This is a genomic window from Marinobacter sp. ELB17, assembly GCF_000169375.1.
GTDB lineage: Bacteria > Pseudomonadota > Gammaproteobacteria > Pseudomonadales > Oleiphilaceae > Marinobacter.
This window is the reverse complement of sequence record NZ_AAXY01000004.1, coordinates 1-115,343: the sequence shown is the minus strand read 5'-3', so window position 1 is coordinate 115,343 and position 115,343 is coordinate 1. Positions and strand designations below refer to the sequence as shown.

Below are 115,343 nucleotides of genomic sequence, written 5' to 3'. Positions count from 1 at the left end.
GAAGTTGATTATAAACCGCGCAAAATAGGCTCTCTCGGCCCAAATCAAAGGGCAAAAGCGCGGCGACAAAAACGTCATTGTACGCACACTACTCCTATGCGGGTATGTCATTTGAACTGGCCTTCCTTTAACATATACTTAAAATACCACTATTAACGGAGATCCTCCATGGCGATTCCGACACCCTCCGCCGACCGCGCCAGTATCGGTCAGTTGTTCGGTTACCCCTTTCGCATTTTCTTCCTGTCTATGGCCCTGCTGGTTGTTGTTGTGTTGCCAGTATGGGTGCTCCAGGCAACAGGCACCCTACAACTGCCATTAGCCTTGCCCGGCGTGCTCTGGCACCAGCACGAAATGCTGTTCGGGTTCCTGACCGCCGCCATTGCGGGCTTTCTGCTAACGGCAGTGTGCACCTGGACCCAGACCGATCGCATTCATGGGCTGCGCCTGGCTCTACTGTGGGGCGTATGGTTTGCTGGCCGGCTATTGCTGGCATTTGGCGGTGATCTTCCCGTTTGGCTGGTGCAGGGTGTGAACCTGGCCTTTCTGCCGTTGGTGATGATCGATGCCGGCTGGCGTGTCTGGCACGCGCGGCAGAAACGCCAACTGATGATATTGGTGGTACTGGGCCTTTTATGGCTGATGCAAATCGGCCTCGTTACCCGTCTTGATCCGGTTTATAGCTACGGTGCACTGCTGATGGGCCTGGCCCTGATCAGCATTGTTGGCGGGCGCATCACACCGGCCTTCACCAGCGGTTATCTGGGCCGCCAGGGGCTGAGCCCTACGCTGGTGAAAAATTCAGCCAAACTGGATATGGCCAGCGTATTTGCGATGATTGTGCTGCTGGCAACGCTGGTGAGCGGCTGGCGCACCCTTGCTGGAGCGATGGCCATCGTTGCTGCTGGCATTATGCTGGTGCGGCTTTACCACTGGAAAGGTTGGTTGACCCGTAAAGAACCGCTGTTGTGGGTTTTACACCTGTCGATTCTATGGGTGCCGGTGGCGCTAGCTCTTCTGGCCGGGCACTTGCTGGCCGACTGGCCTTCAATCGCCTGGGCCCACGCTGCGGGCGCTGGCGCCATTGGCTGCCTGATATTTGGGGTTATAGCACGGGTAACCCTGGGCCACACCGGCCGGCCGCTGGTGCTGCCGCGGGGCATGGTAACCGCCTTTGTATTGATCCAGCTGGCGGCGGTGGCACGGGTGCTGACTGCCTTCAATATTCTGGGCTGGCACGCCGGTATTGGCGTCAGCACACTGCTATGGTTGATCGCCTTTGGTGTCTTTCTATGGCGCTACACCCACATATTGGCTAGCCCACGGCCAGACGGTACAATCGGGTAAACATTGCGCAAATTTTGTAATTATCCACTAATGGTCAATAGCATCAGGCGAATTTCGAGCTAGAGTTACGGAAAATCATCTTGTGAAAGAGACACCGGCACTATGGATTCCAACCCGTACCCCAACACGTTTAGCAAACAAGACCTGATCGACTGCGGTCACGGTGAATTGTTCAAGGGCGCTGGCATGCGCCTGCCCATTGATGAAATGCTGATGTTCGACCGTATCACCCACATTGGGAGCGAAGGCGGGCTTTACGGCAAAGGCGGCCTGACCGCAGAGCTGGATATCAACCCGGACCTGTGGTTCTTCAAGGTGCACTTTGACAGCGATCCCGTTATGCCGGGCTGCCTGGGCCTTGACGCCATGTGGCAGCTGCTCGGTTTCTACCTGGCATGGACCGGTGGCAAGGGCAAAGGCCGCGCGCTGGGTTCCGGTGAAGTGAAATTCTTTGGCCAGGTTCTTCCTAATGCCAAAAAAGTCACTTACCATCTTGACTTCAAACGTCTTATAAAGCGTAAGCTAACCATGGCTATCGCTGATGGCCGCATGGAAGTGGACGGCAAGGAAATTTATACGGCCAAAGACCTACGGGTAGGCCTGTTCACCTCCACCGACAATTTTTAGGAGTGACTGACATGCGTCGCGTTGTAATCACTGGGATGGGCATTGTGTCCAGCCTTGGAACCGACATAAAGGCTGTAACCAAATCACTGCGGGAAGTGAAGTCCGGTATCGGCTTCAGCGAAGAAGCCCGTGATAACGGCCTACGCAGCCAGATTTGCGGTCAGATCAACCTGAATCTTCCAGAATTGATTGATCGCAAGCTGTGGCGCTTTATGTGCCCGGCTTCCGGCTACGCCCACCTGTCTACGGTAGAAGCTCTGGCCCAGTCCGGCCTGACCGACGAGCAGATCCGCGCCAACACCACCGGGGCCATTTTCGGCACCGGTGGTGCATCTACCGTGGAGCTGATGGACGCCATCGACACCCATCGTGCAAAAGGCATTCGCCGGGTGGGTCCTTACCGGGTGCCACGCACCATGGGCAGCTCTATCAATGCCAGCATTTCCACGGCGTTCGGCATCACCGGTGTTAACTACGGCATCACGTCGGCCTGTGCTACCAGCACCCACGCGGTTGGCCACGCTGCAGACTTGATTGCTATGGGCCGCCAGGACGTCATGCTGGCCGGCGGTGGCGACGACATCCACTGGAGCCTGAGCATGTTGTTCGACGCCATGGGCGCGCTGTCCACCAAGTACAACGACACCCCGGAGAAAGCGTCGCGCACCTACGATGCTAACCGTGACGGTTTCGTGATTTCTGGCGGCGGCGGCACCTTGGTGCTGGAAGCTCTGGAACACGCACAAGCCCGCGGCGCCAACATTCTGGCGGAAATCGTCGGCTTTGGCGCAACCTCTGATGGCGCCGATATGGTCGCCCCCAGCGGCGAGGGTGCAGTACGCTGCATGCAGCAGGCGATGAAAAACATCGACGGCGAAATCAGCTACATCAACACCCACGGCACCAGCACACCGGCCGGCGACATCACCGAGCTGAAAGCTATCAAGCAGGCCTTCGGTGACCGCATTCCGCAGCTGAGCTCTACCAAAGCACTGAGCGGCCACGCTCTGGGCGCAGCAGGCGTGCACGAAGCCATTTACAGTCTGATCATGCAGCGTGAAAACTTTATTTGCCCATCAGCCAACATCGAAAATCTGGATGAAGGCGCAGAAGGTTACCCTGTCGTGCGCGAAGTGCGCGAAAACCAGAACCTGGAATATGTGATGAGCAACAGTTTCGGCTTTGGTGGCACCAACGGCAGCCTGGTGTTTAAAAAGTTCTAAGCTCGATTCAGGAAAACCTGACCGAGCGGTATTCAGCCGGCGACGAGCCCATCCAGCGTTTGAACGCCCGGCTGAATGCACTCAGTTCTGAAAACCCAAGCTGTTCGGCAATTTCTACCAGCGGCTTGGTTTTATCCTGCATGTAAGCCAGCGCTCGCTTGCGGCGAACGTCCTCCAATATACGTGCGAAGGTCAGCCCCTCCGCTTTCAATTTTTTGTGCAAGGTATAGCGGCTCATGTGTAGCTGCGACGCCACCACCTCTACACCGACCTTTCCTCTGGCCAGCTGGCCGTCAATTAAAACACGCACGCGGATACTCAGAGATGCCCGCGCAGCCTGCTGCTGCCCGTTTACAGCCATGAAACCCCTCCCGACTCAGAATTTATTGTCATCTTTTAAAAAATTCGGTGGTGAAAGATAAACCATCAAAGCATTCAGCGTACAGATGTTAGCTGAAATTAATCCATAATACCCTTGAGCGAGGTCAACTGAAATTCCGATTGGCTCGGGCACAATAGCGCGCTCGTTACTCTTGATAAGCGCCCTATCCTCAACATACTCATCCCGGAGCCCGTTATGAATACCCCGGAACTACTTGCGCCTGCCGGCACCCCTGAGCACCTTGAAACCGCCTTTGCCTATGGCGCCGATGCGGTTTATGCCGGCCAGCCACGATATTCTTTGCGGGTTCGCAACAACAGTTTCAAGAACGCAGCCGCCCTGGGTGCTGGTATCGAGCGCGCTCACAGTTTGGGCAAGCAGTTCTATCTGGTATCTAACATTGCACCCCACAATGACAAGGTTCGCTCCTATCTGAAAGATCTGGCGCCGGTACTGGAGCAACAACCCGATGCGCTTATCATGTCCGACCCCGGTCTAATCATGCTGGTAAAAGAGCAGTGGCCAGACCAGCCCATACACCTGTCTGTTCAGGCCAACGCGGTAAACTGGGCAACGGTGGAGTTCTGGCGCCGCCAGGGCATCAGCCGGGTAATTCTGTCACGGGAACTGGCACTGAGCGAAATTCGCGAGATCCGCGAGCGGGTGCCGCAGATGGAACTGGAAGTGTTTGTACACGGCGCTCTGTGCATGGCTTACTCCGGCCGCTGCCTGTTGTCGGGCTACATGAACCACCGCGATGCCAACCAAGGCGCCTGTACCAACGCCTGTCGTTGGAACTACAAACCGGTGGCACACTGCCACGATCAAACCGGCGACCTGATCGCCCGCTCTTCTGATAGTCCTGTGCAGGAGATAGAACCCAGGGAGATAGAACCCAAGGAAATTCTGCTGGAAGAACCCAACCGTCCCGGCAGCTTAATTCCCGCTTATGAGGACGAACACGGCACCTACATCATGAATTCCCGCGACCTGCGCGCGGTGCAGCACGTAGCCGCCCTGTGCGAAATGGGCGTGCACTCACTGAAAATTGAAGGCCGCACCAAAAGCACCTACTACGTAGCACGCACTACCCAGGCCTACCGCCGAGCCATTGACGAAGCTGTGCAAGGCAAGCCTTTTGACATGAGCCTGATGGACGAGCTCGAGGCTCTATCGAACCGCGGTTACACCGAAGGGTTCCTGCGCCGCCACCTGCCCCAGGAATATCAGAGCTACGAGCGGGGTTCATCCTATCTCGGCAGCCAGCAGGTGGTGGGCGCCATCGCCGACGCCAACGACCAGTGGCTTACCATCACCGTAAAAAACAAATTCTCCATCGGTGACCTGCTGGAACTGGTCACCCCCAGCGGCAACCTGCGATTCAACCTGCCTGCTATGGAAAATCTCAACGGGGGCGCCATGGATTGCGCCCCCGGCAGTGGCCACACTGTGCGTATTCCTGTGCCTCCAAACGCTCCGGCGCAGCTTGTTCACAGCTACCTGACACGCATCCTACCGAATGGCACACAAAGCTAAACTGCACGTATAATAGCGCGCACTGACCGGAACCCAGACGCGCAAACCGCTTTAAAAGTGGTTTGCGGCTTTAATGTGTTTTCCTCGATTTAATACCTGACTAAAATACTCTGGTATTGTACAATCAGTGTCAACAAGCAATAGATCAGCCCTGCAACCCTTGCAGTTGCTAGCAAACTAAAGGGCGTCACAGCCCACGATAAAAGAACACGGAGCGACGATCATGGCGACCACAGACAAAGAGGTAAGAGAACTCATCAAACGGGATTACGAACACGGGTTCGTAACCGAGATTGAGTCAGACACCTTTGAGCCGGGCCTCAATGAAGACGTAATTCGCCGTCTTTCTGAACTCAAGCAAGAACCCGAATTCATGCTGGAGTGGCGCCTGAAAGCCTATCGCCGCTGGCTCGAAATGGAAGAGCCTGACTGGGCACACGTTAATTACCCAAAGGTAAAATACAACGAGATTTCCTATTATTCCGCGCCCAAGCGCCCGGAAGATATGCCTCAGAGCCTCGACGAAGTCGATCCCGAGCTGCTGCGCACCTATGAAAAACTGGGTATTCCGCTGCATGAACGGGCCAAATTAGCGGGCGTTGCGGTAGATGCAGTATTCGACTCTGTCTCTGTCGTCACCACCTTTAAAGAGCCCTTGGAAAAAGCCGGCGTTATCTTTTGCCCGATTTCAGAAGCGGTTCAGAAATACCCGGAACTGGTGAAAAAGTATCTGGGCAGCGTGGTTCCCGCCGCTGACAACTACTTCGCAGCGCTGAATTCGGCGGTATTCTCCGACGGCTCATTTGTGTACATCCCCAAAGGAGTGCGCTGCCCGATGGAATTGTCGACCTACTTCCGGATCAATGCTGCCAACACCGGCCAGTTCGAGCGCACCTTGATCATCGCCGACGAAGGCAGTTACGTTAGCTACCTGGAAGGCTGTACCGCGCCCATGCGCGATGAAAATCAGCTGCACGCTGCGGTAGTCGAACTGGTGCTACTAAAAGATGCCCAGATCAAATACTCCACGGTGCAGAACTGGTATCCGGGCGATGAAAATGGCAAAGGCGGCATCTACAACTTTGTTACAAAACGCGCCGCCTGCATCGGTGACAACTCCAAAGTATCCTGGACCCAGGTCGAAACCGGTTCAGCCGTTACCTGGAAGTACCCCAGCTGCATACTGCGTGGCGACAACAGCGTAGGTGAATTTTACTCAGTCGCGCTGACCCACAATTACCAGCAAGCCGACACCGGCACAAAAATGATTCACTTGGGTAAAAACACCCGCAGCACGGTGATTTCCAAAGGTATATCTGCCGGTCGCAGCTCCAACACCTACCGCGGCCTGATCAAGTTCAACCCGGGAGCCGAAGGTGCACGAAACTTCACCCAGTGCGACTCCCTGCTGATTGGTGACCGCTGCGGCGCCCACACTTTCCCGTACATAGAAAGCAAGAATAAGTCGGCCATCGTGGAACACGAGGCGACCACGTCAAAAGTCAGCGACGAACAGATGTTCCTCTGCCGCCAGCGCGGCATCAACGCGGAGCAGGCCGTATCCATGATCGTTAACGGCTTCTGTAAAGAAGTCTTCAAAGAGCTGCCTATGGAGTTTGCGGTAGAAGCCGGCAAACTGCTGGAAGTCAGCCTGGAAGGCTCGGTTGGTTAAGCTTTATAAAAGCGCAAAATTTGATTGAAACGAATTCAAAAGCTTAAAAGAGAGAAATCACAAATGCTGAGCATCAAAAACCTGCACGCCTCCGTTGAAGGCAAACAGATTCTCAAAGGCATCAACCTGGAAATAAAAGCCGGCGAAGTTCACGCCATCATGGGCCCCAACGGCTCCGGCAAAAGTACCCTGTCGCAGGTCTTGGCAGGCAATGACGCATTTGAAGTCACCGAAGGCGAAGTTACCCTCAACGGCGACAATCTGCTTGAACTACCCACCGAAGCGCGTGCCCGTGAAGGCGTTTTTCTCGCGTTCCAATACCCGGTTGAAATTCCCGGCGTCAGCAACCTGCAATTCCTGCGCACCGCCGTTAACGCCATGCGCAAGCACCAGGGCAAAGACGACATGAACGCCGCTGAATTCATGAAGCTTGCTAAAGAGGTCTCCAAACAGGTCGATCTGGACCCCGCGTTTCTCAAACGCGGCGTGAACGAAGGCTTTTCTGGCGGCGAAAAGAAGCGTAACGAAATCATGCAGGCGTTGCTGCTGCAGCCAAAACTCGCCATTCTTGACGAAACTGACTCCGGCCTGGATATAGACGCCCTGAAAGTGGTTTCCGACGGCGTGAACGCCTTACGTGCACCCGATCGCGCCATTCTGATGATTACCCATTATCAGCGCCTGCTGGACCACATAGTTCCAGATTACGTACACGTTTTGGCCGATGGCAAAATCATCAAATCAGGCGGCCGCGAACTGGCCCTGGAACTGGAAGCGAAAGGCTACGGCTGGCTCGGCGTTAAAGATAACACAACTGCCAGCCACTGATCGGGAGGTCGCGACATGAAATCTGCATCTACGCTTTCCAGCGCCTTTCTGCAATCGGCGGGTCAAGCTCTGCCCGAGCCACTGCTGGCGCTACGCGCTAACAGAGCCAGCGCTCTGACGGATTTGCTGCTGCCCACACGCAGAACTGAAAACTGGAAGTACTCGGCCAAACATCTGAAACTGACCGATGAAATGGCCAGCTCTTTGCCACTGAACGCCAGTGCCGGCGCCGAAGCCGACATTCAGGGTTACACCGTGGTACTGGTGAACGGCGTTGTGCGCCCCGAAGCCAGCAACTACCCAGCGCTGGAAGGCCTTAGCATACAGCGCTTCAGTGATTTGAACGGCGATGACGCCGAGCTTGCCGCTGACCTGCTTGGCAAATCCATCAGCGATCAGCCAGCAAAACACGGTTCGATAAACCTGTCGTTGCTGAACGCTGCGCGCTTTGAAGACGGCCTGCTGATACAGCTGCAACCAGGCACCGTGCTGGACCAGCCGCTGTTTGTGGTTCACCACACCAGCGCCAGCCACAGCGGGTCTGCCTTCCCTTGTATTTTGGTAGCCGCAGGCAGCAACAGCCAGCTCACCCTGGTGGAAGACTATGTTTCCAGCGGCGAAAGTCCGGTGATGGTCAACACCGCCACCGAGTTCAGCCTGGGCGATGGCGCCAATGTCACCAGTGTGCGCCTGAATACCGAAGGTCAGAATGTGCAACACATGGGCACCACCGGCGTGCGCCAGCAGCGCAACTCGCGTTTTGAAAGTCACAGCGTTGGCTTTGGTGGCACCTTGCGCCGTCACGACTTGCATGTGCGCCTTGAAGGCGAAGGTGCCGAGTGCAAACTCAATGGCGTGGTGGTTACCCAGGGTACCCAGCATTACGACAATCACACCACCATCGAACACATTGCGGCCCACTGCAACAGCGAAGAAAGCTATCGCAACATTGCGGCAGACAAATCTCACGCTATTTTTAACGGCCGTATACACATCCATCAGGATGCGCAAAAATCCAACGCCAACATGAGCAACAAAAATCTACTGCTCACCAACGGCGCGGAAATTGACTCCAAGCCAGAACTGGAAATTTACGCCGACGACGTAAAGTGCGCCCATGGCGCGACCATCGGCCAGCTTGATAACGATTCCATATTTTATCTGGTGTCCCGTGGCCTTAGCCCCCGTGATGCAAAAGTTCTGCTGACCATGGCGTTTATCAATGAACTGGTGGCGCAGATTCCGGTGGAGCAGGTGCGTGACACCGCCAACACCGGCCTGAACCAGTTCTTCGACCAGGCATTCCAAGAGGTATAATCGGTTATGAGCACTTTGTCTGTGGCCAAAATCACCCAACCGCTGTTTGACGTACACGCGGTACGCCGGGACTTTCCCATACTGTCGCAACAGGTAAACGGCAAACCGCTGGTGTATCTGGACAACGGCGCGTCATCACAACGCCCGGAAGCGGTGTTGCAGGCCATGGACAGCTATTATCGGGAAATGCACTCCAACGTTCACCGTGGTGCCCACACCCTGGCTGACCGTGCCACTAGCGCCTTTGAAGGCGCGCGCAAGAAGGTCCAGCAATTTTTGAACGCGCCCAGCGCACGGGAAATTATCTGGACCCGCGGCGCCACCGAAGCCATCAACCTGGTGGCCAACGGCTTGGCACCGCTGCTTAAACCGGGCGACGAAATTTTGCTGAGCCAGATGGAGCACCACGCCAACATCGTGCCCTGGCAGATGCTGGCAGAGCGCACCGGCGCCAGGGTACTGCCGATTGATGTAACGCCGGAAGGCGAACTGGACATGGACTCGTTTCATTCACTGTTGAGTGAGCGCACTCGCATTCTGGCCATCACCCACGTATCCAATGCGTTAGGCACAGTGAATCCGGTCGCTGACATGGTGGCCAAAGCCAAAGCACAGGGCGTGATCACCCTGGTAGATGGCGCCCAGGCCGTGCCCCATTTCCAGCCCGATGTGCAGGCGCTGGGTTGCGATTTTTACGTGTTTTCGGCCCACAAGCTGTTTGGCCCCACCGGAATTGGTGTGCTCTATGGCAAAGCCGAGTTGCTGGAAGCCATGCCACCCTGGCAAGGCGGCGGCGAGATGATTGAACGAGTGAGCTTTGCCGGCACCACCTACAACACCTTGCCTTACAAGTTTGAAGCCGGCACTCCGGCCATTGCCGAAGCCGTGGGCCTGGGCGCTGCTATTGATTATTTGGCTACCCTGGATCGCGACGCGATGGAAGCGGCCGAAAACGCTCTACTCCAGCGCGCCAACGAGTTGGTAACCAGCGTGCCGGGTATGACCGTGATTGGCACAGCGCGCCATAAAGTGCCGTTGATATCCTTTAAAATTGACGGTCTGCACCCCAGTGATATCGGTACTCTGCTCGACCAGCAGGGCATTGCCATTCGTGCCGGCCACCATTGTGCCATGCCGCTGATGGAGTATTACGGGCTTCCCGGTACAGCGCGAGCCTCGTTTGCGTTCTACAATACTCTGGAAGAAGTAGAGCAGTTGTTCGCTGCCCTGCAAAAAATACAGCGTTTGTTTACCTAATGGAGGTGAAATTATGACAGCCCAAGTATTCGCCCCAACCATTGCGGTCACCATGACCCCCAGTGCGATTAAACACGTGCGCAAGCAGTTGGACAAAAAGCCCGAAGCGCTAGGCATTCGTCTTGCCATCAAAAAGAGCGGATGCTCCGGCTTTAAGTACGAAACCCAGTGGGTGGAAGAGTCCGGCAGCGATGACCGGATATTTCATATCGACGGCGTAGACCTATTTGTAAAAGACGAACACATGTCACTGGTGAACGGTATTGAAATTGATTTTGTTACCGAAGGCGTGAACTCCACCTTTGAGTTTCGCAACCCCAACGCCACCGCAGAATGTGGCTGCGGCGAAAGCTTTACAGTGGTATGACGGAGTAACAGATGCAAGAACGAGAAGTTGTACTGACCAAACGCGAAGTGGAAGCCCGCCTGGTTCCCTCCGGAACGGAAGTCATGATTCCTTCGGATACCTTCGTCACTATTACCCAGTCACTGGGCGGCACATTTACAGTGGCGGTTAATGGCAATTTGGTGCGCATTGAAGGCCACGACGCCGACGCTTTGGGCAAACAGCCACTGGTCAGTAATTTTGATACTCCGGAAGACGGCACGGTAAACGAAAATCAGATGTGGGAAGCTCTGCGTAACTGTTATGACCCGGAGATTCCGGTCAACGTGGTAGAGCTGGGGCTGATCTATAGCTGCTCCATCAAGCAAGAACCAAAGCACGGCAATCACATTTACATCATCATGACTCTTACCGCCGCGGGTTGTGGCATGGGCCCAGTGATTGCCGAAGATGTGAAAGCCAAATTGGAACACGTGCCCAACGTTGATAAAGTCACGGTAGACCTGACCTTTGACCCGCCCTGGAACAGCGACATGCTGACCGACGAAGCCAAACTTGAACTGGGGATGTTGTAATGACCACCAGCGCAATCGATTTCACGAAAAATCCGCTGGGTACCAGCACCACAATGGAAGACGTGTTTGACGCCTTCGAGCTTTTAGATGACTGGGAAGATCGCTACGCGTTCATTATCGACCTGGGCAAACAGCTACCACCATTTCCAGATTCCGAACGCAACGAAAAGAATTACGTGCACGGCTGCCAGAGCCAGGTGTGGCTGATTCACCACTACGAAGCCGACGGCAAGCTGTTTCTGCTGATCGATTCTGATGCCATTATTGTGCGTGGGCTAGCGGCGATCATCCTAGTGGCGCTGAACAATCACGAACCCCGTGAACTTCTGGCCATCGACATCGACGAGCTGTTTGAACGCTTGGATTTATTCCGCCATATCTCTCCGACTCGCGGAAACGGTCTGCGCTCGATGATCAGCAAAATCCGCGATATCGCCTCTACGGAGGCCGCATAACCTATTACTGTTTTAGCCCAGACACATCAGAAAAGGCCCGCATGTGCGGGCCTTTTCTTTGGCAAACGATAACGCACACGACGAGCTACCACACCACGGCAATATCGTCCTGCTGGATATTGGTTTGGCCACCATGGGCCGACAGCTTGCCAGAGGCGAACTCAGGGTGAACATTGTTGAGTGTGATGTTAACCCCGGTTTCAGTCAGCTCGGGTGTTGCGTCCAGAGCCTCAAAGTGCTGTGCACTGCGGTATACCTGCAGCGTTGCTGACGGCCGCAATCCAGAGGTGGCACCCGATTCAATGGTGACAAGTTCACCGTCAACACGGCTGATTCGGGTCATAAACGGTTGGCAATTCAGCGCATCCGTCACTGACTTGGCCATGTCATCCATTACCTGCGCGACCGCCTTACCATAGTCGGTTTGTTCAAAACCGGCCGAGGCAAAACCGCTGGCACTGCCGGGGCCAGCATTCCATTGCTCGCGGGCACTGAAGCGCTGTTGGTAAACCGGTGCCCCACTAAAACCATCATAAATCACCATATCCGCAATAAAGCGCCGGGTCTGATCGACAGCGTTCAAACCACGTTTAAGTTTGCCGAATACCGACGTATTCCAGGCCGCAGGATCAGCCACATTCAGGTCCCGTATAACACCGCTGACCACAAACTGGGCACCCAGCTCCCGCGCCAACTGACGCACATTGGTCAGCCGATTGTCATCCTGCTGGGCGGTGGGTGCGTTCAGTAAATCGCCATACATCCGCAAATTGGTCGCCGCAAGAATCTGCACACTGCCGGCTTCACGCAAACGCGCTTGTAACTGTTGCGGCAGCATTTCGCCGGCATCATCCAGCCGCCCAACGCGGGCGTGATCAGGGTACAACAATGGAAATCCGGTAATCGCCACGCGTTTTTTCAACGTGGACGCCGCACCGTTACCACAACTGCGTTGCTGGGCGGTCATTTCTGCGCGCAGGGTCAAGCGCAGCAACTGGCCGCTGCGAAACTCATCCACCACCTGCACATTGTGGGCGCTGACATTGCTGGTAATGCGCAAGCGCGAATTCGTCAGCACGCCATTTTCAACCGTATCTCTGTTGCTGATACGGGCGTCGTATTGCAGTGCCATGTCGCGCATAGCCGCCTGCCGTGCCTGGGCTCTGGCGCTATCAATATCACCATTATGAATGCTGGCATGGCCGACACCCTCGACAACCGCGGCCAACAGCGGCTGGCTGGCAAGCGCCAGTGCTAAAACACAAGCAGCGGCGATTGAAATACGCTGTTGTAGCCTTCGGTAGAAAGCAGTCATCGCTTAATCCAGGTAGTAAAGAGAATCGGTGTTGCCGCTGCGAACATCGCCAGCACTGTCATTTTCGCGGGGCAAAGGTAACGAGCAATAACGGGCAACCTGGGTGTCGGGCACACTGGCAACGCACTGGCGAAAGCGCGGCTCCAGTTTCAATTCGACGACCGTTTCCACTACGCCGTCACTGTGTTCGTTCACAGATACGGTTTTCATACCGCGCAAATAGCTGTCAACGTAGGCTCGAAAATTATCGTTCTGCAGCACAAAGTCGTTTACCGTAGCACCGCCGTAAACCACCGTACCGTAAACCCGTTCCGCCAGGTTACGATAAGCATCGAGCTGGGAGGCCCTGCGCGCCATCAGGCGCTTGCGCGTGTCCAACCGGTCTTTGGTGGCGTCTTCATAGGTGCCGTAGCCGCTAACCCGCAGGGTAATCGGCGCGAAGCGGTTGGCGTCTGCGTTGCGGCCCTGCTGCCCCGTGGGAGCGCAAGCTGTCGTCATCAACAGCGCCAGTAACGCGGTTATAACGCGAAGTGTCATTACTAATCTCCGAAAATGCGGTTTGACTGTTACATGAAAGAATCGGGCCAGGTTATACAAGCCGCTGACTGTGCTAGCATTTTTACGCTGGCACCTAAGTATACCCAGCGTAAACGGCAAAAAACCGCCGCGCGAGCATAACCGGCAGCGGCTTGTGTAGCAGCGGCTTCTGACCTAATCTGCGCCACAACTTCTCGCTATTATGGGTACCCCTATGGACATCTACCTGGTTGGCGGCGCAGTGCGCGATCAACTGCTGGGCCTGCCAGTTAAAGACCGCGACTGGGTGGTGGTGGGCGCTACGCCCGAAACCATGCTGACACAAGGTTTTCGCCAGGTGGGCGCTGATTTCCCGGTGTTCCTGCATCCGCATACCCACGAGGAGTATGCGCTGGCCCGCACCGAGCGAAAGCAAGGCCGTGGCTACCACGGGTTCACGGTGTACAGCGCACCCGACGTAACCCTCGAAGAAGACCTGAAACGCCGCGATCTGACTGTTAATGCCATGGCGCAGGCCGAAGGCGGCGAGATTATTGACCCTTTCGGCGGCCAGCAGGATCTTCAAGACCGTCTGTTGCGCCACGTTTCCGAAGCCTTCGCTGAAGATCCTCTGCGCATTCTGCGCACCGCACGTTTTGCCGCCCGCTTCGCGCCCCAGGGTTTTGCTGTTCACCCCCACACCTTGCAATTGATGCAGGCCATGACTGACGCCGGCGAAGTGCGCCACCTGGTGCCTGAACGGGTATGGCAAGAGCTTCAACGCGCCTTACACGAGACTTCTCCAGTGACGTTTTTTGAGGTGCTACACAGTTGTGGCGCCCTGATTGAACTCCTGCCGGAATTTGCAGCGCAGCCAGTACGCCAACAAGCCCTTAACGCCCTGCAGCAATTGCACCAGAATTTACCCGGCGCCAACACAGCGCAGCGAATTGCAGCGTTGTTACTGCCGCTTTCCAGCGCACAAGCCAACAATCGGGTGACTTTATTAAAGGCGCCAAAAGTCTGCCAGGAGCTTGCCACCCTGGCCTGCACCCTGCGCTGTTCATCCTGCATGAACATCACCCATAGCCAAAACGAACTGGCCGAGCAGTTGCTGGAAACCCTTAACGCGGCAGACGCCTGGCGCCGGCCAGAACGCCTGCAAGAAGCGCTGCAATTGTTACGCGTCACCTTGCCCCTTCAAAACGGCCTCGACCTGCCTTTACAACAGATCGGGCTGCAACAGCTGGCAGAATCGTTGCAGGCGGCTGCGGGTGTACACGCCAAAACCTTACTGGCCCAGGGTTACCGCGGGCCGGAACTGGGCCAGGCTATGAACCAGTGCCGGCTGGAGGCCGTCCACAGCGTAATAAACAAGCGCTGAACCTGTCACGCAGTCAGCGGTTGGTGCTCGCCCATCAAACGGCTACACTGTGGATAGTTTGACTCAGGCGCGGCAAATCTGCCGCCCGCATGCTAAAAATGGAGAATGCTCATGCGTGATGTTGTCATTGTTGCCGCCAAGCGGACGGCGGTCGGCGGTTTTGGTGGGGGATTATCAACCCTGCGCGCTGACCAGCTTGGAACGGCTGTCATTAAAGCGCTGATGGAAGAAACCGGCGTTGCCGGTGATCAGGTCAGCGAAGTTGTTATGGGCCAGGTACTTACCGCGGGCTGCGGCCAGAATCCAGCGCGCCAGGCATCTATTAACGCCGGGCTGCCGGCGACTGTGCCGGCTATGACTATCAATAAGGTTTGCGGTTCCGGCCTGAAAGCCGTGCACATGGCGGTGCAGTCTATCCGCAACGGCGACGCAGAAATCGTCATTGCCGGTGGTCAGGAAAGCATGAGCCAGGCGCCCCACGTTCTCCCCAACAGTCGTAATGGTCAGCGTATGGGCAACTGGGCGTTGGTAGACACCATGGTCAATGACGGTCTGTGGGACGCTTTCAACGACTATCACATGGGCATAACCACCGAAAATATCGTTGAAAAATACGGCATTAGCCGTGAAGAGCAAGATCAATTCGCAGCTGCGTCGCAGCAAAAAGCCGTAGCAGCGCAAAAAGCCGGTCGCTTTGACAACGAAATCGTGCCGGTTTCGATTCCCCAACGTAAAGGCGACCCGATTATTGTCGCCAAAGACGAAGGCCCGCGCGATGGCACTACAGCCGAAGGCCTGTCTAAGTTGCGCCCTGCGTTCAAAAAGGACGGCACAGTAACGGCCGCTAACTCCTCGACCATCAACGATGGCGCAGCCGCCGTTATGGTGTGCAGCGCTGAAAAAGCCAAAGAACTGGGCTTGACCGTACTCGCCACCATCAAAGCCCAGTCCAGTGCTGGCGTAGACCCCTCTGTTATGGGCACCGGCCCGATTCCTGCCAGCAAACGCTGCCTGAAACTGGCGGGTTGGGACGTTAGCGATCTGGACCTGATTGAAGCTAACGAAGCCTTCGCGGCCCAGGCTATTTCGGTCAACCGCGATATGGGTTGGGACCTAGCCAAGGTTAATGTAAACGGCGGCGCTATTGCGATGGGTCACCCGATCGGCGCTTCCGGCTGCCGTATTCTGGTCAGCCTACTGCACGAAATGGTGCGTCAAGATGCCAAAAAAGGCTTGGCGACACTGTGCATCGGCGGCGGCATGGGTGTGGCGCTGGCGGTTGAGCGCTAGCTCAACATGTTAAACGGAGCGCTAGCTCAAGATGTTAAACGGAACGCTAATCTAATATGCTGAATGTCGTGCTGTACGAGCCGGAAATTCCTCCAAATACCGGGAACATTATCCGGCTCTGCGCCAACACCGGTTGTAAACTGCACCTGATTGAACCACTGGGGTTTACCCTCGAAGACAAACGGATGCGGCGGGCCGGGCTGGATTACAGCGAATACGCCAGTGTAAAAGTACACAAAAGTTATCCGGCGTTTTTACATTCCGAGCAGCCGCAACGGCTGTTTGGGCTGACAACGAAAGGCAGTCATTACTATCATGAGGTCAGTTACCAGGAAGGTGACTATCTGATGTTCGGGCCGGAAACCCGCGGCTTGCCCGCACCGGTTCGCGATGCCCTACCCGATGGCCACCGCCTGAGAGTGCCCATGTGCGCTCACAGCCGCAGCCTGAATCTGTCGAATACCGCTGCACTGGTGGTTTATGAAGCTTGGCGGCAGTTGGCATTTTGCGGCTCTGAATAAAAAACCCGGCTCGTAAGCTGGGTTTTTTGCTCGCTCAGAAAGTCAGTGAGTTTTGGGCTCGCTGGTGGCTTCTGCAGCCGTCGCTTCTTCTTGCTTGCGCTGAAGCGCCTGGGCATAAATCGCGTCGAAGTTAACCGGCGCCAGCATCAGTGCCGGAAAGCTACCACGGCTTACCAGATTATCAATGGCTTCGCGGGCGTAGGGGAACAGGATGGTCGGGCAGTAGGCCCCCAACATGTGGCCCAATTGCTGAGGTTCCACGCCGTTTACCAGAAAAACGCCGGCCTGTTGGATTTCAACAATGTAGGCGACTTTATCCTCGATTTTTGCCGTTACCGTCAGTGACAGCACAACTTCATACTGATTATCGCTGACTTTGCTATGCCCCGTGTTCAGATCAAGATTGACCTGCGGCTTCCACTGATCCTGAAACACCACCGGAGCATTGGGGGATTCGAAAGAAAGATCTTTTACGTAAATGCGCTGCATGGCGAATTGTGGTTGATTCTGGTTTTCATTGCCTGCTGCAGCTTTCGAATTCTCAGCCATGTTCAATCCTTTATTATCAATCTGGGCCAGGTTGCCCGTGAATTAAGCGACGTGCTGCGGCGCTGGGCGGCAACACAACCCTTCGTTATTTCTTTACCAGCGGCAAATTGCTGGCTTTCCAGTCGGCAATCCCGCCGCTCAGGCGCACTACATTGGTAAAACCTTCAGTATTAAGCTGTTTGACCGCCATAGCAGAATGCTGCCCCATCTTGTCGACCACAATCAGCTGCTTTTCTTTGTGCTTGGACAGCTCACTGCTGCGGCTTTTCAAAGCACTCAATGGAATATTCATCGAGCCCGTGATGCGCCCTTCGTTAAATTCTTTGCGCTCACGGATATCCACCACCACCGCTTCGTCCCGGTTAATAAGGCTCACAGCGCCTTGGGCGGAAATTTTGGCACCACCGCGGCGGGTTTCCAGGGCCAGCAGCGCCAGAAGCAAGGCAACGAATACCGACACCAGAATGTAATGGTTAACAACAAATTCAAACAAGCGATCCATGAAAACACCCTGCAAAATAATTTGGCAAGATTATACACACCCGCAGCCCTACGCAGAAGGTAACCGGCGTGGCATGGGCAAATGAAAGCGGTTAGAATCTTCAATCCCACTCAGATCAACAACAACACACTGCCAATAACCGGAGCACGTCATGACAGCGACTCGCACGCCAACAGCACTCATCATTCTTGACGGCTGGGGCCACCGCGACCCGGCCGAAGACAACGCTATCAGCAACGCCAATACACCGTTCTGGGATAGTTTGTGGCAAAACAACCCGAAAACGCTGATTGACACCTCCGGAATGTTTGTAGGCTTGCCCAGCGGACAAATGGGCAATTCCGAAGTAGGTCACATGAATCTTGGCGCCGGTCGCGTTGTATACCAGAACCTGACCCGCATCGACAAAGACCTGAAAGACGGTGGTTTCCAGAAAAACCCGGCCCTGTGCAAAGCCATAGACGCCGCTGTGAGCCAGGGTAAAGCCGTTCACCTGATTGGTCTGCTGTCGCCAGGCGGCGTTCACAGCCATGAACGCCACATTCTTGCCGCCGCAGAATTGGCTGCAACCCGCGGCGCTAAAGCCGTTTACCTGCACGCCATTCTGGATGGCCGCGACATGCCCCCGCGCAGCGCCAAAGCGTCGCTGGAAAACGCCGCGGCCAGCCTTGCCACACTTGGCGTTGCCCGCATTGCAAGCGTTACCGGGCGCTACTTCGCCATGGACCGCGACAACCGCTGGGGCCGCGTAGAATCTGCCTACAACGTAATGACACTGGGTGAAGCTGAATACACTTGCGAAGACGCGGTAACCGCTCTGGAGCAGGCTTACGAACGCGATGAAAATGATGAATTTGTAAAACCAACCCGCATTCAGGCCGAAGGTGATACCACCGCCATCATTAACGATGGCGACGCCGTGTTGTTTATGAACTTCCGCGCAGACCGCGCCCGCGAGCTGACGCGCACCTTTGTTGACGCTGATTTTGACGGCTTCAAACGCAAAAAAGTGCCCCAGCTCGCTGACTTTGTAATGCTCACCGAATACGCCGCCGACATAAAAGCCAGCTGCGCCTATCCGTCGGCGCAGCTGGTGAATGGCCTGGGCGAATATCTGGCCAACGCTGGCAAAACCCAGCTGAGGATTTCAGAAACTGAAAAATACGCCCACGTTACTTTCTTTTTCAACGGCGGCCGCGAAGAGCCATTTACCGGAGAAGACCGCATTCTGGTGCCGTCCCCAGACGTTGCCACCTATGACATGAAGCCGGAAATGAGCGCCCCGGAGGTAACAGACAAACTGGTTGAAGCCATTAAAAGCGACAAATACGACTTGATCATCTGCAACTACGCCAACGGCGACATGGTTGGCCACACGGGCAAGCTCGACGCTGCCATCAAAGCGGCCGAATGCCTGGACGCCTGCGTAAAGCGCGTTGTAGAAGCGCTTGCGGAAGTGGGTGGCGAAGGCCTGATAACCGCTGACCACGGCAACTGCGAGCAGATGCAAGACCCGGTATCCGGCCAGGTACACACCGCCCACACCATTGGCCCTGTACCCCTGGTATACACCGGCCCAAAACAGATAATTTTGAACGACGGTGGCGCCCTGAGCGATGTGGCGCCCACGCTGCTAGCGCTGATGGGCGCAGCTCAACCCACCGAAATGACAGGCCACAGCCTGGCTGAGATCGGTTGACTGTAAACGGGCAGGTTGCCATGTTACGCGCGCTACTGGTGTTACCTTTGCTACTGGTGCTGGCCTTTGCCGGCGCAGCCCAGGTAGCCGCGCAAACAGCGGCTGCACAGCAGGCAACTTCTCAACAGGTAACTCCGGCCCAGATTGAAAAGCTGAAAAAGCAGATTGGCGCCATTAACCAGTGGCTGACCAAAGCGGAAAAAGACCGTTCGCAACTACAACAACAGCTGACCGGTCTGGAGCGCAGCATCAGCGACCTGACCCGAGAAGCCCGCAACCTAAACCAGCAGGCCGCCAGCCAGCAAACACAGCTGGCAGAACTGGAAACCCGGCAACAGCAGTTAACCCTCATCCTCAACGGCCAACGCGAACAGCTGAAGAAGCTGCTGCGCCAGGCCTGGATGGAAGGCGACGCCAGCGCCCTGAAAGTGCTGCTCAACGAAACCGACCCCAACAATATTGCCCGCACCCTCACCTATTACGAATACCTGGGCAATTACACAGTCGGCCAAGTACAGGCTTTTCAGGCCAGCCTGGCAGAGCTGAACCAAACCCGCACGCAAATGCAAAATACCCGCGCCAGACTGGCCGCCACCGAGGCCGATGTAGAGCAGCGCCAGCAAAAACTTGCGCAAACCCGCAAGCAGCGCGAACAGACTCTGGCAAGCCTGAACGCAGACATCGGCCAGCGTCGCAGTGAGCGCGACGGACTGGCCGCCGATCAAAAGCGCCTGGAGGCCCTGCTGAAGGAAGTGCAACAGGCCATCACCAGCATACCTGCGCCAAATGCTAACCAGCCGTTTGCGAAACTGCGCAAAAAAATGCCATGGCCCGCTGCTGGAACCGTGGTCAGCAGCTTTGGCGAATCCTATGCCGAAGGCAAACTACGCCGCAACGGCTTGCTAATGCACACCGACACAAGCGCAGAAGTGCGGGCTATTCATTACGGGCGTGTTGTATTCGCCAATTGGCTGCGTGGCTTTGGGCTGCTAACCATTATTGACCACGGCGATGGTTATATGACCCTATACGGCCATGCCAGCAGCCTTTACACCACAACCGGAGACTGGGTAGATGCCGGCGAGGCCATTGCTCAGGCCGGCCAGACCGGCGGCACCGACAAAACCGCGCTGTATTTTGAAATACGCCACAACGGCAAACCCGATAATCCGTCACGCTGGCTGGCCGGGCAACCCGCGAAACCCGGCAAGAGCTGACAAACGCCAGCGCTCCCGCCATACTGTGGCGAATTAGCGGAACCCCCCCAACTAGCGGAATAAATACAGGATAAGTGAATGAAACTTGCCCAACGCACTCTTCATGCTTTACCGATGCAGGCCCTCGTTATGGCCTCCTGTTTTGCCGCTTCCGGTTGGGCTTTCGCGCAGCAGACGCCAACCAGCACAATCGCCGATGCTCACGCGGGCATTGACATGCCTGCCGAACGCGAGCTGCTACCGCTGGACGACCTGCGTAAATTTACCGCTGTGTTCAGTCGCATCAAAGACGCTTACGTGGAGGAAGTCACTGACAGCCAACTGCTTGAAAGCGCCATAAAAGGCATGCTGTCAGAGCTCGACCCGCATTCCACCTACCTGGCTCCAAAAGATTACGAAGATCTGGAAGAAAGCACCAGCGGTGCCTTCGGTGGTTTGGGCATCGAAGTGGGCATGGAAAACGGCTTTGTTAAGGTTATTACCCCCATAGATGATACCCCTGCGCAAAAGGCCGGCGTGCGGTCTGGCGATGTCATCATAAAACTGGGTGAGCAACCGGTAAAAGGCATGTCGCTGCAAGACGCGGTAGAGCTGATGCGCGGCGAACCCGGCAGTATTCTACAACTGACGATTATCCGCGACGGCGAAACAGGGCCGCTGGTCATTCCGGTCGAGCGCGCCATCATCAAGGTCACCAGCGTGAAATCCCGTATGCTGGATGACGGTTACGGCTATGTGCGCATCACCCAATTCCAGGCCGAAACCGGCAGCCAGTTCCGCGACGCCCTGACGGCCCTGAAAAAAGACGCCGGTGGTGCGCTTAAAGGTGTCGTTCTGGACGTACGCAACAACCCGGGCGGCGTACTACAGGCCGCAGTAGACACTGTTGACGCTGTGCTAAACGAAGGCCTGGTGGTGTATACCGAGGGCCGCATACAGAGCTCACGTATGCGTTTCAGCGCCACAGAAGGCGACATATTGGCAGACACGCCCATGGTGGTTCTGATCAACGGCGGTTCCGCGTCTGCATCAGAAATCGTCGCTGGCGCCTTGCAGGATCATCGCCGCGCCGTGGTGATGGGCACCCAGTCATTTGGCAAAGGCAGCGTGCAAACCGTGATTCCGCTGGATGAAACTCACGCCATAAAAATGACCACAGCCCGCTACTACACTCCAGACGGCCGCTCCATTCAGGCCACCGGCATAAAACCGGATATCGAAGTAAAACCGGCAGAGCTGAAAGAACTGGAGAGCCCGCCGATGTTTACTGAAGCTGATTTAAGCGGTCATCTGGAAGGCAAGAACGAAGCCGAAAACCGTAAAAACGAAGCTCAGAATGTACGCGATAGCGCCAAGGAATCCGCTGAAGCGGTTCTGGATCGTGACTACCAGTTGCGCTCAGCACTGAACCTGCTGAAGGGGCTGAACATCATCAGCCGCGCCGGCACGTCCAGCGCTCAGCAATAAGTTGCTTTCCGTGAGGCACTTTCCAAGGGGCGCTTTCCATGAGGCACTCCCCAAGAAGCGCTTTGTGAAACCGCGGCTATCGAATACTTCGATTCGCATATTGCTCACCATGCTTGTAGGCATGGTGAGCAATATAGCGCTGGCCGGGCCACCACCCACCATCGCCATCATCATTGATGACATGGGCCACGACCGGCTGGAAGGGGAGCGCCTGGCGCGTCTGGAACAGCCCATCACCCTGTCGTTCCTGCCCTACCGCCGCCATACCGTAGAGCTGGCCAAACTGTCACACAGCCTGAATAAGGAAATCATGCTGCACGCGCCCATGGCCAATACCCAGCATTTCGGGCTGGGGCCAGGCGGCCTGACCGAAGATATGGACCAAGCCCAACTTACCCGTACATTGCGGCGGGCTTTGCAGTCGGTGCCTCACGTTCAGGGGGTCAATAACCACATGGGCAGCTTGCTAACGCAGCGCCTGCAACCCATGGATTGGGTGATGACAGAACTGGGCCAGTACCCGCTGTACTTCGTTGATAGCCGCACCATCGCAAGCTCGATAGCCGGTGATGTCGCCCGTGCCCACCGCATCCCCAGCTTTACCCGCGATGTGTTTCTGGACCACGAACAAACCGAAGAATTTGTTGACCGGCAATTCAAACTGCTGATTCAACGTGCGCGGCAACAGGGCACGGCCATCGCCATCGGCCACCCCCACAAGATCACCGTAGATTATCTGGAAAAGCACCTACCGCTGCTGGATGAGCAAGGCATTGCAATAGCAACCGTCAGCGGCGTTTGGGCCATTCGCAACGGCAACAAAGCCATGTTTGCAAACGAAAAAAAGCAGGCCATCGTGCCTGCTTACGCGAGAAAACCGGAATCGGACAACAGCCCTGCCCAGTTGTAATTGCTTGGCTGGCTAATCCCGCACTTCAATTCCCTGGGCTTTCATGAACGCTTTTGCCTCTGGAATGGTGTGCTCGCCGAAGTGAAATATCGACGCCGCCAGAACCGCATCCGCGCCGCCGATGGTTACGCCATCGGCCAAGTGCTGTAACCCGCCTACCCCGCCAGACGCAATCACCGGCACCGTTACCGCATCGCTGATGGCGCGAGTAAGGCCCAGGTCAAAGCCAATTTTTGTGCCGTCGCGGTCCATACTGGTTAGTAGTAATTCGCCGGCACCCAGCGCCACCATCTTCTGCGCCCATTCCACCGCATCCAAACCTGTGGGCTTGCGGCCACCATGGGTAAAAATCTCCCACCTGGGTTCTTCGCCCTCGGCACTCACCCGCTTGGCATCAATCGCCACCACAATGCACTGGCTGCCAAAACGCTCGGCCGCAGTTCTTACAAATTCAGGATCAAACACCGCCGCGGTATTGATGGCCACCTTATCGGCACCGGCATTCAGCAGTTTGCGAATATCTTCCACCGTGCGCACACCGCCGCCGACGGTCAAGGGAATAAACACTTCCGCCGCCATTCGCTCTACCGTTTCATAGGTGGTGTCACGGCTTTCGTGGCTGGCGGTAATATCCAGAAAGGTAATTTCATCGGCGCCCTGCTCGTTGTAACGGCGCGCCACTTCCACCGGGTCGCCGGCGTCGCGGATATCCACAAAATTCACGCCTTTCACTACCCTGCCCTTGTCTACATCCAGACAGGGAATAATGCGCTTGGCCAGTGCCATGGGAATGCTCCGTACAGTCAAAGGTCTTGAAGGTGATGAATCAGAAGGTCAGGCGTTCAGGCGTTCAGGCGTTCAGGCTGTCACAATAAGCCTGCGCTTCGGCTACATCCAGAGTGCCTTCGTAAATCGCACGGCCGGTGATAGCGCCCAGAATGCCCTGATCGGCCACAGCGCCAAGGCGCTTTAAGTCGTCCATATTGGTCACGCCGCCAGAAGCAATCACCGGTATACCGCAAGCCTTGGCTAGCGCAGCGGTGGCTTCTACGTTCACGCCCTGCATCATGCCGTCGCGGGCAATGTCGGTGTACACAATGGAGTCTACGCCGTCGTTCGCAAAACGCTGGGCCAGATCGGTTGCCATAACCTCAGACACTTCGGCCCAGCCGTCGGTGGCCACGCGGCCATCTTTGGCGTCCAGGCCCACAATAATATGGCCGGGGAAACGTTTGCACATTTCGGTCACAAATTCGGGTTCTTTCACCGCTTTGGTGCCAATAATCACCCACTGCACACCGGCCTGCAGGTAGGTTTCAATAATCTCTGCGGAGCGGATGCCACCACCAATCTGAATCGGTAAATCCGGATACTTGCGCGCGATAGCCTTCACAATTTCACCGTTAACCGGCTCACCGGCAAACGCACCGTTCAAATCCACTAAGTGAAGGCGCCGCACACCGGCCTCTACCCAGCGGGTTGCCATATCAACCGGATCGCCGCCGAACACGGTAGAATCGTCCATCCGGCCCTGGCGCAGGCGTACACATTTGCCGTCTTTCAGATCGATAGCGGGGATAATCAGCATAGCGTTTGTTTGTCCTGATTTTCAGTAATGAAATCGCGTTGTGCCATAGTTCGGTGCTGCGGTCTCTGCCCCGTACCCTTGTTCATGAGCACGCCGTGAACGAGGGTATGGGGCAAAGCCCGACTGAATTGGGAGTTTCCAGCCTAACTAACTTCCGTTCCAGCTCACAAAGTTCTTCAGCAGCTGCAGACCTGCATCAGCACTCTTTTCCGGGTGGAACTGCACCGCAAAAATATTGCCTTTGGCGACCGCCGCCGCAAGGTCAACACCGTAACGGGTGCGGCCGGCTATGTCGGCGTTATCTTCGGCTTCGGCGTAATAACTGTGCACAAAGTAAAAGCGCTCATCGTCAGCGATTTTGTGCCACATGGGGTGATCTTGTACCTGCTGCACCTGATTCCAACCCATGTGCGGCACTTTTAGTCGTTTGCCATTTTCGGTCAGCTTATGGCCGAAAAAGCGAACGTGGGCGGGGAATACGTCAATGCAGTCAACTCCGCCGTTCTCTTCGCTGTGGGACATCAGTGCCTGCATGCCTACGCACACACCCAGCAGAGGGCGATCGCGGGATACTTCTTTCACCAGCTCAGCCACACCAAGCCGACGAATTTCCGCCATGCAATCGCGAATTGCGCCAACGCCGGGAAATATCACCCGGTCGGCGCTGCGGATAAGGTCGGCGTTGTCGGTCACCAGCACCCGGGTATCCGGGGCTACGTGTTCTACGGCTTTGCTCACGGAATGCAGGTTGCCCATACCGTAATCAATGATGGCAACGGTTTTCATAAATTCATCAGTCCAGCAGTTGGGAACAGTCTCGGGCGCCTCGGATCAGAGCGTGCCTTTGGTGGAGGGCATAATACCGGCCATGCGGTCATCCAGCTCAATGGCCATGCGCAGCGCGCGGCCAAATGCTTTAAACACCGTTTCAATTTGGTGGTGGGTATTTTTACCCTTCAGGTTGTCGATATGCAGGGTAATCAGCGCATGGTTCACAAAGCCCTGAAAAAACTCGGCGAACAGGTCTACATCAAAGCCACCAACAGTTGCCCGGGTGAAAGGAACATCCATGTGCAGGCCGGGGCGACCGGACAGGTCCAGTACTACCCGAGACAAAGCTTCGTCCAGCGGCACGTAGGCGTGGCCGTAGCGGCGGATGCCTTTTTTGTCGCCCACCGCTTTAGCGAACGCTTGGCCCATGGTAATGCCCACATCTTCTACGGTGTGGTGGTCGTCAATGTGCAAGTCGCCATCACACACCACATCCAGGTCTACCATGCCGTGGCGGGCAATCTGATCCATCATGTGGTCCAGGAACGGCACTCCGGTCTGGAAGTTGGTTTTACCGGTGCCATCAAGATTTACTTCAACACTGATCTGGGTTTCAAGGGTATTGCGTTCTACCCGAGCCTTGCGTTCGGCCATGTGAACTCCGTAACTGACTGTTTAAAATCGATTTTGAAAATTTCCAGCATCATCGACGCCAATTAATAATTGCGTCGAGTATACCGCTTATTCGTACCGGAGTCCTGCCGGTGGATTCATCGCAACCATTGCCCTGCGCTATGCAAACACTTTCTTCAGATTGCGCATGTACTGGTCTACCAGCGAGTTGAACTCGTGCTTGATGACCGGGCTGATGGCCAGCTTAAGCAGGCTGGGCAGCGGCAGCGTCAATTTTGCATTGGTCTTGAACTTCAGAGTGGACATCGTATCGCCCTTGGCGGTTATAACCCAAGACCCGCTCACTACGCCATTGCCTTGGCCCGCAACAGGCTCCCAGCGAATGGTGCCGGCTTCGCGGTCAGACACATAATGGCAGGCGTACGCCGTTTGGATCGAGTACTTGTCGACACCTACCTTCTCCATTTCCCAGAGATAGCTGTTATCGCCCAGGTCAGTCAACTTATGCACTTTCGGAAAGTGACTGACAGACCGGGGCACATCCGCCAGCAGGTCAAACACTTCATCGTAACTGCCGTCAATTTCCAGCTCGCGGCTGAGTTCTATTGATACGTTTATGGCCATTGCCAACTCCTTGTTGTCATTATTAGAGACTCTTGTTCTCATTATTAGAGATTACGATCGTCACAGAAATACGGCGGTATTTTGGCCTAACACTACGGCATTGTCATACACTCACGCTGTTAATTTGCTAACCCTGCGTTATCCTTCGAACTATCGCACATTGATCTGAACGAACCGGACGCATCCAATGAAAGCACTACGTTACCTGCTCATTATTCTTGTGGCACTGATTTTACTGGCCGTAGCGGCAATAGCCGTCGCCATGCTGGTGATCGATCCCAACACCTACAAACCGCAAATTGAGCAGGCCGTAGAAAAGCAAACCAATCTCGACCTGATTCTAGACGGCGACATCAGCTGGTCGTTCATTCCCATCGGTCTGGAGCTGAATAACGTTGAAGCCAAACTCGACGGCGAACGCTTCATTGCGCTCGAACGCTTGGTCGCAGAAATCGATTTCTGGTCATTGTTAGCAATGTCGCCCCAAGTGAACAACTTTGTGCTGGACGGGCTGGACGCGCACCTGAGCGTTAACAAAAAAGGCGAGGCTAACTGGACCCGCATAATGCCGGAGAAAGACGCGCAGCAAGCTGCCTCCAGCGAGCCAGCTCCGGACGCGACTGCTTCAGAAACAGCGAGTGAGAGCTCGTCAGAACCACTGAATTTCAACGTCAGCAACGTCGAAATCGCCAATGCCCGGGTGCACTACACCGACGCCACCACCGGCCAGGAAATTACTCTGGAAGATTTCACTCTAGGCGCCAGCAACATCACTCTGGGTTCCGAGTTTCCGTTAGACATTAGCTTTCGGGTAGACACCGCCGAGCCGAAAATGAGCGTAACCGGCAGCATTGCAGCCCGCCTGTCGGCCAACCAGGCGTTAGATGCATTTAGCGCATCGGGCCTGGACGCAAGCTTCGACATAGGAGGCGATGCATTCGCCGGTAAAACCGTCACCGCTAAAATCAGCGGATCACTGGCCGCCAACCTGGCTAACAAAACCGCGAAGCTCAAAGACATCGGCTTCAGCTTTGCCAACCTGAGCGCCAACACCAATCTGAATGTAGAAGGCTTTGGCGACAAGCCAAAATTGGCGGGCAACATTGCCATCAACGAATTTTCTCTGAAAAAACTGCTGGAGAATCTGGGCCAACCCGCTATTGAAACCAGTGACGGCGACGTGTTCACCGCCCTGGCCTTCAGTACTAACATTGGCGGAGCAGCGGGCAAGCCGGAACTAACCAACTTAGCCCTGAAACTGGACGACACCACTTTCAACGGTTCAGGCAGTTATAACCTGGCCAGCTCCGCACTTGTTTTTCGCCTGACCGGTGACGACCTGAACGCCGATCGCTACCTGCCGCCACCATCGGACGCCCCGGCGACTAAAAGCGGCACTGGCTCTAATTCTGGCTCTGGCACTGCGGCAGCCCAAGCAGACCCGGACTCGCAATTGTTGCCTCTGGACACCCTGCGTGCGCTGTTATTAGACATAGATTTGGGGCTGAACAAGCTAACCGTTAGCAATCTCCAGATTAATGAGATAAAAGCCAGCGCCCTGGCCAAAAACGGCGTGCTGGACATCGACGACTTCAGCGGCAAACTCTACTACGGCAGCTTTAACACCACTGCCACCATCGATGCCCGCTCCGATACTCCGAAATGGAGCATAAACACCGACGTGGCAGACGTACAAACACTGCCGCTACTGAACGACCTGGCGGAAGTAGACATGCTCTCTGGCGGAGCAAACCTCAAAATAAACGCCAAATCCACCGGCAACACCATGGCCGCATTGCGCGGTAACGCCGATGGCAAAATTACCTTCAACCTGGCAGAAGGCGAGTTCCGCCGCATGAACCTGACCCGCCTGGCATGTCAGGGCATTGCGCTGGTCAATCAGGAAACCCTGGGTACGACCGACTGGGGAACCACCACACCGTTTAATGACATGCGCGGTACCCTGGATATTAACGGCAACACGCTGAACAACACCGAACTGCTGGCATCGCTTGCCGGCATGCAACTGGAAGGCCAAGGCAGCGTGGACATGCAGCAAACCCTTGTGGACTACGAACTCGGCCTGCGTATTGTGGGTGAAATCCACCGTGACCCAGCCTGCCGGGTAACCGACATTGTGAGAAACGTGGTTATACCCCTGGAGTGCCGCGGCAACCTGAGCGATGACCCAGCAGGGCTCTGCTCCTTCGACGGTTCGCGCTTCCGCGACAGCCTGCAAGACATCGCCAAAAACGCAGCCAAGGCCAAAGCAGAAGACAAAATAAAAGAGAAACTGCAGGAAAAACTGGGTGAAGGCGCCGGCGACAAGGTAAAAGACGCGCTTAAAGGCTTCTTTAACTGATGACTGACAGCTTCGCACCAGCCCTGCTGAACTGGTTTGATGAACACGGCAGGCACAATCTGCCGTGGCACCACAACCGCACCGCATACCGCGTGTGGGTGTCGGAAATCATGCTGCAACAAACCCAGGTGGCCACGGTTATACCTTACTACCAGGCGTTTATGCAGCGCTTTCCAGACGTTCACTCACTCGCGTTAGCACCTGCAGACGACGTGCTCAGCCACTGGTCCGGCCTGGGTTATTACGCCCGCGCCCGCAACCTGCAAAAAGCCGCGCAAGCCGTGGTGCAGGAACACAACGGCGAATTCCCCCGTGACCAGCAACAACTGGAAGCCCTGAGCGGCATCGGCCGTTCAACCGCCGCCGCCATTCTGGCGCAATCCTACGATATAAAAGCCGCCATACTGGACGGCAACGTCAAGCGGGTGCTAGCGCGCTATCACGCTGTAACAGGCTGGCCAGGACAAACTGCTGTATTACAGAAACTTTGGCAATTCGCCGAACAACATACGCCCAACGACCGTATTCGCGATTATACCCAAGCCATTATGGACCTGGGCGCCCTGGTATGTACCCGCAGCCGCCCAGGCTGCGAACGCTGCCCTGTGCAGCAAAACTGCCTGGCCTACGCCAACAATGAAACCGCACTTTACCCCGGCTCGAAACCGAAAAAAACCAAGCCCGAAAAAACCACCTGGATGCTGATACTGGAAGACAGCGACGGCCGCATACTGCTTCAGCGCCGGCCACCCAGTGGCATCTGGGGCGGCCTATGGAGCCTGCCAGAGCTAGACCCGGCACTGGGCGAAGACGAACTACAACAGGCCTGCGAACAACAGCTAGGCCTAAGTTGTGGTGACCCACAACGCATCAGCGGTTTTCGTCACACCTTTAGCCATTACCACCTATACATACAGCCAGCGCGAATGAGCGCCGAACCCCAGAGCCGCGTTGCCGACGACAACCACCGCTGGCTGCACCGTGATCAAGCATTGAGCCTGGGCTTGCCAGCACCCATACGCACACTGCTGACAGACCCCGAACAGACCACGCTGCTGTAGCAGCCCGTCAGCCTTATTACTGATATGATGCGTGAAATCTGAGTTCCCGCTAACATACCAAAATCCCCACAGGAGCCCCCATGAGCCGTAACATTTTCTGCCGTAAACATCAGAAAGAAATGGAAGGTCTGAACAACCCGCCCATGCCCGGCGCCCGCGGCCAAGACATCTACGACAACATATCCAAAGCCGCCTGGGACGAATGGCAAAGCCAGCAAACCATGCTGATTAATGAAAAACACCTGAGCCTGATGGACCCGAACACCCGCAAATACCTACAGGCGCAGATGGAACGCTTCTTTAACAACGAACCCTTCGACAAAGCCGAAGGCTACGTACCACCTGAGAAGTAACCCCTAAACGCGGCCTGACGGGCAGCACTGAAAACTTTAACAAATTTTCAAAAGCCCTCTTGACTCAGTGCAGCCAAACCGGTTTAATAGCGCCCCGTTGCAGAGCAGTATTGCAACATGCCCGGATAGCTCAGTCGGTAGAGCAGAGGATTGAAAATCCTCGTGTCGGTGGTTCGATTCCGCCTCCGGGCACCATTAGATTCAACGACTTAGCCCGCTTAATTGCGGGCTTTTTCGTTTCTGGGCTCTGCCATGGGACACTTATGGGACACTTAGCCACAAGAAACCACAAAACCTCCTGACTCTCTCTCCAAATTAATAAGCCATTTACTGTCCCAGCGGGACACTTCAAAACCGGCTTAAAAAGACACTTTTGCTCTAACACTGTCCCGACAGTGTCCCATTACTAAGAATAACTTGAAATTTTATCAACTATATCAAGTATAAAATCAGTAAATACTGGGGATTAAATATCCCCTAGTTGCTATTGTCTCGCGTTGTGACTTATAGTCAGAAAAGAGCCAGACCGGTGCACCAACACCAGCCTGGCAACCACCAGCAACCTAATGCAGAGGTCGCCAATGGCAATCCAAATATATCATCCGCCTGCCCTCCACCTACTCGGAGGACGAACTCTTGGCATCTTTTGAAAAACGAGCAGGCAAAGACGGCTCCACGAGTTACCGGGCTAAAGTTCGCCTTAAAGGTCGCAATACAGAATCTGCCACTTTTGACCGCTTAACAGATGCCAAGCGATGGGCAATACAAACCGAGGCTGCTATTCGAGAAGGGCGTTATTTTCAATCCGCTGCCGGCAAGGGAAAAACTCTGGCTGATGCTATAGACCGCTATGCACGCGACACTTTACCTGCGCTTAAAGACAGCGACCGGAGACTAGCCCAACTGCAATGGTGGCGTTTTCAGATTGGAGCCGTTCCTATAAAAGATATTTCAGCCTCTATGATTGCCAAGTATCGCGATGAACTAAAGTCCACGCCATTCAAAACAGGCAAAACAGAAAAGCAAAGAACTGACGCATCAACCAACCGCTACCTGGCAGCCTTGAGCCCCGTAATGGCCGCTGCCGCCGACGAGTGGGAATGGATAGCCGATAACCCCTGCAGGAAGGTTAAGCGAGGAAAAGAAGCGAAAGGTCGTACACGATTTCTGTTTGATGATGAACGGAAGCGGCTACTAGAGGCTTGTGACAAAGCAACCGAAACACCGGAACTGAAAATTATTGTCTTACTTGGAATTACTACAGGAGCCCGTCGTAGTGAGCTATCTGGACTAACTTGGCGAGATGTGGACTTTAAGCGACAGTCGGTTACTTTTCATGACACAAAGAACGGCGAAACACGTGCGGCCCCCCTCGTCGGCCCCGCTCTCCACGCAATGACAGAATGGGCAAAAGTTCGGCCTCTCAATGACTCTTCTCATGTGTTCTCAGGTCGTACCGAAAAAACCAAAAACAAACCTTTGGACTTTCAGCGTGCGTGGATGACTGCACTGAAGCGAGCGGAGGTAAAAGATTTCAGGTTTCACGACCTTAGACACACAGCAGCGAGTTATCTCGCCATGAATGGCGCGGGATTACGAGAAATTGCTGAGATCTTAGGGCACAAAACCTTGGCTATGGTTCAGCGATATAGCCACCTCACTCAGGACCACACAAATGCCGTTGTGCTGCGAATGACAAAAGCGGTATTTCAGGAGGACTAAAATGGCGCTCAAGCGACTCCCTCGAAAGAAGTGGTACACCCTGGAGAGCGCCACACGCTTTCTACAAGAAAATACCGACGAGAACCTCTCCGTGAGGCAAGAAGACTTACTCCAGTATGCCGCGGAAGGCTCTCTCACTCTCTCCATAAAGCTGTTTTCGCCTTCTAGCACAGAAAATTTCGAGTTACTAAAAATTGCATCAAATCAACGAATCCGAATGAGATTAAGGTCAGTTATCCACAGCAGCCAAAAACGTCTGAAAGATGGTCAGTTGATTTACGAGAATAGCCGAGTTTTTACTCCAAATGAGGAAGCTATACCCGAGCATATACTCCAGCTCGGAGAAAAAGAGGCTGCTGGCGAATATCTGACAAACTCAGAAATCTTAGCGATACGATCTGCACTAAGCCGGCTAGGCCCCCACGCATTACAGGGCGAGCCTGAATTTTACCCTCACTCGGAGCTTATCGAAGCTATTGGTTTATTAGTAGAACCTGTCGACGAACTTGAGGCAGAGACTGTACTTTCCCGCAACGCTATCTGGGGTTTAGTTTTAAACAAAAATTCGGAAGAAATCATCAATCAAATCTGGAGGCATTGCCACAACTCTCCAAGCGTTTCGAGAGAAAGCTTCAGCCTATTAAAAACCGAAAACGTAGAACAGCCATTGGAATCGCAGCTAGGAGAAACAGAGCTGTTGTTCCGTGAACCGACCAAACAGTATGTTCTACGAATTGTTCCGAACCAACTCCCAGACAAAACGCTACTCGGTATCACTTCAGAGCATTTAGACGCGCTGCTTACCACCCCAACTACTGCCTCTCCCCATGATGAGGATTACATTAGCGTCGCTCTTAACGGCATGAACAGAGCGGCATTGGAGTTCTGGAGTACCGCCGAAAAAGACAATTCGCGCGGGCAGGAAAAAAACGAAACGGTCGCTAAATGGCTAAAAGAGAATTACAGCTTGAGTGATAGCCTGGCCAAAAGCGCTGCGTCATTGATACGTCCTTCCTGGGCCAGTACTGGAAGAAAACCAAACGCTAAATAAATTTAGGTTACACCCTTTTAGCTCAGCCACAGGGCGCTTAGAGCGAACCTTGCTACCGTTTCCACATAACCCTTTCAGGTTTTTTCTCCGCACCCTCTAACAAATAATCCGTCCTCAAATGCTTCACAAGCAATCACGAACATTGAGGACAGTACACATGAAACCAGCACCTGCAAACACACCAACCCTAGCCGGACTTAAATATGGAGACAATCAAACGTCAAACCCAACTCTTCTCACCCTGCTGCTGCTATGCGAACTTGAACCCGCACTTACGCTAGGTGGAGTACGCCATCTACTATTCACCAAAGGCCACAACCTACCTGGCGTATATCGCTTCGGCCGAAAGCTGCTGTTTGACCGCGCAGAGTTCATGGCAGGAATTAAGGAAGGACACACAGCACAAATCAGCGGGAGGGTGGCGAAATGAAGCATGCACCCGGCGCCAAAGCAAAACACCTCAATTCACCTCTGCAATTTAGGGCCCTTGGGGAACTAATGAAAGGCCCCCAGTCCGTCCGCCAGCTATTCAACACCGCTGGAACGAATGGGGTTCCGCAGCTTATATCCAGGCTCTGCAACAAAGGCCTCAGGATCGACACCGAAGACCGTCAGGGACAAAACCGAGACGGGCAAGACTGCAACTACAAAGTCTACAAGATCAATCCAGCATCACGGGGACTGGCTCAACAGCTGCTCGACGATTACGCAACATCAGTGCTGCCGTCATCTGGATTTAAGTCCATCGCAAAAATCAAGAAACAAAACACTAATGCGAGACGGCTGTAAGCTGGGGAGGGTGATATATGCGACTCATCGCCGCTGTCGATCTTGTTTCAAGAAAAGAGATGGTAGCTCACAGCGATAACCTCCCAAACTGTTGTCAATGGGCCCTGAAAAGGGCCCACGAAACAGGAAGGCCAATCAAAATAGTAACGGTTCGCCCGGGTGACAGGGTTGCCAGAGTTATCGCTGAGGCCACTCGCTATGGAATACGCCACGTACATGCAGGCGTACCCATCGACGTCAAGAAGTTGAAGCGCGCGTTATGAGTAAAAAACAGCGCAGCGAAGTGGTAAAACGGCCGGGTGGCTACGTTGCTATGCAGCGTGAGTGGTTCAACTCAGAAGCATATCGTGACTTGTCACGAACAGCTCGGTGCCTGCTGGCAGAAATTCACAACCTCTACATGCCCGCTCGGAACGGGCGAATATCCCTTTCAGTGGCGAACGGCGCTTCACGCCTTAACGTCACTGAAAAAACTATCCGGCCAGCTTACGATGAGCTGGCAGAGCACGGTTTTATTGCCTTAACCAAAGGCCAGATGTGGCAACAGCGAATGTCTCGAGAGTGGCGGGTTACATTTGAGCGCTGCGACGGTTTGGAGCCAACCGACGAATGGCGCAGATGGAAACCGGGCCACCCAGTCGCGACACTCCCCAAAAAAGGGGGCAAGTAAACAAAAATCCCCGAGGGTAATTTTTGCCCACCCTGGGGTAATTTTTAACCCAAAGACGCATTATATTCTGAGAAACCGCAGCCAATAGCCAATTTTTCAAGAAACAATCAATAACTTGCACGCTACTGGCAGGCACTCATTGGGTTAATTTTTACCTATCATATAATTTACCATAGGGTAGGCATTCGTAATGCGACCGTGTATTCACGCTGCGGGCATTCACAAGCTCAAATTTCGATGTCGTTAATTGGTGAGTCGTGCTCTACCTGCTCGATTTTCAAAGACAGGCCCCAGACGCACAAATTGACCAAACCTTCTGAAGCCTGCCCAAATAAGCTACCCTGAAGCCACAAATCTATATAAAACCAGATAGTTGCAAACTGGACGTAACGGCGGCGAGCGCATGGATAAGAAAAAGCTCACAGAGCGGGATATCTGCACCAAGTTTATCAATCCAGCTTTAGAGCAAGCCGGCTGGAATATGTTGAACCAGGTACGGGAAGAAGTGTCATTTACCGCTGGCCGCATTATTGTGCGGGGCCGCTTGCACACCCGAGGCAAACGCCGCCGCGCGGATTACGTTCTCAGCTACAAGAAGAACATGCCCATTGCCATCATCGAGGCCAAAGACAATAACCACAGTCTTGGCGACGGTATGCAGCAAGGGCTGGCTTACAGCGATGCACTGGACGCCCCCTTTGTGTTCAGCAGCAACGGCGACGGCTTCCTCTTCCACGACCGCACAGGTCTATTCGGCCAGACCGAAACAACCCTGCAACTGAGCGAGTTCCCTTCGCCAGAAACGCTTTGGAATCTGTATTGCCAGTACAAAGGCATTAGCAGCCAGGCACGAAAAATCGTTGAACAGCCCTATTACGATGACGGTAGTGGGCGCACGCCTCGTTACTACCAAACCGTCGCAGTTAACCGCACTGTTGAAGCCGTCGCCAAAGGTCAGAACCGCATTTTATTAGTAATGGCCACGGGCACCGGCAAAACCTTCACCGCCTTTCAAATTATCTGGCGGCTTTGGAAGGCAAAGCAAAAGAAGCGCATCCTGTTTCTGGCTGACCGAAATATTCTGGTGGATCAGACCAAGAACAACGACTTCAAACCCTTCGGCCAGGCGATGACCAAGGTTACCAACCGCACGGTAGACCCGTCCTACGAGATTTACCTGTCTCTTTATCAAGCGGTGACCGGCAGCGAAGAAGAGCAGAACATCTACAAACAGTTCTCGCCGGACTTTTTCGACCTTATCGTTATCGACGAATGCCATCGCGGCAGCGCCTCGGTGGATTCCGCCTGGCGCCAGATTCTTGATTACTTCTCCACCGCCACCCACGTTGGCCTGACTGCAACGCCAAAAGAAACCAAAGACGTCTCTAACACCGACTACTTCGGCGAGCCGGTGTACTCCTATTCGCTCAAACAAGGCATCGAAGACGGCTTTCTGGCCCCTTACAAAGTGGTACGGGTAGACCTGGACAAAGACCTGCAAGGCTGGCGCCCATCCAAAGGACAAACCGACAAACACGGCGAGCTGATAGAAGACCGCATCTATAACCAAAAAGACTTTGACCGCCAGCTAGTACTAGTAAAGCGCACCGAAGTAGTCGCTGGCAAAATCACTGAATTTCTGGAAAGCTCTGACCCCTTCCAGAAAACCATCGTGTTCTGCGAAGACATCGACCACGCCGAACGCATGCGCCAAGCACTGGTGAACCTGAACCCGAAGCGGGTACAGGAAAACCGCAAATACGTAATGCGCATTACCGGCGACGAGCAGGAAGGCAAAGCCGAGCTGGATAACTTCATCAACCCGGAAGAACGCTACCCGGTTATTGCCACCACCAGCAAACTGATGACCACCGGCGTGGATGCCCAAACCTGCAAACTCATCGTGCTGGACCAGCGCATTCAGTCCATGACCGAGTTCAAGCAAATCATCGGCCGTGGCACCCGCATCAACGATGATTACAACAAACACTGGTTCACCATTCTGGACTTCAAAAAAGCCACCGAGCTGTTTGCCGACCCGGATTTTGATGGCGACCCGGTGAAGGTTTACCAGCCCAAAGCCGGCGACCCGATTAATCCAGACGCGGATGAAGCAGGCGACGGTTCAGAACCCGACGAACACCCCTGCGCGGAAGACGCCGAAGGCTATGAAGTAGGTCCAGAATCAGCCTGGGAGAACGACGACGGCAACACCCCTGGCGGTGGCGAGGAAGAAACAGGCAGGCCAAAACGCGTAAAATACGTGGTCGGTAACGTTGAAGTGACCATTATCGCCGAGCGAGTCCAGTACCTGGGGCCAGACGGCAAACTCATCACCGAAAGCCTGAGAGACTTCACCCGCAAACAGGTGAAAGAACAATACGCCTCCCTAAACGACTTTCTGCGCCGCTGGCACCAGGCCGACCGCAAGCAGGTCATTATCGACGAACTGACGGAACAAGGCGTTATCTGGGACGACCTGATAAAAGACGTCAGCAACAAGCTGGGCGCCGAGCCAGACCCGTTCGATGTTATCTGCCACATCGTTTACGACCAGCCGCCGCTGACCCGCAAAGAACGCGCGGAACAGGTACGCAAGAACAACTACTTCAGCCAGTACCAAGGCGCCAGCCGACAGGTTTTGGACGCACTGCTGCAGAAATACACCGACACCGGCATTGAATCCATTGAGGATGTTAAAATTCTCACCCTCGCGCCCTTCAGCCAGATTGGTGCGCCAATGGAATTGATTCAAGCCTTCGGCGGCAAACCTGGCTACACCGAAGCGGTAAGAAGCCTCGAACAAGAGCTGTACCGGAAAATCGACTAATCACCGGCTTTCGTGACCCCCCTATTTTTGACATCTCAGGAATGCATTACCTATGTCTATCAGCAGCACCATCAAATCCATTCAGGACATCATGCGCAAAGACGTTGGCGTGGACGGCGACGCCCAACGCATAGGCCAGCTGGTGTGGATGCTATTCCTGAAGATTTTTGACGACCGCGAACAGGAATGGGAAGTCTTCTACGACGACTACAAATCCCCGCTTCCAGAGCAACTACGCTGGCGCAATTGGGCCGCCGACCCGGAAGGCATGACTGGCGACGATCTAAAAGACTTCATTGATAACACCCTGTTCACCGGCCTGCAAAACCTGGAGCCCGCCGGCGACGATTACCGCGGCGTGGTTATCCGCAATGTATTTGAAGATGCCTACAACTACATGAAATCCGGCCAGCTGATGCGCCAGGTGATCAACAAGTTACAAAGCGGCGTAAATTTCAACAAATCCGCCGAGCGCCACGAGCTTGGCGATATGTACGAACAAATCCTCAAAGACCTGCAAAGCGCGGGCAACGCCGGTGAGTTCTATACACCTCGCGCTGTTACTCAATTCATGGTGAATCGGGTAGACCCGAAGCTGGAAGAAAAAGTGATGGACCCTGCCTGTGGCACAGGTGGCTTTTTAACCTGTACCATCGACCACAAGCGCACACGCTATGTGCAAACACCGCAAGACGAGCAGACGCTGCAACGCACCATCATCGGCGTAGAGAAAAAGCCCCTGCCCCACCTGCTGGCCACCACCAACCTGATACTGCACGGCATAGAAGTGCCAGACCAGATCAAACATGACAACACCCTGGCCCGCCCGCTTATCAGCTGGGGCCCGAAAGAACGGGTAGACATCATCATCGCCAACCCGCCCTTTGGCGGCATGGAAGAAGACGGCATAGAAACCAACTTTCCTGCGGCTTTCCGCACACGGGAAACCGCCGACCTGTTCATGACCCTATTTATCCATCTGCTGCGCAACGGCGGCCGCGCTGCCGTGGTGCTACCAGACGGTTTCTTATTCGGTGAAGGCATGAAAACCCGCCTGAAAGAAAAGCTGCTGAACGAGTGCAACCTGCACACCATCGTGCGCTTGCCCAACGGTGTGTTTAGCCCGTACACAGGCATCAAGACCAACTTGTTGTTCTTCACCAAGGGCAAGCCCACCGAAAACGTGTGGTACTACGAACACCCCTACCCGGACGGCGTGAAAAGCTACAACAAAACCAAACCCATGCGATTCGAAGAGTTCCAGACGGAAATCAACTGGTGGGGCAGCGAAGCCGACGGCTTTACCAGCCGGGAGGAAACCGAGCAGGCGTGGAAGGTGTCTATCGATGACATCAAGGCTCGCAACTACAACCTGGATATAAAGAATCCGCACCAGGGCGAACTGGTTAATCACGACCCGGATGAATTGCTGGCCAAATACGAACAGCGGCAAGCTGAAGTTCAGGAAATTCGCAATCAGCTGCGGGACATTTTAGCCGAGGCTCTTAGTGATCGAAGCGCTGGGGGTGATGCGTGAGTGCGGATGAGCTGATTACTGAGCACTTGGACCTGTGGACGGGAGCGGTCACTCAGAAATCTACTCGTGGGCGAGGAAGTAATAGCAAGATTGGGCTAACTGGCATTAAGAAACTGCGGGAGCTGATTTTGGAGTTGGCAGTTCGGGGAAAGCTGATAACTCAAAGCTCAACCAGTAAGCCAAGTTCCACGCTTATCGCTAACATAGAAGCTGAAAAAGCGGCGCTTGTAATCTCGGGGAGAATAAAGAAGCCGAAAGCGATAATTAATGTGCCCGAAGCAGACTACCCGTTTAGTATTCCCAAAGCTTGGAGCTGGCAGGCGCTCGGAGCTCTTGGATATACACAAACAGGCTCCACTCCCTCCAAATCAAAGAGTGAATTTTTCGGTAGTGATATTCCCTTTCTCAAACCGGGAGACATTTCGGAGAATGGTGACGTCCGCTATGAGAACGAGGGACTAACTGAGGCTGGGAAGTCTGCGCTGGGGAAATGGGCCCAGAAAGAATCAATCCTAATGGTCTGCATTGGTACTATCGGCAAATGCGGGCTGATTGAACGGCAGAGCACATTCAACCAGCAAATCAACTCTATAACTCCGTACATACTGGAGACATCACGATTTTTATTGCTCTGTCTCAAATCACCATATTTTCAAAAAGCAGCGTGGGAAAAATCTTCAAGTACCACCATATCAATACTAAATAAAGGTAAATGGGAGTCTATTCCGGTTCCACTTCCACCCACGGAAGAACAACACCGCATCGTCCAAAAAGTCGATGAACTCATGGCCCTCTGCGACCGGCTGGAACAGCAAAGCAGCGATCAGCTTAAAGCCCACGAAACACTCGTGGACACCTTGCTCGGCACCCTCACCCAATCCGAAAACGCCACCGAACTTGCCGACAACTGGGCCCGCCTCGCCGCCCACTTCGACACCCTGTTCACCACCGAACAGAGCATCGACAAGCTCAAGCAGACTGTTCTGCAGCTGGCGGTGATGGGGCGGTTGGTGGAGCAGAACCCGGTGGATGAGTCAGCTGCGGAGTTAATCGTGAGAGTTTCGATGGAGAAAGCCCAAAGACAGAAAAGAAAAAGGACGCAAAAAGCACCATGTGAAATATCGGCGGAGGTTAAACCGTTCGATATTCCAAAAAGTTGGTTATGGACTTCTCTTTTCAATACTGGATTCACTTCGACTGGTAAAACACCCAGTACCAAAGTTCCGAACTTTTTTTCAGGCAACATCCCCTTTCTGGGGCCTGGCCAAGTTACAGGGTCAGGGGAAATTCTCGCCCCGGAAAAGTTCTTGTCTGAAGATGGACTATCGTTGTCAGAAGAAGCTATTCCTGGGGACATCATGACTGTATGTATTGGTGGATCCATTGGTAAGACTGCCAAAATCACAGAACGTTGTGGGTTCAACCAGCAGCTCAATAAAGTTCGCCCAGTCCTCATAGAACCAGACTATCTGTTAGCCACACTCAAAGCAGACTTCTTCCAAAATGCCGTTCTTGCAAAAGCTACTGGGTCTGCCACCCCGATTATCAATCGTTCAAAGTGGGATTCAATTGAGGTTCCTATCGCTCCTCTCGCTGAACAGAAACGCATTGTTCAAAAAGTCGACGAACTCATGGCCCTCTGCGACCAGCTCAAGCAGCGCCTGAACCAGGCCAGCGAAACCCGCTGCCAACTGGCCAATACCGTTGTAGCGGCCGCTCTTGATTAACTGTTTATACCGCTTAACGGTAGATACTGGAATAGCCTGCGCTGTCCTTATAACTACTCGGAACTTCCCTTTTTGGAAACAAACTCTATAATTCCCACAAAGGGAACTTTCTAGCTTATGAAAATCTTAGGAAGAGAAAAAATTTACCATTGCATTCGCAAGCATGCTTCATCCAGAAAACCGCTGGAAGCATGGGTTGATGAAGCTGAGAGGGCATCCTGGCAGACCCCACAAGACATCAAGAACCGCTATCGCAGTGCAGATTTTCTTGCAGACAATCGGACTATTTTCAATATCAAAGGCAATGATTACCGACTCGTTGTGAAAGTCCGCTATCAGAACGGCATTGTGGTGGTGGAGTGGGTGGGCACTCACGCTGAATACGATAAAAAGCAATTTTAGGGGCTAAAAATCATGGGTCACATCAAAATCATCAAGACTCCGGAGGAACATGAACAGGCTATGGCCCGTGTCATGGGTCTCATGGATGCTGATCCTCAGCCGGGTAGTCAAGACGCTGATGAGCTGGATTTACTGGCACTGTTAGTAGAACGCTATGAGCGGAAAGAATTCCCGATTGATGTGCCGGGCCCTCTGGACGCCATCTGTTTCCGTATGGATCAGCAGGGCCTCAAGAAGAAAGACCTGATTCCTTACATTGGCTCCGCATCCAAGGTCACCGAGGTACTGAACGGCACCCGCAACCTGAGCCTCAACATGATTCGTCGACTCACTGACGGCCTTGGAATCCCAGCCGACGTACTCATTCGAGATGTGTCACAAGAAACCGCAAACAGCCAGGATATCGACTGGCAGGCATTCCCTCTGAGCGTGATGCGAAAAAGAGGGTATTTCGAGGGCTTCAACGGCTCGCTCCAGGAGTTGAGAGAGTATGCCTCTGAGTGGGTAAGCAAGTTATTGAAGGGTATTCCGGGCGGTTTTGAACTCAAACCGGCGATGCTCCGTACCACCGCGCATCTGCGTTCTAACGACAAAGTAACAGACCCATACGCACTGTGGGCCTGGCAGGCTCGTGTACTCCACAAAGCTCAAGAGCAGAGATTACCCATCGCGTACAAAAAAGGGACAGTTAGCCTAGCTTGGCTGAAAACTCTTGCTCAACTGTCATGGTCGGAAAAAGGCCCGCAGCTTGCGATTGAATACTTGAATAGAACGGGCATTCATCTTGTTATAGAACCTCACCTGCCAAAAACCTATCTTGACGGGGCGGTGTGTATTGCCGCGAACGGCAATCCAGTAATTGCGATGACGCTCAGACACGCCAGGCTCGACAATTTCTGGTTCACGCTCATGCACGAGCTTTCACATGTTGCTCTTCATCTGGATGAAACAGAGACTTGGTTTATAGACGATCTTAAAGCGAGGAGTAACGACGAGAGGGAAGACGAAGCTGACGCACTGGCTCAGAATGCGCTAATGCCTTCCGAAATATGGGAAAGCCAGAAACCGACAGACCCGAGCAGCATTCGAGCTCTTGCCCGAGACCTCAACATCTCGCCTTGCATTATTGCAGGCAGATTGCGTCATGAATCCGGCGACCACATGCTTTTTGGGAAGCTATTCAGAGAAAAAATCAGCTTCTGATGTGAGTTTGCTAACGGCTGCCAGAACTACAGGTCATTCAAACTATGGGCTCAACTGCAGTTTATTTCAGCAATAGAAATTTAACTTCATGGCGACCGAACAAGACGCCGGACGCATCGGCGACCAACCCCAAAAGCTCAAACCCGCCGCCCTGGCAGACGGAGCCCAAAGGCTGATTGTCAGTAAGTCACGGATAGCTCAAGCTTAACGACGTCGAGTACACCGTATTACTGATAGTCGCATTAGCGGTTTAGGGGGACCCAATGGCAGCACATAAAGGCAACCAATACGCGAAGGGTGCAAAGGGCAATACAAAGCCCAAAACGCTCTACAAGCCGGAATACGCAGAGCAGGCTAGAAAGCTGGGCATAATGGGGGGAACAGACGAACAAATTGCTGATTTCTTCAGTGTTACCGTACAAACCCTGAATAACTGGAAAAAAAAGCACGAAGATTTGGTTTTAGCCCTAAAAGATGGAAAAGATCAGTACGACACTTCACTGGTTGAAGCTGCGCTGAGAGACAGGGCGATTGGCTACTCTCACAAAGCCGTTGATATTAGAGCGGTAAATGGGGAGATAATCGAGACCGAGTACGTTAAGCACTATCCACCAGACCCGACAGCCGCGATATTTTGGTTGAAGAACCGAAACCGCGACCGCTGGAAGGACAAACATGGCATTGACCACAATGTTGACGAGGAAGCATCACTAGCGGGATTACTAAAATCGATAAGCGGGCAGACTCTGCGACCGAAGAAGCAGGAAAAACAATAGGAATGCTGGCGTTACTTGTCTGAATCGACGGCAGGCAACGAGCGTAATTTACATCATCTGATGCCCAGAAATGGCAGATGTTCGGCGTCAACTATCCTGTCCGGTCCGCGACAACTATGATGGCCGGTTGGGTGGTCTTACTTCTTACTCTTTGCAGCCTGCTTGAGATGCTGCTGTCTTCGGTAACTTTCCCCCTCTAATTCGATAATAGTTGCGTGGTGTATCAGCCGGTCTATGGCCGCTACAGTCATCATGCTGTCTGGGAAGATTTGATCCCACTCACTAAATGGTTGGTTGGCTGTGACGATTAGACTGCCACTCTCATAGCGATGGGCGATGAACTCGAACAGTACCTGGGTTTCTGCATCCGTCTTTTTTACATAACCGATGTCATCGATGATGATGACCCTGTATTTATCCAGCCGTGTCATGGCTGTCATCAAGTCGAGATCGCGCTTGGCCTGTTGTAAGTGCTGAACCAGCGCTATGGCAGGGAACAGTTTGCAGCGTACCCCCTGTTCGGTGAGTTGATGACCCAGTGCATTAGCGATATGGGTTTTGCCAGTGCCGCTGGGGCCAATCAACAGCACATTGTCGGCATGGTGTGCCCAGTCACTGTCTTGTTGCAGCCTTGCCAGTGCGGTGTTGCAGGGGCGGCTGAACGCGCTTTGATCAAGCGCTGAGAAGGTCTTGTTGGCGGCAAGTTTTGCCTCGCGTACCCACTTCTGGGTCCGGCGCTGGTAGCGGTCTGAGAGCTCGTACTCACACAATGCCGCTAGGTAATCGGTGTGTGACCAGTTCTTCTCAATGGCGGTTTCCCAGAGCGATTGGTAATGACGGTGGAAGGCCGGCAGACGGAGTTCTTTTAACAGTAAAGCGACAGAGCCTGTCATATCTGTGCCTCCTGACTGTTGATCGAGGACAGTAGCTCGTCGTAGCTCACTAAGGTGTGTTGGCTTGATGCAGAGCACTTGAGGTCTGGGTTGCCGCGAAGGTAGCGTGACTGAATCTCGGTAATGGACGCGAACCGGCCTGCTTGGGCCTCAATCAGCAGATCCTCCCCCAGCGACTGTTCATCATCGTACTCGAAGGCCAGTCGCAATGTTGTCACGATCCATTTGCAGGCTTCTCGGGCTTCAAGGTGCGTATCCGCAAGCTGCCAGAGTTGACGGTAGTTGTCGTCCGGGAGTAAGTCATCACGCAACTGAGAGTAACGGAAGGCCTGCGGCTTCGAGGCCAGCGAGCGGATAACGTGCCGGTAATTGACGCTGCGGGCGCGATTCTCGCCAGGTTTGGGGTAAATGCGCGGTAATGTCAGTGCCGGCTGCTGTCCGACGAACAGCACCAGCTTGTCGTGGTGCAACCGGATTTGTACCGACTCTCCAATCAGCCGCGATGGCACGGTGTAAACAACGCGCCGGACTTCGATCGTTGAGCTGCGCGTCACCTTAAGGTGGAGGGTCTGATACTCGGCCGCCGTAAACTCCGGCAGAGGCTGCAAGGCCGCCTGCTCTTCAAGCGCGCGCGATCGGTTGCGCTGATTGAGCTTGTCGACAACGCGATCAATAAAAGCCTGATAGTGCGCAACACCGTCGAAGTCACTGTGACCGCGCAATAACAACTGTTGTGCCAAGCGTTTCTTGAGCGAGCCATTGGCGCACTCCACCACGCCGTTTTCATGGGACTGCCCCAGATTATTGCGAGTGGGTGTCATGCGGTAATGCTGGCACAGCTCGCTGTAAGCCTCAGTCCACACGTTTTGACGGTTATTGCGTGCCGCGCTTAAGCTGTCGGTGCGGTGCTCAATGGGACTGCCACCCACCTGTTGTAAGGCTCGCTGCAAGCCCGCCGCCAGAGCCGCATAACTCTCACCACCTTGAACGACGGTAACCGAGCGCCAACCGCTGTAGGCCAATCGAAATTGATAGAGCAGGTGTGGAAAGGTCTTGGATTGAATCGTAACCGGGTTGTCGGGGTGGGTAAAATCAGAAAACCCCTGTTGCGCCACAACCGCCTGCTGGCGAAAAATGACCTCGCGTTCCGGCCCGTGTAGCGCCCGCCAGAGCTTCACACGGCGTTGCAGGGTGCGCAGAATGGTCTGATCGTAGTGCTCAGGGTAATGCTCTTGCAGATAATCAAGCAGAGTTGTACCGGTCAGCTTAGGCTCATTTTCTAACAGATGGAGCAACTCTGTTTCCCAAACCGCATCCAGTGGATCTTCTCGGGTACGCCATTGCCGCTCGGTGTCAAGGCAGGGTTTTTGTGCTGATGTCTCGATGCGTCGCCCAGATCGGACAGAAACGCCTGCCTTGGCGGCAGCTACTTCTTGGCTTGCGCCATTTTGTCGGTGCTGCATGCACAGCTCCTCTTGTCGGTTGGTTATGTGTTGACCAGGCACCTAGTGCTCCACAGTGGAAAACAAGGTACCGATTGTTACACCCAACCGGCCAAGATAATTGTCGTTAACCGGTCATCCTAATTGTCGCCGAACAGGCAGAGATTTATTGGAATTTTGAGACCAGTACATAGGCTCGAAAGCTCTGTCTTACCATTGCAGTGATTGGCTCTGCGCAACAACGCTCACCGGCTTCATCAACCGGAGTTGGCCGAGGCAATGAATAGAGGTATGAATGACTGGCATAAAGCATACTTTCAAACGACTTTTTAGCCAGAATTACCGGAAAAAGCAGAAGATGGCCGGTGACATCATGGCCTACCTAGACGCCGTCCCGCCCTGCTCTGAAGTGCTGCTGGTAGCATCACCAACCTATGGCGAGCATGAATACAACTGCACCATCACCTTGCCAGCAAGTGAACTACTTAACTGGTCTCTAAAATATGTCGACGAACCAATAACAATGTCGTGGCGCGACGAGGTCGTGCGTCAGTCCCTACCCCTCTGGTTGGGCCATGCCAGCCATGGGGGTGGAAAGCAAGTGACCAATCTACCTACAGGAGCTTTTAAAGCCGTCAGACATGAGATAGCACAGTGGGTAACGATTGGCGCCGCCGATGTGTGGTGCTATTCGTGCAAACAGCTGGTGATGGATATTCGTATGGCCAAAGAGGATGAAAGCAACGCAGGTCGCTCCTACACATCCTGGACGGACATTTGGCGGTGCCCAGCTGGTCATACGCTGTATGAGGCTAAGAACGAAATGCGGATTATCTACATTAATCGCAGTTTCGATTAGCCAGAGCACCGGAATGCGTTTTAAGAACAGCTGCCCCATGGGACACTGGCGGGACACTAAACCATAAGAACTGACGAAATTAGACAACTGAACATGACACGTAAATTCTATAAATTCTTGTTTTTAATGTTATTTAATGCCATGAGCTTTTGTCAGAATTGGCATACAAGAGATTGAAAATCCTCGTGTCGGTGGTTCGATTCCGCCTCCGGGCACCACTCTTTCCCTTTAATCAATAACTTAGAGGGATTTAGAGTGCTGTCCCATCATCAGTCCCCACATCCCCTGATTGTTTAGAGAACGCTCAATTGTTACCGAGCCGTAATCCTTTGCCTTTTTTAACCCTGCTTTTCCTGTATTACCAAATACTTCCGTAACCATCTGTTTTGCCTCTTCATTCAAGCACACCCCACCGCTCCAGGCTAGTCATTAGGTCAAACGGAGAATTCGTGTAACTTAGAACTCGACCGGTCAAAACCAAACCCTCTTGTTCTAAGGAATATAAATATGAAAAACCAATGCAGCTACATCAGCGACCTGCTTCGGGACGCACTCATCATTGCGTGGACAGTCGATCACTTCAAAGGCGCAAAAGTGACGCTGGAGCTGTGCTGCTCGGACGGCAGCATTGCAACGATTACCGAAACGATGGATCACCTGGACGATGACACCGACAACTCAGGGTCGTCCATGCAGCAGACTCCTCCTCCTCCACCAAGATCGGCGGCAGACCAACTTGGCGATATCAAGAAACACACTTGGTTTTAATGGGAGCTAATATGAAATTTCTGACCCAAGCGCAGCAACTCGCAGCAACGCTTTCACAGCAATTCAATTGTGAGGAAGTGATCTTCAACGCGCAAATGCAACGTGGCGAGGACTGGATAACCCTGGAACTGTATCGAAACTCAGAGGATCCCCACCGCATTCACGCAGTAATGGACTTCAATACCGGCGCGCACTTTTTTCTGCAAACGCCCAGGACGCTCCACTAGTTTCAGCCAGCGTCCATCCTCGATGGTGAAAGACCTTCGGGGATGGGTTTTGCTCCTTTCCTAGCGATGCTTAGACCTAAGCGCGGTCGAAAACCGACGTAACGATCGAGTCGGTATGGCTGGAAGCCATCTGCACGCGTTATATTTAGACCAGACCGCCAGCGCCTCACTGGCCGGGATGCCAATTGCGGCAAGTTCCCACTTCCTCTAAGCTCCCTAATTAATGTTTCCAAATCTGCCTGCCACAGCGACATTTAACGTCGCACCAATGCGTTATCCTGAACAAAATCGAACGATCGAAATACCCACGAGGGGCACAATGCACAACACTGAACAGCAATTCCTCAAGGCTCTGGACGACAAACTCTGGAAAGCCGCTGACAAGCTCCGTGCCAATCTGGACGCCGCCAACTACAAGCACGTAGTTCTTGGACTTATCTTTCTCAAGTACGTGTCTGACGCCTTCGAGGAGCGCCAGGAAGAGTTGCTGGAGTTGTTCAAGACCGACAGCGACGACAACATTTATTACCTGCCCCGGGAAGACTTCGACGACGAGAAATACCAGCAGGCGCTAATTGAAGAGCTGGAGGTATTAGATTACTACCGCGAAGCCAACGTGTTCTGGGTACCCAAACCGGCCCGCTGGAACACCCTCAAAGAAAAAGCCGTTCTACCCGTAGGCACTGTTCTCTGGCAAGACGATGTTGGCGGTGATGTAAAACTGCGCTCCGTCTCCTGGCTGATAGACAACGCACTGGAAGACATCGAGAAGAGCAACACAAAGCTCAAAGGCATTCTGAACCGAATCAGCCAGTACCAGCTCGACAACGACAAATTGCTAGGTCTGATCAACACCTTCTCCGACACATCTTTCACCAAGCCGATCTTTGAAGGCGAAAAACTGGAGCTGCAAAGCAAAGACATCCTCGGCCATGTGTACGAATACTTTCTGGGCCAGTTCGCCCTCGCCGAAGGCAAGCAGGGCGGCCAGTATTACACGCCGAAAAGCATCGTCACCCTGATTGTGGAAATGCTACAGCCCTATTCCGGCCGCGTGTACGACCCCGCCATGGGTTCGGGCGGATTTTTCGTTTCCAGTGACAAATTTATTGAACAACACGCCAGCGAACAGCACTACGACGCTGCCGAACAGAAAAAGCACATTTCGGTATACGGACAGGAATCCAACCCCACGACCTGGAAGCTGGCTGCCATGAACATGGCCATCCGGGGCATCGACTTTAACTTCGGCAAGAAAAACGCCGACACCTTCCTGGACGACCAACACCCAGACCTGCGTGCCGATTTTGTGATGGCCAACCCGCCCTTTAACATCAGGGACTGGTGGAACGAATCCCTGACAGAAGACGCCCGCTGGAAATACGGCACGCCGCCCAAAGGCAACGCCAACTTTGGCTGGCTGCAACACATGCTGCACCACCTGGCACCGACCGGCAGCATGGCGTTACTGCTGTCCAACGGCTCCATGAGCTCCAACACCAACAACGAAGGCGAGATCCGCAAACGCCTGGTGGAAGAAGACCTGGTGGAATGCATGGTCGCCCTGCCCGGCCAACTGTTCACCAACACCCAAATCCCGGCCTGTATCTGGTTTTTAACCAAAGACAAAGCCAACGGCGCGATACGCAACGAAAAGAAACGCGGCCGTCAGAAAGAATTGCTATTCATCGACGCCCGCAACCTCGGTTTTATGCGTGACCGGGTTCTCCGAGACTTCACAAATGAAGACATCGCCAAGATCGCCGACACCTTTCACGCCTGGCAGCGCGGCGAAAATTACGAAGATGTGGCTGGCTTCTGCAAATCCGTCAGCTTGGACGAGATTAAAAAACATGATTTTGTGCTGACTCCGGGGCGCTATGTTGGCGCGCAGGAACTCGAAGACGATGGCGAGCCGTTTGCTGAGAAGATGGCACGGTTGACCGGGCAGCTGCGGGAGCAGTTTGCCGAGAGTGAACGATTGGAGACGAGTATCAAGCGAAACTTAGGGGGTCTGGGATATGAGTTCTAAGCGACCTCTGATCAGTTTACGGATGGCTGGTATTAGCCTCATTGATTGCGATCATAAAACACCAAAAGCCCAAGAGCAGGGGCGCCCTTATGTCGGTATTCCTCAGCTAAAAGATGGGCGGATAACTCTTAACGGTGCACGACTCATTTCTGAAGAGGATTTTCATCATTGGCGAAGAAAGACTAAGCCTACGCCTGATGATGTTGTCCTTTCACGGCGGTGCAATCCTGGTGAGTCCTCCTATGTTCCAAATGCTCTAGAATTTGCGTTAGGTCAGAATTTAGTTTTATTGCGCTCTGACGGCACTAAGATTTACCCACCATTTTTAAGATGGCTAACGCAAGGAACTCAATGGTGGTCTCAAGTCAATATGTACATCAACGTCGGGGCTGTTTTTGATAGTTTGAAATGCGCTGACATACCAAAATTTGAAATTTATCTTCCGGAATTAAATGAACAAAAGCGAATCGCTGAAACCTTAGGTGGACTAGACGGCAAGATTCAAATCAACCACAAAATCAACCAAACCCTCGAACAAATGGCCCAGGCCCTCTTCAAAAGCTGGTTTGTCGATTTCGAGCCGGTCAAAGCCAAGGTCGCCGCACTGGAAGCCGGCGGCAGCGAGGAAGACGCCCTGCTCGCTGCCATGCAGGCCATTGCCGGCACTTCTCTGTTTGGTGCCGACGCATCCGCCACAGGTGCTGAAGAACAACTAGCCCGCCTCCAGGCCGAACGGCCCGAACAATACGCCGAACTCCGCGCCACCGCCGAGCTGTTTCCGTCGGTTATGCAGGATAGTGAGCTGGGGGAGATTCCGGAAGGATGGAGTTATTCCTCGATCTACGAATTAGCCGATGTCATTTACGGAGCTGCGTTTAAATCCAAACTTTTTAATAATGTTGGCGATGGCACTCCATTAATCAGAATTCGGGATCTAAAGAATGAAAAACCGGGAGTATCTACTCCTGAGGAGCACCCCAAGGGATACCTTGTCCAGAACGCAGACCTACTCGCAGGAATGGATGGTGAGTTCAAGCCATACATTTGGGGAGGCGGATTGGCTTGGATGAATCAGCGGGTTTGTTGTTTTAAGCCGAGAAAAGGCTACTCGGTTTCCTTAATCAAAGGCTTTATCGAGCCCCAACTCAGGTCACTGGAGCTTACTGCTTCGGCAACTACGGTGATCCATTTGGGTAAAGGCGATATCAACAGGTTCGAATTTATAAACGCTGGTTCTGCTCTCTTTGAAGCCTACTCAAAAATTACGCAGAGCTTGGTTGAACAGATTGTTATAAACAAGACGTCAGCCCGCACATTAGAGCATCAAAGAGACGCCCTTCTGCCCAAACTCCTCTCCGGCGAACTGTCCGTTTCAAATACCCAAAATCAGCCGGCCGACACCTTGGAAGCAGCTGATGTTTAAAATCGACGCAGCCGCCAACCGAATAAAGCCTCTGGAAGTAAAACGCTTCACTGACCTAGGCTTCACTGAGCGCAAACACCTGCAAGAATGGCTGGAAAACTACCCCCAGGCGCTGTCTCCGGGCGAAGGTGACGAACTACTGATCATTCAGAAGGAATTCGATGGCTTCGACGACACCCGCGAGCGGTTGGATCTGCTGGCCGTCGACAAAGACGGCAACCTCGTCATCATCGAAAACAAACTCGATGACAGTGGCCGCGATGTGGTTTGGCAGGCGCTGAAATACGCCAGTTACTGCGCCAACCTGAAAAAGCAGCAGGTAGTTGAGATTTTTCAGCGCTACCTCAACCAAAAAGCTCAGTTGGAAGGCGCAGAACCCGCCAATGCTGAAAAGGTGCTGTTGGAGTTTCTACAAGCGGATGATTTACAGTCTGTGCAGCTGAACACCCTGAAAAGCCAGCGCCTGATTCTGGTAGCCGCCCACTATCGTAAAGAAGTCACCAATACCGTGCTATGGCTTAGCCAGTTCGGCGTTATTTGCCAGTGTTTCAAGGTAACGCCCTACCAGGCCGGCGCAGAACTTTTCCTGAACGTGGAGCAGATAATCCCCACGCCAGAAGCGGCAGACTTCATGATCGGCATGATGGCCAAAGAAGCCGAGGAAAAAAGCGCCAGCCACGAGCAGCTAAATCGCCACCGGCTGCGACTGGCCTTCTGGGAACAAGCACTGGAAGCATTCAGCCACAGCAACTGTAGCCTCTATAACAATATCAGCCCTGGAAAGGATCACTGGTTATCCGCCGGTTCTGGTTTGTCCGGCATGGTATTCAGCATAATCTTTGGCAAAAGCGAGGTTCGTGTCGAGTTTTCTATGGCCCGCTCCCAGGCTGCTGCCAACCAGTTTGTATTCAACCGACTGGAAGCCCAGAAAGAGAAAATCGAAGTCAGCTTTGGCGCCGCGCTTATCTGGCTGCCGCTACCCGACCGTAAAGCCTGTCGAATCCAGTACAGCAAGCCGGTAGATGGTTATGACAAAGCCAACTGGCCAGAGATGATTCAATGGTTGACTGAGCACATGACTCGGCTGGAGCAAGCCCTGAGCGGCCCGCTGGAGAAGATTAAGCAGGATTTGAAAACCACAGACCTGAACAAGGAACCGGTTCAGGATGGGGAATAACTCCGGAATCTCTGATAGCTTTGGATTTCGCGAGCCATATGCTTCGCCAAAAGGAACTCTAGACAAGGAAATGTCATGACTGAACAACAAATACGGATTTTCACCTCAAACGATGGCCAGGCTCACCTGGAAGTGGCACTAGATCAAGAAACTGCCTGGCTCAGCCTAGATCAGATGACCGGCTTGTTCGACCGGGATAAATCGGTGATCTCCCGCCATATTGGCAATGTATTCAAGGAAGGTGAGCTCGACAGAAGTTCAGTTGTTGCAAAAAATGCAACAACTGCCGCCGATGGCAAAACCTACCAAGTCGATTACTTTAATCTGGATGTAATCATCTCTGTAGGCTACCGCGTAAAATCCCAGCGTGGTGTGCAGTTTCGTAAGTGGGCAACCGGTGTACTCAAAGACCACCTGGTTCAAGGCTACACCCTCAACCAGCGCCGGCTCACCGAGCGCGGCATAGAGTTCGAACAGGCCGTTAACCTGCTAAGCCGTACCCTAACTAATCAAGGATTGGTTTCCACCGAAGGCGAAGCCGTTGCCCGAGTCATCAGTGACTACGCCCGTTCGTGGAGCCTGTTGCAGGGCTACGACGAACAGCGATTGGCCGAAGTGGGTATCAAGCAACTTGATATGCAGCCAGTGGAGTTGGACGAAGCACTGACGGCCATTGGCGAGCTGAAGCAAACCTTGATTGCCAAGGGCGAGGCCACCGAACTGTTCGGCCAGCTACGCGGGGATGGCCTTACATCAGCCCTTGCTACCATAGAACAGGGCTTCGGTGATGAGCTGTTCTACCCGAACATCGCCACCCGCGCCGCTCATCTGCTCTAATTTGTAATAAAACCACCCGGAATTCGATAACTGCCCAAACCCAGCAAATCGTACTCGCCGGATTAAAACAGTTAATTGAATTTTACTCCGGCGATAACGCTTGCATGCTTCGGTGTTACAAGACTGCTCAAGACATCAAACCTCAATCAGAACCTTCACTTGATTCTCAATAGCGGTATAGAGCTCAACATCAATATCTGGAGCAAGAACTGAAATAATCAGAGAGTAATTCGCTATCTGATTATACTTTTCAAGTTTTTGCCTGGTTTTCCACCAACCACTTACTGGATAAACAGCTAGCACCCCTCGGCTGGCAAGATCAGCTGCACTTCCGCGCCAAATGTCTGTATGTACGCTTCCTCGGTGCCGATTACTGGGCCCAACCAACCAATGCGGGTCGTTTCCAGTGGTGGTGGAACTACCCTCGTCAGCATCTTGTGCAGCAGCATTAATGCGGCTACGAAATGCATCGTCGCCTTCGTCCGGTCGTTTCACCTCAAATCGTAAGCCATGCGACTCATAACGATACCGCGACTTTACGCCGCGTGCAGAGGGGTTGGGCTCGATGAAGTAAGATAGTGTGACCCTCATCTCGACTTCCACTTGACCAAGAGCTTCCAGCTCATCCAAAGGCCAAGGCAACCTATGCAAATTCATGTCTCGCAGCGTAGGAGCTTTGCTACCGTCTCGCTTAAACGGATACAAAGCATCTTCGCAGATCAATGTCAGCGAATTTTCGACGCTCCATAAAGCACGCTCCAAATCCGGTTCGCCAAATCCACAATGCCGAATGAGACGTGCGACATCACTTTTGTTAGGGCGAGCCGGATTGGGGAGCCACTGCCGTTTCATAGTTGCAGTCCAGTCCGCCGAGTGAACCATTAATCCCCGAATGGTTTCAGCACGTAACTCTGGATATTCGGCCATTATCTGAGCAGCCAGGCGCGCGGCGAGCGCAGTCGCAGCACTGGTTGCATTTGTCGTAGTAAAACTTTTGGTGGTTGGTTCGGAGTTGGTAGTTAACAGGCTCAGACTTGCCATAGTTGACGCATAAGGCCTTTCGTACATGTGAGTAACTGCCGCATTTCCACCCTCAAAAACGATGTCAGGCTTGTAGGGCCAGAAACCCGCCCAGGCTTGGGATGTCGTGCTGAATGGGCTCAAGCTTCCGGCTGGAGCGACCGGAGAATAATCAATCGTATCTGGCTCGGTAATATTAACCAGGTTAGTACTAGCGCCTACGGTGATTGCGTTCCAAGCTTGCCCTGGGTCGTGCACCCCGTCCGTCGTATTACTGTCCGGGTAGTTGATCCATAAATTCGGGTCATCAACATTTCCAGCAGAAATACAAAACAACCTATGGCTCTCGCCTTGATTATCATAATCTACAGCCAGCCGATCAATAGTGGCCGACCATGCAGAAGGCCGCCCTCTATCACGGGAGTCCTTTGCTGTCACAGACATACTAAAAACCCGGAGACGATGAGGCGCTGTAATCTCTGGTCGCCCAATAGCTTGAGTCGTTAGATATCCGTGATGCTCCGGATCACCGCCATTGGAATGATTGTTTTTAAGCAGCTTGACGGACTCAAGGCGGTGACGCGAATTAACCGGATTCGAGGATGATAAAACTGGAGTTAGATTACCAAGCAAAGCAAGTCCAGCCATCTCAGTTCCATGGCCATTTCCATCATCAACACCCCAACCAGGTTCAACTGTATGGCAATCCTCTATAGAAAGCCCTCTGGCAAGAAGAGGATGTCCTTGATTTATACCGGTATCCAGCACACAAACGTGTGGCACTCCCGCGCCAGCTTCAGGCATCGTCAGGCGTGATAGCAGTTCCTGTGTCCACTCCGACTGTTCGGAGGTTGGCAGAGAGTCAAAGAAATCTGCAGTTTCTTTAGCCCGCCTTAATTCTGCAATGCAGTTGAGGGTAAGCATGGAGCGCTGCATCTGATCAAGGGAGCCCTGAACCAAGAGTATTGTGCGCTCTGGGAACTCTATCTGCCCCTTTGCCACCCGGAACCTTAAGCCTTCTGCCAACCCCCTAAATTGCGCAACGATTCCAAACCGATCACCGCGCAAAGGCAACCAAACTTCCCACCAAATCACTTCCTCAGACTCTATGGGGAAAGCTTTTGGGTCGTCAGTCCAAAGTGATCTGACACTGGCTTTTCGTATGCCTTGAATCGCATCAATCAATATCTGGTTTTTAGGAGCACCGCTAGCGTTGCTCTTTCTCAGATAGTCGGAAATTTTGCTCTCAAGAAGATGCAGTTTGCCATCGGGAACGAAAACCGTCGCAAATGTTTTGCAGTCCTCGTGCCGAACATTTAGCAATTCGATCTTCGACCGCTCAACTGCCAAACGCTCAAAAGCCAATTCAATATCCGGAAAGCTCTCGAATTCAATTTGCAGCCCAAAACCATCTTCCAATCCCGCCTCCCCTTGGAGTTCTCGCGCGCTCTGAATATCGGCTTTGAGTACTTCGACCTGTTGCAGAAGGCTTTGCCCGTGCGACTGGCGATTCCGCCTCGGAATTTCGTTTCCGTCACCACCACCTCCCCGACGACGAAAACTTTCAGTTTCCCCTGACTTTTTAAATACAAAATGATGTTTTGGCTGGCGTTCTCTATCGGCCATGAATTACTACTTCCTTATAGAAATTCTTTCCCACTAAATCGAGCCTTGGACTGTTTGCGCTCATCTAGGGCATATCGTATGTCAGCAAATCCAGTCGAATCTTTACCTTCGATTAACGCTGATTTTAAGGCGTCATCACACGCTCTTACAATTTCTGCGTAGCTGAGGCCTCGGGCGTTCTCCGCAAGCTGCTTCCATGAGATGCTCGACCGACCGTGACTTGCTAAGCGTGATCTCAGCAATTCTGTCGTCTTCGTCTCATCCGGAAGCTCATAATACAAAATATCGTCGAAGCGCCGAAACAAGGCATGATCCAATATTTCGGGATGGTTGGTTGCGGCGACTATGAGGCTATGAGAGTCATCTTGCTCAATCATTTGCAGAAAGCTGTTAAGAATTCGCCTTATTTCACCAACATCATTAGCAAGACTTCGCTGTGATCCGATAGCATCGAATTCATCAAAAAAATATACACCACGAGCTGTAGCGGTCAAATCGAATACCTGACGAAGTTTCGCCGCAGACTCACCCATGTATTTCGTAATAAGTCCATCAAGCCGGACTTGATATAAAGGCAAACCCAACTCCCCCGCCAAAACGGAAGCAGTTAGAGTCTTCCCTGTGCCCGGAGGACCTACCAGAAGCATCTTACGCCGCGGAGCGAGCCCGTGTGCCAGCAATCGTGATGCTTGGCGTTGCTCTCGAACAACCCTCTTCAATTGGTAATCTAAGCGGTCATCGAGGACCATCTCTCCTAGGCGGTTCTTCGGGAAGGACGCACTAAGTAAGCCAGCAAGCTCCCCCGTTGGTCGGCCAATGGGAACAGTCTTCTCTTGATCTTTGGAAATCTTACCGCGCTGCAACTTCGCTTTATCAACGAGGTTCCTGAGCTCTTCTGCTAGCTTACCATGGCCGATCTTCGCCTCATGGGCGGCCAGTTGAATAGCGACAGAATAGAACCTTTCCTCATCTCCCTCAAGATGAGATTTAACTAGGGCTTTCAATTGGTTAGCACTGGCCATACTTAGATCCTCCAACGCCATCATACGTCACTGAGACTCACCGGAACACTCCCAAGAAAACAAACGACAAAATTGGCTTGTAACAATGTCAACTTTACCTCAACAATTCGGTTATGCATGATCTATGGCTCAAGTAAACTATATTCACCATAATCAAAAGCAATTCAAGTAGAAACTCGGCTAACCGCTGTGAAAGTTAGCAACCCCCACTGACAGCCCCCTGCATTTAATATGGAAACAAGGTAGTACAGAATGACTGAAGATCAGCTGGAACAGCAATGCCTGGAGTGGTTCGCTGAGGGCGGCTGGGAGATTGCCCACGGGCCTGATCTGGCACCGGATGGCCCATCACCGGAACGAGCCGATTACCGGCAAGTGTTGTTACTGGCTGATCTTGAGGCGGCCATCCGTCGCATTAACCCTCACCTGCCCCAGAGTGCCGTGGAGCAAGCGGTGGACGTGGTGCGCAAACCGCAGAGCCTGGATGTGGCGATCAGCAACCGCGCCTTTCATCGACTGCTGCTGGATGGCGTACCGGTTGAATATAAGCTGCTCAGAGCGTCGGATAGCGAATCCGACAGGATAATTCACGATCAGGCGTTTCTGGTGGACTTCGGTGACGTGACCGTCAACCGCTTTCGCGCCATCAACCAGTTCACCCTCGAAGGTTCCAAGCAGCTTCGCCGGCCCGATATTATTTGCTTCATTAACGGCCTGCCGCTGGCGGTGCTGGAACTGAAAAGCCCCGGCGCCGAGAATGTGAATATCTGGGATGCTTTTAACCAGATTCAGACCTATAAAGACGAAGTCACCGACCTGTTCGCCTACAACGAAGCCGCTATCATTAGTGATGGCTACCTTGCCCGCGTGGGCTCGCTCACCGCCAGCCAGGAGCGTTACATGCCCTGGCGCACAATCAAAGACGAAGATGACAAGCCGCTATTAGAATGGCAGCTGGAAACCATGGTGCGCGGCTTTTTCAACCGTGAGCTGTTCCTGGATTACATCCGTTACTTTGTAATTTTCGAAACCGATGCCGAAAAACTAATCAAGAAGATTGCCGGCTACCACCAATTCCATGCCGTGCGTGAAGCAGTGCGGGCCACGGTGGTTGCCGCCCAGGATATGAGTGGCGGTGGCATCGGCGAAAAACGCGCCACTTACGGTGACGAAGTAGTGCCCGGCAGCAAGAAAGCCGGCGTGGTATGGCATACCCAGGGTTCTGGCAAAAGCATTTCTATGTGCTGTTACGCCGGCAAGCTGCTGCAACAGCCAGAAATGAACAATCCCACCTTGGTTGTGGTCACTGACCGCAACGACCTTGACGGCCAGCTTTTTGCCACCTTCAGCGCCGCCAAAGAACTGCTTAAACAGGAACCAGTGCAGGCAGAAGACCGGGATACATTACGCCAACTGCTGGCGGAACGAGAATCCGGCGGGATCATCTTCACCACGGTGCAAAAGTTTGCTTTGCTGAATGACGAAAGCGGCCACCCGATTCTGAACGACCGGCACAACATCGTGGTGATCTCCGACGAAGCCCACCGCAGCCAGTACGGCCTGAAAGCCACCCTGAAGAAAGACGGCACCTATAAGTTCGGCTACGCCCGCCACATGCGCGACGCCTTGCCCAATGCGTCATTCATCGGCTTTACCGGCACCCCCATCGAAAACGAAGACAAAGACACCCGCGCCGTGTTTGGCGACTACGTGTCCATCTACGATATTCAGGATGCCGTGGACGATGGCGCAACCGTCCCCATCTACTACGAATCCCGCCTGGCCAAACTGGATATTAACCACGACGCCATTGAGGCGCTATCTGACCAGGTGGAAGAAGTCGTTGAAGATGACGAAGACCTTGGCAGCCGGGAGAGAACCAAGGGCGAATGGAGCCGGCTAGAAAAACTGGTAGGCGCCGGCCCCCGCCTGACGCAGGTAGCCGAAGATTTGGTGAAGCACTTCGAGACTCGCAACAGCACCATCGAAGGCAAGGCCATGATTGTCGCCATGAGCCGCGAGATTGCAGCCCACCTGTATAACGAACTCGTCGCCCTTCGCCCGGAGTGGCACAACGATGACCCAGAGAAAGGCGCTATCAAGGTTGTCATGACCGGTTCCGCTGCCGACCGAGCCTTGCTGCAGCCGCACATCCACAACAAGAAAACCAAGAAACGGCTGGAAAAGCGTTTCAAGGACGTAAACGACCCGCTCAAGCTGGTGATCGTGCGGGATATGTGGCTGACCGGTTTCGACGCGCCCTGTTGCCACACCATGTATGTGGACAAGCCCATGAAGGGCCACAACCTGATGCAGGCCATTGCCCGGGTAAACCGCGTATTCAAAGACAAGCCCGGCGGCCTGGTAGTGGACTACATCGGCATTGCCAACGAACTCAAGCAGGCCCTGAAAACCTACACCGATGCCAAAGGCAAAGGCTCGCCCACCCATAGCGCAGAAGAGGCTTTCGCCTTACTGCTGGAGAAGCTGGACATCATCCACGGTATGTTCGCACCCGGCCCCAAAGGCAAAGGGTTCGACTACTACTGTTTTGAAGGTCAGGGCTTTGAAACAGAGCCCCACAAATTGCTGGTACCCACCGCCAACTACATTCTAGGCCTGGACGACGGTAAGAAACGCTTTTTGGATACCGTGCTGGCCATGAATAAGGCTTTCTCGCTGTGCGCCACGCTGGATGAAGCCCAAGTGCTGCAAAAAGAAGTGGCCTTTCTGTCCCAGGTGAAAACCGCCATTACCAAGTTCACCAGCGTAGACAAGAAGCTAACCGAGGAAGACAAAAAATCTGTTCTAAAACAGATCCTGGATAACGCGCTGATAGGCGGTGGCGTAACCGACGTGTTCGCTCTATGCGGCCTGGACAAGCCCAATATCGGCCTGCTCTCTGAGGAGTTTCTGGAAGACGTTCGGCAGATGCCCTACAAAAACTTCGCCGTCGAGTTGCTGGAAAAGCTGCTGAACGACGACATCAAAGCCAAGACCCGCAACAACGTGGTGCAGGAGAAGAAGTACGCTGACCGCTTGCAAGAAACCCTGCGCAAGTACAACAACCGGGGCATTGAAACGGCCCAAGTCATCGAAGAGCTGATCGCACTCGCCAAACAGTTTCAGGCAGAAATGGAGCGGGACGCAGCCCTTGGTCTGAACCCGGACGAAATAGCCTTCTACGATGCCCTGGCCAGCAACGAAAGCGCCGTGCGGGAGCTGGGTGATGAGATTCTGAAGAAGATCGCCGTAGAGATTACCGACAAACTGCGCAAATCCACCACCGTGGACTGGCAGGTACGGGAAAGCGTGCGGGCCAAACTGCGAATTCTGGTGCGCAGAACTCTGCAACGCTACAAGTACCCACCGGACAAAGCGCCGGCGACGATTGAGTTGATTATGGAGCAAGCGGAAGCACTATCAAATCACTGGACAGGATGAAGTAATGCATTACTACACGGAAAACTTTGATAGCAAGCTGGACTCTATTGAAGTCTACAATCGATACCCGTTACTGAAACCCTTCGTTGGCTCTGAATACGGGACTATTTACCCCAAAATACTTTTAATTGCGGAGAGCCACTATCTTCCGCGCGAAAGCACAGTGCATATCGATGCAGCAAGCTGGTACGCGGGATCAGAAGAAAACTTAAACCCTGAAGAGCAAAAGTGGATGCGCACCAGGGGTATTCTGAATAAATCTCTTCATGGCTGGAAAGCTCCAGGGCACGCTATTTACCGCCAGCTTGAGTCTGCCTTGATGAAGGCAGGTCTTCCGGCAAACGACAGCGTGTTTCGTCAGATCGCGTTTATGAACGCTTTCCAGAGGCCGGCCAAGACTGGCGCTTCTATTAAAAACTCAAATCTGGACGTTGAAATTGCCGTGACTACTGTCGATCAGGTAATCAAAGCCATTCAACCAGATCACGTTGTGTTTGTTTCAACCAAGGCAAAAAGAACCGTAGGCAAGCGCCTGGAGCAGAATTCAAAAGGAGTGCACCACCCTGCCAGCCCATGGTGGAATAGAAAGCAGAATGGCATAAGTAGCAAGCAATGCTTTATTGAGCTGATATCCGGATATGTGAACGCAAAAGAGGAAACCTGATGACTTATGACACAAGTTTTGATCAGGCCCGTCTGGATCAATTAGCTGGCCAACACCTTAAAAATAGTAACATCACTGGCCGCGTACTTTTCTGCAGTGAGTCTGAGGACAACCAGATCGACTATGCCACCTGGTAGTTTGAGGACAAGGACCAAACGGCTCTGAAAGGGTCAGGTTTCAAACTGCATTTGATGGAGTTGCTCAACATACTTCTTGTCTACCGCGCCCAGCAAAACCAACTTAACACCAGCCAGGGCATGGTTAATGTCGATGGAGGCCAACTCTCGATTGAGTGGCTTCCCAAGTCAGATGTTGAAGCTTTACGAAATGGCTAAAATCGCGGCAAAGTAACTTTACTCTAGGAACTAGCCAAATTTGGCGCCGTAAACGTCTGCCATGCCCACGGAAACTGTAACGGCCCACAGCTGGGCGGTTGGATTGAAAAGCTGCATGCCAATGCCATTCAACCAGTTCAGCAGTTCGCCTACACCACAGGAAAGAACGCTACAGACGCCTCCATGATCATCGATGCCATGGACCTTCTGTATAGCGGAAATGTCGATGCTTTTGCGCTGGTGACCGGTTGAAATCACCACACCCACTTTGCTGATGGCGACATTGGCATCGCCGGCTTGAAAAACACCTGGAACTATTTCCAGTTCAGCATTCATCGAAGAAGTTGGTACTAAGCGATATGGGAGTTAGAGAAGATTGAAAAGATTGGTGTAGGCAGGAAATAAAAACCCCAGCGTAGATTGCGGTTGTCAGCAACCAAGAGGCCAGGGTCGTATTAAGGATTATATGAACAACTCAGGCTTGCAGCCTCAGGGGACTACTCGGCATCATCAACCCATTATGGTGAATGATTTGTGTCAGCACATAAACAAGTGGTCGGGCGGGCGTGCCGTTGGAGCGGAACACTTCTCCGGTTAAATCAGCACCGCCTGAAAGCATACGATTTAACATAGTGAGATGGCCCCTGGGCACATATCCCAGCTTACATCCCTTGCTTTCCATCCGAATTGCACTCGAGTCCACCGGGTTATTCGGCTCAGGAACGAATTGAACCTCATCGCCAGCTTGCAGCTCCGAAACTTCAAGTTCGGCCTCATGTCGGAATCCCGCGACTTCAATCAACACCTCAAAAGCCGCCGGTGGCTCATCGAAGGGGTGCACAAGCTCAAAACCGTCGTCCGGCAACTTGGCACCACTGTAGCCCAACAAGGCAAATTCACTAATGTCGGCGTCAGCCGGAATAGCCCGAAGCTCAAGATAACGGCTAAAATCTCGCCTGGTGCGCGGTGGCAGGCGGCGCGTGAACGCTTCCATCACTTGATGACGGTGCTCTACCTGCTTCAGCGGAAAGGCCGGATAACCTTGGAACCCTACCTCTTTGGCGCAAGCAATCTCAGTTCCAACACTGTACTGGAGTACCACATGGCCACCTTGCTTTACCAATTGCCCCACACGATACCGGGAGCGCTTTTGACTCTCTCGTGCCTGCCAAAAAAGCAGCAGTCGTTGTGGTTCAACCAGATGTTCAATCAAGCGGGCCATGTCAGTTCTCCAGCGCCTGCAGTAGACGCTCCCTCCTTCGCAGTGTAAGAAAAGCAACGAACTCAGCGCGCTGCTGAGTAAATGGATGAGGAAGGTCAAAGCGCGTTAAGTTGTGCAGCATTGCCACCAACTCATCCTCGCACACTCCCACGAGCCGTTCTATTAGTATTGGCCTAATCTCCGGGAAATGCTCACAATACCGAACAATTCCTTGAATTGACGGTAAACGCCGTTCGTCACCCAACGACCAGCGCATCTGGTGCTCCCCTCTTCGTAGATAGGCGTTAAACTCGTTTGGATCACGCACCATGCGTTGCATTTTCTCGGGTTGCAACTCATGGCCGAGACTGGTTCCGTTGTCAAAATATGGTGCAAACCTCGCGGTAGGGCCGTCTTCCGCCCAAATCAGACCCCAGTTCTCTTGATGCCTGTCGGTATTACCAATTAAGGCATCAAAACAAAGACCTAGCCCCCAATAAAGTCGCCAATCATGAGAGAGCCATCCGCCTCGCTCCAGTACACGGCTTAATGTAATGATAGTGGATAGATTGTGTCGCTTGCCTTTCTCCCGATCGTAGTCAGGAATGCGGCGTTGCATGTAGTCTCCGCCTGGGAAAAACGCTCATCGTTTTCGTCGTTGTATCCTAAAAACCATTCGTTTACGGTTCCCGGCTCATCACTGAGCGAATCAATTGCTACAAAAACAGGAGGTAAAGTCAGACCCATCAATCGACCAACACGAAAAGCGATGACCTCGGCCCAATACTGATCAGGATATCTCGGTTGATTTGGATTCTTGGCGCTTTTTATCGCCTCTTTGAACAGGTAACGATGCCCGGCCAGGCAGAAGTCGAATGGGGCAGGGTCTGGAGAAACGCGCAACGACTTGTCGCGAGCACCAACCGGAAAAACTTCGTAGTCTTGGTGGATATCCCAGCCCGCAATATCAATTACCTGCCCAGGCTCTTGCCAAACATCCTTTCTGTCAATCATCTTTATAAAGCCCGCACAAAACAAAAAATCCCACAGCAGCTTCACCGCAAAGCGGACCCCAAGGTTGGGGCCATTCTGCAAATAACCTTAAACCCACTCGACTAAGCTCGCAACCGTTACCTTCGTCACATCTGTCCACACCATAGCCGGCTATGGAACCGCAATCTGATAGACCAGCTCAAAAACCGTCCTCAGGCGGAGGACCAGACTCTCAACATGTATGTTAACTTTGCGTTGCCATAGCCCTGCCAGATGTCTACTGTGGCGGCGACCCATTTGCCGGCTCGACCACTTTCCCAATCGCCAACCGAATCATTGTCCGTTTTTCAAAATCACACCCTGAGGTTTTCATGTTTTCTGGATTGAGCTTTGTTTTCCGATCAGTGATGCGGCTGAGTCTTGTTTCTCAGATTGCCCTCGGCATTGCAGCCGGTGTTTTGCTGGTCATAGTATCGCCAGAGACTGCGAGCTCTTTTGCGCTTCTCGGTCAGCTATTCGTCTCGGCATTGAAAGCCGTGGCGCCTGTGTTGGTTTTTGTACTGGTAGCTGCAGCTATCTCAGGACACAAACAGGGGCAGCCCACCCATATCCGCGGGGTATTGGTTCTTTATATAACAGGCACTCTTGCCGCTGCGATAGTTGCAGTGGTGGCCAGTTTTCTGATGCCGACCGAGCTAACCCTGGACCTGACTGGCGTGACTGGCAATCCGCCTTCGGGTGTTGGCGAAATTCTGACAAATTTGTTACTCAGCGCTGTCGCCAATCCTGTAACGGCACTGATGGAAGCCAACTTCATCGCCATACTGGCATGGGCGATTGGTCTTGGTTTTATGTTGCGTAACGCCAGCGAGGCCACGCGCCAGGGCCTTAACGACCTTTCTGACGCTGTCTCCGGAATTGTTCGTGGCGTTATTCGCCTTGCGCCTTTAGGCATTTTCGGGCTTGTTGCCACTACGCTGGCAGAGGCGGGCCTGGGTGCTTTGCTGGAGTATGGCCAGCTGCTTGGGGTTATTGTCGGCTGCATGGTGTTTGTAGCGCTGGTGACGAATCCGTTACTGGTGTTCTGGCAGATTCGCAGCAACCCTTACCCACTGGTGTTCGAATGTTTGCGCGGCAGCGCTATCACCGCTTTTTTTACCCGCAGCTCGGCAGCTAACATCCCCGTTAATCTTGCGCTGTGTGAGCGAATGAAGCTGGATCCAGACACCTACTCGATTTCTATCCCGCTGGGCGCAACTATCAACATGGCCGGTGCCGCTATTACCATTTCGGTGATTACCCTGGCTACGGCGAATACACTTGGCATCCCCGTTGATTTTCCCACCGCGCTGATTCTTTGCGTGGTCTCGGCCCTGGCGGCTTGCGGTGTTTCCGGCGTCGCCGGCGGCTCGTTGCTTTTAATTCCTCTGGCAACCAGTCTTTTTGGGGTGCCCATTGAAGTTGCCATGCAGGTGGTCGCTATTGGCTTCGTGATCAGCGTGGTGCAAGATTCCACTGAAACAGCCCTTAACTCTTCCACCGACGTGCTGTTCACCGCGACAGCCTGTCGACGGGCAGAAGCGCGGCAAAAAGGCTGAGCTTTGAAGATTGAAGGTTGAGCGGTCTCGTAAATCAGGGTGTACGACATGCTAGAAAAGTCCCAGAACCTCGTTTTTGTTGGTATGCCCGGCAGCGGTAAAAGCACGGTAGGCGTGCTGGCTGCCAAGAAACTCGGACTGGGGTTTATTGACACCGATTTATTGATACAACAAGAAACCGGTCGTACGCTTCAGCAGATCGTTGATCAGGATGGCTACGTTGCCTTGCGCAAGGCAGAGGAACAGGTGCTGTTGCACTTGAGTGTGCAACAGCACGTTATCAGCACGGGTGGCAGCGCCGTCTATAGTGACGCAGCTATGAGGCACCTCAAGACCGGAGCCACCGTTGTCTTTCTCGATATCGCTCTGGATACCGTGTTTGCGAGGATTGGTGACTATAGCTTGCGGGGTATTTCAAAAAGGCCTGAACAATCGCTTTTGGAGCTTTTTAAGGAGCGATCCGCCCTGTATTCCCGCTATGCCGATCTGACAATTCGGGGCGATGCCCTGAACCACGATCAGGTTTGCGACGCTCTGATAACTGGCCTGGGCAATATTAAAAACCTGGCGGCCCCAAACCGCTAAGTCGCTGGTGTCACGGCACCATGTCATCTGGATCGACTAATCCAAGTTCAAGTCCGACGGTGTAAAAACCGGTGACCGAAAACTCACTGATTTCGCTGGACGTGTGGGCAACCGTAATACCTCGACACAGGTGCGAGCACGCGGCCTTGGTCACTTCCTGCAACAACGCAAAATCACGGAAGTAGTCTTTTAGCGGGTTTTCACCCAGAGCTTTACGTTTTTGATTCTTCCTGTCGATGCGGTCATCGATTGCCCTTTCCAGACGTTCCATTATTCCTGGCCGGCTATCGTTTAACACATCGACTAGCTGGGAGTATTTAACCTCCAGGATCACATTGTCTCGGTCAGCATTGGGCGAGTGGTACTCAGCGATCTCCTCGTCCAGACAGACAAGACCGCGGGACAAGCCAAATCTGGCAGCAACCAGAGGTGTAATTGCAGAAATACCCCGCTCTTCCAGTGGGTCACCTTGTGTGATGAGGAGCTTTGGTTTTTGTACCTGCTTTCGGTCCCAGTACGACATAAGTCGTTCTGAGACCTCAGCTGCCACAAGAGCAGAATCCCGTGGGTCGTAGCCACCCATTCCCTCAATCACAACAGGATGATACTGGCCGAGAGATAACAGTAAGTCTTGTGTCAACGTTATTCATCCCTACTACACAGCGCTACCAATATAATTTGCGAAGCACTTAATTTTCAACTCACTCTCTATCATTCCCACTCACACGCGGTAACGGCTGACCTGGTCTGACATATCTGCCGCCAGCGCCTTGAGCCTTTGTGTGACCGCTCCAGCCCTACGAGTCCCTTGGGCGGTTTGCTCTGTTATAGCAACGATCTCGTGAACATTCTGATTGATGGTCTCGGAGACGCTGGTTTGCTCCTCGGCGGCACTGGCAATCTGGATGTTCATCTCGTTGATGGTACCAACAGCCTGGTTAATTCTCTTCAGCGCTTCATTCACCTGACGGGTTTCCACGACGGTCGCTTCACTGCGTTCACTGATTGCACCAATCAGCTTCACGGCGTTGCTGGCACCGGTTTGCAGCCGCTCGATCGTCTCTTGAATTTCCTGGGTACTCTTTTGGGTCCGGCTGGCCAGTGTGCGAACTTCATCTGCGACCACCGCAAAGCCTCGGCCAGCTTCGCCGGCGCGCGCAGCCTCTATGGCCGCATTCAGGGCCAGCAGATTTGTCTGATCAGCAATCGCACGAATCACTTCTAAAACACTGTCGACTTTTCGGGAATCCGCGCCCAGTTTTTCAATCACCTTAACGCCTTCCGCAACCTGCTCTGATAAACCGCCGATTACCTCGATGGTCTGATGTACCAGGCCCTGGGCATCCACTACCTGAACGTTGGCACGGTCCGCAGCATCAGACGCTTCACTGGCGTTATTAGCCACTTCCTGTGCTGCAGCCGTCATCTGGTTCATGGCTGTTGCCACCTGATCACTCTCGGATTTTTGACGCTCCACGCCCTGCGTTGACTCCTCCATTACCTGACTCAGTTCTGCAGAGGCTTCGTTCAAAGTACCCGTGGATGAGAGAACCTGCTCAACCAGTCCGTGCACCTGATCCGCAAAGCTGTTAAATGCGATTGCCAACTGACTCAACTCATCTTTGCCATCTATATCCAGTCGACGGGTCAAGTCACCGTCGCCGCTGGCGATATCGTTCATTGCAGATGCCGCGGATTTCAGTGGCCGGATAATGCTACGGACAACAACCAGGGCAAAAAGCCCAATAATAGCCAGCGCAATCAGTGAGGTCGTTACTGAACCAATGACAGCGTTATCCAATGCATCCCCGACTTTGCTGTCCATGGCAGCGACCTGTTCTCCCAGACCGTCTACCCAAAACCCGGTACCAATCATGATATTCCACTGCGGTAGCATCTCTGCGTAACCCAGCTTCGGGGCCACTTTGCCTGTGGCTTCGTTCTGCCACCCATAAGAAACGTAGCCACCGCCGTCAGAAGCCACTTTTACCAGTTCGCGGATCAGGTAGGTCCCATTAGGGTCCTGAAAGTTCCAGAGATTCTTGCCTTCAAGCGCTGGTTTCACGCCATGCATAACGCTCACGCCACTGGTGTCATAGGCGAAAATGTAACCCGGACTTCCGGAGTCATTGAATCTCAGCTGACGCAGTATTTCCCAGGCTTTCTGACGCACATCAGGATCTTCAGCAGAACCGGGCTGGTTATAAAGATGGGCAATTGAGGTACGCGCAAGCTCAATATAGTTTTTCAGCTCCTGACGCTTGCTTAGCTCCATATCGGAGGAAAACCCCGCCACTGCGCTGTCGCCAATACCCCTGGCCTGGTTCAGGTTATACGTGGTCAGAAACGCCGTAAGTACGATTACAGGCAAGAGTGCGAGCAACAGCACACGCGTCTGAATGGTCAGATTTTTCATCGCTGGTAGGTCTTTTGTGTGTGTCAGGGAATAGGCGGAAACTCCCGCCCGCGGCTTTGAAGCGCAATAGTACCGGTTATCCCCTAAATTATCAGTGAGAACACTTCGCGTTTTGTATAGAAGGTGTACAGAAGCAAACTGGAACACATCAAACCAAGGCAGGGCTAGCTTTCAGCCGGCTCCACCACCACAATAATGCGCCTGACCATGCCTTTATTGATTCTTACCGGCAGATAACGTGCTCTCAGCCAAACACCCTGCCCGCTTGCATCAAGATTCAGAAAGCGCCCATTCTGTGCAACGCCAATAACCAGACTTCGCCAGAACACGATGTATTCTTCGCTACGGGTATAGGCGCTCTCGCATAGCACACGGTGATGCTTCCCGGTTAACTCTTCAGCCTTGTATCCCAGCAGCGCAAGGAATGTATCGCTTACCCGGTCAATCAGGCCATCCGGGGTAAGCACCAGAACGGCCAAGGATTCTTTAATGGCCTCGAAATCCGCCTCCAGCTCGATAATCCGCTTTTCGGCAACCTCAAGCTTGTCGAGAGCGGCCCGCAGTTCTTGTTTTTTCTTACCAAAAAATGCCATCAGATAGCCTCTTCATGCAAAAGGAGAGCTTTGGAAAACGGGCGCAGCTGGCGATGTGCGTTAGACGATGCGTGTTAGACGATGTGCGATCAAATGGTGATGAGAATGCCGCCGCTTGCCAAGACAATCACCACCGCCCAAGCCGGTAATTTCCATACGTTTAAAAGAAGAAAGCCGGTCAGTGCCAAGGCAAGTTCGTAAGGGCCCAGAATGGCGCTGGTCCACACCGGCTGATAAAGCGCTGCGCCCAAAATGCCCACCACGGCTGCATTGGCACCACTCATCAATGCCCGCGCGCGACCCCAGCGGCGAAACCGATTCCAGTGCGGCAACACCGCTACCAGCAGCAGCATTCCAGGCAAAAAGATCATAAACAACGCCAGGGCGGCTCCGAACAGGCTACCTCCGAGCGGTGTCATCACTGCGCCCAGATAGGAGGCAAACGTGAACAAAGGCCCGGGCACGGCCTGAGCGGCACCATAACCAGCCAGAAATTCATTCGCCCCAACCCAACCAGATTGCACCACCTCGGCTTCCAGCAACGGCAACACGACGTGACCACCGCCAAACACCAGGGCGCCAGCGCGATAAAAGGCATCCATAACCGCCACAGTGGCTGAAGGGGTAACCCAGGCCAGTAACGGCAGGCCGACCAGCAAGACAACGAAGATGAGCCCCGCCAAGAAGCCAACACGGGCAGAAACAGGTAACAGCAACTCGGGTACATCGTTGTCGGCCTGAGCCCGGCACAGCACCATGCCCGCTAAGGCGCCAATTACGATGGCCGAGACTTGGCCCAGCGAGCCGTTGAACAACACCACGGTGAACACCGCTGCCAGAGCGATGCCGGCACGCTGGCGGTCAGGGCATAAATTGCGCGCCATTCCCCATACCGCATGAGCGACTATCGCCACCGCTGTAACTTTCAGGCCGTGAATGATGCCCTGGCTGACGGGGCCATCAAGCACCCCGGCACCCAAAGCGAACAGCACCAACACAATGGTCGAAGGCAGAGTGAAAGCAGCCCAGGCCGCAGCGGCGCCCCAAGGGCCGGCTCGCATCAGGCCCAGGGCGAAACCTACCTGGCTGCTGGCCGGTCCTGGTAAAAACTGGCACAGGGCGACAAGGTCGGCGTAAGCCTGTTCGGAAAGCCAGCGACGGCGTTCCACAAACTCCGTACGAAAGTAGCCAAGATGGGCAACGGGACCGCCAAAGGAAGTCAGACCCAATAGTAGAAAGGCGCTAAAAACCTCTCTAATGAGCCCTCTACTGTACCGGGGCAGGTTTGTTTTCATAAATCCCTCTCAGTTGCGGCCAGCCGACCACTTTCTCCCTATTAAGAACAGTCACTGCTGATTCAGAACAGTGACTGCTGAAAATCCTGCTTTTGTTCGCTCGACTTCTCCACGGACACTCCCTGGCGGTCTGAATCGCTTCGCCGCAAATCGCTTACCCTGTCTTTGGCTTTTTTTGCCGTTGCCCGATGATCCACAATGGCTTCCGGGTAAGGCATATAACCGCGAATTTCGGCTTGTTTTGACAGCCTGAACGCCGTCTTAGCCAGGTCATGAAGTTCACTGCCGGGCACATCCGCAAGTTCCGGAACCCACTTGCGGATAAAATGCCCGTCAAGATCATGGTCCCTGCCCTGTTTTACCGGGTCATAAACCATAAGCTCGTTGAATTCTGTGGTGCCCGCTATAATCTGATGAATAACGTGATGAATACCTGGCTCGTAATCCAGAAACTCGGTGGCCAGATATTCCGCCACTTTGGTGGTGGGTATCCACAGATTCATAGTGGCGAATGAGACCAGGGTTGCCCGCAGACGCATGTTAATCCAGCCGGTTTGGTTGAGGAACCTCATCGCCGCATCAATATAGGGGAACCCGGTTAGCCCCTGTTTCCAGGCTGTGAAGTGTTGTTCAGATTGTCCTGAAGAAGGCGTTGAAGAATGCGTCAAAGAATGCCCTTCCGAGTAATCTGCCTCGCGGACACCGTTAAACTGCGCCAGCATGCACTGAAATTCCAGCTCGGGACTGGCTTCAAATGTTTGCATATACTGTCGGCGCCAGCTCAACCTATCCAAGTAGAAACGCGCGTTTTCCTGAAACTTACCGAACTGGTCAGCGTTCATCCGGCTGTGCGCGTCGGTTACCACTCGATCCACAGCCTGGAATAGCTCTCTGTCCGACACAATACCGTAAGCCAGATACGTTGATATCCGCGAACAGCCCTGCCAAGCCGTATTCGGGCTGGATATCTGAAACGGGTATTGCTTTAAATACGGAACGGTGAAGAATCGATTTAAATTTTTGATGGCTTGTGACCGCCCGCCCTTCTGCCTCAGCGGTTTGTCGGTTCCAGCGGCTTTTGGTATTGCCTTCGGATCACAAGACGGAAACGGCAGGGGCGCGAATCGCTCGGCTAGGTCGGTGCCAATAGGGTCACGAAGTTTGGATGACACAGAGCAGGCAAAATAAGGCGGGAATAACTCGGGCTTTTGCGACCCTCTGGCAATCCCGTTTTGCGCAAGCTCTAGCAGTTCAACGCCATGGTCGGCACACCAGGCAGCAACCGCTTTATCTCGCTGGAACTGGCTGTTTTGAGTGGTTTCCTGATGGGTCCATATCTTGGTTAGAGGCTGCACCCGGTGGATGCGATCAAGAACATCCACCGTTTCGCCAACAGCCTGAAGCAGCTTGCCTCCAATCGACTGAAAATCGCGATCAAGCTCTTCGAGAGTTTCCTGAATAAATAATTGATGCTGCCTTGAAACATCTGGCTGCTGAATCAGCTCAGGCTCGTGGCAGTAGAGGGGGAGCACTTTCCCCTTCTTGCGGAAGGCTCGCATGCTTTCAAAAAAAGGTTCTGAGTCCTGAAGCCTCAGGTTGCGTTTAAGCCAGAATATCTGCACCCATCAATTCCCGTAAGGCGTTACTCTGCTAATCAAAGGCAGGTCAGAAAATGGATCTGTCTTGCCTCTGAAGCGAAGGACGTTGAAACGGAGGACTTTCGTAAAACAGCCGGTCAGGCAGCCTTGCGAAAATCCTCCATCCTTGTGGTTTTGTCACGGCTGCGACGGTATTTACTTTTGTTCTCCACTACCCGCATCTGGTACTTCGGGGTTCTGAGTTCGCGCTGAACCGCGCTGTGTTTTGTCGGCTGTGCTTTCTTTTTCGCCATCGCTGTTTCTCCATTGGCGGTTTTCGGTTTAACGGTCTAATCATAACACCCTCCGGTTGTTGCGCGGCATATGGGTTATTACGATGAGTCTGTTACGGAGTCAGATTAATTGCCATAGCAATCCAAACCCCCTTTTTTCTTGCAAACTGGACATGAATGAACGACTAATGAGGGCCTGCTTCCGCAACGGCGAGCGATCATTTTATGGATTACCTTACCTACCGCGAAAAACTGCAAAGCCACTTCCCCGAGCCCGTACTGGCGTTCAAGCCGGACGAATACGAGGCAAGGCTCGCCTCTGTTCGTCAGAGGATGGCCGAAGCCGAACTTGACCTGTTACTACTGACCGAAGCCAGCGAACTGTGTTATCTGACCGGCTACACGACCTTCGAGGTCTCGGTCCAGTGCGTGCTGCTAGTCGCGTTTGATAGAACCGTGCTTTTCGTGCCGGCCATTGAGATGGGCCCTGCCGTGTATCTGAGCCGGGTGGACGACGTTATCGGCTACCCATGGCAGGCGCCCGAAACAGTGGCAAGCGATCTGGCTGCTCAGGTGCGCCGCACGGCGGGAAGCACAACACCGCGAATCGGCTTTAACCCCTGGGCGGGCTCTTTTCGGCCGGGACTGCTTTCGGCACTCAAGAACACGTTAGACGCCGCCACATTTATCGATTTCGGCGCACTGATCGATCGTGTTCGACTGGTTAAATCATCCGCCGAACTGGCGTATCTTGCCGAAAGCGCCGCCATTACCAACGCCGGTCTAAACGCAGCAACAGCGGTGATAAAAGCGGGTGTGGCCGACCATGAAATTGCCCGGGCTGGTGCCAGCTCCATGCTGGGGGCCGGCAGCGAATTCATGAGCATGCAGCCGATTGTGACGACTGGCGCGCGCAGCGGAATCATTCATACCAATCATGCGGGTTATGAGGTTGCACGCGGAGATGTAGTGTTCACTGAATTCGGTGCGGTTCGCAAACGCTACACCGCGCCGATGATGCGTACCGCCGTCGTTGGCGAAGCTTCCGCCGAAATTCGTGAATTTCATGCGGTCTGTCTTGAAGTTCTGGCAGCAGTAATGTCGGCCGCGCGCGCCGGGTCAAGCTTCGCCTCGGCAGCCCGCGCAGGCGAGCTCGCGCTAGCGCCAATCGTCGACCGTGCGTTTTTCTCCGGCGTGTTTGGCTACCCGGTCGGCGCGTCATTTCCGCCATCCTGGGTCGCCGGCTCCATGTTTATAACCACAGACAACCCGGCAATTCTGGAGCAAGACATGGTGTTTCATCTGCCAATCTGCCTGCGCAAGCCGGGCGAGTTCGGCGTCGGTTTCAGCGAAACGGTCCGCATTACAGCCACCGGGGCCGAACGCATTACTAAAAATACGCTGTCGCTCAGGGAAATCTTCCTGTGAGGCAACACCGTGTTCCGGTTTCTGCCTTCGTGCCGGTTTCTGCCTTCTTAATAGTACCTTGCAGTGTTCTGGACCGGCATCAATCAGCGCATTCTCAGAGGGCCTGCACTGAACTTGAGCAAACAACTCAACAAGCTGCCGTTAGCTTGGGGTTGAAGGCTCGGGTAACACAGCGGCACCGGCAACAGCTTTGTTTTTTGCAACCTCGCGGCGAACAGCGTGCGGCGCACCGAATGCCAGTATGGCCGCCAGCATTGAGCACACCGCCATCACAATCACTACATTCAATAAAGACTCCTCCACCACCATGGTAGAAAATGCACTGATGGCGCCGGCCAGGGTGAATTGAGTAGCGCCCAGCATCGCCGCAGCCGTGCCACCCAGGTGCGGAAAAAACTCCAGAGCATTCGCCATATTATTGGGAATGATGGAACCCATAAAACCCACGGCCGTCACAATGCAGCCGGCAATGACCCACCAGGGAGCCCCAACCCAAGCCAGCGCCACTAGCACCAGCAACGCGATAAATTGCAACAATACCGATACCCGCAGAATCGACACCGCCTCGAAGTGCCTTAACAAATAACGGTTAACTATGTTCAGGCTGGCCATTAACACAATATTGGCGGCAAACAGTGCAGAAAACAGGGTGTTGGAGAGGCCAAACCATTCCTGATAAATAAAGGATGCGTGGGTGATAAACACCAGCATAGCGCTGAAACACAGCGCTTGTATGGCAACAAAACGCATGGTCACCCAATGTCTCAGCACCAGACTGTAGTTTGTGACCAGAGTAGATACCGGGGTTTTTACCCGCTCTTTGGCAGGCAAATGGCGAAATAGACGCAGCTTCAGCACAACGGCTAAAAATACCGCGTAGCCCGTTAGCATCAGGAATATCGCCGGCCAGTCGGCCAATGCCAACAAAATCACCCCGAGAGTAGGCGCTGCTGCCGGCGCTATAAACATAACCAAGCCAATTAGACCAAACAGCCGAGCTGCGTCTTTACCGTGAAACTGGTCGCGCACAATAGCCGGCACAGACACCGCGCAAAAGGCGCCGCCCATGCCCTGCACCAACCGCCAGCCCAGCATTTCGTTCAGACTGCTCGCTTGTGCCACCATGGCTGCGGCAACGGCGAACACAAACAGGCCGCCCAGCAAAATAATCTGCCGACCGTAGCGGTCAGACAGCGGTCCACCCACCAATTGCGAAAGGCCCAAAGCCCCTACATAAACGCTCAGGGTAAGCCCTATATCGGTATGATCAACGTTCAAATCCTCGGCAATCTGCGGGAACGCAGGCAGGTAAGCATCCAAAGCCAGGGGCCCGAGTGCCACCGTCATTCCCAGTAAAATTGCCAATTGCAGTTGCGACACGCACATTTGCCTTTTCAGTAGCGCCAGTCCTTAATCAGACCGGTCAGTATTTTCGGTAAAACGGGCCCTGAATACAGAGCACGGCTTGGCAAACTATCAAGCATTCAAAGGGCGCGCAGCCGCAAATTGTAGCATGCTCACAAAAACACGTTATTTCGAAACCAGAATGTGTCCTTAAAGTGTTTGCATTAAGGCAAACCAGACCGTATAAAAAGTGTTGATTTACACTGGCACAGTCCGTAAAACAGATGCCTTTGATTTGTACCCTCGGGAGCCAACAATGGCGGACCAAGCGCCCTTGATTTGTAAGGATATTTGCAAAACCTTTGACAAGCTCGATGTGCTAAAAGGCATTTCGCTGGAAACCCAAAAAGGCGATGTTGTATCGCTGATTGGCAGTTCAGGTTCCGGCAAAAGCACCTTTTTGCGCTGTATTAACCTGCTGGAAACGCCAACTTCCGGCGAAATTATTGTGCAAGGCGACCCCATCCGCTTTGCGCAAAATCGCAAAGGCGAGCGCATTCCCGCTAACAACCACCAAGTAGAACTAATACGCGCAAAACTGTCGATGGTTTTCCAGGGCTTTAATCTTTGGTCGCACATGACCGTACTGGAAAACATTATTGAAGCGCCCATCCACGTGCTGAAGGTACCCAAGAAGGAAGCCATCGAGCGCGCCGAAAGCTATTTGCACAAGGTCGGCATTTACGAGCGCAAGGACTATTATCCGGCGCAGATGTCTGGTGGCCAGCAACAGAGAGCCGCGATTGCACGAGCCCTGGCGATGGAGCCGGACGTCATGCTGTTTGACGAGCCTACCTCGGCGCTAGACCCGGAACTGGTGGGCGAAGTGTTGCGGGTTATGCAGAGCTTGGCTGAAGAAGGCCGCACTATGATTGTGGTTACCCACGAAATGGCCTTCGCCAAAGACGTTTCAACCAAGGTGCTGTTCCTGCATCAGGGCGTCATTGAAGAACAAGGTTCGCCAACGAAGGTATTCGACAACCCGGAATCTGAGCGGATGCAGCAATTTCTGGCTCCCAAGTTCGGATAACGGGTGTTATCGTGTTTTTCGTATTTCATTTTCTGTATTGTGTTTTTGTACAATTTTTCTGTAATTCGTGCTTTATTCAGCGTAGTGATAAAAAAAGCCATTAAAGGCAAACCACTGGAGAGTTCACCCATGAAAAAAATTCTGATTGCCGCCAGCTGCGCGCTGGCCATGCTGACGGGTTCGGTACAGGCCGAAGACAGCATTCGCATTGCTTTCGACGTGCCCTACGAGCCGTTCGAATACAAAGATGAAAATGGCGAACTCACCGGCTTTGAAGTCGAGCTGGCTGAAGCCATGTGCGAAGAAATGAACGCCAAGTGCGAGTTTGTCATCCAAGCCTGGGACGGCATGATTCCTGGCCTGCTGGCGCGCAAGTTTGACGCCATCATGTCTTCCATGTCAGTCACCCCGGAGCGCGCCGAGCGCGTACTGTTCTCCAAGCCTTACTACAACACACCGGGCGGCTGGTTTGCGGCGGAAGGGTTTGATATCGACGTAACCGACATGGACGCCATGAAAGACAAGTCTGTGGGCGTGCAGCGCGGCACTACCATGGATACATTTGTCACTGAAAACATGACCGGCGTTGTAAACATCAAGCGTTACAACACCGCCGACGACATGGTTCTGGATCTGGAAGGCCAGCGCCTTGACGTGGTATTTGTAGACTACCCGGTGGGCGAACAGACCATCAAAAACAAAGACGGTTTTATTGAAATTGGCGAGTCAGTGAAGCTGGGTGAAGGCGTCGGCGTTGCCATGCGCAAGCGCGATACAGACCTGGCCGAACGTGTCAACAAAGCACTAGACACCCTCAAAGAAAACGGCACCTACGATGCCATCATGAAGAAATACTTCGCTTACGACATCAAGGTTTAATCATGCCTTCGGGGTGGCCACTCTGGCCACCCCGGATTACCGGAATATTTCATGCTTGATCTAAAAGGTTACGGCCCGGAACTGCTGAGCGGGGCTATTGTGACAATGGAACTGGCGTTCCTGTCGCTGGCCGTGTCGCTAATCCTAGGCCTGGTTGGAGCCTCTGCCAAGCTGTCGGACAACCGACCATTGCGAGCCATAGCGACCACCTACACCACCTGCATTCGCGGCGTCCCAGACATAGTGATGATGATGCTGTTCTATTACGGCGGTCAACTGGCGGTGAACAGCCTGTCTGATGTGTTGTGGGAAGCCTACGAAATCGACTTCTTTTTTCAGTTCGACCCTTTTATTTCCGGCGTGGTCACCATCGGTCTTATCTTTGGCGCCTATATGACCGAAACCTTCCGCGGTGCCTTTTTGGCGGTAGACACCGGCCAGATAGAAGCTGCCCGGGCTTATGGATTTTCACGCTGGCATACCTTTCGACGTATTATATTTCCGCAAATGCTGCGCCATGCTCTGCCTGGCATTGGCAACAACTGGCAGGTATTGCTGAAAACCACCGCTTTGGTATCCATTATCGGCCTGACCGATATGGTGAGAGTGGCTGAAGAAGCCGCCAAAGCCGAGCGCATGCCGTTTCACTTTTTCATCCCCGTGGCCTTTGTTTATCTGTCGCTGACAGCGGTTTCCGAGCTGTTCATCAAGTGGCTGGACATTCGCGCCAATGTTGGCGTGGTGCAAAGGAGCTGATTTATGCCAGACTTCATCAGCCAGTGGCTGAACCAGAACGATATCTTCACCGTCATGACCCTTCTGGAATACTGGAATGGCCTGGTAACCACCGTGCAGCTGGTGTTTTTGTCGCTGTTGATCGGCCTTGTCATTGCATTACCCCTGGCCATTCTGCGCACCGTGCGCAACCCGTTTGTGTCTGGCCCGATCTGGGTGTATACGTATCTGTTTCGCGGCACGCCGCTGCTGATTCAGCTGTACATTATTTATTACGGTATTGCCCAGATTCCCGGTATTCAGGAAACCTTCTGGTGGAATATTTTCCGCGAGCCTTTTTACCCGGCCCTGCTGGCGTTTACCCTCAACACAGCCGCCTACACCACCGAAATTATCCGCGGTGCCATTATCGCCACGCCGATGGGTGAAATTGAAGCTGCCAAAGCCTACGGTATGAGCTGGATGCTGCGTATGCGCCGCATTATTCTGCCCAACGCGGCACGCCGTGCGGTTCAGGCCTACTCGAACGAAGTGATTTTCATGCTGCACGCCAGCGCTATTGCCAGCGTGGTTACCATGGTGGATTTGACCGGCGCCGCGCGCAATATATACGCACGCACCTACGCACCCTTTGACGCATTCATATTCGTCGCGCTGATTTACCTGATGCTCACTTTTATACTGGTGTTTGTGTTCCGCAAACTGGAAAACCACCTGCTACGACATCAGCGCCCGATGAACTCCTGACAAGGAATTCCTGATAAAGAGCAACCAATGACCGCCAGCAGCGCATTTTTTAACAGCAAACAAGACTGGCTAAGCCACACCCTGGAAAACGCCAGCAAAGCCCTTCCCCAATGCCGCCATGGGTTGCCGGGCGGGGGAGAACTGGTGCAACTGGGCACCGGCATTTTACAGGTTAGCCCGCCAGTAAGCCGCCAAAACACCCATCAAGACGCGATGATGATTTCTGCCGGTGTTCACGGCAATGAAACCGCGCCCATCGAAGTGCTAAACCAGCTGGTTAACGAACTGCTTAGTGGCGCCTTACAGCCTGCCTGCCCCACCTTGCTGATACTCGGCAACCCGCAGGCCATGGTAACGGGCAAGCGCTTTATTGACGCCAACCTGAACCGACTGTTCAGCGGCGCACACCGGCGTGACGAAGTCCGTCAAACACCAGAAGCCGAGCGCGCGCTGCAGCTGGAACAGCTGTGCCAGACCTTCGCCGAGCAAACGCAGGCACGGGGCCTGGCGTTGAGCCACTACGATCTGCACACCGCCATACGTTCTTCTCAACGGGAGAAGTTCGCACTCTATGCGTTTGTGGCCGGCCGCCAGGTACCTGCTGAGCAGTGCGCCTTTTTGCTGGAAGCGGATGTGCATACCCTATTGCTGCAACACAAAGCCGGCACCACCTTTGCTTCATTTTCGTCATCCGCTCTGAACGCCCAAAGCTTCACGGTAGAGCTGGGCCAGGTAAAACCCTTCGGCCAGAACGATCTGAGCCGTTTTCAAGGTATTCATAACGCACTGGAACGGCGCCTGGCCGGATTACCAGCGCCAGCTTCTGCAGCCACAGCAGGCGGCCTACAAGAGCTGGCTATATTTCAGGTGGTTCACGAAATTCTGAACAGCGGTGAGGGTTTTCAGTTTCACGTGCCGGATGACGTGGCAAACTTCACCCAATACGCCCCGGGCACTGTCATTTGGGAAGACAGCAATCAACGCTACTGCGTAGGCGGGAAGCCCGAAGCCATTGTGTTTCCAAACCGCGATGTGCCCGTTGGCCAGCGTGTGGGATTGCTGGTGTCCCGACTGGCTGTTTGAACGTTCCATAAATTCAAATAGCCAGCCGGAAAACGGATCAGGCCGGTAAGTTGTCCGGTTCGGCTACCGGCACTTTGATCAGCAGCGAGCAAACCGCAGGAATCATCAGCAGCGTCAGCACGGTAGACGCCAGCAAGCCGGAGATAATGGCCCAGGCCATGGGTGGCCACAACGTAGAGCTGCTGAACGCCAGCGGCAGCAAACCCGCCACCGTGGTAGCGGTGGTCAACAGAATAGGCCGGGTGCGTTGTTCTACGGCCTTGCGCACGGCGTTAAAAATGTCGTGGCCGTTATCCAACTCCCTATCCATCACATCCAGCAGCACAATGGCGTTATTCACCACAATACCCACCAGTGCAATCACCCCCAACAATGACTGAAAACCAAAAGGCGAACCGCTCAGCACCAGCCCCGGGAATATACCCACGGTGGCCAACGGCACGGTCAGCAGAATAATCCCCACCCGGCGGAAGGAATTAAACTGCAACAGCAGGAAGAATAACAGCAGCAAAATACCAATGGGCGCAGCCTTTAACAGCGCGCCGTTAGCGTCGCCCGAACCTTTGGCATCACCGCCCAGCTCCAACCGCGTACCCGGCGGCAAAGGGTCGGATTCCAGCGCACGATTCATGCCATCCAGAGCCTGGCTAAAGCTGAACCCGGTGACCAGGTTCGCCGCTACCGTATTGATTGGCACACCATTGCGGGAATACATCACCGCCGCTTCCCAACGGGTGTCTACCGAGGCCAGCGCCGCCAGCGGTATGGCGTCACCCTGGCTGTTGTAGATGTTCACCGACAGCAACCGTTCCAGGGAAATAGCCGTGCCCTCGCGGGAACGCAACACCAGCGGAATAGGGTCGTCTTCCTGGCGATAGGTTTCCGCCGCTATGCCAAAACTCTGGCCGTAAAGACTGTTCGCCACGTTGGCACGGGTCAGGCCAAAGCGTGCAGCGGTGGCGTCATCCACGTTAATTTCAATGCCAGGCACGCCAATATCCAGGTCATGACGCAAGTCTACCGTGCCAACGGTCGCCCGTAAGGCGCGGAAGACCTGCTCGGTGGCACGAGCGCGATCTTCCGCGTTGGCGTTGTATACCCGCACCTCCACCGGCGCTGCCCGCGGCGGCCCCTGCGCCAGGGTGCCGACCACCACATCCAGCTCAGGCAGATATTCAGCCACATAGGTGCGCACCCAGCGAATCATGTCGGTGGTATCGGCCAGGGTGGGCGTGCGTATCACCAGTCGGCCGCGGTTGGGCGCCTGGGGTGATCGCTGTAGATTGTAATAAAAACTGGGGCCGGCAAAACCGACAAAACGCTGTATATCCAGCGCCGCCGGCTGGCTGCGAATCGCATGTTCCAGCTGGGCAGCCACCGCCGATGTCTGGGCCTGATCAGTACCCTCGGGCAGATACATTTCCACAATCACCCGCGGCCGGTCGGCGTTCGGGAAAAACTGTTGGGCCATAAACGGCGTCATGCCCAGGCTGGCAAACACCAATAACGAGCCCGCCAGCACCAAGCGCTTGGGATGGTAGAACACCAGACCGCCAAGAAAACGCGCAAGCCCGATCAACCGGTCTTCCTTCTCGCTACGGCGGGCCTTCAGAAACCGCGCCGCCAGCAATGGCACCACAGATATGGCCAGCAGGTAGCTAACAGACAAAGTCAGCATGATCATGATCGGCACGCCGCGGGTGAAGTCGGCGGCACCGCCTTTCGACAACAACATGGGTGTAAACGCGGCGATGGTGGTGCCGGTTGATGCACCCAAAGGCCCTGCCAGCTCACCCACCGCTTTGCGCAGGGCATCTAGCCGGCGCATGCCTTCATCCAGATGGCCCTGTATGTTCTCCACAATAACAATGGCGTTATCAATCAGAATGCCCAGGGAAATCACCATGCCGATAATGGCTACCTGGTGCAGCACGCCGCCGCCCATGTCATAAAGGCCAACGCTGATCAGCGCTACCATCGGCAGAATGGACGCCACCAAAAGCCCCATGCGTATGCCCATCCCAGTGAACACCACCGCTACAATAATCAGCACTGACAGCACCAGGCTCCACGCCAAGCCTATCAAGCGCTCCTGCACTTTGTCCGGTTGGAAGAACATCTCGTGAATCTGATAAGGCGCAAAATCACCCTGGATCTGTTGCAATCGCTCCCGCACCCGCTGGCCAAAGCGAATGGCATCGGTGGTGTCTTCTTCCATTATCAGCGACAGCGTTACCACCCGTTCGCCGTCATACCAGGTTTCCGGCTGGCGCGGCTCCACTGGTCCGCGCCACACATCCGCCGCCGCCGCCAGCGGCACTTGGGAGCCGTCTGGCAGTTCAATGGGCGTGGCACGTATGGCTTCAATGTCGGTAAATTCGCTGTTCGGCAGTATCGACAGGCGGCGGCCGTTCACTACCACAAAGCCGCCCGGCGTGGTCTGGTTGCGCTGTGCCAGGGTGTCCAACACTTGGGCCGGGGATATGCCCAGGCGGAAGAGCGCAGAGTCGTCTAACGCCAGGGTTATCTGTTCATCGCTGTCGCCGTCTAGCTCAACGCGGGACAATCCGCTGATATCACCCAGGTTCTTCTTTAGCCTCTCGGCCACTGCGGTCAGCTCGGTAACAGAGGGCGACCCCGCCACTGCTAGCACAATCGCCGGAATATCAATCAAGCGGTCGTCTAGCGCCATCAATCCAACATCGTCAGGAAAATCCCGGCGTGCCCGGTCCATCGCCCGGCGCACACGGTCCCAAGCCGGATCGGTTTCATATATCGTGTCTTTCAGGCGCAAGCTCAGCAGCGCTACACCGGTGCGAGCAATGCCCTGGCTGTAATCCAGTTCCTCCACTTGCCGCAATTCGTCGGTCAGCGGTTGCAGCACCAAGCGCTCGATATCCGCGGCGCTGGCACCGGGATAAACCACCGACACAAGGCCCGCTCGATAGGGGAACGATGGGTCCTCCTGGCGCGGCATGGTGCTGTAAGCGGCAATGCCCAGAAGGCACAACATAGTAACAACCATGCCCAGCAGGCGTTGAAAATTCAGCAGGCGGCGGGTGATCAAGGCGTTGCTATCCTTCTACCGGCTGAGTGCGCACAGCTTGCGCCGCTTCAATCACGGTGTCGCCGTCAGCCAATTTGGTCATGCCGGCGTACACCACCTGATCACCCGCCACCAGGCTTTCGGATTGAATGGCCGCGCGCTCACCCAATATCCGCAAGACCGTGACCGGCGTGCGCCGGGCAACACCATCACGTACGAGGAACACACTGGTGCTCGAGCTGGGGCCGGGTATGGAATTAGAGCTGGAGCTAGGCAGAGGGCTGAAAGCGGAACTGGCAGCGGCGTTTACGTCACGTATCACCGCCAGCAGCGGCACGGTTAAGGCCGCGGTGGTTTGCGGGGTTATGCCCACTTCTACCGGCATACCTGCATTAAGGGTGTTAGCCGGAAGGTTCACCAGCAGCGGTTGTAGCTCGCCACGAATGGCACCGGCCTGGGCGATTTCAATCACGCTGCCCTGTACCGGAGCCTGGCTGCGATCTTGCACCGACCACACCGGCAGACTTGCGCCCAGGCTAACGTGGTCCAGCAGGTACACCGGCACTCTCACTTCCACTTCCCGCCCTTTGGGTGAAGATATGCGCATCACCGGCTGACCGGCGGCAACGAATTCATCCTGCTCGACCAACAAGGCTTCAACACGACCGGCAAATGGCGCTTTCAGAGTATTTTCTTCCAGCATTTTACTGGCTTCGGCTAACGATGCCCGGGCGGTGGCAACACTGGCCTTGAGCCCGTCGCGGCGGGCGGCGATCTGTTCCAGTGCCTGTTCCGACACCACACCGCGCTCGCGCAGGCTGCTAGCGCGCTGCCATTCGCGTTGTGACTGTTGATAGTTGGTGGTCAATTCATCCAGGCGAGCGCTGGCAGAATCCCGCGCCGGTTCCAGGGCGGGGCTGTAAATACGCGCCAGCACATCGCCAACCTCTACAGTTTGGCCCAACTCCACCTTACGTTCAGTTAGGGTTCCGCTGAGCTGAAAGGTCAGCGTTGCGCGTTGGCTGGCACGCACTATGCCCGCAAAGCGCAGGGACACCGCGCGAGCATCGCCGCCTTCAACCGCCGCGGTGCGCACATGCACAACTGCCGGGCCTGAAGCTGTTGTTGTAGTGACAGTCTCACCCGTTGATTTTGAACATGCCACAGTCGTTAAAGCTGTAACCACCAGCAATGCCATGCGCAAATAAGGTGTCACCATGGGTGTTTTTTATCCCCGTTGAAAATCGTAAATCGACCCCAGGCTCAGAATGCCGGTGAGTTCGTCCAGCGCTTTTTGTACTTCCTGCAGCAACATGGGATCGGCCAGATCCTGTTGGCTGAGCCTGTTACGATAATGGGCTTCTACCCAGTGAGTCAAACGCTCGTATAAAACATCCGTTAGAATTACGCCCCGATGCATGGCCGCCCGCTCTTCATCATTCAGTACTATCCGCAAGCGCAGGCAAGCCGGCCCTCCGCCGTTACGCATAGACTGCTTTACATCAAACACTTCCACCGCGGTAATCGGTCCGCCGCTGGCCACCAGTTTGTCCAGATACTGGCTCACGCTAGCCACTTCGCGGCACTCGCCCGGCACCGCCAGCAGCATGCCGTTGTCGGTGTTGAGGAGTTGGCTGTTAAACAGGTAAGACGAAACTGCATCGGCCAGAGGCACTTCACTGTCGCTCACCCGCACCGCTTGCAGCTCACATCCGGTCAGGCGCTCGCGAATTTCGTTGAGCGTGGAGTTTTCATTCAGAAACGCCATCTCGTGATAAAATAAGGTGTTGCCATTACCGACCGCAATCACGTCGTTGTGGAACACACCGGCGTCAATCGCCGCCGGGTTCTGCTGGGCAAATACCACGCCTTCATCGCGCAAATTGTGCAGCCGGGCAATGGCGTGTGACGCCTCAAAGGTCTGCCGCGCAGGGAAGCGCTTGGGCGCCTTCGCCTTATCATTTAACGCACGCTGGCCATACACGAACAACTCCACCCCGGGAGCACCGTAATCGCTGCAAAGACGGGTGTGGTTGGCCGCGCCTTCATCACCAAAATGACTCACCGCTGGCAGCGCCGGGTGGTGGGTAAAATGGCTTTGGTCGCTGAATATGGACTTTAAAGCACGGCCGGTGACCACGTGCTCAATGGAGCGATGGAACTTGGCACCCAGGTTGGCCGGGGTGAAATGCACCCGCCGGTCGCGGGTGTCGGCGCTGGGCGAAACCGTGGCTGCATTCGCTGTCCACATGGCCGCAGCGGAAGACACCGCCGCCAACAATTCCGGAGACTTTTTTAGCACCTGCGCCAGAACGTCTGCGTCGTTGCCGCTAAAGCCCAAAGCACGCAAGGTCGGCAAGTGCGGGCGTTCGTGGGGCGGCAGCACTCCTTGCACATAGCCCCGGTCAGCAAGCTGCTTCATTTTCGCCAGCCCCTGCAGGGCAGCTTCTTTGGGATTAGACACCGCACTGACGTTGGATTTCGATGCCACGTTGCCCCAGGACAACCCGGCATAGTTGTGGGTGGGCCCCACTAGCCCGTCAAAGTTGGCTTCTCGGGCATGATTTATCATTTTCAATGATTCCATAGCAGATGGCCCTGAACGGGCCTTGAATAAACGTCGATGTGCTACCCGGATCAGTCGAAGTGAAGCCCCGGTGCCAGAGTGCCTGGCAGCTCGCTAGCGTTGGCTTCTAGCGACGCCATGGGCCAGGCGCAATAGTCCGCTGCGTAATAAGCGCTGGCGCGGTGGTTGCCACTGGCTCCAATCCCACCAAAGGGCGCTGCACTGCTGGCGCCGGTTAACGGCTTATTCCAATTCACAATGCCGGCTCGAGTTTCTTCCAGCAGGCGCTGGTACAGTTTTTTGTCATCCGTCAAAATACCTGCCGCCAGGCCAAAGCGGGTGTTATTGGCCAGTTCCAGAGCACCATCAAAGCTATCATAACGATATACGGTCAGTAATGGCCCAAAGTGCTCGCCATCCTCCAATTCCAGACCGGTAGCGTCTATTATGCCCGGCGATAACAGACCGGTACCGGCTTTAAGTTGCTTCATTTCCAACAGCATTTTTGCGCCCTTCTTCACCATCTGCGCCTGCGCTGCCAGCAATTTCTCTGCCGCCGCGGGCGAGATAACAGCGCCCATAAAGGGCTGGGGCTCAGCGTCAAATTCAGCCACCGTCAGCCGGCCGCTTACGCCCACCAAACGCTCCAGGAACAGATCACCTTTGTTGCCTTTTGGCACCAGCAAGCGGCGGGCGCAGGTGCAACGCTGGCCGGCAGATACAAACGCCGATTGAATGGTGTGGTGCACGGCGGCGTCTACATTGCTTACGTTCTGCACAATCAACGGATTGTTACCGCCCATTTCCAGCGCCAGAATTTTCTCCGGCTGGCCGCCATGCTGTTCGTGCAAGCGATGGCCCACGGCGGAACTGCCGGTAAAGAACAGGCCATCCAGCCCCGGGTGCGCGGACAGTACTTTTCCAGTCGCGGCGGCGCCTTGCATCAGGTTGATCACGCCGTCTGGCAGGCCGGCGTTTTGCCACAGGCGTACCGTGAGTTCGGCCACCGCCGGGGTCAGTTCGCTGGGTTTGAAAATCACCGTATTACCCGCCAGCAAAGCGGGCACAATGTGGCCGTTAGGCAGATGCCCGGGGAAGTTGTAGGGGCCAAATACCGCGACCACACCGTGGGGCCGGTGGCGCAGCACCGCATGGCCAGCGGCCACCTCAGATTCACGGATGCCGGTGCGCTCGTTGTAGGCCTGCTCTGAAATACCGATTTTACCGATCATCGCCGCAACTTCGGTGCGCGACTCCCACAGCGGCTTGCCGGTTTCCCTGCCTATTAATGTGGCTAAGGCCTCTTTGTTGGCTTCAAGCAATTCCCCAAATGCTTTCACAATGGCAAGGCGCTCATCAAAGCGGGTGTTGCGCCATACACGGAAGCTTTTGCGGGCGGCGCGCACGGCCGCGTCTACGTCTTCTATACCAGCGGCGCTGCCGTCCCAAATCGTTTCGTTCGTTACCGGGTGCAGGGATTCAAATTCATCGCCGTGGCCGACGTGCCAAAGGCCATCAATTAGTAGTTCACCTGTCAGGTTGATCATGGTGTTGCACCTCATTTAAACAATGTGTGTTAGCTATTGGGGGGCTTTGAATGACTGTCTGGGCAGCGGGCCGCTGTCTTTTAAAGGCGCCAGGCGCACTGTGTCGCCGGCCTGAACCTGAAGTGCCGCAGCAACGTCTTGCGGCAACGCAATCGTGTCGGCGTTTACGCAGGTAAGCGGCAGTGTGGTTGCACGGAAATGTTGCATCGAACGATTTGCCACAATAACACGCTCGGTAACGGGCACATCGGTGGCCACCGGTGTGTCCGTAATGGTGACCGTGCGCCCAACCGCTTCGCGTACCGTGCGGATACTGTCGATAAACGTTTCCACCACCGGGCCGCCGTCAAAAATATCCACCAGCCCGTTGAAATTAAAACCCTCCGCCTGAAGCATTTTCAACGCCGGCGCCGTATTGGCGTGCACGCAGCCAATCACCGAGCGGGCGGAGCTTGGCAGCATCGACAAGTAAATCGGGTATTTCGGCATCAGCTCGGCAATAAAGGATTTATTGCCCATGCCCGACAAGCGGTCGGCCTCACTGAACGCCATATCAAAAAACTTGCTGCCCAGAGCATCCCACAGCGGGTTATTGCCCTCGGCATCACTCACACCCCGCATTTCCGCGAAGATTTTCTCAGAGAACTGTTTACGGAAATCGTCCAAAAACAAAAATCGGCAGCGAGACAGGAGCAGGCCGTTACCGCCGCCTTTGTAAGTGTCCGCCAGCAACAGCGAGCAAATTTCGCTTACGTCGGTCATGTCATTGGACAGTTGCAGCGTAGGCGTTCGCACGTGAACGCCCAGCTCCCGCGAGGCATTCACGGTAACGCTCAGGCGATAGTTGTAAAACACCTCATCGCGGCCAACCCTCGCCTGTATTCCGCTTACTCCGACCGCTTGACCTGTTGTAGTGTCCTCAAGAGCAAACAGATACAGCGCCGTTTCGGGGGCGCAACGCTGGTTAAAACTGTTTCCCGCCAGATCGATTTTCTGCTGCAACAGGCCACGGTCTGCCGGCAGCGAGGTCAGGCCCTTGCCCGCATGTTCCGCCATGGTGTACAGGGCATCAAGGTCACGGTCAACTAATGGGCGTATCAGCAGCATGGTCGCAGCTCTCCATTAACAAAGGCACTCATGGCGGTGTTTTTGATGACACTCACAAGGGTGCTCATAATGGTAATCCGCGCACGCTGTCACCGGTGTCACCACCCAGGCGGCGCCAGGTGTCTATCGGAACTTTCAAGGCGGCGTCCAGCATTTCCTCAACCGGGGTCAGCGTGCAACAAAAGCGCTGGCCTTCGCCCGCCGCCAATAACCATAACGGGCCGTCGGCATCGGCGCTGCCGCGAAGGATTTTTCTGCGGCTGGCCGCAATAGTGTGAAGGCTGTCGGTGCGCGCTTCCAGCACCGGGCCACCGTCAAAAATATCCACGTAGTGGCCGGCATCAAAGCCTTCTCTTTGTAACAGTTCCAGATTGCCGACCGTTGCCGGATGGGCTTCGCCCAGAGCCTGCTGCGCGGCTTCGCTGAGCAGAGTTACATAAATGGGGTTGGGCGGCATCAGCTCGGCAATAAACGTTTTGCTCAGCTGCGCGGAGTGCCGGTCGGCGGTGGTAAAATCCATATTGAAAAAGTGCCGGCCCAGGCTGTCCCAGAATGGCACACTGCCGTCGCTGTGCTGGATGCCTTGCAGCTCTACCACAGTGCGCGCCGCAAACCACTCTCTATGGCCTGCTATAAACAGTAAACGCGCACGGGAAAGCAATTCGAATGCCTGAGTACCGCGAAGCTCCTCGGCGATCACCAGAGCACACAGCAGGGTGCAATCGGTCAGGGAGTGGGATGGGTAAAGCGCTTCCACCCGACGGGAGATACCCAATTCGTGGGACGCGTGAATAAGCTCGTCGCGGCGATAATTGTAGAAAGGCTGACCATTGCCGGCACGGGCATCAATACCGGCAACGCCTTTTATTTCATGACTGTCGACGTGCTCCAGCACAAACAGAAAGCGCGCCAGGTGCTTCGCACCGTGTTCGCCCGCAAACGCTGCGCAAGATTCTTTTATCCGGCCCGCCAGCGCCTCGCGCTCATGGGGCAGCGTAGATGGCAGCGCCCGCGTGTGCGTCTCGGCGAAAGCCAGTATGGGCTCGATATCCTCCGCTGTTACCGGGCGCACCAACCACATAGGACCTCCGCATTTATTGATTAGCGGTGAGTTTCTGCACGGCAGCTTCAAAGCGCTTCAGGGCTTCGTCTATATCGGCTTCCGGAATAATCAGCGACGGCGCCAGGCGCACCACGTTGGCGCCCGCTATTAATACCATGACACCTTCGTCCAGACCGGCATTAAGAAAGTCTTTCGCCCTGCCCTGCCATTTTTCGGTTAACACGCAACCCAGCAACAAGCCGGCGCCGCGCACTTCACTGAACACGCCGTAACGCTCGCCGATGTCCATCATGCCTTTGCGCAGGTGATCGGACCGTAATCTCACACCTTTCAGAATTTCTGGTTGGGTAATGGTGTCCATGACTTTTTGCGCCACAGCACAAGCCAACGCGTTACCACCATAAGTACTGCCGTGTGTGCCAACTGGCAAACTGGCCGCGACCTTTGCGGTGGTCAGCATAGCGGCTACCGGGAAGCCGCCACCCAAACCTTTGGCGCTGGTCAGAATGTCTGGCACCACGTCGTACATTTCGTAAGCGAAGACGTAACCGGTGCGCCCTGCTCCGCTTTGCACTTCGTCAAACACCAGCAGCGCGTCGTTCTCGTCGCACAACTGCCGCAGGCCTTGCAAAAACTCTTTTGTGGCCGGCATCACACCGCCCTCACCCTGAATGGGCTCAACCACAATTGCACAGGTTTTTTCTTTGGATATCAGTTTTCTTACCGATTCCAGGTCGTTAAACTCGGCGTGCTGAATGCCGCCAGGTGCAGGCTCGAACCCTTCCAGATACTTGGGCTGGCCACCTACGCTAACGGTAAACAGGGTGCGGCCATGAAACGCATTTTTAAACGCAATGATTTCATGTTTTTCGGCACCTGTGTGCTCCCAGGCATAACGCCGCACCAGCTTAAAGGCGGCTTCGTTGGCTTCGGCACCGGAATTGGCAAAAAACACACGCTCGGCGAAGGTATGGTCACACAAGGTTTTGGCCAGTCGCAACGCGGGCTCGTTGGTCATCACATTAGACAGGTGCCAGATTTTCTGGCTCTGCTCTTGCAGCGCGCTCAGCAGGCCAGGGTGCGAATGGCCCAGGCAGTTAACCGCAATACCGCCTTGCAGGTCGATGAATTCGCGACCTTCCTGATCCCATATTCGCGACCCTTTCCCGCGCACCGGCACAATCGTTCCGGGGGCGTAATTAGGCACCATAACGTCGTCAAACAACTCGCGGGATACACGGTCTTTGTTCATTGGTTCTCTCGATTATGTTCTCAATTAATCAACGCGCAAGTTAGCACGAATACACGGCTGAACTAATACTACGCCGGTTACGGCATTAGCACATCAGGCTGCGCTAAAACCGGCAGCGGTTGTATACGGAATTGCCCTCTGTCTTTACCCAGCAGGGCCTTAGCCAGAAGTTTGTAGGAGTCCAGGTCAAAATTGACCGCCTGGCCGCCCAGCGACAGCGAGTCCAGTTCATGGTCATCGTGAACCGTGGCAACGTGCACCCAGTTGTGCACCACCAGCACGTCGGTTTTATGGCTGATTTCGTTGCGCTCGATAATCGCCACCGGCCCTTTCCATGGCCAGGTTTGCAGGCGCAGGCTGTGAAACGCAATTTGCATGCGCAAATTATAACGCAGAGGATCTTCGCGGCCTTCGCAGGCACCCTGGCAGCGGCCAAGCGCACGCTGAAAACAGGGGCCGCTGTGCTCTGGTTCCAGGCCTAACAGGCGATTGCACAGTTCGTTTTTTGCAGCAATACTCGCTAACGCCCGCTCGGCGTCGCGTTTGCTGCGAAACAGGCCGTAATAGTCGCCCAGCCGGCCAGGGTCTATTTCCCGTATCAGCCGCGCTTGCAGATAGCCTTGGGCGTTTGTGGTCAGCTCTATGCTCACCAGATTCTTGGCCGCCCGCGAGCGTCGGTTGAACAACGGCCTCAGACCTTTGATCTGCTTCAACTCCAGCAACAACGCCCCCAGCTCGCCGGCGGTTTCGGTCCAGTCAACACGGCGCAGACTTTCGGAAATTCGCACGCCGCGGGTCGAATTGTGATCGCCGGAAAAGTGCGAGGCCACCCGCTGCGCAATGTTGGTGCTTTTGCCCACGTACAAGAGCGCATCGTTCTCGCCGTAAAACCTATAGACACCGGGCCCGCGAGGCAGTTCCTGCAATGTGTCTAACGGCAGGTGGGAGGGAATGCTCGGCCGCTGTAGCAACTCGCATATGGCGGTTTCCAACGTGTCTTCGCCTTGCTGCGCCAAAACATGCTCAAAAAATCCGAGCATGGCAGCAACGTCTCCCATCGCTCGGTGGCGCTGCACCTGCTGCAAACCATGGCGCTCAATCAGCGCGTCCATATTATGGCGCCGAAACTCCGGGTATAGCCGGCGCGACAGCTTCACCGTACACAACACTTTGGCCACAAACATTCGCCCCAGCCGGCGAAATTCGCCTTTCACAAAACCGTAATCGAAGCGCGCGTTATGGGCCACAAACACCACGCCGTCCAGGCGTTGCTCCAGCTCGTCAGCAATGTCCTCAAACAGAGGGGCATCCGCCACCATGGCATTGGATATGCCGGTCAACTGTTCAATGAAGGGTGAAATGCGGGTTTTCGGATTGACCAGGGTTTGCCACTGGCCCACACATTCACCTGCTCGCCAGAACTGGATGCCGATTTCAGTGATGCGATCAGTAGCCACGCTGCCGCCGGTGGTTTCAAGATCCAGAAAGGCGAAAGTGGTGGTTTTCAGGTGCTGTGATGGTTGGGGCATAGGCTCTCGAGTTATTTACGAATTCACCGGTCTTTCAAGCTGTGCGAACCCACTCTCAGCTGAGGCCGGCTTTCATCAATTTCAGTCAGCGGTGCACATTCTTTGATGGTTTCAAGGCAGCGCTCGGTTAACACCTGATATTCGCGGGTGCCGCTTTGCTTCCAGCACACCTCTTTATCACTCAGTTGCCGCAACACTTTGGCTGGCGACCCCACAATCAATGAGGCTGGTTCACACTCGAAACCCGCTTTTACAAAAGCGCATGCGCCTACAATAGAGCGTGCTGCAATAACAGCCTCGTCCATTATAACGCTGTTCATACCCACCATTGCGTCTTCTTCAATGGTGCAGCCGTGCAATATTGCGCCGTGTCCCACGTGACCATTACGACGAACAATCGCGTCTCGGCCCGGAAACGCGTGAATAACACAACTGTCCTGCAGGTTCGAGCCTGCCTCCATAACAATGCGACCGAAGTCGCCACGTAAAGACGCACAAGGGCCAACGTAACAATTCGCACCCACGTGCACGTCGCCTATAAGCACCGCCGTTGGATGAACGTATGCAGATGAGTGCACCACGGGCGTAACCCCGTCAATTTGGTAACACGGCATAAAACTCCCCTGACTGAACACTAACGTTTATTTCACGAGTTCTGAGAGCTCAAGTTTAAACACAAGATACACTTGACATCCTCCCCGCCCTGAAGGATAGGGATTCCTGCTGCGCTCAGGCGTGGCATTGAGCCATCCCTGAGTCGCTTCGGTGGGTTCCTGTTGCTGACGGCATTACCGCACCGTTCACTTCACAGGCTAACCGGGCATGACCTGCCCTTAGAATATTGATTGCGGCGTTGAGGTCTGCATTTTCAGCATACCCACATTCGACACATTCGAATTGCGATTGAGTCTTGCGATTCTCTGCACAAATATGACCGCAGGCCGGACACGTCCGGCTGGTGTTACGAGGGTTGACGGCAAACACTACACCGCCCAGCCACGCCTGCTTGTATTCCAACTGGCGGCGGAACTCGCCCCAGCCCTGATCGAGAATCGACTTATTAAGGCCGGATTTGGCGTTTACGCGTCGTCCTGGTGCTTCAAGTGTGCCGCTTGCTGACTTGCTCATATTCGTGACTTTCAAATCTTCGATGACGACCACCGCGTGGTTTTTGCTGATGATGTTCGAGGTCTTGTGGAGAAAGTCATTGCGGGTATGAGCAACCCGTTGATGCAACTTGGTGATACGAGCCTTCGCCTTTTTCCAATTGCTGCTGAATTTAACCTTGCGGCTCATGCGTCGCTGATACTTTGCCATCTTCGCAGCGCGGGTACGCAGCGCATTGACCGGCTCGAACATCGTGCCGTCAGAGAGCGTCGCAAATAGCGTTATACCCGCATCGAGGCCGACTATCGACGTTGATGGATGTATTGGCTGCCCAACTTCGCGCTCGGTCTGAATGCTGGCGTACCACTTGCCAGCCACACAGGAAACGGTGATGTTCTTTGCCAGTCCGAGGATGCCACGGCTCTTGCGGTAGCGAATCCAGCCTAGCTTTGGGAGTCGAATACGTCGATTGGCTTCGTCAATCTCGAAACCTTGCGGAAAGCGAAAGCTGTCTGAGGACCTACCTTTTTTCTTGAATTGTGGAAAATCGGCACGCTTCTCAAAGAAGTTCTTGTACGCAGCGGCCAGGTCTTTTGTGACTTGTTGTAGTGTTTGTGAGGGAGAGTCGCACAAGTACGAGAATTCCTGCTTCCACGCTGGCAGCCAATTATTCATGCCAAAGCTGTTGGTGAATTTTTCACCGGCCGTATGTCGCTCTTGCTGACGATTCAAAGCCAAATTCCAAATCTTGCGAGCATTACCCGCGTACTGACGCATGGCGCGGATTTGCTCACCGTTTGGCTCAATCTGAAATTTGAATGCTTGAAGGCGTTTCATAGCTCAATTATGGTTGGTCCATGGAAAAAAACAATGATATTAGGCACGGGCGGCACTGCGTTTTTAGGGAAGAAAAAGTTATGGGGTAATGCCTTATGGTCGCCGTCTTACTTCGCTGGCAGTTGTGGTGGTGCACCCATTAGCATTATTCGCCAGTACATTGAGCAGCAGCAAACGCCGGAATGAGAATGTTGCTAACGAGAGGGACACCTGCGATGTCCGCGCTATTCATCCCCGGCCTGAAGGCCGAGGTTTTCCGCGCATTCCGATAAAAATCAGAAATCTGCGAGCACTGCTACACTGAAAAATCAAACGTGATACAAAAATTCATTATTCTTACCCTTGACCGGTATCAATTAAAACCTATACTCTTTCGTTAAAACAAACAAGGTAAAACACCGCTGTAAAGAACCGCCCGATAGCTGCGGGCCCACGTTCTAGCAAATCAAAAATAATGAAATACCGAGACCATAATGATGCCGCAGATACTGCTATCAGAAGGGCCAACTAACGGCGTTCGCCTTCTAACGCTTAATCGTCCCGAAGCTCTCAACGCACTCAATACCGCACTGCTCGAGGCGCTGAGCGAACAACTCGATATTGCAGAAACCGACCCTGAAACCAAAGCCGTCGTTATTACCGGGAGTGAGCGCGCGTTTGCCGCCGGTGCCGATATCAACGAGATGGCCTCCCGCGATGTTGTTGGAATGCTGGAAGACCCTCGTGTCCAACACTGGGCGCGCATAGACCGCTTTGTTAAACCGCTGATTATCGCCGTGAACGGGTTCTGCTTGGGCGGCGGCTGTGAGCTCGCAATGCGGGGTGACATTCTTATTGCCGGCACCAACGCCCAGTTTGGCCAACCTGAAATCAACCTCGGCATTATGCCCGGCGCCGGCGGGACCCAGCGCCTGGTGCGAGCGGTGGGGCAATCATTGGCGATGCAGATGGTTCTCACCGGGGAAGCTATCGGCGCCCAAAGAGCACTCGCAGCCGGTTTAATCACCGAAATCTGCCAACCGGAACTTACGGTTGAACGCGCCATGGCGATCGCCACCACGATTGCATCCAAAGGCCCTATTGCCGTGCAGCTAGCGCGCGAGTCGGTGCGCCGGGGTGCGGATATGGACCTTGCTGCCGGCCTGCGATTTGAGCGTCACGCGTTTACCATTCTGGCCGCAACAGAAGACCGCCGCGAAGGTCTGGATGCGTTTCGCAACAAGCGCAAGCCCCAGTTCAGCGGACGCTGATCTCGCTCAGACAACGACCAAACAACGATCAACTGCCCGATCACACACGGGTACCAAATCTACGAAAAGGACTATTCCATGACCGAGCAGAGCGTGCTTCTCGATATTGACCAGGGGATCGCCAAAGTTACCCTGAACCGCCCAGACAGCCTTAATAGCTTTAACGTTGAGATGCACAAACAGATGCGCGCCGCCCTCAAGAGCATTCGCAACGATGCCTCTGTGCGGGTAATGCTGTTGACCGGTAACGGCCGAGGTTTCTGTGCCGGCCAAGACCTGTCTGACCGCACCGTCAAGCCGGGCGCGCAAGTACCAGACTTGGGTATCTCCATCGAACAGTACTACAACCCGTTACTGCAAGCCCTGCGGGACCTGCCGATGCCGGTCATCTGTGCTGTAAATGGCGTAGCCGCGGGCGCAGGCGCAAATATCGCGCTGGCCTGCGACATCACACTTGCGGCTCGTTCCGCCAACTTTGTTCAGGCCTTTTGCAAAATAGGACTTATTCCCGACTGCGGCGGTACCTGGACTCTGCCGCGCGCGGTCGGAATGGCTCGTGCAAAAGGCCTGGCCTTATTGGGTGGCAAACTGAGCGCCGAAAAGGCGGAACAGTGGGGCATGATCTGGCAGTGCGTAGAAGACGACGCCCTACAAGATGAAGCCATGAACCTGGCCCGCCATTTTGCCACTCAGCCCACCAAAGGCCTGGCAATGATCAAGCGTGCCCTGCACGCAAGCGCCAATAATACGTTTGAAGAACAGTCACTGGTCGAGCGTGATCTGCAGCGCTTGGCCGGCCGCAGCGATGATTACCGTGAAGGCGTTTCCGCCTTCACGGAAAAACGCGCCCCCAAATTCACAGGAAAATAAACCATGCAGCCACTTGCCACAAACACGCCTGTTGCCATTATCGGCGCTGGCGCCATGGGCTCCGGCATTGCTCAGGTAGCCGCGCAGGCGGGCCACCAAGTGTTTTTGCTTGACCAACGGGAAGGTGCTGCCGAAGCAGGCCGTCAAAGCATCGTTCAACAACTTCAGCGGCGGGTCAATAAAGGAAAGATGGAGCAGTCCGCGTTGGATGCCCTCATCAACCGCATTACGCCGGTTAACGAACTCGACGATCTTGCCAGCGCCGGCCTGGTCATTGAAGCCATCATTGAAGACCTGGATATCAAGCGCAGCTTACTGACCAGCCTTGAGAAAGTCTGCGGCGACGACACCATTCTGGCCACCAATACGTCGTCCATCTCGGTAACGGCACTGGGCGCAAAAATGAAGCACCCCTCACGCTTGGTAGGCATGCACTTTTTTAATCCGGCGCCTTTGATGGCACTGGTGGAAGTGGTCAAAGGCCTGGCCACCAGCGATGACGTTGCCCAACGCGTTTACGCCACGGCGGCCCAATGGGGCAAGAAACCCGTAACCGCAACCTCTACCCCCGGCTTTATTGTGAATAGAGTCGCACGGCCGTTTTACGCAGAAAGCCTGCGGCTGCTTCAAGAACAGACAACAGACAGCGCCACCCTGGATGCCATCATGCGCGAGGCCGGCGGTTTCCGGATGGGCGCGTTCGAGCTGACAGATCTGATCGGGCACGACGTCAATTACGCAGTGACTTCCTCGGTGTTCAATTCCTACTACCAGGACACCCGCTTTTTACCTTCGCTGGTGCAGAAAGATCTGGTTGACGCCGGCCGTTTAGGCCGCAAGACCGGCCGGGGCTTTTACAACTACGCCGAGGGCGCGCAAAAACCCCTGCCTGCCACCGCCGAAAAAGCCAACTCCGCTGCCGATACCTTAATTGTAGAAGGCGACTCCGGCCCGCTAGCACCGTTGGTAAAACGACTGGCTGCCAGCGGCTTGAACATCATCGAACGCGATGGTCCCGGCCGCCTGCGATTTGGCGATGCCGTGCTGGCATTAACCGATGGCCGTATGGCCACCGAACGCGCGGCGAACGAAGCCTGCAACAATCTGGTGCTGCTCGACCTGGCGTTTGATTACGCCAAAACCACCCGCCTTGCCATTGCGGTTGCTGCGCAGGCGTCTGAACAAGCCAGAACCGATGCCTGCGCCCTGTTGCAAAAAACCGGCCTGGCGGTCAGCCAGATTGCCGACCGGCCAGGCCTGGTTGTTATGCGCACAGTGGCCACCCTAACCAATGAAGCCGCAGACGCGGCGCTGCACGGAGTGGCGTCTATTGACGATATTGACCTTGCCATGAAAGCCGGCCTGAACTACCCGGAAGGCCCTCTGCGCTGGAGTGACAACCTTGGGTTCAGCCTGGTGCATACCGTACTGACACACATCCAGCAGAGCTACGGCGAAGAGCGCTACCGGCCGGCCTTGCTGCTGCGGCAAAATCGTTTCGCCGAAAAAGGGTTCTATTCATGAGCAACCAACCGAACACACAAGCCCCGCAGCAGTTGGCTCAAAGCTGTGCCGACGCCATGTACCAGCGGGACGAAGCCAGCCGCAATCTGGGCATGGAAATCACCCAGGTTTCTCCCGGCAAAGCCACCGTTACCATGCCCGTGAGCAGCATCATGGTTCAGGGCCACGGTTCTTGCCACGGTGGCTACCTGTTTACCTTGGCGGATTCTGCTTTTGCCTTTGCCTGTAACAGCTACAACAAGGCCACCGTAGCATCCGGCTGCTCCATCGATTACATGCTGGGCGCCCGCGAGGGTGACCTTTTGACCGCCAGTGCGGTTGAGCAATCACGCGGCAACCGTACCGGCGTGTACGACATAACCATCACCAATCAGAACGGCCATGTGGTGGCCCTGTTTCGCGGCAAGTCCTACCAGGTGCGCGGCGAAGTCATCCAGTCGGAGAATAATCAATGAGCCATAACAAACCCCTACAAAACGCCTACATTGTTGACGCCGTTCGCACCCCCGTTGGCCGCTACGGTGGCGCTCTGGCCGCCGTGCGCGCCGACGATCTGGGCGCCATACCTATCAAAGCCTTGAAAGACCGCTATCCAGACCTGGATTGGGCCGCCATAGACGACGTGCTTTATGGCTGCGCCAACCAGGCCGGTGAAGACAACCGTGACGTAGCACGCATGTCACTGCTGCTGGCCGGTTTGCCAGTCGACGTACCGGGCGCCACCATTAACCGCCTGTGCGGATCAGGCATGGATGCCATCGGCAGCGCCGCGCGCGCCCTTCGCACCGGCGAAGCCGAGCTGATGCTGGCTGGCGGGGTGGAATCCATGTCGCGCGCACCTTTTGTGATGGGCAAAGCCGACTCAGCGTTCAGCCGTGCAGCCGAAATCTTCGACACCACCATCGGCTGGCGCTTTGTAAATCCTCTGTTGAAAAAACAGTACGGCGTTGACTCAATGCCAGAAACTGCCGAGAACGTGGCCGCCGACTTCAAAATTTCACGGGCAGACCAAGATGCCTTCGCCCTGCGCAGCCAACAGCGCACCGCAGCGGCGCAACAGGCGGGGCGTTTTAATTGTGAAATCGTGCCTGTGAGCATTCCCCGCCGCAAGCAAGACCCGCTGGTGGTGGATACCGATGAGCACCCGCGCGCCACCAGCCTGGAAAAACTCGCCAGCCTGGCCACACCGTTCCGCGAGGGCGGCAGCGTAACCGCCGGCAACGCCTCTGGCGTAAACGACGGCGCCTGCGCACTGTTGCTGGCCAGCGGCGATGCCCTGAAAAAACACAATTTGAAACCCCGTGCCCGCGTTGTAGCCATGGCAACCGCCGGCGTTGAACCGCGAATTATGGGCATGGGGCCCGCACCCGCCACTCGCAAAGTGCTGAAAACCGCAGGCCTGGAACTGGCTGACATAGACGTGATCGAGCTGAACGAAGCTTTTGCAGCCCAGGCTCTAGCGGTACTGCGCGACCTGGGCCTGCCGGACGACGCCGAACACGTTAATCCCAACGGCGGTGCCATCGCCTTGGGCCACCCGCTGGGTATGAGCGGCGCGCGCCTTGTTACCACCGCGATGAATGAACTGGAACTCCGCCACCGGCAGGGCCAGAAAGCCCGCTACGCTCTGTGCACTATGTGCATTGGTGTGGGCCAGGGCATTGCCATCATTATCGAACGCGTAGACAGCGCCGACTGATGTATCCGGCGCGCAAACCTGCGGGCCACACAGGAACTGAAGCCAACCGGTAGCAAACCGGGGCAACAAGAACAAGACAGGACAAAATAATGGATGTACCAATGCAAAAGTCGGAAACTGGACCGGATGGAAACTGCCAGCGTGGACGACTTCGCCACGAACAGCTGCAGCGTCTGCGCTGGAGCGTCTGGCATGCTTATACGAACGTGCCACACTACCGCAATGCGTTTGATGCCATTGGCCTGAAGCCGATGGACATCAACAGTTTGGAAGACATCGTCAGGATTCCGTTCACCGGAAAAGAAGACCTGCGGAATAACTATCCGTTCAAGATGTTTGCTGTGCCCATGAAAAAAGTCGTCCGGGTACACGCCTCCAGCGGCACCACCGGCAAACCCACGGTTGTGGGCTATACCCAAAGCGACATTGAAACCTGGGCCGACATAGTGGCCCGTTCCATTCGCGCCGGTGGCGGCCACGCCGGCGACAAGGTTCACATTGCCTACGGCTATGGCCTGTTCACAGGCGGCTTGGGTGCCCACTACGGCGCCGAGCGCCTGGGCTGCACCGTTATTCCCATGTCGGGTGGGCAAACCGAGAAACAAGTTCAGCTGATCAAAGACTTTGAGCCTGACATCATTATGGTCACGCCTTCTTATATGCTGAACATTGCCGACGAAATTGACCGCCAGGGCATTGACCCCAAAAAACTGCCATTGCGACTGGGCATCTTCGGTGCCGAGCCCTGGACCAATGAAATGCGTACAGAAATCGAAGACCGCCTGGGCATTCATGCGCTGGATATCTACGGTCTGTCTGAAGTGATGGGCCCGGGTGTAGGTATGGAATGCCTGGAAACCAAAGACGGCCCCACCATTTGGGAAGACCACTTCTACCCGGAAATTGTTAACCCGGAAACCGGCGAAGTGTTGCCCGACGGCGAATACGGCGAACTGGTGTTCACCTCGCTCACCAAAGTGGCCATGCCGGTACTGCGCTACCGCACCCGCGATCTTACCCGCCTGCTCCCCGGCACCGCTCGCCCCATGCGCCGCATTGACAAAATAACTGGCCGCAGCGACGACATGCTTATTATCCGCGGGGTTAACGTATTCCCCAGCCAGATTGAAGAGCAGGTGTTGAAATGCCGCGCTTTGTCGCCTCATTACGAAATCGAGGTGTACAAAAAAGGCAACCTGGACTGTGTGGATGTTCGGGTAGAACTGAAAGTTGGCGCAGAAGGCGAGAACGTCAAAGAACATACGGCCAAAGAACTGGCGCATCACATCAAATCGTATGTTGGTATCAGCACCAAAATAGACGTGCAGGACGCAGGAAGTATCAACCGCTCGGAAGGCAAAGCAAAGCGCGTATTCGACCGACGTAAAGACTGACACGGATGATTAAGCGACGCACCTCGCTCATCATTTAAATTTTGATGTTTATATAGTGATCCAAAAGCCACAACTTATTGCTAATAATTTAGTTAATAAATTCATCAAGTTAGAGATTTAACGCATCAACATGATACAGGATAATCTAGCTTGAAATTTATCCAGTATCATATAGTATAAAGACATAGCCCGTGGATCATCGCGGAGCATTGCTGTTCAACTACAACAGACAAACAAGACAGATTCGGAGAGAGTTATGTACGCACAGCTCGTTGACACCGGTACCAAGCGCCTCAAGACCCGTGAAGAGATGTCCCCCGAAGAGCGGGACTTTCAGGACAAAATAGACGCCGAAACCAAAATCGAAGCCAAAAACTGGATGCCAGACGGCTACCGGAAAACCCTGATCCGCCAGATTTCTCAGCACGCCCACTCGGAAATTGTCGGCATGCTACCAGAAGGCAACTGGGTTACCCGCGCGCCTACGTTGAAGCGCAAGCTGCAGCTGATGGCCAAAATTCAAGACGAAGCGGGCCACGGCCTGTACCTGTACAGCGCCATGGAAACCCTGGGCGCTGATCGCGATGAAGAAATTCAGAAGCTGCACGACGGCAAGGCCAAGTACTCGAGCATCTTCAACTACCCAACCCTGAACTGGGCCGATATGGGCGCCGTAGGTTGGCTTGTGGATGGCGCGGCTATCGTGAATCAGGTGGTTCTGCAGCGCACATCCTATGGCCCCTACTCCCGTGCCATGGTGCGAATCTGTAAAGAAGAGAGCTTCCACCAGCGTCAGGGCTTCCAGATTCTGCTGGACATGATGCGTCAAGGTACTCAGGCCCAGAAAGACATGGTGCAGGATGCCATCAATCGCCTGTGGTGGCCGGCGCTGATGATGTTTGGCCCACACGACGACGAATCCCCCAACTCGCAGCAGTCCATGGTGTGGAAGATCAAGCGCAAAAGTAACGACGAACTGCGCCAGATGTTCATTGACCAAACCATTCCACAGCTGGAGTTCCTCGGCTGCACCGCACCCGACCCAGACCTGAAGTGGAACGAAGAAACCGGTCACTACGACTTCGGCGCCATTGACTGGAAAGAGTTTTACGACGTACTCAAGGGCGATGGCCCGTGTAACCGTGAACGCATTTCCACACGCCGCAAAGCGATAGACGAAGGCACTTGGGTACGTGAAGCCGCCGTTGCCTACGCCGCAAAACAAAAACAACGCGCAGCCGCTTAAACAGGCGCGCGAATAGGAGAGTAATTATGTCTGAATGGCGCCTTTACGAAGTTTTCGTGCGCAGCAAGCATGGCCTTAACCACAAACATGTGGGCAGCGTGCACGCTGCTGACAATGAAATGGCCATGGAAAACGCCCGTGATCTGTACACCCGTCGCAGCGAAGGCGTGAGCATCTGGGTGGTTCCTTCTGACACCATCACGGCCTCTGCCTCAGACGAGAAAGAGATTCTGTTCGATCCGGCAGAAGACAAAGTGTATCGACACGCGTCTTTCTACAAACTGCCAGACGAAGTCGGACACATGTGAGGAGCGACCCATGACTGAACAAAAAGCTCTGCAGGATTATCTGCTCCGCCTGGCGGATTCCGACATGATTCTAAGCCAGCGCCTTTGCGAACTGTGTGGCAAAGCCCCGGCGATAGAAGAAGAAATGGCCATAATGAACGTCGGGTTAGACTTGGTTGGCCAAGCGCGCAACTGGTACGAGTACGCCGCCGAACTGATTGACGACGGCCGTGACGCCGACAAACTGTGCTTCCTGCGGGACGCTCTCGACTATCGCAACCTACTATTGGTTGAGCAGCCGAATGAAGACTACGCAGTCACCATGGCGCGCCAGTTTTTCTTCGACGTGTGGCACTACTTCATTCTGAAAAACTTGGTAAATGCCAGCGATGAGCGCATTGCTAACATCGCCGCGAAAGCCGTCAAAGAAGCCACCTATCACTTGCGCCGCTCGTCAGAGTGGGTCAAGCGCATGGGCGACGGTACCGAAGAAAGCCACCGCCGCATTCAGGAAGCGTTTGATCTGCTGTGGCGCTTCACTGGCGAACTGGTGACGCCAGACGAAACAGATCACGCCATGTTCAAGGCCGGCATTGGCCCGGATCCAGAGAAACTGAAGCAAGACTGGTTTGGCATGGTGCGCGAAGTGGCAGCCCAAGCCACCCTGAAAACTGGCGCGGAAGACGCCTGGATGTATATGGGCGGCAAAAGCGGCGTTCACACCGAACACCTGGGGTTTATCCTGGCCGAGATGCAGTTTTTGCCTCGCGCCTACCCGGATGCGACCACCTGGTAAGTCTTTTTGTTAAAGGGAGCACATCCGGTGAATGAACGTGAACCATCGTCTGTAGACCTGCTGATTGCCAGCGACCGGGTACCGGCCAAAGCCCACCCCGAACTGCTGACAGAAGACGCAATCTGGGCACTGCTGGATAACGTCAAAGATCCGGAAGTGCCCGCTGTCAGCGTGATAGAGCTGGGGATTATTCGCGCCCTGAGTTGGGACGGCAAACATCTGAGTATTGATGTCACGCCCACCTACTCCGGTTGCCCTGCCACCGAGCTGATCGAAGAACTGATTGCCGAAGCCTTGCGCGCCGCTGGCATCCGCGACCCACACATTAATCGCGTGTTAACCCCAGCCTGGAGTACAGACTGGATAACGGACGTGGGCCGGGAAAAACTCCGGGTATATGGCATAGCACCGCCCCAGGGTAATGCCAGCAAAATGAGCCTGCTGGGCGCTAACGAAGTCATCACCTGCCCATTTTGTGACAGTAAGCACACCGAACGAGTCAGCGAATTCGGTTCTACAGCCTGCAAGGCGCTTTACCGCTGCCGCGACTGCCTTGAACCCTTCGACTATTTCAAATGCATATAGAGCCGATACGCCATGAATAAATTCTACTCACTGGCCCTCAAAGAGGTCAGGCCGGAAACAAGAAACGCCGTATCCCTGAGCTTTGACCTGCCTACCGACGTGGCAGAAAAATTCAAGTACAAGCAGGGTCAGCACCTGGTGGTGCGCACTAAAGTAGACGGCGAAGAAGTGCGCCGCACCTACTCCATTTGTTCCAGCGTGAATGATCAAGAACTGCGTATTGCCATCAAACGTGTACCCGGTGGCGTATTTTCCAGTTTTGCTAACGACCTTTTGAAGCCCGGATCCGTTCTGGACGTTATGCCGCCGCAAGGCCATTTCTCCGTTGAGCTGGACCCAGAGAGGAAAGGCAACTACCTGGCGGTCGCCGCCGGCAGTGGCATCACGCCTATTCTGTCCATTATTAAAACCACTCTGGAAACCGAGCCCAGAAGCGAGTTCACCCTGTTCTACGGCAACAAAGGCACCAGCAGCACCATGTTCCGTGACCATCTGCAGGATCTGAAAAACGAATACATGACCCGTTTCAATCTGGTGTACATCTTCACCCGCGAAGAACAGGATATCGATCTTTACAACGGCCGCATTGACTCAGACAAGTGCGACCGGTTGTTCGACCACTGGATCGACGCCAAGAACCTGACCGCTGCCTTTCTTTGCGGCCCCCAGATGATGACCGAAACCGTGCGCGATTCACTGGCGCGCCACGGCATGGACAAATCGAAAGTTCACTACGAACTCTTTACGCCCGCCGGTGGTGTGCCTAAGGCACGCAAAGACCGCGCTGAAACCAAAGTCGACCTGCAAGCTGTCAGCGTTGTTACGGTAAAAGCCGATGGCCGCTCCCTGACTTTCGACCTGGTGCGCGATACCAAGAGCATTCTTCAGGCAGGTAACGACGAAGGCGCCGACCTGCCCTACTCGTGCCAAGCCGGCGTGTGTTCAACCTGCCGCGCCAAGGTCATTGAGGGCGAAGTGGAAATGGACCAGAACTTTGCGCTAGAGGATTACGAAGTGGCAGCAGGCTACGTGTTGTCATGCCAGTGCTACCCCGTCAGCGACAAGGTCGTTCTTGACTACGACGAAATGTAATTCTGGAGTTTTCATAAATGTCAGTTCTTAAAAGCTTTATTTCCGGTAAGTGGGTTGGTGAACGGCAGGCCAAAGCCCTTCCCAGCGCCATCAACGGCGAGATCGTGGCGCACACGCACGACGACACCCTGGACTTCAAAGAAGCCGCGGAATACGGCCGCAAAGTCGGTGGCAAAAACCTGCTGGCCATGGATTTCCAGGAACGTGCTCTGGCGCTCAAAGCCATGGCGATGTACCTGCAGGAGCACAAGAAAGAGCTGTACGCGATGTCTATGCACACCGGTTCCAGCAAAGCGGATAACGGCTTCGACATCGACGGCGGTTTTGGCACTATGTTTTCCTACGCCAGTATGGGCCGCCGCGAGCTGCCGTCTGGCAACGTAGTGCACGAAGGCCCGGTAACGCAGTTGGGCAAAAACAACCACTTCGCCGGCACCCACATTCTGGTGCCCCGTGGTGGTGTTGCCCTGCACATCAACGCCTACAACTTCCCGGTGTGGGGTATGCTGGAAAAGTTTGCGCCAACCTTTCTGGCGGGTATGCCTTCCATTGTTAAGCCGGCCACCTCCACTTGCTACGTAACCGAACTGGCCGTGCGCCTGATGCACGAATCCGGTGCTTTGCCAGAGGGCAGCCTGCAGCTGATCATAGGCAGTACCGGCGACCTGTTCGAGCACCTGCAAGAGCAGGATGTGGTGACGTTTACCGGTTCGGCAAAAACCGCACGCATGTTGCGTAACCACCCAAACATTGTCCAGCGCTCGATTCCGTTCAACGCCGAAGCCGACTCGCTGAACAGCGCGGTTCTGGCCCCGGATGTTACCCCGGAACACGAAGAATTCGATCTGTTTGTACGTGAAATCGGCCGCGAAATGACCGCTAAAGCCGGCCAGAAGTGCACCGCGATTCGCCGGGTTATGGTTCCACAAAACCAAGTGCAAGCCGTGTGCAATAAGCTTAAAGAACGGCTGCTGAAGATTACCGTCGGCGACCCTTCCGTTGAAGGCGTGCGCATGGGTGCTCTGGCGTCCATGGATCAACTGGAAGACGTGAAAGCCAACATCCAGGAACTGCTGAAAACCAGCGAACTGGTGATCGGCGGAGACGGCAGTTTCAAGCCCACCGGCGAGGGCACCGACAAAGGCGCGTTTATCGAACCGCACCTGCTGCTGTGCCGTAACCCGGAAAACGGTTGTGGTGCCCACGACATTGAGGCCTTCGGCCCGGTTGCCACCATTATTCCCTACAACACCCTGGACGACATGGTGGAACTGGTCGCCAAGGGCCGCGGCTCACTGGTGACCACAGTCACCACCCGTGATCCTGCGATCATTGCCAAACTGGCACCGGCACTGGCCGCCTATCACGGCCGCCTGCACCTGCTGGACGCGGAAGCGGCAAAAGAATCCACCGGCCACGGTTCTCCCCTGCCCATGTTGAAACACGGCGGCCCAGGTCGTGCTGGTGGCGGTGAAGAACTCGGTGGCATTCGCGCGGTGCATCACTACCTGCAGCGCACAGCTATTCAGGGCTCGCCCACCATGCTGGCAGCGGTCACCGGCGAATACGTTCGCGGTGCCAAGCTGATTGAAAACGACGTGCATCCGTTCCGCCGTCCTTTCGAAGACCTGCAGATTTGTGAATCGCTGCTAACACACCGCCGTACCGTCACCGAAGCAGATCTGGTGAACTTTGGCTGTTTGTCCGGCGACCACTTCTACATGCACTTTGATGAAATCGCGGCCCGCGAAAGCCAGTTCGGCAAGCGTATTGCACACGGCTATTTTGTGCTGTCTGCTGCAGCAGGTCTGTTCGTGTATCCAGGCGAAGGCCCGGTGTTGGCGAACTACGGCCTGGACACCCTGCGCTTTATCGAACCGGTAGCACCGGGCGATACCATTCGTGCCCGCCTTACCTGCAAACGCAAGATTGATCAGGGCCGGATGTCACCAGATGGCCATCCACAAGGCGTGGTGGTGTGGGATGTTCAGGTCACCAATCAAGACGACGTGCTGGTTGCCAGCTATGACATTTTGACCCTGGTTGCGAAAAAGCCGGAGTAGCTTATCCGGCCATAAAAAAACCGCCAGCAGCGTTCAGCTCTGGCGGTTTTTTTGTATCATTGGACGCTGGGCTTTAAACTGCGCCACTCTGGCACATCCTTCCGGACGCATCAACACTTGAGGATAACTACAATGAAAAAACTCGCGTTGAATACACTGGTGCTTGGCCTTTCCCTATCGTTGGGTAGTACGGTTTTTGCGTCTGAATTTACCAACATGGATCCGATTACTCTGCGCTTGGCTCACGTGGTCAATGAACAGGATGGCTTTCATATTGCAGCCGTCAAATTTCAGGATTTGGTAGCAGAGCGAACCGAAGGTGCGGTGAACATCGAACTTTATCCTAACGCTTCGCTAGGTGACGAGCGCACCCTGCTGGAAGGTATGCAAATTGGCACCGTTGATATGGGCGTGATCACTAACGGCCCGGTCGCTAACTTTGTCGAAGAAATGGCGGTTTTTGAGCTGCCGTTTTTGTTTCCTTCACCGCAAGCCGCTTACGATGTGCTCGACGGCCCCATTGGTCAGGAACTGCTCGACAAGCTTTCCGAGGTCAACCTGAAAGGTCTGGCCTACGCCGAACGCGGCTTTCGTAATTTGACCAACAGCGAGCGCCCGGTCAACACACCAGAAGACATAAAAGGCCTGCGTATTCGCGTAATGGAAAATCCGGTGTATGTGGACACCTTCCGCGCATTGGGTGCCAACGCCATTCCGATGGCGTGGACGGAAGCCTTGACCGCCATGCAGCAAAACACCATTGATGGACAAGAAAATCCCGCCAATGTCATTCATTCCTTCAAGCTCTACGAAACCCAGGATTATATGACCCTCTCACGGCATACCTACGCCCCGGCCATCTTCGTGATGGGTATGCCGGTCTGGAACAAGCTTCCAGAAGCGGCACAGGCTGTGGTCGTCCAGGCCGCCCAGGAAGCCGCCGAACATGAGCGCCGGGTAAACGCCGAGATGGAATCCCAGCAACTGGCTGAACTGCGCGAAGCCGGCATGCAGATTAACGACACTCCAGATATAAAGGCGTTTCAAGCCGCCGTAGTGCCAGTATATGAGAAGTACGCTGAACAGTTCGGTGATTACCTGCCACGTATTCTGGAGGCGCTCAAGTAAGTGACCATCACAACCCAATCGCTTTTAAAGCCACTAAAGCGAATTGAGCAAGGGCTGGATGCGATCATCCAACCCTTGGTCTTTGCGGGCATGGCGGCGCTGATTGGGGTGATTACCCTGCAGATTATCTCCCGAGTGATGTTCAGCGCAGTCGGCTGGACCGAAGAAGTCGCTCGTTTTCTGTTGGTGTGGATCACTTTTTTTGCAGGCACCCTGGCTTTTCAGCGTGGCCGGCACATCGCCGTAACATTTGCCGTAGACGCTCTGCCCGTGCGCCTGCGACAAGCCGCGCGCATTGCCGGCACCCTGGCGGTATTGGCCTTTATGGTGGCACTGGTAGTGATCGGCTATCGTTATATGCAAGTTCAGAGCTTTCAGAAATCTGCCTCGTTAAGGCTCTCTATGACCTACGTTTACGCCGTGATTCCGCTCTGCGCGGCCGTGATGAGTTGGTACGCTTTGGTCGATCTGTTGGAGCTTTTAATAGATGGCGAGCGTGAGGAACCCGTTCCATGACGCTGCTGCTGTTCGGTCTGTTCTTCGCGCTGATGCTGCTCGGTATACCTATTGCCCTGGCGATCGGTGCCAGCACCATGATCGCGCTCAGCCAGGCTGGGGTCCCTTTGATGGTGGTTACCCAGCAGATGTTTCAGGGCATCAATTCTTTTGCCTTGGTGGCCATTCCCATGTTCATACTGGCCGGCGACCTGATGGCTCAAGGCAAAGTGAGCGAGAGGCTCGTCAACTTTGCCAACTCTCTGTTCGGCTTTCTACGGGGAGGCTTATCGGTCGTGTCGGTGATGGCAGGAATGTTCTTCGCAGCAATTTCAGGCTCCGGGGCGGCGACCACAGCGGCGGTGGGAGCAAGTCTGGTGCCGGAGTTACGCAAAAAAGGTTATGACCCCGCGTCTGCTGCCAGCCTGATTGCCGCAAGCGGTACAATCGGAGTGGTCATCCCGCCGTCCGTGCCCATGATTATTTATGCAGTAATTGCCCAGCAATCGGTATCTGAGCTGTTCCTGAACGGCTTTTTGCCAGGGCTAGCCATGGGGATGGGGCTGATGGCAATTGCCATTACCCAAGCCTACAAGCGCCAGTATCCCAAAGGCACGCCTTTCTCCCTGGCCACCATCTGGCGCACATTAAAAAGCGCGAGTTGGGGGCTGATGACGCCAGTCATCATTCTGGGAGGCATATTCTCGGGAATCTTCACGCCCAGTGAAGCCGCGGTGGTGGCTGTCAACTACGCGTTGCTGGTCTCGCTGTTCATTTACCGCGACCTCAAGCTAAGCGATGTGTATCGCATTTTGATTCGCTCGGCAATTACCACCTCGGTGATCATGCTTGTGATCGCCACCTCGGCGGTGCTGAGCTGGACGCTATCCAGCTGGCAGGTGCCCGGCGCTATTGCTGAAGCGGTGCTGTCTATCTCCGCCAACCCTTACGTGATCATGCTGTTAGTGGTGGGCATAATCCTGCTGACCGGTGTATTTCTCGAGACGGCCAGCGCATTGATTATTCTAACGCCGGTTTTGCTGCCGCTGGTGCTTCAACTGGGCATTGACCCGATTCATTTTGGCCTGATCATCGTGGTCGGGTTGGCGATCGGAATGATCACCCCACCGGTAGCGATCAACCTTTATGTGGCGTCCTCGATCACTCAGCTGCCTTTGGAGCGCATCACTCGGGCAATCATCCCTTACTTGCTGGGGTTGATCAGCGTGCTGCTAATGGTCGTGTATATTCCTATTCTGGCCGGCTGGTCAGGGCCTTACATACCCAAATAAGCCTCGCGCACTTTCTCGTTGCTCAACAACTCACGGCCAGAACCTTCCACCACTACGCGGCCCGTTTCCAGTACATAGCCTCGATCGGCCAGCGCCAGCGCCTGGGAGGCGTTCTGCTCTACCAAAAAGATGGTCATGCCTTCGTTTTTGAGCTCTTTGATGATATTGAAAATTTCTTCAATAATCAGCGGTGCAAGCCCCATGCTGGGCTCGTCTAGCAGCAACAGTCTGGGCTTTGCCATCAGCGCCCGGCCCATGGCCAGCATCTGCTGCTGGCCGCCAGACAGTTCGCCCGCCAGGTTGCGGCGTTTCTGGCGCAGTATGGGAAACTTCTCGTACATGCGCTCGATGTCGTCTTCCACTTCGGGGCTACGGCCACGGGTATAAGCGCCCAATAGCAAGTTATCTTCAACGCTCAGATCTTTGAACACCTGGCGGCCTTCAGGCACCTGCACGATGCCGTTGGCAACCCGCTGATCGGTCGGTATCTTTAGCAGATCTTTGCCTTCAAAGGTGATGCTGCCGGCGTCTGTCGGTTGCAGCCCGGAAATGGTCATCAGCAATGTGGACTTGCCGGCACCGTTGGCGCCCACCAGTGACACAATCTCACCGCTGTTGATGCGGATATCAACGCCATGGAGTGCTTCAATCTGGCCGTAGGAGGTCTTCAGGCCCTTGATCGTGAGCATCTCCTCGGCAGCGTGCTGCGCAGTTCGGCGTGGCGCGTGACGCAACCCCAGGCCACCCAGGCGCTCCGGTGTGTAACTCACGATACGGTGCCGCAGCTCACGGAACTCATACCGCACCCGCTCGCCAAACAGCGGATCATTGGCCTGGTCACGGGATTCGGTAATCAGGCGCCAGTCGTCTTCACTGAGGAGCTTGCGCGCCCGCGGGATAACCACGCCTTCCTCTTTTTTAATGTGCTTGCGCAAGGCTTCAGTAAACCGTGCCAGCGCATGGCTAAATTCCTCACGGCCGTCGGGCCAGCGCTCCATGCACACCATCAACAGATGACGCAGCTCGTTGATTTTCTGGTCACCAATTACGTAACCATGAGCGAGCTTGTCTAGCAGCGGCTTGGTTTCCGGCGACTTTTCTCCCAACAGTCGATACAACACGATCTCAGCAGGGGAGCTGTGAACACGTCGGGCGAAGTGCTGAATGTAGTCGAAAATATTGTTGTACAGCGTTTCATCAGGCTGCTGTTCGTTGATGTTCATATCGTGCTGAAGCTGGTCCAGCAAATCCAGTATGCGCCACAAGGCCTGGTGTTCCTGCACGATGGTGCTGATGGCCTGCACACTGAAACTGTCTTCAGGCGCCGTGTTGGTCGGTGTTTGTGTCATTGTCATTATTCCTCGCTCCGTTTAACCGCCCAAGTAAGCTGCGATCACGTCCGGATTAGCACGAATCTGTTCCGGTGTGCCTTCCGCCAGCACACGCCCGTAATTAAGCACCAGTAAACGGTCGGAAATGTTCATTACCAACTTCATGTCGTGCTCTACCAACATCACGGTAATGCCCTGCTCGGCAATCTTGCGGATTAACGCCTCCAATGCGGTGGTTTCCACTGCGTTCAAGCCAGCTGCGGGCTCATCCAGAAGGATAATTTTCGGCTCTGCCGCCAACGCGCGGGCAATCTCCAGTCGTTTCAGTGCACCGTAAGGCATTGCCGAAGCTTCAGCATTGACATACTCGCCACAACCCACAAACTCCATCAGTTCGGCGGATTTGGCTTGGGCGGCTTTTTCACCCCGGGTCAGCGCCGGCAAGCGGAAAAGCGTGGTCAGCAGATTGCTTTTCAGGGTCAGGTGACGGCCCAGCATCACGTTTTCAATCGCCGACATATTCATGCAAATCTGCATCTGCTGAAAGGTACGGCACATACCTCGCTCTGCGAGCTGGCTGGGCTCCAGTTTCGCGATGCTTTCGCCGTTCAGCTTTACGTCGCCCCCCGTGGGCGTATACAGACCGGTAATCAGGTTGAACAGCGTGGTTTTGCCAGCGCCATTCGGCCCAATCACCGAATACACTTGTCCCGCGTCTACCGCGAAGCTCACGCCTTCTACAGCATGCACACCGCCAAACGCCTTGGACAGGTTATTCACTTCCACCAGAGCCGTCATGCGTCACCTCCGGCGGACTTTGAGCGTCGTTTTGCCAGGAAATTAGCCACCGTTGGAAGCAGCCCTTTGGGCATGAAAATCATCGTCAGCATCAGAATCAAACCAAACAGCACCATCTCAAACTCTTGAAAATCAGCCAGCACTTGCGGCAGTAACTCCAGCACCACAGCGCCAATGATCACCCCTATGGTTGACCCCATGCCGCCCAGCACCACCATCGTGATCAACAAAATGGAAAACTCAAAACCTGCCACTGCGGGCGTTATAAAGCCCTGAAAATGCGCGTAAAGCGCACCCATTACGCTGGCGTAAACTGCCGAGATAACAAACACCAGGCTCTTGTACTTCGTGGTGTTAACACCCACCACGCTGGCTGCCACCTCTGAGCCGTGTACCGAGCGCAAGGCGCGACCGATAGGCGAGTCAATCAGGTTCTGTGCCAGCCAGACGGCGACCAACAGCACCACGCCTGCAAAAAGGTACCAGGCCAGATCACCGCTGATATCCATGCCAAACAGGGAGTATTGGCCAAATGGGCTAAGCTCCCAGCCAAACACATCAAAGGCAGGCACCGGCATACCATCCGGCCCACCCGTCATCTCCCGCTCATTATTCAAAATGATGGCAATAATGAAGCCCACGGCGAGGGTTGCCATAGATAGGTAATGGCCTTTCAGGCGCAGAATCGGGCGGCCGACCACCCAGGCAATAATGCCCACACCAAAAGCGCCAACAATCAGCGCCGGTATGGCAGACCAGCCATAATGACTGGTCATGATCGCGCTGAAATAGGCACCCAGACCAAAAAAGCCAGCATGCCCCAGGCTGATTTGGCCGGCAAAGCCTACTAGCAGGTTAAGCCCCACCACGGCACCGGCAATCAACGCGATTTGCGTGGCCAGGCTGTAATGAAACGGGTTGGAAATGAACAAAGGCAAAGCAAAAACCACAATGGCCAAAAACACCAAGCCCTTCAAACGGAATTCGGAGAGTTTCGCGACCATCACACCCGCTCCACAACTTTGGCGCCAAACAGGCCCCGGGGCATGAAGAACAACACCAGCAGAATCATCGAGAAGGCCACCGCGTCTTTGTAATCAGACGACAGATAGCCCGCGGCCATGGCCTCAACCACGCCCAACGCCAAACCACCCACAACGGCGCCCACACCACTGCCCAGGCCGCCAATGGCCGCTGCCACAAAGCCTTTCAAACCAAGGATGATGCCAATATCGTAAGAAGTGAACGTAATAGGAGCGACCACAATGCCGGCGATTGAACCCAGCAGTGCAGACACCATGAACGCCAGCATCAGCACCATCTGGGTGCGAATACCCACCAGGCGGGCGGCGTCTTTGTTCATGGAAGTGGCAAGAATCGCTTTACCGGTCATGGTGCGGGTGAAGAAATACACCAATACCGCTACCAGCACCGCACCCACGCCCAGCACCCACAGACTTTGACTGTTCAGTACAGCGCCAAATACTTCAATCGGTTCGTCGCCGCTGAAGTTAGGCATCACGTGGTACTTTTTGCCCCAGACTAATTGAGCCAGACCACGGATAAAAATAGACGCGCCGATGGTAATAATGATCAGCGTGACAACGTTCGCATCTTTTGCCGGTGCAATCGCCAGGCGCTGCAGGGCAATACCCATAAGACCCGCAAGAACAACCGCCAACACGATGGCAAGCAACATCGGCACACCCATGGCCGTTAAAGACACGGTCGCCATACCACCAATCATCAAAAATTCGCCCTGGGCGAAGTTGATAACATGATTGGCGTTATAAATAAGGGTAAAGCCCAAAGCGATCAGGGCGTAAGTAGCACCAATGGTGATACCGGTAAACAGATATTGCAGAAATTCGGAGAACATAATCGGGTCCGCTCGCGCAGCGGCCAACTACCGCCCCTAAGGGCGGCAGTTGGCCTGTGGTACGGATGAGAAAGGTTTAGTTGACCAGCTTCCAACTGCCATTCTGGACTTCCAGAATGCGGAATGAATCAGCAGTAAGGCCGTTATGGTCATCGGCAGACATATTGTAGGTGCCGGTTACGCCTACGTGGCCCTGAATATTTTCAAGTGCATCGCGAACGGCTTCTTTATCTGTCGTACCGGCTTTTTCGATGGCTTGTACTGCCAACATCAGGCCGTCATAGGCATAGGCACCAAAGGTAGATACCTTTGCGTTCCAGCGAGCTTCGTATTCGCTTTTATACGCTTCTACAATCGGTTTCTGAAGGTCGGAATCCGGCAGTGAGTCTGGAACCAGCAAAGGCGATGCGGGCAACCTCAGACCTTCGGCGCTGTCGCCGGCAAGTTCAAGGAAACCGTCAGAGGCAACACCGTGGGACTGATAGAAAGGCAGATCAATACCCAACTGCGCGTAGTTACGGGTCACAATGGCCGGGCCCTGGCCAAAACCGAAGTTCAGAATGGTTTGAACACCGTCGGTACCGCGGATATTGGTCAGCTGCGCGGTCATGTCGGTGTCTGAGCCACCGTAGGTTTCGTCCGCAACCACTTCAATCGTGCCCATCTCCTTGGCCACCGCAAGGGTTTGCTCGCGACCGGAACTGCCAAAGCCACCGGTACCGGAAATCAGACCAATTTTGGTCAAACCACGGGACTTCATATCATCCAAAATACGCTCTGCTGCCATGCGGTCAGACTGCGGCGTTTTGAATACCCACTTTTTCACCGGCGTTGTAATAACCGTAGCGCCTGCCAGCGAGATGAAAGGAATCTGGGCCTGCTCAATCATCGGCACAGCGGCCATGGTGGCACCGGTTGTACTTCCGCCGACAATAATATCTACACGGTCTGAACGAATCAGCCGGCTCGCGAAGTTACGAGCTTTAGACGCATTGCCGGCGTCATCGTAGTGGATCAACTCAAGTTGGCGGCCAAGTACCCCGCCTTCTTCATTGATTTTCTCGACGTACATTTCCAGGGTTTTGAGCTCCGGGTCACCCAGAAAGGATGCAGGGCCGGTCACTGATAAAAAAGATCCAATGCGGATGGGATCGGCAGCCTGGGCACTCATCGCCAACAGTCCAGCTGCTGTGATGGCTAAAAATTTCTTCGTATAATGAGCCAGTGTTCCATTCATTGTTTTTTTCTCCACAGAATAAGGCCGGAATCATTTTGTTTTTATGCGTTTGATTTACTGACTATTACAACGAGTTCTCAAGACAGAGCTGGGCATTTTCGCATCACTTATCCCCCCACCTGAAAGCCTCCCTCATTAATGATATATAGCAGCCATCTTGCTCCAAAAACAGCGCTCACAACACAGTGCCAGTCAAATGCGATACCAACAATATGTGTAATTAGAAAATATTGTATCATTACGTCGATGTCAACTGCGGCGGCCGTACTGGCCGCTGTTTTTTTGACCGCCAACATCAGTTTAGATGAATGCTCACAAAGTGCTCAATGTTCACAAAGTGCTCGATGGTGAACTGGCCCGCCGCCTTTACCTGATGACACCAGAGAGATAAGGTTCATTCCTCGCAATATTAAGCACTCTGATAGCGCCGAACGCTGCCGGAAAATCCTTTAAGAGAAGAACATGTCAGCAAAAAGTCAGCTTGCCAGTCTGATACAGGAATTTCAGCAACAACGCCCGGTCCGTGCAGGTTCGCTGATCATTACCATTTACGGCGATGTTATCCAGCCGCGCGGCGGTAATGTGTGGTTAGGCAGCTTGATGAAGCTGGTCGCGCCTATGGGCATTAACGAGCGCCTGGTCAGAACGTCGGTTTACCGGTTGGTGCAAGAAAGCTGGTTGCAGGCTGAAAAGGTGGGTCGCTGCAGTTATTACAGCATAACCGGGGACGGCCTCAGGCGTTTCCGGCAGGCGTTTGAGCAGGTTTACAGTATTGGTGACGACGACTGGAACGGCGGTTGGTGCCTGACATTACTGAATCAGCTTGAACCTGAACTGCGGCTAAAAGTGCGCGAAGAGCTCAAATGGCTGGGCTTTGGCAATCTGTCACCCACCATCATGCAGCACCCGCGTTTCAAGCCCGAGCAATTAACCCCGTTATTGCAAGAATGGGGCGCATCGGATGACGCCATTGTGATGCAAACCCACCCAATAGAACCGCGCAATTCAAAAGCGCTGCGCAGACAGGTTAAAGAAAGCTGGAATCTGGATGAACTGGGTTTGCGCTACAAACGCTTCTTGGAAAAATTCCGCCCGCTATGGCGGGAGCTTAACCATAAGGACAACCTCAGCCCCGAAGACTGTCTGGCCGCACGGCTTCTGCTGATTCACGAATACCGAAAAATACTGCTGCGCGACCCTTTTCTGCCTGACGAGCTATTGCCAAGTGACTGGGAAGGGCGCAGCGCCAAGCAGCTGTGCCGAAACCTTTACCTCGCAATGTACGCGCGCTCTGACGAATTCCTGGCCTGCGATCTGGAAAATGCATCCGGCCCGCTGCCTGTCCCGGGGGCTGGGTTCTATCGCCGCTTTGGGGGGTTAGAGCCGTAAAATCAAGCCTTCTACCCTCGTATTTAAGGCGACAATGTTCGCTCAAAATGCCACTTCCGGGTCAGCCCAAACAGCCCAAACAGCCCAAGAACGTAGACGATAGTCTAATAAACAAAAAATAGTGGTTGAATTATGTACGCTTGGTAACTAACTTAGTGTCCGAGACTGACAACAATAAAACAATATGTGGAGCTAACAACAATGCAAAGTAACAAACCTAATATTACCAGTCCCTTTACTATGCGCCGTCTTGCGGTGGGTGTAGGCAGCGCTT

Annotated in this window: 106 protein-coding genes, 1 tRNA gene and 3 pseudogenes; 69 read left to right on the top strand and 41 right to left on the bottom strand. The window is 54.3% G+C overall.

Going from position 1 to position 115,343, the window contains the following annotated elements:
* Nucleotides 1-168: 168 nt before the first annotated feature.
* The 3 genes from MELB17_RS06870 (at nt 169) to MELB17_RS06860 (ending at nt 3,197) form a co-directional block, all read left to right on the top strand.
* Entirely contained in the window at nt 169-1,347 is a 1,179-nt protein-coding gene (locus tag MELB17_RS06870) for an NnrS family protein (RefSeq protein WP_007349447.1), read from the top strand.
* 102 nt (nt 1,348-1,449) lie between these two features.
* Complete coding sequence (fabA, locus tag MELB17_RS06865) at nt 1,450-1,974, top strand: bifunctional 3-hydroxydecanoyl-ACP dehydratase/trans-2-decenoyl-ACP isomerase (RefSeq protein ID WP_007349446.1); 525 nt, start codon at nt 1,450-1,452, stop codon at nt 1,972-1,974.
* 11 nt (nt 1,975-1,985) lie between these two features.
* Nucleotides 1,986-3,197 (top strand): beta-ketoacyl synthase N-terminal-like domain-containing protein, encoded by a 1,212-nt coding sequence (locus tag MELB17_RS06860; protein ID WP_007349445.1) that lies wholly within the window; start codon nt 1,986-1,988, stop codon nt 3,195-3,197.
* A gap of 7 nt (nt 3,198-3,204) precedes the next feature.
* Here MELB17_RS06860 and MELB17_RS06855 read toward each other — a convergent pair whose 3' ends face one another.
* Entirely contained in the window at nt 3,205-3,558 is a 354-nt protein-coding gene (locus tag MELB17_RS06855; protein ID WP_007349444.1) for a helix-turn-helix transcriptional regulator, read from the bottom strand.
* Between the two features lie 216 nt (nt 3,559-3,774).
* Here MELB17_RS06855 and yegQ point away from each other — a divergent pair, with 216 nt between their 5' ends.
* The 8 genes from yegQ to MELB17_RS06815 all read left to right on the top strand — a co-directional run bounded on the left by yegQ (nt 3,775) and on the right by MELB17_RS06815 (nt 11,565).
* Nucleotides 3,775-5,115, top strand: a complete 1,341-nt coding sequence (gene yegQ / locus MELB17_RS06850; protein ID WP_007349443.1) for a tRNA 5-hydroxyuridine modification protein YegQ — start codon at nt 3,775-3,777, stop codon at nt 5,113-5,115.
* 223 nt (nt 5,116-5,338) lie between these two features.
* Nucleotides 5,339-6,787, top strand: a complete 1,449-nt coding sequence (gene sufB / locus MELB17_RS06845; RefSeq protein ID WP_007349442.1) for a Fe-S cluster assembly protein SufB — start codon at nt 5,339-5,341, stop codon at nt 6,785-6,787.
* A 63-nt stretch (nt 6,788-6,850) separates the two neighbouring features.
* Nucleotides 6,851-7,615, top strand: a complete 765-nt coding sequence (gene sufC / locus MELB17_RS06840) for a Fe-S cluster assembly ATPase SufC (protein ID WP_007349441.1) — start codon at nt 6,851-6,853, stop codon at nt 7,613-7,615.
* Between the two features lie 15 nt (nt 7,616-7,630).
* Nucleotides 7,631-8,932, top strand: a complete 1,302-nt coding sequence (sufD, locus tag MELB17_RS06835) for a Fe-S cluster assembly protein SufD (RefSeq protein ID WP_007349440.1) — start codon at nt 7,631-7,633, stop codon at nt 8,930-8,932.
* 6 nt (nt 8,933-8,938) lie between these two features.
* Complete coding sequence (locus MELB17_RS06830) at nt 8,939-10,189, top strand: aminotransferase class V-fold PLP-dependent enzyme (RefSeq protein ID WP_007349439.1); 1,251 nt, start codon at nt 8,939-8,941, stop codon at nt 10,187-10,189.
* 13 nt (nt 10,190-10,202) lie between these two features.
* Complete coding sequence (locus tag MELB17_RS06825; RefSeq protein ID WP_007349438.1) at nt 10,203-10,556, top strand: HesB/IscA family protein; 354 nt, start codon at nt 10,203-10,205, stop codon at nt 10,554-10,556.
* A gap of 11 nt (nt 10,557-10,567) precedes the next feature.
* A complete protein-coding gene (gene sufT / locus MELB17_RS06820; protein WP_007349437.1) occupies nt 10,568-11,110 on the top strand; it encodes a putative Fe-S cluster assembly protein SufT in 543 nt (180 codons plus the stop codon).
* Nucleotides 11,110-11,565 carry a SufE family protein gene (locus tag MELB17_RS06815; protein WP_007349436.1) on the top strand — a complete coding sequence of 152 codons (456 nt, stop codon included), beginning with the start codon at nt 11,110-11,112 and terminating at the stop codon, nt 11,563-11,565. Before sufT ends, MELB17_RS06815 begins: the two co-directional genes overlap by 1 nt.
* 85 nt (nt 11,566-11,650) lie before the next feature.
* Here the strand turns inward: MELB17_RS06815 and MELB17_RS06810 are convergent, their stop codons facing one another.
* Both MELB17_RS06810 and MELB17_RS06805 read right to left on the bottom strand, forming a co-directional pair.
* Complete coding sequence (locus MELB17_RS06810) at nt 11,651-12,880, bottom strand: flagellar assembly protein FlgT (protein ID WP_007349435.1); 1,230 nt, start codon at nt 12,878-12,880, stop codon at nt 11,651-11,653.
* A 3-nt stretch (nt 12,881-12,883) separates the two neighbouring features.
* Nucleotides 12,884-13,417, bottom strand: coding sequence for an LPP20 family lipoprotein (locus MELB17_RS06805; RefSeq protein WP_007349434.1), 534 nt, complete (start codon nt 13,415-13,417; stop codon nt 12,884-12,886).
* Nucleotides 13,418-13,631: 214 nt separating this feature from the next.
* Between MELB17_RS06805 and MELB17_RS06800 the strand changes: the two genes are divergently transcribed.
* The 3 genes from MELB17_RS06800 (at nt 13,632) to trmL (ending at nt 16,591) form a co-directional block, all read left to right on the top strand.
* A complete protein-coding gene (locus tag MELB17_RS06800; RefSeq protein WP_036183873.1) occupies nt 13,632-14,780 on the top strand; it encodes a tRNA nucleotidyltransferase in 1,149 nt (382 codons plus the stop codon).
* A gap of 111 nt (nt 14,781-14,891) precedes the next feature.
* Nucleotides 14,892-16,070: an acetyl-CoA C-acetyltransferase gene (locus MELB17_RS06795; RefSeq protein ID WP_007349432.1), complete on the top strand. Its 1,179-nt coding sequence runs from the start codon at nt 14,892-14,894 to the stop codon at nt 16,068-16,070.
* Between the two features lie 56 nt (nt 16,071-16,126).
* Nucleotides 16,127-16,591 carry a tRNA (uridine(34)/cytosine(34)/5-carboxymethylaminomethyluridine(34)-2'-O)-methyltransferase TrmL gene (gene trmL, locus MELB17_RS06790; protein WP_007349431.1) on the top strand — a complete coding sequence of 155 codons (465 nt, stop codon included), beginning with the start codon at nt 16,127-16,129 and terminating at the stop codon, nt 16,589-16,591.
* Between the two features lie 42 nt (nt 16,592-16,633).
* Here trmL and secB read toward each other — a convergent pair whose 3' ends face one another.
* Both secB and MELB17_RS06780 read right to left on the bottom strand, forming a co-directional pair.
* A complete protein-coding gene (secB, locus tag MELB17_RS06785; protein WP_007349430.1) occupies nt 16,634-17,140 on the bottom strand; it encodes a protein-export chaperone SecB in 507 nt (168 codons plus the stop codon).
* Between the two features lie 85 nt (nt 17,141-17,225).
* Nucleotides 17,226-17,642, bottom strand: a complete 417-nt coding sequence (locus tag MELB17_RS06780; protein ID WP_007349429.1) for a rhodanese-like domain-containing protein — start codon at nt 17,640-17,642, stop codon at nt 17,226-17,228.
* A gap of 151 nt (nt 17,643-17,793) precedes the next feature.
* Here MELB17_RS06780 and gpmI point away from each other — a divergent pair, with 151 nt between their 5' ends.
* From gpmI to MELB17_RS06760, 4 genes are all read left to right on the top strand, one after another.
* Nucleotides 17,794-19,341 (top strand): 2,3-bisphosphoglycerate-independent phosphoglycerate mutase, encoded by a 1,548-nt coding sequence (gene gpmI / locus MELB17_RS06775; RefSeq protein WP_007349428.1) that lies wholly within the window; start codon nt 17,794-17,796, stop codon nt 19,339-19,341.
* 20 nt (nt 19,342-19,361) lie between these two features.
* On the top strand, nt 19,362-20,558 hold the full coding sequence (locus MELB17_RS06770; protein WP_007349427.1) for a murein hydrolase activator EnvC family protein: 1,197 nt from the start codon (nt 19,362-19,364) through the stop codon (nt 20,556-20,558).
* Nucleotides 20,559-20,636: 78 nt separating this feature from the next.
* The gene (locus tag MELB17_RS06765; protein ID WP_007349426.1) at nt 20,637-22,025 is read left to right on the top strand and encodes a S41 family peptidase; all 1,389 of its coding nucleotides are present in this window, start codon (nt 20,637-20,639) and stop codon (nt 22,023-22,025) included.
* Between the two features lie 64 nt (nt 22,026-22,089).
* Nucleotides 22,090-22,935: a divergent polysaccharide deacetylase family protein gene (locus tag MELB17_RS06760; protein WP_007349425.1), complete on the top strand. Its 846-nt coding sequence runs from the start codon at nt 22,090-22,092 to the stop codon at nt 22,933-22,935.
* Between the two features lie 12 nt (nt 22,936-22,947).
* Here the strand turns inward: MELB17_RS06760 and hisF are convergent, their stop codons facing one another.
* The 5 genes from hisF to MELB17_RS06735 form a co-directional block, all read right to left on the bottom strand.
* Nucleotides 22,948-23,721: an imidazole glycerol phosphate synthase subunit HisF gene (gene hisF / locus MELB17_RS06755; protein WP_007349424.1), complete on the bottom strand. Its 774-nt coding sequence runs from the start codon at nt 23,719-23,721 to the stop codon at nt 22,948-22,950.
* Between the two features lie 64 nt (nt 23,722-23,785).
* On the bottom strand, nt 23,786-24,523 hold the full coding sequence (gene hisA / locus MELB17_RS06750) for a 1-(5-phosphoribosyl)-5-[(5-phosphoribosylamino)methylideneamino]imidazole-4-carboxamide isomerase (RefSeq protein WP_007349423.1): 738 nt from the start codon (nt 24,521-24,523) through the stop codon (nt 23,786-23,788).
* 147 nt (nt 24,524-24,670) lie between these two features.
* Nucleotides 24,671-25,309 carry an imidazole glycerol phosphate synthase subunit HisH gene (gene hisH / locus MELB17_RS06745; protein WP_007349422.1) on the bottom strand — a complete coding sequence of 213 codons (639 nt, stop codon included), beginning with the start codon at nt 25,307-25,309 and terminating at the stop codon, nt 24,671-24,673.
* A gap of 45 nt (nt 25,310-25,354) precedes the next feature.
* Complete coding sequence (gene hisB, locus MELB17_RS06740; protein ID WP_007349421.1) at nt 25,355-25,948, bottom strand: imidazoleglycerol-phosphate dehydratase HisB; 594 nt, start codon at nt 25,946-25,948, stop codon at nt 25,355-25,357.
* Between the two features lie 138 nt (nt 25,949-26,086).
* Nucleotides 26,087-26,551, bottom strand: coding sequence for an SRPBCC family protein (locus MELB17_RS06735; RefSeq protein ID WP_007349420.1), 465 nt, complete (start codon nt 26,549-26,551; stop codon nt 26,087-26,089).
* 187 nt (nt 26,552-26,738) lie between these two features.
* Here MELB17_RS06735 and MELB17_RS06730 point away from each other — a divergent pair, with 187 nt between their 5' ends.
* The 15 genes from MELB17_RS06730 to MELB17_RS06655 all read left to right on the top strand — a co-directional run bounded on the left by MELB17_RS06730 (nt 26,739) and on the right by MELB17_RS06655 (nt 43,034).
* On the top strand, nt 26,739-28,913 hold the full coding sequence (locus MELB17_RS06730) for an AsmA family protein (protein WP_007349419.1): 2,175 nt from the start codon (nt 26,739-26,741) through the stop codon (nt 28,911-28,913).
* A complete protein-coding gene (gene mutY, locus MELB17_RS06725; protein ID WP_007349418.1) occupies nt 28,913-29,974 on the top strand; it encodes an A/G-specific adenine glycosylase in 1,062 nt (353 codons plus the stop codon). Before MELB17_RS06730 ends, mutY begins: the two co-directional genes overlap by 1 nt.
* 80 nt (nt 29,975-30,054) lie before the next feature.
* Nucleotides 30,055-30,327 carry an oxidative damage protection protein gene (locus MELB17_RS06720; RefSeq protein WP_007349417.1) on the top strand — a complete coding sequence of 91 codons (273 nt, stop codon included), beginning with the start codon at nt 30,055-30,057 and terminating at the stop codon, nt 30,325-30,327.
* 119 nt (nt 30,328-30,446) lie between these two features.
* Nucleotides 30,447-30,522 (top strand) — tRNA-Phe (locus MELB17_RS06715).
* A 441-nt stretch (nt 30,523-30,963) separates the two neighbouring features.
* Nucleotides 30,964-32,049: a tyrosine-type recombinase/integrase gene (locus MELB17_RS06710; protein WP_007349416.1), complete on the top strand. Its 1,086-nt coding sequence runs from the start codon at nt 30,964-30,966 to the stop codon at nt 32,047-32,049.
* A gap of 1 nt (nt 32,050) precedes the next feature.
* Nucleotides 32,051-33,100 (top strand): hypothetical protein, encoded by a 1,050-nt coding sequence (locus MELB17_RS06705; RefSeq protein ID WP_007349415.1) that lies wholly within the window; start codon nt 32,051-32,053, stop codon nt 33,098-33,100.
* Nucleotides 33,101-33,257: 157 nt separating this feature from the next.
* Nucleotides 33,258-33,530, top strand: a complete 273-nt coding sequence (locus MELB17_RS06700; RefSeq protein WP_007349414.1) for a hypothetical protein — start codon at nt 33,258-33,260, stop codon at nt 33,528-33,530.
* Nucleotides 33,527-33,889 (top strand): hypothetical protein, encoded by a 363-nt coding sequence (locus MELB17_RS06695; RefSeq protein WP_007349413.1) that lies wholly within the window; start codon nt 33,527-33,529, stop codon nt 33,887-33,889. Before MELB17_RS06700 ends, MELB17_RS06695 begins: the two co-directional genes overlap by 4 nt.
* 259 nt (nt 33,890-34,148) lie before the next feature.
* Nucleotides 34,149-34,559, top strand: coding sequence for a hypothetical protein (locus MELB17_RS06685; RefSeq protein ID WP_007349411.1), 411 nt, complete (start codon nt 34,149-34,151; stop codon nt 34,557-34,559).
* A gap of 403 nt (nt 34,560-34,962) precedes the next feature.
* On the top strand, nt 34,963-37,389 hold the full coding sequence (gene hsdR / locus MELB17_RS06680) for an EcoAI/FtnUII family type I restriction enzme subunit R (RefSeq protein WP_007349410.1): 2,427 nt from the start codon (nt 34,963-34,965) through the stop codon (nt 37,387-37,389).
* Nucleotides 37,390-37,441: 52 nt separating this feature from the next.
* Nucleotides 37,442-38,926, top strand: coding sequence for a type I restriction-modification system subunit M (locus MELB17_RS06675; RefSeq protein ID WP_007349409.1), 1,485 nt, complete (start codon nt 37,442-37,444; stop codon nt 38,924-38,926).
* Nucleotides 38,923-40,653, top strand: a complete 1,731-nt coding sequence (locus MELB17_RS06670) for a restriction endonuclease subunit S (RefSeq protein ID WP_007349408.1) — start codon at nt 38,923-38,925, stop codon at nt 40,651-40,653. Before MELB17_RS06675 ends, MELB17_RS06670 begins: the two co-directional genes overlap by 4 nt.
* Before the next feature lie 117 nt (nt 40,654-40,770).
* Nucleotides 40,771-41,055 (top strand): type II toxin-antitoxin system HigB family toxin, encoded by a 285-nt coding sequence (locus MELB17_RS06665; RefSeq protein WP_007349407.1) that lies wholly within the window; start codon nt 40,771-40,773, stop codon nt 41,053-41,055.
* A 12-nt stretch (nt 41,056-41,067) separates the two neighbouring features.
* A complete protein-coding gene (locus tag MELB17_RS06660; RefSeq protein WP_007349406.1) occupies nt 41,068-42,258 on the top strand; it encodes an ImmA/IrrE family metallo-endopeptidase in 1,191 nt (396 codons plus the stop codon).
* Nucleotides 42,259-42,521: 263 nt separating this feature from the next.
* Nucleotides 42,522-43,034, top strand: coding sequence for a hypothetical protein (locus MELB17_RS06655; protein WP_007349404.1), 513 nt, complete (start codon nt 42,522-42,524; stop codon nt 43,032-43,034).
* Nucleotides 43,035-43,171: 137 nt separating this feature from the next.
* Here the strand turns inward: MELB17_RS06655 and istB are convergent, their stop codons facing one another.
* Together istB and istA are read right to left on the bottom strand one after the other, a co-directional pair.
* Nucleotides 43,172-43,927, bottom strand: coding sequence for an IS21-like element helper ATPase IstB (gene istB, locus MELB17_RS06650; protein ID WP_007349403.1), 756 nt, complete (start codon nt 43,925-43,927; stop codon nt 43,172-43,174).
* On the bottom strand, nt 43,924-45,390 hold the full coding sequence (gene istA / locus MELB17_RS06645; RefSeq protein WP_007349402.1) for an IS21 family transposase: 1,467 nt from the start codon (nt 45,388-45,390) through the stop codon (nt 43,924-43,926). The genes istB and istA overlap by 4 nt, the downstream gene beginning before the upstream one ends.
* Nucleotides 45,391-45,664: 274 nt before the next feature.
* On the opposite strand from istA, the gene MELB17_RS06640 reads away from it, so the two are divergent.
* Complete coding sequence (locus MELB17_RS06640; protein WP_007349401.1) at nt 45,665-46,228, top strand: hypothetical protein; 564 nt, start codon at nt 45,665-45,667, stop codon at nt 46,226-46,228.
* Nucleotides 46,229-46,468: 240 nt separating this feature from the next.
* On the opposite strand, the gene MELB17_RS24500 is transcribed toward MELB17_RS06640, so the two are convergent.
* The gene (locus tag MELB17_RS24500) at nt 46,469-46,630 is read right to left on the bottom strand and encodes a hypothetical protein (RefSeq protein ID WP_157133257.1); all 162 of its coding nucleotides are present in this window, start codon (nt 46,628-46,630) and stop codon (nt 46,469-46,471) included.
* A gap of 105 nt (nt 46,631-46,735) precedes the next feature.
* Here MELB17_RS24500 and MELB17_RS06635 point away from each other — a divergent pair, with 105 nt between their 5' ends.
* The 6 genes from MELB17_RS06635 to MELB17_RS06610 all read left to right on the top strand — a co-directional run bounded on the left by MELB17_RS06635 (nt 46,736) and on the right by MELB17_RS06610 (nt 52,692).
* Nucleotides 46,736-46,996, top strand: a complete 261-nt coding sequence (locus tag MELB17_RS06635; RefSeq protein ID WP_007349399.1) for a hypothetical protein — start codon at nt 46,736-46,738, stop codon at nt 46,994-46,996.
* Nucleotides 46,997-47,007: 11 nt separating this feature from the next.
* Nucleotides 47,008-47,223, top strand: coding sequence for a hypothetical protein (locus MELB17_RS06630; RefSeq protein ID WP_036183946.1), 216 nt, complete (start codon nt 47,008-47,010; stop codon nt 47,221-47,223).
* Between the two features lie 319 nt (nt 47,224-47,542).
* The gene (locus MELB17_RS06625) at nt 47,543-49,255 is read left to right on the top strand and encodes a type I restriction-modification system subunit M (protein WP_007349397.1); all 1,713 of its coding nucleotides are present in this window, start codon (nt 47,543-47,545) and stop codon (nt 49,253-49,255) included.
* Nucleotides 49,245-50,678, top strand: a complete 1,434-nt coding sequence (locus tag MELB17_RS06620) for a restriction endonuclease subunit S (protein ID WP_198136456.1) — start codon at nt 49,245-49,247, stop codon at nt 50,676-50,678. Before MELB17_RS06625 ends, MELB17_RS06620 begins: the two co-directional genes overlap by 11 nt.
* Nucleotides 50,671-51,855, top strand: coding sequence for a DUF4268 domain-containing protein (locus MELB17_RS06615; protein ID WP_007349395.1), 1,185 nt, complete (start codon nt 50,671-50,673; stop codon nt 51,853-51,855). The genes MELB17_RS06620 and MELB17_RS06615 overlap by 8 nt, the downstream gene beginning before the upstream one ends.
* A gap of 75 nt (nt 51,856-51,930) precedes the next feature.
* Nucleotides 51,931-52,692, top strand: a complete 762-nt coding sequence (locus MELB17_RS06610) for a virulence RhuM family protein (RefSeq protein ID WP_007349394.1) — start codon at nt 51,931-51,933, stop codon at nt 52,690-52,692.
* 135 nt (nt 52,693-52,827) lie between these two features.
* On the opposite strand, the gene MELB17_RS06605 is transcribed toward MELB17_RS06610, so the two are convergent.
* Together MELB17_RS06605 and MELB17_RS06600 are read right to left on the bottom strand one after the other, a co-directional pair.
* Nucleotides 52,828-55,338 (bottom strand): S8 family peptidase, encoded by a 2,511-nt coding sequence (locus tag MELB17_RS06605; protein ID WP_007349393.1) that lies wholly within the window; start codon nt 55,336-55,338, stop codon nt 52,828-52,830.
* Between the two features lie 14 nt (nt 55,339-55,352).
* Nucleotides 55,353-56,360, bottom strand: a complete 1,008-nt coding sequence (locus MELB17_RS06600) for an AAA family ATPase (protein ID WP_036183940.1) — start codon at nt 56,358-56,360, stop codon at nt 55,353-55,355.
* A gap of 252 nt (nt 56,361-56,612) precedes the next feature.
* On the opposite strand from MELB17_RS06600, the gene MELB17_RS06595 reads away from it, so the two are divergent.
* From MELB17_RS06595 to MELB17_RS23625, 4 genes are all read left to right on the top strand, one after another.
* Nucleotides 56,613-59,804 (top strand): type I restriction endonuclease subunit R, encoded by a 3,192-nt coding sequence (locus tag MELB17_RS06595; protein ID WP_007349391.1) that lies wholly within the window; start codon nt 56,613-56,615, stop codon nt 59,802-59,804.
* 4 nt (nt 59,805-59,808) lie between these two features.
* Nucleotides 59,809-60,468 (top strand): hypothetical protein, encoded by a 660-nt coding sequence (locus MELB17_RS06590; protein ID WP_007349390.1) that lies wholly within the window; start codon nt 59,809-59,811, stop codon nt 60,466-60,468.
* Nucleotides 60,468-60,605 (top strand): hypothetical protein, encoded by a 138-nt coding sequence (locus tag MELB17_RS24495; protein WP_007349389.1) that lies wholly within the window; start codon nt 60,468-60,470, stop codon nt 60,603-60,605. The genes MELB17_RS06590 and MELB17_RS24495 overlap by 1 nt, the downstream gene beginning before the upstream one ends.
* A 288-nt stretch (nt 60,606-60,893) precedes the next feature.
* Nucleotides 60,894-61,055, top strand: a complete 162-nt coding sequence (locus tag MELB17_RS23625) for an NYN domain-containing protein (RefSeq protein ID WP_227498833.1) — start codon at nt 60,894-60,896, stop codon at nt 61,053-61,055.
* Nucleotides 61,056-61,278: 223 nt separating this feature from the next.
* Here MELB17_RS23625 and MELB17_RS06580 read toward each other — a convergent pair whose 3' ends face one another.
* Genes MELB17_RS06580 through MELB17_RS24965 form a run of 3 tightly spaced genes read right to left on the bottom strand, consistent with a single transcriptional unit; the run spans nt 61,279 to nt 63,099 of the window.
* Nucleotides 61,279-62,025 carry an HIRAN domain-containing protein gene (locus tag MELB17_RS06580; RefSeq protein ID WP_007349386.1) on the bottom strand — a complete coding sequence of 249 codons (747 nt, stop codon included), beginning with the start codon at nt 62,023-62,025 and terminating at the stop codon, nt 61,279-61,281.
* Nucleotide 62,026: 1 nt separating this feature from the next.
* Nucleotides 62,027-62,623, bottom strand: coding sequence for a hypothetical protein (locus MELB17_RS24970; protein ID WP_007349385.1), 597 nt, complete (start codon nt 62,621-62,623; stop codon nt 62,027-62,029).
* On the bottom strand, nt 62,551-63,099 hold the full coding sequence (locus tag MELB17_RS24965) for a hypothetical protein (RefSeq protein ID WP_198136455.1): 549 nt from the start codon (nt 63,097-63,099) through the stop codon (nt 62,551-62,553). Before MELB17_RS24965 ends, MELB17_RS24970 begins: the two co-directional genes overlap by 73 nt.
* Before the next feature lie 269 nt (nt 63,100-63,368).
* Here MELB17_RS24965 and sstT point away from each other — a divergent pair, with 269 nt between their 5' ends.
* Both sstT and MELB17_RS06560 read left to right on the top strand, forming a co-directional pair.
* Nucleotides 63,369-64,595 carry a serine/threonine transporter SstT gene (gene sstT, locus MELB17_RS06565; RefSeq protein WP_007349383.1) on the top strand — a complete coding sequence of 409 codons (1,227 nt, stop codon included), beginning with the start codon at nt 63,369-63,371 and terminating at the stop codon, nt 64,593-64,595.
* A 48-nt stretch (nt 64,596-64,643) separates the two neighbouring features.
* A complete protein-coding gene (locus MELB17_RS06560) occupies nt 64,644-65,180 on the top strand; it encodes a shikimate kinase (protein ID WP_007349382.1) in 537 nt (178 codons plus the stop codon).
* A 10-nt stretch (nt 65,181-65,190) separates the two neighbouring features.
* Here the strand turns inward: MELB17_RS06560 and MELB17_RS06555 are convergent, their stop codons facing one another.
* From MELB17_RS06555 to MELB17_RS24960, 6 genes are all read right to left on the bottom strand, one after another.
* Nucleotides 65,191-65,820: a hypothetical protein gene (locus MELB17_RS06555; RefSeq protein WP_007349381.1), complete on the bottom strand. Its 630-nt coding sequence runs from the start codon at nt 65,818-65,820 to the stop codon at nt 65,191-65,193.
* An 81-nt stretch (nt 65,821-65,901) separates the two neighbouring features.
* Nucleotides 65,902-67,596: a methyl-accepting chemotaxis protein gene (locus MELB17_RS06550; protein ID WP_007349380.1), complete on the bottom strand. Its 1,695-nt coding sequence runs from the start codon at nt 67,594-67,596 to the stop codon at nt 65,902-65,904.
* A 164-nt stretch (nt 67,597-67,760) separates the two neighbouring features.
* The gene (locus MELB17_RS06545) at nt 67,761-68,189 is read right to left on the bottom strand and encodes a PAS domain-containing protein (RefSeq protein ID WP_007349379.1); all 429 of its coding nucleotides are present in this window, start codon (nt 68,187-68,189) and stop codon (nt 67,761-67,763) included.
* Nucleotides 68,190-68,278: 89 nt separating this feature from the next.
* The gene (gene chrA / locus MELB17_RS06540; protein WP_007349378.1) at nt 68,279-69,484 is read right to left on the bottom strand and encodes a chromate efflux transporter; all 1,206 of its coding nucleotides are present in this window, start codon (nt 69,482-69,484) and stop codon (nt 68,279-68,281) included.
* A gap of 62 nt (nt 69,485-69,546) precedes the next feature.
* The gene (locus MELB17_RS06535) at nt 69,547-71,106 is read right to left on the bottom strand and encodes an FAD-binding domain-containing protein (protein ID WP_007349377.1); all 1,560 of its coding nucleotides are present in this window, start codon (nt 71,104-71,106) and stop codon (nt 69,547-69,549) included.
* Between the two features lie 113 nt (nt 71,107-71,219).
* Nucleotides 71,220-71,375 (bottom strand): hypothetical protein, encoded by a 156-nt coding sequence (locus tag MELB17_RS24960; RefSeq protein WP_007349376.1) that lies wholly within the window; start codon nt 71,373-71,375, stop codon nt 71,220-71,222.
* A gap of 204 nt (nt 71,376-71,579) precedes the next feature.
* On the opposite strand from MELB17_RS24960, the gene MELB17_RS06530 reads away from it, so the two are divergent.
* Nucleotides 71,580-72,782, top strand: a complete 1,203-nt coding sequence (locus MELB17_RS06530; protein ID WP_007349375.1) for a M24 family metallopeptidase — start codon at nt 71,580-71,582, stop codon at nt 72,780-72,782.
* A gap of 141 nt (nt 72,783-72,923) precedes the next feature.
* Here the strand turns inward: MELB17_RS06530 and MELB17_RS06525 are convergent, their stop codons facing one another.
* Nucleotides 72,924-74,162, bottom strand: a complete 1,239-nt coding sequence (locus MELB17_RS06525; protein ID WP_007349374.1) for a multidrug effflux MFS transporter — start codon at nt 74,160-74,162, stop codon at nt 72,924-72,926.
* A gap of 280 nt (nt 74,163-74,442) precedes the next feature.
* Between MELB17_RS06525 and MELB17_RS06520 the strand changes: the two genes are divergently transcribed.
* From MELB17_RS06520 to astE, 5 genes are all read left to right on the top strand, one after another.
* Nucleotides 74,443-75,216, top strand: a complete 774-nt coding sequence (locus tag MELB17_RS06520) for an ABC transporter ATP-binding protein (protein ID WP_007349373.1) — start codon at nt 74,443-74,445, stop codon at nt 75,214-75,216.
* Nucleotides 75,217-75,345: 129 nt separating this feature from the next.
* The gene (locus MELB17_RS06515; protein ID WP_036183931.1) at nt 75,346-76,095 is read left to right on the top strand and encodes a transporter substrate-binding domain-containing protein; all 750 of its coding nucleotides are present in this window, start codon (nt 75,346-75,348) and stop codon (nt 76,093-76,095) included.
* A 51-nt stretch (nt 76,096-76,146) separates the two neighbouring features.
* Entirely contained in the window at nt 76,147-76,851 is a 705-nt protein-coding gene (locus tag MELB17_RS06510; protein WP_007349371.1) for an ABC transporter permease, read from the top strand.
* A gap of 3 nt (nt 76,852-76,854) precedes the next feature.
* The gene (locus tag MELB17_RS06505; protein ID WP_007349370.1) at nt 76,855-77,577 is read left to right on the top strand and encodes an ABC transporter permease; all 723 of its coding nucleotides are present in this window, start codon (nt 76,855-76,857) and stop codon (nt 77,575-77,577) included.
* Between the two features lie 27 nt (nt 77,578-77,604).
* Entirely contained in the window at nt 77,605-78,660 is a 1,056-nt protein-coding gene (gene astE, locus MELB17_RS06500) for a succinylglutamate desuccinylase (protein ID WP_007349369.1), read from the top strand.
* 37 nt (nt 78,661-78,697) lie between these two features.
* Here the strand turns inward: astE and MELB17_RS06495 are convergent, their stop codons facing one another.
* From MELB17_RS06495 to MELB17_RS06450, 10 genes are all read right to left on the bottom strand, one after another.
* Nucleotides 78,698-81,724, bottom strand: coding sequence for an efflux RND transporter permease subunit (locus MELB17_RS06495; protein WP_036183928.1), 3,027 nt, complete (start codon nt 81,722-81,724; stop codon nt 78,698-78,700).
* Between the two features lie 10 nt (nt 81,725-81,734).
* Nucleotides 81,735-82,802, bottom strand: coding sequence for an efflux RND transporter periplasmic adaptor subunit (locus MELB17_RS06490; RefSeq protein WP_007349367.1), 1,068 nt, complete (start codon nt 82,800-82,802; stop codon nt 81,735-81,737).
* 132 nt (nt 82,803-82,934) lie between these two features.
* The gene (gene astB, locus MELB17_RS06485) at nt 82,935-84,278 is read right to left on the bottom strand and encodes an N-succinylarginine dihydrolase (protein WP_036183863.1); all 1,344 of its coding nucleotides are present in this window, start codon (nt 84,276-84,278) and stop codon (nt 82,935-82,937) included.
* Between the two features lie 65 nt (nt 84,279-84,343).
* Nucleotides 84,344-85,819: a succinylglutamate-semialdehyde dehydrogenase gene (gene astD / locus MELB17_RS06480; RefSeq protein ID WP_007349365.1), complete on the bottom strand. Its 1,476-nt coding sequence runs from the start codon at nt 85,817-85,819 to the stop codon at nt 84,344-84,346.
* 33 nt (nt 85,820-85,852) lie between these two features.
* Nucleotides 85,853-86,926, bottom strand: coding sequence for an arginine N-succinyltransferase (gene astA, locus MELB17_RS06475; RefSeq protein WP_007349364.1), 1,074 nt, complete (start codon nt 86,924-86,926; stop codon nt 85,853-85,855).
* A gap of 64 nt (nt 86,927-86,990) precedes the next feature.
* Complete coding sequence (locus MELB17_RS06470; RefSeq protein ID WP_007349363.1) at nt 86,991-88,007, bottom strand: arginine N-succinyltransferase; 1,017 nt, start codon at nt 88,005-88,007, stop codon at nt 86,991-86,993.
* A gap of 13 nt (nt 88,008-88,020) precedes the next feature.
* The gene (locus MELB17_RS06465; protein WP_007349362.1) at nt 88,021-89,241 is read right to left on the bottom strand and encodes an aspartate aminotransferase family protein; all 1,221 of its coding nucleotides are present in this window, start codon (nt 89,239-89,241) and stop codon (nt 88,021-88,023) included.
* 77 nt (nt 89,242-89,318) lie between these two features.
* Nucleotides 89,319-90,770, bottom strand: a complete 1,452-nt coding sequence (locus MELB17_RS06460; RefSeq protein WP_007349361.1) for an exonuclease domain-containing protein — start codon at nt 90,768-90,770, stop codon at nt 89,319-89,321.
* A 23-nt stretch (nt 90,771-90,793) separates the two neighbouring features.
* A complete protein-coding gene (locus MELB17_RS06455) occupies nt 90,794-91,384 on the bottom strand; it encodes a phenylacetic acid degradation protein PaaY (RefSeq protein WP_007349360.1) in 591 nt (196 codons plus the stop codon).
* 115 nt (nt 91,385-91,499) lie between these two features.
* Complete coding sequence (locus MELB17_RS06450) at nt 91,500-92,714, bottom strand: RNA-guided endonuclease InsQ/TnpB family protein (protein WP_007349359.1); 1,215 nt, start codon at nt 92,712-92,714, stop codon at nt 91,500-91,502.
* 78 nt (nt 92,715-92,792) lie between these two features.
* Here MELB17_RS06450 and MELB17_RS06445 point away from each other — a divergent pair.
* The 16 genes and pseudogenes from MELB17_RS06445 to MELB17_RS06370 all read left to right on the top strand — a co-directional run.
* A pseudogene (locus MELB17_RS06445) lies at nt 92,793-92,900 on the top strand (transposase); the annotation flags it as partial.
* Between the two features lie 290 nt (nt 92,901-93,190).
* A complete protein-coding gene (gene paaF / locus MELB17_RS06440; RefSeq protein ID WP_036183922.1) occupies nt 93,191-93,964 on the top strand; it encodes a 2,3-dehydroadipyl-CoA hydratase PaaF in 774 nt (257 codons plus the stop codon).
* 78 nt (nt 93,965-94,042) lie between these two features.
* Nucleotides 94,043-94,834, top strand: coding sequence for a 2-(1,2-epoxy-1,2-dihydrophenyl)acetyl-CoA isomerase PaaG (gene paaG, locus MELB17_RS06435; RefSeq protein ID WP_007349357.1), 792 nt, complete (start codon nt 94,043-94,045; stop codon nt 94,832-94,834).
* 3 nt (nt 94,835-94,837) lie between these two features.
* Complete coding sequence (gene paaH, locus MELB17_RS06430) at nt 94,838-96,358, top strand: 3-hydroxyacyl-CoA dehydrogenase PaaH (RefSeq protein ID WP_007349356.1); 1,521 nt, start codon at nt 94,838-94,840, stop codon at nt 96,356-96,358.
* Nucleotides 96,355-96,813, top strand: a complete 459-nt coding sequence (gene paaI / locus MELB17_RS06425) for a hydroxyphenylacetyl-CoA thioesterase PaaI (protein WP_007349355.1) — start codon at nt 96,355-96,357, stop codon at nt 96,811-96,813. Before paaH ends, paaI begins: the two co-directional genes overlap by 4 nt.
* Entirely contained in the window at nt 96,810-98,057 is a 1,248-nt protein-coding gene (pcaF, locus tag MELB17_RS06420; protein WP_007349354.1) for a 3-oxoadipyl-CoA thiolase, read from the top strand. The genes paaI and pcaF overlap by 4 nt, the downstream gene beginning before the upstream one ends.
* An 89-nt stretch (nt 98,058-98,146) precedes the next feature.
* Nucleotides 98,147-99,451: pseudogene (gene paaK, locus MELB17_RS06415) on the top strand (phenylacetate--CoA ligase PaaK).
* Between the two features lie 256 nt (nt 99,452-99,707).
* Nucleotides 99,708-100,697, top strand: coding sequence for a 1,2-phenylacetyl-CoA epoxidase subunit PaaA (paaA, locus tag MELB17_RS06410; protein WP_007349352.1), 990 nt, complete (start codon nt 99,708-99,710; stop codon nt 100,695-100,697).
* Between the two features lie 26 nt (nt 100,698-100,723).
* On the top strand, nt 100,724-101,005 hold the full coding sequence (gene paaB / locus MELB17_RS06405; RefSeq protein WP_007349351.1) for a 1,2-phenylacetyl-CoA epoxidase subunit PaaB: 282 nt from the start codon (nt 100,724-100,726) through the stop codon (nt 101,003-101,005).
* Nucleotides 101,006-101,015: 10 nt separating this feature from the next.
* The gene (gene paaC / locus MELB17_RS06400; RefSeq protein ID WP_007349350.1) at nt 101,016-101,780 is read left to right on the top strand and encodes a 1,2-phenylacetyl-CoA epoxidase subunit PaaC; all 765 of its coding nucleotides are present in this window, start codon (nt 101,016-101,018) and stop codon (nt 101,778-101,780) included.
* A 27-nt stretch (nt 101,781-101,807) separates the two neighbouring features.
* Nucleotides 101,808-102,365 carry a 1,2-phenylacetyl-CoA epoxidase subunit PaaD gene (gene paaD / locus MELB17_RS06395; protein WP_007349349.1) on the top strand — a complete coding sequence of 186 codons (558 nt, stop codon included), beginning with the start codon at nt 101,808-101,810 and terminating at the stop codon, nt 102,363-102,365.
* A 12-nt stretch (nt 102,366-102,377) separates the two neighbouring features.
* Nucleotides 102,378-103,457 carry a 1,2-phenylacetyl-CoA epoxidase subunit PaaE gene (paaE, locus tag MELB17_RS06390; protein WP_007349348.1) on the top strand — a complete coding sequence of 360 codons (1,080 nt, stop codon included), beginning with the start codon at nt 102,378-102,380 and terminating at the stop codon, nt 103,455-103,457.
* A gap of 17 nt (nt 103,458-103,474) precedes the next feature.
* The gene (paaZ, locus tag MELB17_RS06385) at nt 103,475-105,520 is read left to right on the top strand and encodes a phenylacetic acid degradation bifunctional protein PaaZ (protein WP_007349347.1); all 2,046 of its coding nucleotides are present in this window, start codon (nt 103,475-103,477) and stop codon (nt 105,518-105,520) included.
* Nucleotides 105,521-105,652: 132 nt separating this feature from the next.
* Complete coding sequence (locus MELB17_RS06380; protein ID WP_007349346.1) at nt 105,653-106,648, top strand: TRAP transporter substrate-binding protein; 996 nt, start codon at nt 105,653-105,655, stop codon at nt 106,646-106,648.
* Complete coding sequence (locus MELB17_RS06375; protein ID WP_007349345.1) at nt 106,649-107,164, top strand: TRAP transporter small permease; 516 nt, start codon at nt 106,649-106,651, stop codon at nt 107,162-107,164. It abuts the gene before it with no gap.
* Nucleotides 107,161-108,435: a TRAP transporter large permease gene (locus MELB17_RS06370; protein WP_007349344.1), complete on the top strand. Its 1,275-nt coding sequence runs from the start codon at nt 107,161-107,163 to the stop codon at nt 108,433-108,435. The genes MELB17_RS06375 and MELB17_RS06370 overlap by 4 nt, the downstream gene beginning before the upstream one ends.
* Here MELB17_RS06370 and MELB17_RS25440 read toward each other — a convergent pair.
* The 6 genes and pseudogenes from MELB17_RS25440 to MELB17_RS06345 form a co-directional block, all read right to left on the bottom strand.
* Nucleotides 108,420-109,124 carry an ABC transporter ATP-binding protein gene (locus MELB17_RS25440; RefSeq protein WP_007349343.1) on the bottom strand — a complete coding sequence of 235 codons (705 nt, stop codon included), beginning with the start codon at nt 109,122-109,124 and terminating at the stop codon, nt 108,420-108,422. The genes MELB17_RS06370 and MELB17_RS25440 overlap by 16 nt on opposite strands.
* Before the next feature lie 210 nt (nt 109,125-109,334).
* Nucleotides 109,335-109,784, bottom strand: a pseudogene (locus MELB17_RS25435) (hemerythrin domain-containing protein); the annotation flags it as partial.
* 21 nt (nt 109,785-109,805) lie between these two features.
* Nucleotides 109,806-110,564: an ABC transporter ATP-binding protein gene (locus tag MELB17_RS06360; protein ID WP_007349342.1), complete on the bottom strand. Its 759-nt coding sequence runs from the start codon at nt 110,562-110,564 to the stop codon at nt 109,806-109,808.
* The gene (locus tag MELB17_RS06355) at nt 110,561-111,568 is read right to left on the bottom strand and encodes a branched-chain amino acid ABC transporter permease (protein ID WP_007349341.1); all 1,008 of its coding nucleotides are present in this window, start codon (nt 111,566-111,568) and stop codon (nt 110,561-110,563) included. The genes MELB17_RS06360 and MELB17_RS06355 overlap by 4 nt, the downstream gene beginning before the upstream one ends.
* Nucleotides 111,568-112,443: a branched-chain amino acid ABC transporter permease gene (locus MELB17_RS06350; protein WP_007349340.1), complete on the bottom strand. Its 876-nt coding sequence runs from the start codon at nt 112,441-112,443 to the stop codon at nt 111,568-111,570. The genes MELB17_RS06355 and MELB17_RS06350 overlap by 1 nt, the downstream gene beginning before the upstream one ends.
* Nucleotides 112,444-112,519: 76 nt before the next feature.
* Nucleotides 112,520-113,680, bottom strand: coding sequence for an ABC transporter substrate-binding protein (locus MELB17_RS06345; protein WP_007349339.1), 1,161 nt, complete (start codon nt 113,678-113,680; stop codon nt 112,520-112,522).
* A gap of 462 nt (nt 113,681-114,142) precedes the next feature.
* On the opposite strand from MELB17_RS06345, the gene paaX reads away from it, so the two are divergent.
* Complete coding sequence (gene paaX, locus MELB17_RS06335) at nt 114,143-115,069, top strand: phenylacetic acid degradation operon negative regulatory protein PaaX (RefSeq protein WP_007349337.1); 927 nt, start codon at nt 114,143-114,145, stop codon at nt 115,067-115,069.
* The last annotated feature ends 274 nt before the right edge of the window (nt 115,070-115,343 follow it).

Coding starts and splice junctions, on each gene's coding strand:
- hisF (WP_007349424.1), bottom strand. CDS start 23,721: ATGGCACTGGCCAAGCGCATTATTCCCTGTCTGGATGTAGACAAGGGC.
- paaG (WP_007349357.1), top strand. CDS start 94,043: ATGACCGAGCAGAGCGTGCTTCTCGATATTGACCAGGGGATCGCCAAA.
- MELB17_RS06800 (WP_036183873.1), top strand. CDS start 13,632: ATGGACATCTACCTGGTTGGCGGCGCAGTGCGCGATCAACTGCTGGGC.
- MELB17_RS06560 (WP_007349382.1), top strand. CDS start 64,644: ATGCTAGAAAAGTCCCAGAACCTCGTTTTTGTTGGTATGCCCGGCAGC.
- MELB17_RS06685 (WP_007349411.1), top strand. CDS start 34,149: ATGAGTAAAAAACAGCGCAGCGAAGTGGTAAAACGGCCGGGTGGCTAC.
- MELB17_RS06515 (WP_036183931.1), top strand. CDS start 75,346: ATGAAAAAAATTCTGATTGCCGCCAGCTGCGCGCTGGCCATGCTGACG.
- hisA (WP_007349423.1), bottom strand. CDS start 24,523: ATGCTGATTATCCCCGCTATCGATCTGAAAGACGGCAAATGTGTACGC.
- MELB17_RS06625 (WP_007349397.1), top strand. CDS start 47,543: ATGCACAACACTGAACAGCAATTCCTCAAGGCTCTGGACGACAAACTC.
- MELB17_RS06380 (WP_007349346.1), top strand. CDS start 105,653: ATGAAAAAACTCGCGTTGAATACACTGGTGCTTGGCCTTTCCCTATCG.
- paaB (WP_007349351.1), top strand. CDS start 100,724: ATGTCTGAATGGCGCCTTTACGAAGTTTTCGTGCGCAGCAAGCATGGC.
- astD (WP_007349365.1), bottom strand. CDS start 85,819: ATGATCAACCTGACAGGTGAACTACTAATTGATGGCCTTTGGCACGTC.
- MELB17_RS06455 (WP_007349360.1), bottom strand. CDS start 91,384: ATGCCGTGTTACCAAATTGACGGGGTTACGCCCGTGGTGCACTCATCT.
- MELB17_RS06370 (WP_007349344.1), top strand. CDS start 107,161: ATGACGCTGCTGCTGTTCGGTCTGTTCTTCGCGCTGATGCTGCTCGGT.
- MELB17_RS06640 (WP_007349401.1), top strand. CDS start 45,665: ATGACTGGCATAAAGCATACTTTCAAACGACTTTTTAGCCAGAATTAC.
- MELB17_RS06815 (WP_007349436.1), top strand. CDS start 11,110: ATGACCACCAGCGCAATCGATTTCACGAAAAATCCGCTGGGTACCAGC.
- MELB17_RS06765 (WP_007349426.1), top strand. CDS start 20,637: ATGAAACTTGCCCAACGCACTCTTCATGCTTTACCGATGCAGGCCCTC.
- hsdR (WP_007349410.1), top strand. CDS start 34,963: ATGGATAAGAAAAAGCTCACAGAGCGGGATATCTGCACCAAGTTTATC.
- MELB17_RS06360 (WP_007349342.1), bottom strand. CDS start 110,564: ATGACGGCTCTGGTGGAAGTGAATAACCTGTCCAAGGCGTTTGGCGGT.
- paaH (WP_007349356.1), top strand. CDS start 94,838: ATGCAGCCACTTGCCACAAACACGCCTGTTGCCATTATCGGCGCTGGC.
- astA (WP_007349364.1), bottom strand. CDS start 86,926: ATGCTGCTGATACGCCCATTAGTTGACCGTGACCTTGATGCCCTGTAC.
- chrA (WP_007349378.1), bottom strand. CDS start 69,484: ATGAAAACAAACCTGCCCCGGTACAGTAGAGGGCTCATTAGAGAGGTT.
- MELB17_RS06795 (WP_007349432.1), top strand. CDS start 14,892: ATGCGTGATGTTGTCATTGTTGCCGCCAAGCGGACGGCGGTCGGCGGT.
- MELB17_RS06550 (WP_007349380.1), bottom strand. CDS start 67,596: ATGAAAAATCTGACCATTCAGACGCGTGTGCTGTTGCTCGCACTCTTG.
- paaX (WP_007349337.1), top strand. CDS start 114,143: ATGTCAGCAAAAAGTCAGCTTGCCAGTCTGATACAGGAATTTCAGCAA.
- MELB17_RS06810 (WP_007349435.1), bottom strand. CDS start 12,880: ATGACTGCTTTCTACCGAAGGCTACAACAGCGTATTTCAATCGCCGCT.
- MELB17_RS06830 (WP_007349439.1), top strand. CDS start 8,939: ATGAGCACTTTGTCTGTGGCCAAAATCACCCAACCGCTGTTTGACGTA.
- MELB17_RS06545 (WP_007349379.1), bottom strand. CDS start 68,189: ATGGCATTTTTTGGTAAGAAAAAACAAGAACTGCGGGCCGCTCTCGAC.
- MELB17_RS06705 (WP_007349415.1), top strand. CDS start 32,051: ATGGCGCTCAAGCGACTCCCTCGAAAGAAGTGGTACACCCTGGAGAGC.
- hisB (WP_007349421.1), bottom strand. CDS start 25,948: ATGGCCGAACGCAAGGCTCGGGTAGAACGCAATACCCTTGAAACCCAG.
- MELB17_RS06635 (WP_007349399.1), top strand. CDS start 46,736: ATGAAAAACCAATGCAGCTACATCAGCGACCTGCTTCGGGACGCACTC.
- MELB17_RS06805 (WP_007349434.1), bottom strand. CDS start 13,417: ATGACACTTCGCGTTATAACCGCGTTACTGGCGCTGTTGATGACGACA.
- yegQ (WP_007349443.1), top strand. CDS start 3,775: ATGAATACCCCGGAACTACTTGCGCCTGCCGGCACCCCTGAGCACCTT.
- MELB17_RS06655 (WP_007349404.1), top strand. CDS start 42,522: ATGGCAGCACATAAAGGCAACCAATACGCGAAGGGTGCAAAGGGCAAT.
- astB (WP_036183863.1), bottom strand. CDS start 84,278: ATGATAAATCATGCCCGAGAAGCCAACTTTGACGGGCTAGTGGGGCCC.
- MELB17_RS06660 (WP_007349406.1), top strand. CDS start 41,068: ATGGGTCACATCAAAATCATCAAGACTCCGGAGGAACATGAACAGGCT.
- istA (WP_007349402.1), bottom strand. CDS start 45,390: ATGCAGCACCGACAAAATGGCGCAAGCCAAGAAGTAGCTGCCGCCAAG.
- sufC (WP_007349441.1), top strand. CDS start 6,851: ATGCTGAGCATCAAAAACCTGCACGCCTCCGTTGAAGGCAAACAGATT.
- MELB17_RS06345 (WP_007349339.1), bottom strand. CDS start 113,680: ATGAATGGAACACTGGCTCATTATACGAAGAAATTTTTAGCCATCACA.
- MELB17_RS24960 (WP_007349376.1), bottom strand. CDS start 71,375: ATGGCGAAAAAGAAAGCACAGCCGACAAAACACAGCGCGGTTCAGCGC.
- MELB17_RS06505 (WP_007349370.1), top strand. CDS start 76,855: ATGCCAGACTTCATCAGCCAGTGGCTGAACCAGAACGATATCTTCACC.
- MELB17_RS06675 (WP_007349409.1), top strand. CDS start 37,442: ATGTCTATCAGCAGCACCATCAAATCCATTCAGGACATCATGCGCAAA.
- astE (WP_007349369.1), top strand. CDS start 77,605: ATGACCGCCAGCAGCGCATTTTTTAACAGCAAACAAGACTGGCTAAGC.
- MELB17_RS06510 (WP_007349371.1), top strand. CDS start 76,147: ATGCTTGATCTAAAAGGTTACGGCCCGGAACTGCTGAGCGGGGCTATT.
- MELB17_RS06460 (WP_007349361.1), bottom strand. CDS start 90,770: ATGCCCCAACCATCACAGCACCTGAAAACCACCACTTTCGCCTTTCTG.
- MELB17_RS06610 (WP_007349394.1), top strand. CDS start 51,931: ATGACTGAACAACAAATACGGATTTTCACCTCAAACGATGGCCAGGCT.
- secB (WP_007349430.1), bottom strand. CDS start 17,140: ATGGCTGAGAATTCGAAAGCTGCAGCAGGCAATGAAAACCAGAATCAA.
- MELB17_RS06825 (WP_007349438.1), top strand. CDS start 10,203: ATGACAGCCCAAGTATTCGCCCCAACCATTGCGGTCACCATGACCCCC.
- MELB17_RS06465 (WP_007349362.1), bottom strand. CDS start 89,241: ATGAACAAAGACCGTGTATCCCGCGAGTTGTTTGACGACGTTATGGTG.
- MELB17_RS06615 (WP_007349395.1), top strand. CDS start 50,671: ATGTTTAAAATCGACGCAGCCGCCAACCGAATAAAGCCTCTGGAAGTA.
- MELB17_RS06580 (WP_007349386.1), bottom strand. CDS start 62,025: ATGGCCCGCTTGATTGAACATCTGGTTGAACCACAACGACTGCTGCTT.
- istB (WP_007349403.1), bottom strand. CDS start 43,927: ATGACAGGCTCTGTCGCTTTACTGTTAAAAGAACTCCGTCTGCCGGCC.
- mutY (WP_007349418.1), top strand. CDS start 28,913: ATGACTGACAGCTTCGCACCAGCCCTGCTGAACTGGTTTGATGAACAC.
- paaZ (WP_007349347.1), top strand. CDS start 103,475: ATGTCAGTTCTTAAAAGCTTTATTTCCGGTAAGTGGGTTGGTGAACGG.
- trmL (WP_007349431.1), top strand. CDS start 16,127: ATGCTGAATGTCGTGCTGTACGAGCCGGAAATTCCTCCAAATACCGGG.
- MELB17_RS06855 (WP_007349444.1), bottom strand. CDS start 3,558: ATGGCTGTAAACGGGCAGCAGCAGGCTGCGCGGGCATCTCTGAGTATC.
- sufT (WP_007349437.1), top strand. CDS start 10,568: ATGCAAGAACGAGAAGTTGTACTGACCAAACGCGAAGTGGAAGCCCGC.
- sufD (WP_007349440.1), top strand. CDS start 7,631: ATGAAATCTGCATCTACGCTTTCCAGCGCCTTTCTGCAATCGGCGGGT.
- paaI (WP_007349355.1), top strand. CDS start 96,355: ATGAGCAACCAACCGAACACACAAGCCCCGCAGCAGTTGGCTCAAAGC.
- MELB17_RS06605 (WP_007349393.1), bottom strand. CDS start 55,338: ATGGCCGATAGAGAACGCCAGCCAAAACATCATTTTGTATTTAAAAAG.
- MELB17_RS06355 (WP_007349341.1), bottom strand. CDS start 111,568: ATGGTCGCGAAACTCTCCGAATTCCGTTTGAAGGGCTTGGTGTTTTTG.
- MELB17_RS06665 (WP_007349407.1), top strand. CDS start 40,771: ATGAAAATCTTAGGAAGAGAAAAAATTTACCATTGCATTCGCAAGCAT.
- paaF (WP_036183922.1), top strand. CDS start 93,191: ATGCCGCAGATACTGCTATCAGAAGGGCCAACTAACGGCGTTCGCCTT.
- MELB17_RS06870 (WP_007349447.1), top strand. CDS start 169: ATGGCGATTCCGACACCCTCCGCCGACCGCGCCAGTATCGGTCAGTTG.
- MELB17_RS06600 (WP_036183940.1), bottom strand. CDS start 56,360: ATGGCCAGTGCTAACCAATTGAAAGCCCTAGTTAAATCTCATCTTGAG.
- fabA (WP_007349446.1), top strand. CDS start 1,450: ATGGATTCCAACCCGTACCCCAACACGTTTAGCAAACAAGACCTGATC.
- MELB17_RS06860 (WP_007349445.1), top strand. CDS start 1,986: ATGCGTCGCGTTGTAATCACTGGGATGGGCATTGTGTCCAGCCTTGGA.
- MELB17_RS06780 (WP_007349429.1), bottom strand. CDS start 17,642: ATGGATCGCTTGTTTGAATTTGTTGTTAACCATTACATTCTGGTGTCG.
- MELB17_RS06595 (WP_007349391.1), top strand. CDS start 56,613: ATGACTGAAGATCAGCTGGAACAGCAATGCCTGGAGTGGTTCGCTGAG.
- MELB17_RS06470 (WP_007349363.1), bottom strand. CDS start 88,007: ATGTGGTTGGTGCGCCCGGTAACAGCGGAGGATATCGAGCCCATACTG.
- MELB17_RS06720 (WP_007349417.1), top strand. CDS start 30,055: ATGAGCCGTAACATTTTCTGCCGTAAACATCAGAAAGAAATGGAAGGT.
- MELB17_RS24970 (WP_007349385.1), bottom strand. CDS start 62,623: ATGCAACGCCGCATTCCTGACTACGATCGGGAGAAAGGCAAGCGACAC.
- MELB17_RS25440 (WP_007349343.1), bottom strand. CDS start 109,124: ATGCTCACGATCAAGGGCCTGAAGACCTCCTACGGCCAGATTGAAGCA.
- MELB17_RS06590 (WP_007349390.1), top strand. CDS start 59,809: ATGCATTACTACACGGAAAACTTTGATAGCAAGCTGGACTCTATTGAA.
- paaE (WP_007349348.1), top strand. CDS start 102,378: ATGAATAAATTCTACTCACTGGCCCTCAAAGAGGTCAGGCCGGAAACA.
- MELB17_RS06620 (WP_198136456.1), top strand. CDS start 49,245: ATGAGTTCTAAGCGACCTCTGATCAGTTTACGGATGGCTGGTATTAGC.
- MELB17_RS06735 (WP_007349420.1), bottom strand. CDS start 26,551: ATGGCCATAAACGTATCAATAGAACTCAGCCGCGAGCTGGAAATTGAC.
- MELB17_RS06520 (WP_007349373.1), top strand. CDS start 74,443: ATGGCGGACCAAGCGCCCTTGATTTGTAAGGATATTTGCAAAACCTTT.
- MELB17_RS06450 (WP_007349359.1), bottom strand. CDS start 92,714: ATGAAACGCCTTCAAGCATTCAAATTTCAGATTGAGCCAAACGGTGAG.
- paaA (WP_007349352.1), top strand. CDS start 99,708: ATGTACGCACAGCTCGTTGACACCGGTACCAAGCGCCTCAAGACCCGT.
- gpmI (WP_007349428.1), top strand. CDS start 17,794: ATGACAGCGACTCGCACGCCAACAGCACTCATCATTCTTGACGGCTGG.
- MELB17_RS24495 (WP_007349389.1), top strand. CDS start 60,468: ATGACTTATGACACAAGTTTTGATCAGGCCCGTCTGGATCAATTAGCT.
- sufB (WP_007349442.1), top strand. CDS start 5,339: ATGGCGACCACAGACAAAGAGGTAAGAGAACTCATCAAACGGGATTAC.
- MELB17_RS06350 (WP_007349340.1), bottom strand. CDS start 112,443: ATGTTCTCCGAATTTCTGCAATATCTGTTTACCGGTATCACCATTGGT.
- hisH (WP_007349422.1), bottom strand. CDS start 25,309: ATGAAAACCGTTGCCATCATTGATTACGGTATGGGCAACCTGCATTCC.
- MELB17_RS06630 (WP_036183946.1), top strand. CDS start 47,008: ATGAAATTTCTGACCCAAGCGCAGCAACTCGCAGCAACGCTTTCACAG.
- MELB17_RS06700 (WP_007349414.1), top strand. CDS start 33,258: ATGAAACCAGCACCTGCAAACACACCAACCCTAGCCGGACTTAAATAT.
- sstT (WP_007349383.1), top strand. CDS start 63,369: ATGTTTTCTGGATTGAGCTTTGTTTTCCGATCAGTGATGCGGCTGAGT.
- MELB17_RS06730 (WP_007349419.1), top strand. CDS start 26,739: ATGAAAGCACTACGTTACCTGCTCATTATTCTTGTGGCACTGATTTTA.
- MELB17_RS06530 (WP_007349375.1), top strand. CDS start 71,580: ATGGATTACCTTACCTACCGCGAAAAACTGCAAAGCCACTTCCCCGAG.
- MELB17_RS06695 (WP_007349413.1), top strand. CDS start 33,527: ATGAAGCATGCACCCGGCGCCAAAGCAAAACACCTCAATTCACCTCTG.
- paaC (WP_007349350.1), top strand. CDS start 101,016: ATGACTGAACAAAAAGCTCTGCAGGATTATCTGCTCCGCCTGGCGGAT.
- pcaF (WP_007349354.1), top strand. CDS start 96,810: ATGAGCCATAACAAACCCCTACAAAACGCCTACATTGTTGACGCCGTT.
- MELB17_RS06770 (WP_007349427.1), top strand. CDS start 19,362: ATGTTACGCGCGCTACTGGTGTTACCTTTGCTACTGGTGCTGGCCTTT.